Origin of the sequence: Microlunatus spumicola (genome assembly GCF_039536445.1) — a bacterium.
GTDB classification, from domain to species: Bacteria; Actinomycetota; Actinomycetes; order Propionibacteriales; family Propionibacteriaceae; genus Microlunatus; species Microlunatus spumicola.
Genome location: NZ_BAAAYR010000004.1, coordinates 911326 through 1024805, shown reverse-complemented (window position 1 = coordinate 1024805; position 113480 = coordinate 911326). Strand labels below are relative to the sequence as shown.

Sequence of the window (113480 nt, the reverse complement as noted above, 5' to 3'; positions counted from 1 at the left end):
GGTCAGGTCGTAGGTGTAGCCGAAGCCCGGGAAGCGGGCCGCGTCGGTCAGCGTCCGCACCGTGCCGCTGGTCGTGCCGACGAGCGTGCGGGTCGTGCCCGCCCCGTCGCGCCGGTAGACGCGGTAGGCCTTGACGTCCTTCTCGGGGTTGGCGGCCCAGGTCAGCGCGACGTCGTCGCCGGTGACCGTGGTCGTCAGCCCGACGGGGGCGACGGGGGCGTGGACGTCGGGGGCGACGAACGCGTCGAGCATGACGTTCGGGCTGCTCGAGCCCGGGTTCTTGGTGCCGGTCCGCACGATGCGGATCGTGTGCGGCGTCTCCGGGAGCCCGGTGACCTCGTAGCCGACCTGCTGCGTCTTCGTGGTCGAGGAGTAGAGGTCGACGCTCGCCTTCTTGACGCCGTCGAGGTAGACGTCGGCGATGCCGGAGTAGCTGTTCAGGCGGGTGATCCAGCGGATGCCGGAGGTCGAGAAGGACAGCTCGGCGTAGCCGGCCGTGCCCAGGCTGCCGGTCGAGCCGCCCGAGTCCTGGTTGGAGGCGACCTTGGTCCACGTGCCGTTCAGCGTGACCGCCGGGTCGTCGTTCTCGTACGTGCCCTGGCCGACCACCGTCGGGCCGGGAGCGGCCGTCGGCGTCGCGGTGGGGGTCGCGGTCGGCGTCGGGGTGGCGGTGGGGGTCGCCGTCGGCGTGGCGGTGGGGGTCGGGGCGGCCGTGGGGGTCGGCGTCGCGGTCGGGGTCGCCGTCGGCGTGGGGGTCACGGTCGGCGTGGGCGTCGCGGCGGGGGAGGCGGTCGGGCTCGGCGTCGGCGTGGCGGTCGGGGTCGGCGTGGCCGTGGGGGTCGGCGTGGCGGTCGGGGTCGGGGTCGGCGTGGCCGTGGGGGCCGGCGTGGCCGTGGTCCCGGTGACGTCGACGTAGTCCAGCGTGACGTTCCGGCCGGTGGAGCTGTCGTTCTTGGTGCCGGTGCGGGCGATCTTGAGGGTGTGGGTCCCGTCGGTGAGCCCGCTGACGGACCAGACGTTCTGCTTGGTCCGGCCGGTGGCGGAGTAGAGGTCGACGCCGGCCTTCTTCACCCCGTCGACGAAGACGTCGGCGATCCCGGAGTAGTTGTTCGTCCGGGTGTACCAGGCGGCGCCCGTGCCGGTGAAGGTGACGGTGGCCGAGCCGTCGGTGTTGAGGTTCCCGTAGGAGCCCTCGGAGTCCGAGGAGGAGGTCACGGTGCTCCAGGTGCCGGTGTAGGCGACGGAGCTCGACGTGTTCTCGTAGCGGCCCGGCGCGACCCCGGTGTCGGCGGCGTGGGCCTGGACCGGGACGAGCAGGCTGGCGGCCACGGCGAGCGCGGCGACCGCACTGGTGGACGCGATCCGTGCACCGGCAGGGATCTTGGGCATGCCAACAGAAGCTGAACGCATGGGAGGGGCCTCTCGAAGACCGAGCCGCCCCGCCGGCTCTCGACCTGATGGAACTCCCCCGAGGCTTCGTCGGACCCAGCGTGCTGGTCTCCGGCGGTGCCAGTGAGAGGAGATTAGGCAGGCCGGTACGGGGCCCGCGGCACCCTTTTCCGAGATTCAGGAATGAAGGTCGGGACTCAGGTTGAAAGAACGTCTCAAGCCTGAGCAATTCTTCTCGTGCGTTCGGCCTGAGACCGGTGACCACGTTGTCAGCCGCATTCTTCTCGGCCCGCTCTCAGAGTTCCGCTGAGCACCTCGGGAGGGCTTTCTTAGGGAACTTCCCTTGCCAGGAATCGCTCGATGTGTGTATAGCGTCGTGATGAGATCACTGCACCGGTGGACAGGCCACGCATGGACATGTCTGAGCGCGCGCCTGAGAAGGAGCGATCGAGGGAGATAGAGAGCCGGGGCAGCTGACGAGCCGACGGAGCCGGCGAGCCGAGGGAGCTGGCGAGCCGAAGGAGGGAGGTGCCGAGCCTTGCTCGAGGCACCGGCTGCCGACGCCACCTGCACGTCGGTCCAGCCCGGACAACACGGTCGGGGTGACAGGATTTGAACCTGCGACCTCTTCGTCCCGAACGAAGCGCGCTACCAAGCTGCGCCACACCCCGTAGACCCTCTCGGGCCTCGCAGAGTCTAGCCCATGACGAGGGCCGGCCCTGCCGCCCTGCTCAGCGCGTGGGCGCCGGCCCGGCCGTCAGCGTCAGGAGCGTCGCCTCGGGCGGGCAGGCGAACCGCACGGGCGCGTACGGGGACGTGCCCATCCCGGCGGAGACGTGGAGCCACGAGGTGTGCCCCGCGGCCGTGTTCTGCGACAGGCCCTTGACCCGGCGGGTGTCGAGGTCGCAGTTGGTCACCAGCGCGCCGTAGCCGGGGACCGCCACCTGCCCGCCGTGCGTGTGGCCCGCGAGCACCAGGTCCAGGCCGTCGGCCGTCATGGCGTCGACGACGCGGAGGTAGGGGGCGTGGGTCACGCCGATGGCGACGTCGACGTCCGCGCGGTCGACCGGCCCGGCGACCTCCGCGTAGTGGTCGCGACGCAGGTGCGCATCGTCCGTCCCCCGGAACCCGAGCCGCACGCCCTCGATCTCGATCGTCGTGGTCGTGTGGGTCAGGTCGGTCCACCCGCGGCGCGAGAAGGCCTCGCCCAGGTCCACCCAGGGCAGCTCGCGCTCCGGGTGCAGGTTGGGCGTCTTGCCGCGCTGCGTGAGGTAGCGCAGCGGGTTCTTGAACGAGGGCGCGTAGTAGTCGTTCGACCCCCACACGTAGACGCCCGGGCGGTCCAGGAGCCGGCCGAGGCTGCGGGTGACGAACCCGACGGCCTGCTCGTGCGCCAGGTTGTCGCCGGTGTCCACGACGAGGTCGGGCTCGAGCCCGGACAGCTCGGTGAGCCAGCGCTGCCGCTTCGTCCGCGACGGCGTCATGTGGATGTCGGACAGGTGCAGCACGCGGATGTCCCGGGCGCCCACGGGCAGCACGGGGATGGAGACCCGCCGCAGCCGGTAGGAATCCACCTCCCACAGGCCCGCGTACGCGAGGGTCCCGGCACCGAGGAGCCCGGCCACCCCGAGGCCCTGGAGCCCGCGGCGCGCCAGCACGGAAGCGGTCGGCACGCGCACAGGCTACAGGCGCGGCGCGTCCGGGGCGCCTCTTGCGTGCGCGGGCAATCCCGTACGCCCGTCCGTGCCGGCCTGCCAGACTGGAGGGCATGTCCGACACGTCGACCCCGCTCAAGGAGCGTCTCCGCACCGACCTCACCGCCGCCATGCGCAGCCGGGACAAGGTGCGTTCCGGCACCATCCGGATGGTGATCGCCGCCATCAGCGAGGCCGAGGTGGCCGGCACCGAGGCGCACGAGCTGACCGACCAGCAGGTCCTCGACGTCGTCGTCCGCGAGGCCAAGAAGCGCCGCGAGGCGCGCGAGGCGTTCACCGCCGCGGGGCGCCAGGAGCTGGCGGACAAGGAGCAGGCCGAGGCCGACGTGCTCGCCGACTACCTGCCGCAGGCGATGACGGCCGACGAGGTCACCGCGGTCGTCCGGGCGGCGATCGAGCAGACGGGCGCCGCGGAGCTCGGGATGAAGGGCATGGGCAAGGTCATGGGCGTCGTCACGCCCCAGACCAAGGGCCGGGCCGACGGCGGCGCGGTCGCCGCCGAGGTCCGCCGCCAGCTCGCCGGCTGAGGCTCCACCCGGAGCCCATGACGCACGCGAGGCCGGTCCCCCAGCGGGGGACCGGCCTCGTCGGCGTCTCGGGACGCGCGGTTACCCGCCGTCCTTCTTGTCGTCCTTCTTCTTCTTCTCCTCGGCCTTCTTCTTGGCCGCCTTCTTGGCCTTCTCGATCGCCGGGTCCTTGCCCTTGCTCACGAGCTTGTAGACCGTGCCGAACTCCGAGATGCGCGAGCCGGCGCCGGGGGACCAGCCGAGGAAGGTGTACTTCGGGCGGCTGCTGTAGACGTACTGCGTCTCGACGCTGAAGCCCTCCTTCTTGAGCTTCTTCGTCGCCGACGCGATGCTGAGGTTGCCGACGTAGGGGACGGTCACCTTCTTGCCGACCTTGATCTTGCTCGGCGGCTCGTCGAAGTCGGTGTGCTTCACGCCCTTGAGGTAGGACGTCATCACGGGCTTCCAGATCTTCGCGCCGGCGTCACCGCCGCCGGAACCCTGCAGGTAGACGTCCGTCGAGGGCACCGTGTAGAACTCGACACCCTTCGAGCGGTAGCCGCTCTTGCCCTTGATCCAGGGCTTGCGGGTGTTGTCGATGCTGATCATGGACACACCGGCGACCTCCGGGGTGTAGCCCGCGAACCACACCGCGTTGTTGCTGTTGATCGTCCCGGTCTTGCCGGCCTGGTCGAAGCTGCCCGGGACGCGGGCCGGCTTGCCGGTGCCCTTGTCGATGACCGACTTGAGGACCTTGCTGACGCCGTCGGCCACGTCCTTGTCGATCACGCGCTTGCAGTCCGCGCTCGGCACGTCGAGCTGCTTGCCCTTGGGGTTGACGATCTTGGACACGATGATCGGGCTGCAGTGGATGCCGCCGGACGCGAACGTCGCGTACGCCTCGGCCATGGAGAGCGGTGCCACCTCGGCCACGCCGAGGGTGAACGAGATGCTGTCCTGGTACTCCTTGACGATGTTCACCGACGGTGCGCCGAGCGGGTGCCCGACCTTGACCCCCAGCTTCTGCGCCATCTTCGTCACGCCGCACATGCCGGCCGCGAGCTCGAGCTGGATGAAGTAGGTGTTCACCGAGTACTCGGCCGCCTCGGTCATAGCGATCTTCTTGCTGTGCCCGACCGAGTTCTTCGGGGCGTACTTGTCGTAGACCTTGCCGGTGTTGTTGCCCCGGCAGGTGTCGAACCGGCGGCCGGTGAAGTCGTACGGCGACTTGGCGTTGAACTTCTTGGTGATCGGGATGCCCTTCTCGAAGGCCGCGGCCATCGTGAAGGGCTTGAAGGTCGAGCCGGCCTGGTAGCCCTGGATCCCGCCGAGCTCGCTCGGCGCGGACAGGTTGAAGTAGGTCTGGCCCTTCTTCTTGTCCGACCCCATCACCGGCCGGCTCTGCGCCGACGCCACGATCAGGCCGGTGCCCGGCTGGATCATGTTCATGGTCGAGATCAGCGGGTCCTTCGCGCCCACCACGGCGCTGACCTTCTTCTGCGCCATCGTCTGCGTCTTGGGGTCGATGGCCGTGTAGATCTTGAGCCCGCCACGGTTGAGCGTGTTGTCCCGCTCGGTCTTGTTGTCGCCCAGGCTCGGCTCGAGCTCCAGGCTGCGCTGCACGTAGTCGCACAGGAACGGGAACCGCGTGCCCTGGCAGCCCTTGATGATCGGCTTGACGGCCTTGGTGTCGAAGCCCTGCTTCTTGGCCGTCCTGACCTGGGCCGCGGTGATCAGCCCGAGCTCGGACATGCGGTTGATCACCACGTCGCGGCGCTCGAGCGCGGCGGCCCGGTTGTTCATCGGGTTGTTGGCGTCGGGGTTCTGCACGAGCCCGGCCAGCATCGCGGCCTGCGCCAGCGTCAGCTTGGCCGCGGAGGTGTTGTAGTAGTGCCGCGCGGCCGCCTCGACGCCGTACGTGCCGGAGCCGTAGTAGGCGATGTTGAGGTAGTTCGAGAGGATCTGGTCCTTGGTGAGCCGCTTCTCCAGCGCGATGGCGTAGCGCAGCTCGCGGACCTTGCGCTCCATCGTGGGCGCCCGGGCGTCGTCGACGCACTTCTTGATCGCGGCGGGCGAGGAGCCCTTGGTCTGGCAGGACTCGATCTGGACCATCTTCACGTACTGCTGGGTGATCGACGACCCGCCCTGCGTGCCCACGTCGCTGGTGGAGTTCCGCACCAGCGCCCGGAGCGTGCCCTTGACGTCGAGCGCGCCGTGCTCGTAGTAGCGGTGGTCCTCGATGGCCAGCTGCGCCTGCCGCATGACCGGCGCGATCTTGTCCAGCGCCACGGGGATGCGGTTCTCGTCGTAGAAGTAGGCGAGCACCTTGCCGTCGGCCATGTAGACCGTCGAGCGGGTGGGCGGCGTGGGCGTCGCCAGCTCGGTCGGCAGGCTGTTCAGCTCGTCCGCCGCCGCCTTGCTCCCCAGGCCGGCGAGGCCGGCGTACGGGACGAACAGGCCGGCGACGAGCACTCCGGCCAGGACGCTGACGATCGCGAACATCGTGAGCGAGTACGCGACGCTCCCCACGCGTTTCGGGCTTGGCACTGTCCGAGGGTACGTGAGCGCCACCGGCCCCGGGTCATCCCGCGCGGGCCGGTCGAGGATCGTCGCACACCCACGTCAGGCGGGTTCCGGCGGGTCCCGTAAGAGATTTCGTCTGGAGGCAATCCAGAGGGAGCGTGACAACGAAATCAAGATAGCGTCACGATCTCATCAGTTTCTTAGATTGGGTGGCGTAACAGAGACGGCGCTCGTACGATTCAGCAGTCGACCCACATGGGCCGGGGATAGCCCGGGTCGGCAGCCACAACCACAAGGGGAGAACCAGCATGACTGCAATCACGCACGCCGACTGGACCATGGACGCCAAGTGCCGGGGCATGGAAGACGCCCTGTTCCCTGAGGCGTCGGAGCAGAAGCGTGTCCGCCAGCTGTGCATGGGGTGCCCCGTGCGCATGCAGTGCCTCTCCGAGGCCCTCGACAACAAGATCGAGTGGGGCGTGTGGGGCGGCATGACCGAGCGCGAGCGCCGTCAGCTCCTCCGCCAGCGTCCCGACGTCACCTCGTGGGCCGAGCTGCTCATGGCCGAGCCGCCTCGTCAGGCGCAGCGCGCGGCCTGATCCCTTCTGCCCCGGGCCCGGCCGCACTGGTCGACCTGGGTGCCGGACGGCTCGACCAGCACGCCGCTTCGCAACCATCCGCCCGGGCGTCGTCCCGTACGACGCCCGGCCGGTGGTTCGTCGACGCCCGGGCTCCCGCCAGACCCATCCACGCTCAGCGGCGTGCTGCCCGAGCCGTCCTTCGAGGTGCGGCTCGGGCTGCTGTCGTCCCGCGCAGGAGGCTCGTGCGGCGTCGGCGCCTGCCGTGCTGCTCGCACGTGCGGCTCGGCGTCGGTGAGGTCTTGCTGGCGAGGCTGGGGTCGGCCGCGCTCGGCAGTCTGTCGGGTCAGTCCTTCTCGGCCATGAGGACGGCGACGCGGCGGAGGTCGTCGAGGGCGGTGACGTCGCTCGGGAGGACCGGGACGCGGGTCTGCGGGACGTCGGGCCTCGCCGTGGCGAAGCGGTCGAGCAGGGCGGCCTCGGCCTCGGACACGCGCATCAGGTCGGCGTGGCGGCGCAGGGCCTCGGCCTCCAGGTCCTTCGGGCCCTCCGCGCCGTCGGGCGCGTCGAGGTCCTCGGCCAGGGCGGCGGCCCGCTCGGCGGAGACGTCGAGGGCGCTGCCGTGCACGCGGTTGACCACGAGCCCGGCGAGGGGCATCTGCTCCTCGGTGAGGCGGTCGACGAAGTAGGAGGCCTCGCGCAGCGCGTCGCGCTGGGCGGTGGCGACCACGAGGAACACGGTGTGCCGCGACGACAGCCGGGCGAAGGTCTCCTCGGCCCGCTGCCGGAACCCGCCGAAGATCGCCTCGCAGGCCCGGACGAACGTCTGCACGTCGGTGATGAGGCTGCTGCCCAGGACCTTGTTCATCGCGTTGGAGACCAGGCTGAAGCCCACGCCCATCAGGCGGAACGGGCCCTTGGCCGGCGCGAGCAGCAGCCGGATGAAGCGGCCGTCGAGCAGCGAGCTCAGGTGCTCCGGGGCGTCGAGGAAGTCCAGCGCGGAGCGGGCCGGGGGTGTGTCGACGACGATCAGGTCCCAGGCGGGACGGCCGGCGGCGGCGTCCGCGCTGGCCTGCGCGTGCAGCTGGCCCAGCCGCTCCATCGCCATGTACTCCTGCGTCCCGGAGAACGAGGACGAGAGCGCCTTGTAGAAGGGGTTCGCGAGGATCGCCTGCGCCTTGTCGGGCGTCGAGTGCGTGAGCACGACCTCGTCGAAGGTCCGCTTCATGTCGAGCATCATCGCGTCGAGGCTGCCGCCGGCGGTGGTGTCGATGCCGACCACGGGCCGCGGGGTGTTGTCGAGCTCGCCGAGCCCGAGCGACTGCGCGAGGCGGCGGGCCGGGTCGATCGTGAGCACGACGACGCGGCGCCCGGCCTCGGCGGCCCGGACGGCGAGCGCGGCCGACGTCGTGGTCTTGCCCACGCCCCCGGAACCGCAGCAGATGACGATCTCGACCTGCCGGTCCCCGATGAGGGTGTCGACGTCGAGGAACGGCGCGGCGTGGACGTGCGGGGCACGTCCCGCGTACGGCGCGGCCGGGGGGGTCACGCGGCCTCCAGGGCGAGCTGGTCGGTGAGCTGCTCGGCGATCGCGAACAGCGAGCCGGTGTCGACGCCGAGCGGGTCGAAGTCGACCTGGACGAGCGGGAGCCCGAGGCGCAGCAGGCGGTCGTGGCGGACCTGCTGCTCGAGCGTGCGCGCGGCCTCGACCGCGAACTCCGCGGCGAGCGCGGCGTTCTGGTGGCCGTCCCAGCCCGGGACGTCGAGGGCGACGGCCCCCGCGGCCACGTCGGCGAGCACGGCCGGCTCGAAGGGGGAGGGGTTGACCATGTTCTCGATCACGGTGCCGACCCCGACGCCGCTGTCGCGCAGCGCGGCGACGGCCTCCTCGGTCTCGGTCACGGGCATATCCTCGAGCAGGGTGACGAGGTGCACGATCGTCGAGCGGGAGCGCAGCAGCGCGTCGACGGAGTCGGCCTGGGTCCGGATCGGGCCGACCTTGGCGATGCCGGACACGGCCTCGTGGATGTTGAGGAACTGGCCGATGCGGCCGGTGGGCGGCGCGTCCAGGACGACGGCGTCGTACGCGGTGGGGAGGTTCTTGGTGCTGCGGCGGACGGCCTCGTAGACCTTGCCGGTGAGCAGCACGTCGCGCAGGCCGGGCGCGATCGAGGTCACGAAGTCGATCACGCCGAAGCGGTCGAGCGCCCGGCCGGCGAGGCCCAGGTGGTAGAAGGTCTCGAGGTACTCGCGGAGCGCGTCCTCGGCGTCGATCGACAGGCCGAAGACGCTGCCGCCGGTGGGGGTGCGGGTGAGGCGGCGCTCCTCGTCGCCCTGCAGCGGCGGGACGCCGAAGAGCTCACTGAGGCCCTGGCGCTTCTCGACCTCGCAGAGCAGCACGCGCCGGCCGCGGGTCGCCAGCGCGCAGGCCAGCCCGGCGGCGATCGTCGTCTTGCCCGTGCCGCCCTTGCCGCTGACGATGTGCAGCGTGTGGCGGGGGCCGCTCACGCGGGGGTTCCGGCGGTGGCGTCGGGCAGGCCGGTCACGGCGATGCCCGCGTGCGCCTTGTAGCGCCGGTTGACCGCGATGAGGTTCGCGGTGAAGCTCTCGACGGTGTGGGCCAGGCGCAGCCGGCCCGCGTAGACGCCGCGGGCGCCCGGGATGGCCGGCACGAGGTCGATCACCCGGGCCACGACGTCGCGGTCCTCGCCGAGGACGAGGACGTCGCCCGGGATGTCGGTGACCTCCGGGTCGTCGAGCAGCACCGCGCTGACGTGGTGGAAGGCGGCCACGACGGTCGAGCCGGGGAGGATGCGCTGCGCCTCCTGGGCGGCGGACCCGTCGGGCACGTCGAGCGGGAAGGGACCCTGCTTGTCGAAGCCGAGCGGGTTCACGCAGTCGACGACGACCTTGCCCTCGAGCGCGTCGGCCAGCGAGGCGAGCAGGTCGGCGTGGCCCTCGTACGGGACGGCGACGACCACGACCTCGGCGCCCGCCGCGTCGGCGTTGGCGACACCCGTGACGTCCCCGGCGACGGCCAGCTCGGCGGCCGCCTGCTGCGCACGGGCCGCGTCCCGGCTGCCCAGGAGCACCTCGTGGCCGGCCATCGCGAACCGCCGCCCGAGGCCGCGGCCCTGGGGCCCGGTGCCGCCGAGGATCCCGATCCTCACGACAGGCTCGACGGACGCGCGTACGGGGCGGGGCTCATGCTCCCGATGGTAGTCAGCGGGGCGTCGGCGGGTCGGCCGGAACGACGGCCGGAGGGTCTGGAGGGTCTGGACGACCGTCGGACCCGTGGAGGACGCTGTCGTCATGAGCACACCGACGAGCAGCAGCCCCGTGCGGTTCGACCTCGTCGCCCTCGACACCGACGACCCGGCGGCCCTCGCCCGCTTCTACTGCGACCTGCTCGGGTGGCAGGTCGAGCGCGGCGACGAGAGCGACGACTGGGTGACGATCCGGGCCGACGACGGCACCGGACCCGGCGCCGGGGCGCGGCTGGCCTTCCAGCTGGCCACCGACTTCGTGGCACCCACCTGGCCCGACCCCGCCGTCCCGCAGCAGGCCCACCTCGACCTCGCCGTCGACGACCTCGAGACGGCCGGGGCGTACGCGGAGTCGATCGGGGCGCGGCGCGTCCACGGTCCCGGCACCGAGCAGGACTTCTGGGTCTACCTCGACCCGTCGGGACACCCCTTCTGCCTCTGCCGCACGGGCGCCGGCGCACCGGGCGACGGTTCCGGGGAGGCTGGATAGGCTCCGCCCATGACGAAGTGGGAGTACGTGACCGTTCCGCTGCTGGTGCACGCGACCAAGCAGATCCTCGACAACTGGGGGGCCGACGGCTGGGAGCTGGTCCAGGTCGTCCCGGGCCTCAACCCCGAGAACCTGGTCGCGTATCTCAAGCGCCCGCTGCCCACGGCCTGATCGTGGCCGAGCCGGAGCAGGAGCAGGACGAGGCCCAGAGCCCGACGGAGCGGCTCGCCGCGCTCGGGCTGGAGCTGCCGGGGGTGGCCGCGCCGGTCGCGGCGTACGTGCCGGCGGTGCGCCTCGGTGACACCGTCTGGACCAGCGGGCAGCTGCCGTTCGTCGAGGGGAAGCTCCTCGCGACCGGCAAGGTCGGCGACGGGATCCGCTCGGAGGTCGACGCCGACCACGCGGCCGGGCTCGCCCGGGTCGCCGCGCTGAACGCGCTCGCGGCCGTGGCCGAGCAGGCCGGCGGTCTCGACCAGGTGGTCCGGATCGTCAAGGTCGTCGTGTTCGTGGCGAGCGTCCCGGACTTCACGGGCCAGCCGCTCGTGGCCAACGGCGCGAGCGAGCTCTTCGGCCAGGTCTTCGGCACGGGCACCGGCCACGCACGCAGCGCGGTCGGCGTCACCGTCCTCCCGCTGGACAGCCCGGTCGAGGTCGAGGTCGTCGCCGAGGTGCGGTCGCGCCCGACGGTCGTCCCGCTCTAGCGGGACCGGGGGGCGACGCAGATGGGCGGGACGGACGACCGGGTGCAGCGGCTGACGCCGTCCGTGGCGTCCGTCCTGGCGCCCAACCCGGGTCCGATGACCCTCTCCGGCACGTGCACCTGGGTCCTCGGCGACCCCGCCGCCGGCCCGGTGGTGGTCGTCGACCCGGGCCCGGAGGACGACGGCCACGCCGACCGGGTCCTCCAGACCGCCGGGGCGCGGGTGGCCACGGTCGTGCTCACCCACCGCCACCTCGACCACAGCGCGGGTGCGGCCGCCTTCGCCCGGCGCGCGGGCTGCGACGTCCGGGCGGCCGACCCGGCCTGGCGCACGGGTCCTGCCGGTCTGGAGGACGGCGCGGTGCTGGAGGCCGCGGGCGTCCGGCTCGAGGTCTTCGCCACGCCCGGCCACACGAGCGACTCCGTGAGCCTGCTCGCGACGTACGCCGACGGTTCGCCCCCGGACCTGCTGACGGGGGACACGGTGCTCGGGTTCGGCAGCACGGTGATCACGCACCCGGACGGCGACCTCGGTGCCTACCTCGCCTCCCTGGACCGCCTCCTCGCCCTCGTCGAGGAGCAGGGGGTCGCCCGCGTCCTGCCCGGCCACGGCCCGGTCGTCGCCGACCCGTACGCGGTCCTGGCCGGCTACCGCCGGCACCGCCTCGAGCGGCTGGACCAGGTGCGGGACGCGCTGGCGGCCGGCGCGCGGACCCCCGAGGAGGTGCTGGCGGCGGTCTACCCCGACTCCGTCGGCACGCCGATCGAGGGGGCGGCCGCGCAGTCCGTGCGCGCGCAGCTGGACCACCTCGAGGCTCATCGGCAGCGCTGAGGGCACGCACAGCGAGCACACAGGGACGGGCCGCACCGTAGGGGCATGACGTCGGACGAGCAGCGCGAACCGGGCACCCCCTCGACCCCCTCCGCGGACCACCAGGAGCCGTCGCCCTACGGCCGCCCGGCCGGGGAGCGGCAGCAGCCGCAGCCCTGGGGGCAGGGCTACGACCGGCAGACCTACCCGCCCTCGTCCTACGACGGCCGGTCCTACGGCAGCCAGGCGTACGGCGGTCAGCCCTACGGGGCCCAGGCGTACGGCGCCCAGTCCTACGGGAGCCAGGCGTACGCCGGGCAGCCGTACGGCACCGCTACCCCCACCGGCACGCAGCCCGGGTCCAGCGCCCTGCTCGAGCGGCCGCGCCGCCGCCGGGGCGGGATCCTGGCCGCCGCCGCGCTGGCCGCCGTCGTGGGCGCCGGGGCCGGCATCGGCTCGTACGCCTACCTCGGCGACGCGAGCACGTCCGCGAGCTCGCCGATCAGCGTCACCACGGTCCCGGCGGCCAGCGCCCCGGTCCTCGACGGCACAGTCAGTGCCGCGGCGGCCAAGATCGACCCGTCCGTCGTCACCATCACGGTGCAGGCCGGCAGCAGCGGGGACATCGGTAGCGGGGTCGTGCTCGACACCGACGGCCACATCCTCACGAACGACCACGTCGTGTCGGCGGCCGAGTCGTCCGGCGGTGCCCAGGGGTCCGGCCGGGCGAGCGTCACGGTGACCTTCCCCGACGGGAAGACCGCCCCGGCGACGATCGTCGGCACCTCCGCCACCAACGACCTCGCCGTCATCAAGGTCGACGGGGTCGCCGACCTCAAGCCCGCGGTGTTCGCGAAGTCGGACGCCCTCCAGGTCGGCCAGGCCGTGGTCGCGGCCGGTGCCCCCCTCGGGCTCTCGGAGTCGATCACCAGCGGCATCGTGTCCAACGGCGCGCGCCCGGTCCGCTCGGGCAACGACAACGACGCGGTCTACCTCGCCGTGCAGACCGACGCGGCCATCAACCCCGGCAACTCGGGCGGCCCGCTGGTCGACCTCAACGGCGCCGTCGTCGGCATCAACTCCTCGATCGCGAGCACCGGCTCCGGCTCGGGCAGCGGCAGCCAGTCGGGCAACATCGGGATCGGGTTCGCGATCCCGTCCGACGTGGCCGTCCGCGTCGCCGGCGAGCTGATCGCCAACGGCAAGTCGGTCAACGCGGCCCTCGGGGTGACGGTGGGCGGCAGCGCCGACTCCGACCTCTCGACCGCCACCGGCGTCGCGCTGCAGACCGTGACCGCCGACGGTGCCGCGGCCGCCGCCGGGCTCAAGGCCGGCGACGTCGTCACCAAGGTCGACGACTTCCACACCACCACGGCCGACGGCCTCATCGCCGCCACCCGCTACTTCGCCCCCGGCACGACCGTGACCGTCACGTACGTCCGCGGCGGCGCCCCCGCCCAGAGCGTCGACGTGAAGCTCGGCAGCTCGTAGCCCACGCCCCGGCCCCACCGCAGGAAACGCTGACTCCCGACCGCTCCGGACTTCTTGGAGCGGTCGGGAGTCGGCGTTTCCTCGTCAGGGACCTCGAGGGGGTGGCGCATCAATAGAACGTGTGTTCCCATTGGTGGATGCGGTGGGCGGGGCAGACGGTCGGGAGCGTGGTGTCGGACCCGGACGCGCTGCCGGGGCTGGAGGAGATGCCCGGGCTCGTGCGGACGGTGCGGACGCCGGAGTTCGCGGGGGTGACGTTCCACGAGGTGATGGCGCGCTCGGCCCTCAACCACGTGCCGACCACTTCGGACGTGCCGTTCCGCTGGACGGTGAACCCCTACCGCGGCTGCACGCACGCCTGCGTCTACTGCTTCGCGCGGCAGACGCACTCCTACCTCGACCTGGACACCGGCGCGGACTTCGACGCCGAGATCGTCGTCAAGGTCAACGTCGCCGAGGTGCTGGCCCGCGAGGTGGGCCGGGCGTCGTGGGGCCACGAGGCCGTGGCGCTCGGGACGAACACCGACCCCTACCAGCGGGCCGAGGGCCGCTACCGGCTGATGCCCGGGATCATCGAGGCGCTGGCCGGTTCGGGCACGCCCTTCTCGATCCTGACCAAGGGCACGACGCTGCGCCGGGACCTGCCGCTGCTGGCCGGTGCGGCCGCGCGGACGCCCGTGATGATGGGCGTCTCGCTGGCCCTGCTCGACGAGACGGTGCACGAGACGCTCGAGCCCGGGACGCCGTCGCCGCGGGCGCGGCTCGAGCTGGTCCGCGCGATCCGCGAGGCGGGCCTGCCGTGCCAGGTCCTGATCGCCCCCGTGCTGCCGATGCTCACCGACGGCGACGACGACCTGGAGCGCGTCATCACCGCGGTGGCCGAGGCGGGCGCGACGTCGGCGTCGGTCATGGCGCTGCACCTGCGCCCGGGCGCCCGCGAGTGGTTCCTGCGCTGGCTGGGCGAGCAGCACCCCGAGCTGGTCGGGCCCTACGCCGAGCTCTACCGCGGAGGGTCGTACGCGCTGAAGTCGTACGCGAGCGACCTGCGCGAGCGCACGCTCCCGCTGCTGCGCCGCCACGGCCTGGACAAGCCGTCGGCGTGGCGGCAGCCCGGACGGGCGCGCCCGCTCGGCTAGCGGGCCCGACGCTCCACGCGCTCGACGTCGAGGAGCGTGACCGAACGCGGCTCGAGCCGGATCCAGCCGCGCGCGGCGAAGTCGGCGAGGGCCTTGTTCACGGTCTCGCGGGAGGCGCCCACCAGCTGGGCGAGCTCCTCCTGGGTGAGGTCGTGGTGGACATGCACGCCGTCGTCCTTGCGGTCGCCGAAGCGCCGGGCGAGCTCGAGCAGCTGCTTGGCCACGCGGCCCGGGACGTCGGAGAAGACGAGGTCGGCGACCACGTCGTTCGCGCGGCGCAGCCTTCCCGCGAGCTGGGCCAGCAGGCTGCGGGCGACCTCGGGGTGGCCCTCGATCCAGCGCATCAGCTCGTCGTGCTCGAGCGTCCGGACCTCCACCGCGGTCACCGCGGTGGCCGTGCTCGAGCGGGGGCCGGGGTCGAAGACCGACAGCTCGCCGAACATCTGGCCCGGGCCGAGGACGGCGAGCAGGTTCTCGCGCCCGGCCGAACCGCTGCGGCCGAGCTTGATCTTGCCCGCCACGACGACGTACAGCCGGTCCTCGGTCTCGCCCTCCCGGAAGAGGATCTCGCCCTTGGACAGCCGCAACGTGCCCATCGCCTGCTCGAGCGCCGCAGCGCTCCCGTCGTCGAGCTCTGCGAACAGAGGGGCCTTGGTCAACACCTCGGGGTCCACCGGCACCCTCCTGTAGTTCTCGTCACACCTTCGCACCAACCTACCGTCCGGCTCGACGGCGAGCGGACGGTAGCGGCGTGCACATCCGCGACCTCACCGTAACGGCGTTGGCGCCGGACGCAAGGAGAGGTCGGCGCGGGGACCCCCGGACGTAGGGTGGCCGGGTGAGCCCGAGCGACACCCGGACCGCGCTGGTCCGGCGCGCCCGCTCCATCGACCGGACCCTCGGGCACACCTACCCCGACGCCCACGTCGAGCTGGACTTCACCACGCCGCTCGAGCTGCTCGTCGCGACGGTCCTCTCCGCGCAGAGCACCGACAAGCGCGTCAACACGATCACCCCGGTCCTCTTCGCCCGCTACCCCGACGCCGCCGCGTACGCCGGGGCCGACCGGGTCGAGCTCGAGACCCTGATCACCCCGACCGGCTTCTTCCGGGCCAAGACCGACACGCTGCTCAAGCTGGGGGCGCAGCTCGTCGAACGCTTCGACGGCGAGGTGCCCGCCACGCTCGACGAGCTCGTGACGCTGCCCGGCGTCGGCCGCAAGACCGCCAACGTCGTGCTCGGCAACGCCTTCGGGATCCCCGGCATCACCGTCGACACCCACTTCGGCCGGCTCTCGCGCCGGTTCGGCTGGACGACGGAGGAGGACCCGGTCAAGGTCGAGGCCGAGGTCGGCGCCCTGTTCGCGAAGAAGGACTGGGTCATGCTGTGCCACCACGTGATCTGGCACGGCCGTCGGCGCTGCCACGCGCGGAACCCGGCCTGCGGCGCCTGCCCCGTCGCGAACCTGTGCCCCTCGTACGGCGAGGGCGAGACCGACCCGAAGAAGGCCGCCAAGCTCGTGCGCGAGCCGCGCGGATGAGGTCCGCCCTCCGGACGTGCGTCGCCGCGGCGGGCCTGGTGCTCGCGCTGGCCGGCTGCACGGAGACGCCGAGCGTGGTGCGCTCGACGGCGCCCGCCGCGGCTCCGTCGACGGCCGTGCCCGACGCGACCCCGGTGCCCAACGCCGACCTGGCCGCGCAGAAGAAGGCGGCCGGCATCCCCGACTGCCCGGCCACGGAGGCCCCGGCCGCGAAGGGCGGGCTGCCGGACGTCCGGGTGGAGTGCCTGGGCGGCGGGCGCGAGGTGCGCCTGGCGTCGCTGCGCGGGCCCACGCTGGTGAACGTCTGGGCGTCGTGGTGCGGGCCGTGCCGCACCGAGGCGCCGTTCCTCGCCGAGGCGGGCCGGTCGACCGCGGTCTCGGTGCTCGGGGTCAACCTCACCGACAACGGTCCCGACGCCGCGGTGGCCTTCGCCGGCGCGGCCGGCTGGACCTACCCCCAGCTCTACGACGCCGACCTCGTCTTCCGGAACCGTCTGCAGGTCGTCGGGCTGCCCGTCACGTTCTTCGTCCGCGCCGACGGGACCGTCGCCGGGCGGCACGCCGGCGGGCTCACCTCCGAGCAGCAGCTCGCCGACCTGAGCCGGCAGTACCTCGGGGTCGCGCCGTGAGCGCGGCACCCGTCGCCCGGCCCGGCTGGGTCGAGCCGCTCGCGGCCGCCCTGGCCGCGCACGACGAGCCGTGGGTCGACGTGCTCCGCCCGGCGCAGGGTGCCCGGAGGTCGGCGGTGCTCGCGCTCTTCGGCGAGGGCCCGGCCGGCCCGGAGGTCCTGCTCGTCGAGCGCGCCGCGACCCTGCGCTCGCACCCCGGCCAGATCGCCTTCCCCGGCGGCGCCGCCGACCCCGGCGACGTCGACCTCGTCGACACCGCGCTGCGGGAGGCGTACGAGGAGTGCGGCGTGCTGCGCGAGGGCGTCGAGGTCCTCGGCGCGCTGCCGGCGGCTCACGTCGTGGTCAGCGGCTTCGACGTGACGGCCGTCGTGGCCTGGTGGCGCGAACCGCTGGCCGACACCCCGGCGGACCCCGGCGAGGTCGCCGCGGTGCTGCGGGTGCCCGTCGCCGACCTGGTCGACCCGGCCAACCGCGTCACCGCGCGCCACCCGACGGGGTTCCGCGGACCGGCGTTCACCGTCGCCGGCCACCTCGTCTGGGGCCTCACCGCCCACCTGCTCGCCGCCGTGCTCGACCTGGCCGGCTGGACCACACCCTGGGACGACACGCGCGAGGTCGGCATCCCCGACCGCTACCTGCGCGACCGCCGGCCCAGCACGCTCGCCCGAGACACCGGAGGACCCGATGCCCACTGAGACCCGACCGCTGTCGGACGCCGACGCCGCCGAGCTGGCGGAGCGCTGGCACGCCGTGCTGCCGCACCAGGAGGCGATGGGCGCGGCCCTCGTCGAGCGCTACCGCGAGCCCTGGCGGCGCTACCACGACGTCCGCCACCTGCTGGCCGTGCTGCGCCAGGTCGACGCGCTGGCGGGCGACCAGGACCTCTTCATCGTGCGGCTGGCGGCGTGGTTCCACGACGCGATCTACGACATCCCGTTCCGCGAGCTGACCAACGAGGAGGCGTCCGCGCGCCTGGCGCTGCGGGAGCTGAGCCGGGCCGGGCTGGAGCAGGAGGACCTCACGCAGGTCGCGCGGCTGGTGCGGATGACCGCCGAGCACGCGCCGGGCAGCCGCGACCCCGAGGGCGAGCTGCTGTGCGACGCGGACCTGGCCGTCCTGGCCGGCTCGCCGGACGACTACGCCGCGTACGTCCACGACGTCCGCGAGGAGTACGCGTCGGTGCCGGACGAGGAATTCTGGGCGGCGCGCTTCGAGGTGCTCGAGCCGTGGATCGAGGGCGAGATCTTCCGCACCGGCAAGGGCAAGGCGCTCACGCCGGCCGCCCGGAGGAACGTCACCGAGGAGGTCACCCGGCTGGCCGAGCTGCTCGGGATCGACCCGCCCGGCCGGAGGTAGGCCGCTCGGGGTCGGCGGGCGCGTGGCAGGGTGGACGGGTGACGGTTCCGACGACCACCAGCCCCGCGACGACGCCCTCCACGACCCCCGTGCCCCGCTCCGAGGGCTGGTGGCGCAACGCCGTCGTCTACCAGATCTACCCGCGCTCCTTCGCCGACAGCAACGGCGACGGCACCGGTGACATCCCCGGGATCATCGCCCACCTGGACCACCTCGCCGAGCTCGGCGTCGACGTCATCTGGCTGTCGCCCGTCTACACCTCGCCGATGGACGACAACGGCTACGACATCGCGGACTACCAGGACATCGACCCGCTGTTCGGCACGCTCGCCGACATGGACGAGCTGCTCGCGCAGGCTCACGCCCGCGGCATCAAGATCCTGATGGACCTCGTGGTCAACCACACCTCCGACGAGCACCCGTGGTTCGTCGAGTCGCGCAAGCCCGGCTCGGCCAAGCGCGACTGGTACTGGTGGCGACCGGCCCGCGACGGCCACGAGCCCGGCACCCCCGGCGCCGAGCCGACGAACTGGGCCTCGGCCTTCTCCGGGCCGGCCTGGCACTGGGACGAGGAGGCGGGCGCCTACTACCTGCACCTCTTCACCCGCAAGCAGCCGGACCTCAACTGGGAGAACCCGGAGGTCCGTGAGGCCGTCTACGCGATGATGCGCTGGTGGGTCGACCGCGGTGTCGACGGCTTCCGCATGGACGTGATCAACCTGATCTCCAAGCCCTCCGAGCTCGAGGACGTGCCGCCGCGCGCGGGGCAGCCGTACGGGGAGGGTTTCGCGGCCGTCGCCAACGGGCCGCGCCTCGCCGAGTTCCTGGCCGAGATGAACGCCGCCGTCGGGCTCGACGAGCACCACCTGCTGACGGTGGGCGAGATGCCCGGCTCGACCGTCGAGCTGGCCCGCACGATCACCGACCGCGCGAGCCACGGCCTCAACATGGTCTTCACCTTCGAGCACGTGAACCTGGACCGCGACCCGGAGGGGTCGAAGTTCGCGCACGTGCCGCTCGACCTCGTCGCGCTCAAGCGCAACCTCGAGGAGTGGCAGGTCGGGCTGGCCGACGTCGGCTGGAACTCGCTCTACTGGGACAACCACGACCAGCCCCGGGCGGTGTCCCGCTTCGGCGACGACTCCCCGGAGTTCCGCGCGGCCTCGGCCAAGACGCTCGCGTCCGTGCTGCACATGCACCGCGGGACGCCCTACGTCTACCAGGGCGAGGAGCTCGGGATGACGAACACGACGTTCGCCGGCATCGCGGACTACCGCGACGTCGAGGCCCTGAACTACCACGCCGAGGCGGTCGGCCTCGGCGAGGACCCCGAGGCCGTGCTGGCCGGGCTCGCGTCCCACAGCCGCGACAACGCCCGGACGCCGATGCAGTGGGACGACACCCACCAGGCCGGCTTCACCGAGGGCATCCCGTGGCTGTCGGTCAACCCGAACTACGTCCTCGTGAACGCGAAGGCCGAGCTCGCCGACCCCGCCTCGGTGTTCCACCACACCCGCCGGCTGATCGCCTTGCGGCACGAGCTGCCGGTGGTCGCCGAGGGGCGCTTCGCGCTGCTGCTCGGCGACGACCCGCAGATCTGGGCGCTCACCCGGACGTGGGAGGGCAGGACGCTGCTGCTGGTGGCGAACTGCTCGTCGCGCCCGGCCACCGTCCCGGCGGGCTCCGTCCCCGACGTCGCCGCGGCCGAGCTCCTGCTGGCCACGCACGGCGACCGCCGCGGGGCCGACCTCGAGCCGTGGGAGTCGCGGATCTTCCTGCTGGGCTGACCCGGAGGCCCGGTCACCCCCAGGCGGGGTAGACCGGGAACTGCTGGCCGACGAGCGAGACCAGCAGCACCACGAGGAGCAGCAGCTCGGTCGGGCGCGGGTAGGCCCGCCCGCTCCGGCCGAGCACCCGCACGGACGTGGTGGGCCGCCTCTGCCCGACGACGAGGCTGCCCATCAGACCCACCAGGGCGAGCGAGAACCAGCGGCCGTAGTCGAAGCCGACGATCGACACCAGGCCGGCGGTCGCCGCGCAGCAGACGAGGCACGCCAGGGCCGTACGGGTGTCGAACGCGCCGGTCCGCCCGAGCCGGCGCAGCAGGACGACCGTCACGGCGAAGCACGCGGCGAACACCGCGAACCACAGCACCCGGGTGAGCAGCAGGTGGTCGCGGTTCAGGTCGAGCGCCTGGGGCACCGTGTTCGTGAGGACCGAGACCGAGTTCTCGCGCGGCGCGGTCACGCCGACCTGGCCGAAGCGCGCCGCGACCCGGTCGATGGTCGCCGGGCTCGGCCGCAGCAGCAGGCTCGCCAGGGCGATCGCGAGGCCCGGTGCCAGCTCCAACGCGAAGCGGACGACCCGGCCCGCCCCGGGCGGCTGGCGGAGGGCCCGGGCGATCAGCAGCGCGACGACGAACCCGACGGCGAACTCGAGGCTCCCGACCGCGGCCGCGGCCAGGCCGGCGGCCAGGACCGCGGACAGCCAGCGGGAGGACAGGACCCGCTCCGGGAGGAGCGCCAGGGCGACGACGAGCAGCACCACGACCGGGTCGAGCCGGCTGCGGTTGTGCAGGACCATCGAGAAGGTCAGCGGCGAGGCGACCAGCACGGTCAGGGCGACGCCCTCCGCGCCGGAGAAGGCCGGCAGCCGGGCGGCCACGACCACCAGGGCGAGCATCGCCGCCAGGCCGAGCACGGTGGCGACGGCGGTGACGACCGAGAGCTCGGCGAGCGTCGGGTCGCGCCCCATCAGCAGGTGCAGCACCGTGCCGGGGAAGCCGCGACGGAAGAAGCCGTCCTGCCAGGTCAGGTAGTACTGCGTGGCGTTGTAGACGTTGAGGAACGTGCCGCGCGACAGGTCGGCCGCCAGCGCGACCGCGTTGGCGAGCACCGTGACGACGACGACGGCCAGCAGCAGCGGCCTCGAGACGCCCGCGTAGCGGCGGGGGAAGAAGGCGGTCGCAGTCATCGGTCTCCGAGGGCCGGGGCGTACGGCGGTCGGAAGAATTGTCGGACGGCGGGACCGGACCCCGCCAGCGTGCGTGGCGAGACCCTCGCCACACACGCGGGCGGCGGGCTAGCGGTTGATGGCCTTCTTGACGTCGGAGCCCTTGATCGTGGCCAGCGTCTGCTGGGCCGAGGCCTTGACCGCGTCCACGGTCTCCTTGGCCTGCTTGATCGCGCGCTGCGGGGCCTTGACCTTCTTGATCATCGTGTAGCCGACGGCGCCGAGGACGGCCGCGAGCACCAGCAGCGCGGCGCCCACGATCAGGAACGAGGCCCACTCGGGCAGCCCGAGCCGGACGAGCACGTACACGACGCAGAAGTAGAGGATGAAGACGGCCGAGACGCCGAAGAACGCGGCCCCCGCGAGCAGCCCCGCACCGATCCCGCCGGCCTTCGCCGCGGGTACGAGCTCGGCCTTCGCCAGCTGGACCTCGTCGCGCACCAGCTCCTTCACGTCATCGCTGATGGCGCGGATGATCTCGCCGACAGGTTGCTCCGCCATGTCGCCTCCCTTCCTCGCCCCGGAGCCTAGTGGTTGATCAGCCGTGGGTGCGGATCAGCCCGCCGCCGCGCGCCGCCGGAGCCCGCGAGCAGGAGCCCGCCGACGACCACGGCGACGACGGCGGTCGCCCAGCCGAGCGCCCGCCAGCTGGCCTCGGTGGTGAAGCCGGCCGCCGCGAACGACCCGCCGACCTGGGCGGCGATGCCCAGCACCTCGGCGACGGGCTGCACGCGACCGCGCTCCGCGGGGCGGTAGGAGGAGGCGATCATGGCGCTGCCGCCGGAGTAGGCCAGGTTCCAGCCGACCCCGACCGCAAACATCGCGGTCAGGTAGAGCGGGAGGGCCGCGCCGCCGGCGGCGGCCAGCCCGGCCAGGAGGATGACGGCGCAGCCCAGCGCGGCCACGCGGCGCTCGCCCAGGCGACCGATGACCCGCGGCACGAGGAAGCCGGGCGCGAACATCCCGACGAGGTGCAGCTGGATGGCCAGCGCGGCCTCCGCGGGCGTGCGCCCGGCCGAGAGCCCGAGGATCGGGCCGGCGGTCATCAGGGCGAGCATGGTCAGCGCGGCGGCCACCGCGGACGCGGTGCCGAGCAGCAGGACGGGCTGGCGCCAGAGGACGCCGTACGGGCGCGCAGGCTCCCTCACGGCCGTCCCCGGGGCGTCGTCGTGCACCGGGGTGGGGATGCGGAGGCGGGTGTTCCAGAGCGCGGAGCCGAGGCCGAGCGCGGCGACGAGCAGGTAGGACGCGACGTACGGGGTCGGCGTCAGGTCCCGGACGCCGGTGGCCACGAACGGGCCCGCGAGCGCGGCGACCAGCCCGCCGGCCAGGACGGTGCTGACGGCCCTCGCCCGGGCGTCCGGGTTGGTGTCGGCGGCGAGGTAGCGGTAGTAGCCGACGCCCGCGTTCGAGGCGCCGACCAGCGCGGTCCCCACGCAGAACAGCGCGAACGACGCGTGAGCGATGGCCAGCGCCGAGACGGTCCCGCCGGCCGCCGCCAGCAGGCCCGCCGCCACGAACGTGACCCGGTGCCCGAAGCGGCCGATCGCGCGCGAGGCCAGGAAGGTCGTCAGGCCGGCCGCCACGAACAGCAGGCTGAAGGGCAGCGTGGCGAGGGCGGGCCGCGGCGCGATCGTCGTGCCGACGATGCCGGTGAGCGTCAGGTCCACGCTCGACCCGGCGACGGCGAAGGCCTGGGCGACCGCGAGGTGCCGGACGACGTGCGGTGCTCTGCTCACCCGTGCAGCCTGCCCTGCGCGACGGCCCGCGGCGAACGAGAATGACCGCGTGAGCCGGGCGAGCGAGGAGCGCAACCGCCTGATGCTCCGCGCCCGCGACGCGATGGACGCCGGCTACGACCGCGAGCTCGACATCGCCGCGCTGGCCCGGCTGAGCTGCTGCTCCCCGAGCCACTTCATCCGGACGTTCCGGGCGACGTTCGGCGAGACGCCGCACCGCTACCTGCAGCGCCGGCGGGTCGAGCGGGCGATGCACCTGCTGCGCTCGACGACCACGAGCGTGACCGACGTCTGCTGGGCGGTCGGGTTCTCGAGCCTGGGCACCTTCGTGCGGACGTTCGTCTCGGTGGTGGGGGAGACGCCGACGGCCTACCGCGCCCGCGGCCCGCTGCCCGCGGTGCCGGGCTGCTTCGCGATGAGGTGGCTGCGGCCGAGCGGCCTCGGCGAAGAGAGCAGTTTCGGAGAAGCGGCCGGCGGCTGAGCGGCGTTAGCGTCCACGCATGCTGACCTCGTTGACCATCACGTCCCTCTACGTCCTCGACCAGGACCAGGCCCTCGACTTCTACGTCGGGACGCTCGGGCTGGAGGTCGGCACGGACGCCGACCTCGGCTTCATGCGCTGGCTGACCGTGCGCGTCCCCGGCGAGGGGCGGGAGATCCTCCTCGAACGTCCCGGGCCGCCCGCCATGGACGGGGCCACCGCGGAGCAGGTGCGCGACCTCGTGACCAAGGGCGCGAGCGCCGGCACGCTGTTCTTCAACACCGACGACGTGCGGAAGACGTGGGACGACCTCAAGGCCAAGGGCGTCGACCTGCCGGAGGAGCCGGTCGACCGGGGCTACGGGACCGACTTCGGGTTCCGTGACCCGTTCGGCAACCACGTCCGCATCGCCCAGCTGCCGGGGTGACCGGTCACGTCCGCCGCGGCCTCCGCGCCCGTGCGGTCGCCACCGCGACGGCGGCGAGGGTGAGGCCCGCGACGACCGCGAGGACGACCAGGAGCCGGCCGGCGTAGTCGCCGGGGAGGACGGTCGGGTTGGCGGTGCCGAGGTGCTGGGCCCAGATCTCGGGGACGACGACCAGGACCAGCACGCCGCCGACGACGAAACCGCCCTTGAGCCACGCGAGCGCCGCGTCGGGCAGCCCACGGAGCGCGTGGTGGGTCAGCCCGCGCAGCGCGATGACGACGGGGGCGATCACGAGGTCGTTGAGCAGGATGGCGCCGAGCAGCCAGACCGCGAGCCAGACGTAGCTCGGCGGCTGCACGGCGTGCAGCACCTTCCAGCCGCCGAGCAGCAGCACGGCGAGCCCGGCGGCCCCGAGCGCGAGCCTCGCCCGGCGCACCCCGACGCTCGCCGAGGCCGGGATCGCTGGCTCGGGAGCGGGCAGGTCCTGCTGCGCGCGGACGACCGCGCGCCGCGCCACGGGGGTCAGCGCGGCACGGCCGGCGAGGACGCCGACGGCGACGGCGAGCCCGAGCACGGTGCCGAGCGTGCGCAGCGGCCTCACGCCAGCACCTCCAGGCGCGTGAGCCACTTGGTCTGCAGCACGCCGGGCCGGTTCGGCGCGATCAGCCGGGCGGGGTACCCGTGGTCGAGGTCCAGCGCCTCCCCGTCGAGCCCGAGCGCGACCAGGGTCGTCGGGTGCCGGACGAACTCGCCCGGCAGCTCGGTCACGCGGTAGACCCCCTGGGGCTCGAGGCTGGTGACGCGCACCCTGGCGTCCGTCGGCGCGCCCACGCGGTCCATCAGGTCGCGGATCCGTACCCCGTCCCACCGCGCGCTGGCGCTCCACCCCTCGACGCAGGTGATGGGGAGGACCGAGACGGTCTGGGCCATCGCGAGCAGCTGGTCGCGCCCGAGGGAGAGCGTGGCGGCCGGCCCGACGACGGTCAGCCGCCACGACGGGTCGTTGGCGAGGTCCTCGACCCCGGCCGCCGCGGCCGTCCGGTTCACGGCCAGCCCCTGCGGACCGTCGGCGGGGACGCGGGGGGCGAAGAGGTTGGTCCCCCGGAGCCAGCCGACGCTCTGGCCGACGGTGAGCACCCCGAGCGTCCCGGTCGCCGCGGCGACCGTGGCCAGGAAGGCGCGCCGGCTGCGGAGGGTCTCGCGCCCGCTCACCGGTCCACCTCCACGGCGTCCGCGCGGTCGCTGCCCCGTCCCGACCAGCGGATGATCTTGGGCAGCTGGACCGCGACGTGCAGGGCGATCGAGCCGATCACCACCCAGGCCAGCGCGTAGTGCACGTCACGGAAGGCGAAGTGGCGCCACGGGTACCACTGGTAGGTGTTCAGCAGGCCCATGACCAGCTGGAGCACCGAGCCGGCCACCAGCACGGCGATCGAGAGCCGTTCGGCCAGCTCCAGGACGGTCCGGAAGGGCGGGAACGCGAACAGCCGCGGGTAGACGGTCCAGAGCTTCGCGAGCAGCAGCGGGAGGCACGCGGTGCCGGTCGCGACGTGCAGCCCCTGGGTGATGCGGTAGAGGTTCGTGGGCCAGGTCGGGAACCTCATCCAGGGCAGCGGGTTCTGCAGGAAGTGGCTGTAGAGGCCGGTGAGGAAGCAGACGGAGAACCCGACCGCGAGGAGCCGACCGAGGACGACCGTGACCCGGACCGTACGGGCGGGTGTCGCGAGCCGGGCCTGCAGCGAGGACGCCTGACGGGCGCCGGCGGCACCGAGGAGGTCGGTCAGCAGGGACATGGCTCCATCACATCCTGCGGACGCGCGCCGCGGGTCCGGAAATGCTTACCGGCTGCTTACGGCGCGATCCCGGGGCCCGGCTCGGGGAGGGCGAGGACGAAGCGGGTGCCGCTCGTGGTGCCGTGCGCGGTGACGCTGCCTCCGTGCGCCTCGACGATGCTCCGCACGATGGCGAGGCCCAGACCGGCGCCCCCGGGATCCCCGCCCTGCTGGTCGGGGCCGGCCGCGCTACGCGCCGCGTCGGCGCGCCACCCGGCCTCGAACACCCGGGCCAGGTCGTCGGCGGCGATCCCCGGGCCCTGGTCGGTGACGGCGATCTCGGTCGTCGTCGGCCGGTCACGGACGCTCAGCCCGACCTCCGAGCCCCGGGGGGAGAAGCGGAGCGCGTTGGACAGCAGGTTCTCGAGGGCACGCGTGAGCTGGCGGTGGTCCACCACCAGGGTCCGGTCGAGGTCGCCCCGCACGACGACGGAGACGCCGCGTTCGTCGGCCCGCGGGGCCACGTCGGCGACGACGTCGCTGATCAGGTCGTACACGGACGTGGGTCCCAGCTGCAGCGGGAGCTGGCCGGCCTGGAGCCGGGACAGCTCGAAGAGGTCGTCCACGAGGCCGGAGAGACGGTCGACCTGCGTGCGGATGCCGCGGTGGTAGCGGTCGGGGTCGTCGACGAGGCCGTCCTCGAGCGCCTCGGCCATCGCCCGGACGCTGGCCAGCGGCGTCCGCAGGTCGTGCGACACCCAGGCGACCAGCTCGCGGCGCGACGTCTCGACGCGCTGGACCTCGGTGCGGGCCTGGGCGAGCCGCTCGCTGGTGGCGGCGAGCTCCCGGGCGAGCGCGTCCAGCTCGCTGGTCCGAGAGGCCTCGACGGTGACCGTCGCGCCGCTGCCGACGGCCCGGGCCGAGGCGAGGAGGCGGTGCGCCGCGCGCATGAAGCTGCGGCCGAGGAGGCCGGCCGCGAGGAGCGCGACCAGCCCGGAGACCCCGGCGACCCAGAGCGTCACCGCGAGGTCGTGGGCGGAGAGGAACATCGCTCGCGCCACCACGACGGTGCCCCCGACGACCGAGGCGACGAGGGCGAGCACGACCACGTGGAGCTGGCCGGCGAGGCTCCAGCCGCGACCGAGCCGGAGGACGAGCAGCCCGAGCCCGGTGGCGGCGAGCGCGACCGCGGCCGTCAGGGCGACGACCAGGGCGACGTCGGGGAGGGGCAGGAGCACGGTCAGGCGCTCAGCTGGTAGCCGACGCCCCAGACGGTCGTCAGGATCGCGGGCCGGGCGACGTCGTGCTCGATCTTCTCCCGCACCCGGCGGACGTGCACCGTGACGGTGGACAGGTCACCGAACTCCCAGCGCCACACCGACCGCAGCAGCTGCTCGCGGGTGAACACCTGGTCGGGGTGCTTGAGCAGGAAGGCGAGCAGCTCGTACTCGCGGCTGGACAGGCGCAGCGGCGTGCCGCGCTGCCACACGGTCCGCCGGTTGGGGTCGAGCCGGAACTCCCCGAGGTCGAACGCGACCTCCGGGGCGAACTCCGCGAGGCTCCGACGCAGGACGCTCTGCACCCGCAGAACGAGCTCGCGGGCCGAGAAGGGCTTGGCGACGTAGTCGTCGACGCCGGCCTCGAGCCCGGCGATCCGGTCCTCGGTCGAGCCGAGCGCGGTCAGCATGATGATCGGCACCTCGGCGAGGCGGTGCATCCGCCGGGCGACCTCGAGCCCGTCGATCCCCGGCAGCAACCGGTCGAGGACGACGAGGTCGGGAGCGGCGGCCTCCACCATGCGCAGGGCGAGCAGCCCGTCACCGGCCTCGTCCACGCAGAGCCCGGCCGCCCGGAGGTAGGTGGTCACGACCTCGCGGACGGTCGCGTCGTCCTCCACCACGAGGACCCGACGGTCCGCCAGGTCCGGGTGGGTCGCTCCCGGTCGCGCGCTCGCACCGGCCACGGCCTCAGCGTAGGGCCCGGTGCCGGACCGCGGCCCCCGTCGCGACCGGACGTACGCGGTCTGTAAGGGTTCCCGGCCTCCCGCGGGCGAGGACCGCCCTAGCGTCGGGTCGTGCTCGTCCCCACGTTCGGCGCCGGCGGGCAGGAGACGTACGCCCGGGCGCTCGTCGACGGGACCGCGGTCCTGACGCTCAGCGACGTCCGCCCGTCGGCGCGGCCGGTCCGGGTGCCCGTCGCACGGTTCACCGGTCCGGCCGACCCGGTCGACCTCCGGGTCCTGGCGCGGGCGCGCGGCCCGGTGCTCGACGTCGGCTGCGGCCCGGGGCGGATGGTCGCGGCGGCCCTCCGGACGGGGCTGCCCGCGCTCGGCGTCGACGTGTCCCGGACGGCCGTCCGGCTGGCGCACGCGGCCGGGCTCCCGGTGCTGCGCCGGTCGGTGTTCGAACCGCTGCCGGCCGGGCCCGGCTTCGGCACGGTGCTGCTGCTCGACGGCAACATCGGCATCGGCGGGTCGCCCGGCCGGCTGCTCGACCGCTGCCGGGCGCTGTCGGCCCCGGGCGGCACCGTCCTCGTCGAGGTGGACGCGGACCCTGACGTCGACCACGCCTTCACCGGGGTCCTGCGGTCCGACGACGGCGGGAGCAGCGAACCGTTCCCCTGGGCGCACGTCGGCCGGACGGCGCTGACGAGGCACGCGACGCGTGCGGGCCTCGCCCTCGTCCGTCCGTGGACGGACGAGGGCCGCTGCTTCGTGGAGCTCGTCCGCGGCGCCTGAGGCCGGCCGTCGACCGACCCCCGCAGACGCTCAGTCCTCCGACGAGGTCGTGGACAGGTTGCCCTTGATCAGGTCCATCACCGTCGAGTCGGTGAGGGTCGTGACGTCGCCGAGCTCGCGGTTCTCCGCGACGTCACGGAGCAGGCGGCGCATGATCTTGCCCGAACGGGTCTTGGGCAGCTCCTGCACGACCATGATCTGGCGCGGGCGGGCGATCGGGCCGATCTCCTTCGCCACGTGCGTGCGCAGCTCGGCCACCACGTCCGGACCGCCGTCGCCGGCCTCGCTGCGGAGGATGACGAACGCGACGATGGCCTGGCCGGTCGTGTCGTCGGTCGCGCCGACCACGGCCGCCTCGGCGACCTTGGGGTGCGACACGAGCGCCGACTCGATCTCCGCGGTCGACATCCGGTGCCCGGACACGTTCATGACGTCGTCGACCCGGCCGAGCAGCCAGATGTCGCCGTCGGCGTCGAGCTTGGCGCCGTCACCGGCGAAGTAGACGCCGGGGAAGCGCGACCAGTAGGTGTCGACGTAGCGCTGCTCGTCGCCCCAGATGCCCCGGAGCATCGCCGGCCACGGCTTGTCGACCACCAGGTAGCCCGCGGCGTCGTCGGAGACGGGCACGCCCTCGTCGTTGACGACCGCGACGCTCACGCCCGGCACGGCCCGCATGGCTGCGCCCGGCTTGCCGTCGGCGACGCCCGGCATGGGCGAGATCATGTGCATCCCGGTCTCGGTCTGCCACCACGTGTCGACCACCGGGGTCCGGTCGTGGCCGATGTGCTTCCGGTACCAGACGTACGCCTCGGGGTTGATCGGCTCACCGACCGAGCCGAGGATCCGCAGCGTCGACAGGTCGTAGCGCGCGGGGATGTCCGCGCCCCACTTCATGAACGTCCGGATGGCCGTCGGTGCGCAGTAGAGGATCGTCACGCCGTACTTGTCGATGATCTCCCACCACCGGCCCTGGTGCGGGCTGTCGGGGGTGCCCTCGTACATGACGCTCGTGGCGCCGTTCGCGAGCGGGCCGTAGACCAGGTAGGAGTGCCCGGTCACCCAGCCGATGTCGGCGGCGGTCCAGAAGACGTCGGTATCGGCCTTGAGGTCGAACGTCGCCCAGTGCGTGTACGCGACGCCCACGAGGTAGCCGCCGGTCGTGTGCAGGATGCCCTTCGGCTTACCCGTGCTGCCGGAGGTGTACATGATGTAGAGCGGGTGCTCGGCCGGGAAGGTCTCGTACGCGTGCTCCGTCGGCTGGCTCTCGACGAGGTCGTGCCACCACACGTCGCGGCCCTCGACCATGGCCGTCTCCTGGCCGGTCCGGCGCACGACGAGGACGTTCTTCACGTCGGGGCAGCGCTCCAGGGCCTCGTCGACCGCCGGCTTGAGCGCGGACGACTTCCCCTTGCGCCAGCCGCCGTCGGCGGTGATGACGTGCTCCACGCCGCAGTCGAGGATCCGGGTGGCGAGGGCGTCGGAGGAGAACCCCCCGAACACCACGGTGTGCGGTGCGCCGAGGCGGGCGCAGGCCAGCATCGCGACGGCCGCCTCGGGAACCATCGGCAGGTAGATCGCGACGCGGTCGCCGGCCTTGACGCCCAGCTCGGTCAGGGCGTTCGCGGCCTGGCAGACCGACGCGGTCAGCTCGGCGTACGTGATCGTGCGCGTGTCGCCGGGCTCGCCCTCGAAGTGGAACGCGACCCGGTCGCCGTGACCGGCCTCGACGTGCCGGTCCAGGCAGTTGTACGCGGCGTTCAGCGTGCCGTCGGCGAACCACGTCGCGAACGGCGCGCCGCTCCAGTCGAGCGTCTCGGTCGGGGGCGTCGCCCACGACAGCCGGCCCGCCTGCTCGGCCCAGAAGGCCAGGTCGTCGGCCGCCGCGGCCGTGAAGGTGGCCTCGGTGACGTTGGCGTGCTCGGCCAGCGCCGGGGGCGGCGGGAAGCGTCGCTCGTCGGCGGAGAGGGACTCGAGGGCCTCGCCGTCGTGGTTCGCGGACCGGGCGTCGTCGCTCACGGGTGCTCCTCAGCAGGCAGTGGGTCAGGGTGTCCCGACCCTATACAGACCGTCCGGCGCGCGTGGCCTCACTCCGAGCCGCGCGACACCACCTCGGTCGGCAGGATCGTCACGCGCTCGGCCGGAAGGCCCTGCACCAGGTCGATCAGGACGTCGGCCATCGTGCGGCCGAGCTCCAGCGTCGGCTGCCGCACGGTGGTCAGCGGCGGCACCGAGGTCTGGGCGAAGTAGTCGTCGTCCACCGCGACCAGGCCGAGGTCGCGCGGCACCTCGATCCCGCGCTCGCGCAGCACCGTCAGCGCGCCCGAGGCCATCTGCGAGCTGGCCACGAACAGGCCGTCGAAGGGTTCGCCGCGCTCGAGCAGCCGGCGGGCGGCCGCGGCGCCGCTGGCCGGGGTGAAGTCGCCCCGCTCCACGAGGTCGTCCGCCAGCCCGGCCTCGGCGAGGGCCTCGCGCCAGCCGCGGAGCCGGTCGACGCCGGCCCCCATGTCCGAGGGCCCGGCGATGTGGGCGATGCGGGTGCGGCCCGCCTCCAGCAGCCGGCGGGTGACGGCCGCGGCGGCGGCGGCGTTGTCGACGTCGACGAAGCACGGCAGGTCGCCCTCGGCGCTCATCGGGCGTCCCCCGAACACGAGCGGCAGGGTGCCCGCGAGGTGCGAGTACGAGCGGTCGTCGGTGTGGTGCGAGAGCACCAGCGCGCCGTCCACGCTCCCGGCCCGCAGGTAGCGGCGGACCTTGTCCTCCGAACCCGCCGCGATCAGCAGGGCGAGGGTGTAGTCGGTCTGCGACACCCGGGTGGCCGCACCCTGGATCACCGAGGCGAAGTAGGGGTCGGTGAAGAACGTGGCCGTGTTCTCGGGGACGACCAGGGCGAGGGTGTGCGTACGCCGGCTCACCAGCGTGCGCGCGGCGCGGTTCGGGGTGTAGCCGAGCTGCTCGATCGCCGCCGACACCGCGGCGACGGCCTCGGGGGTGACGCTGGGGGAGTCGTTGATCACCCGCGACACCGTGGACTTCGACACCCCGGCCGCCGCGGCCACCATCTTCAGCGTCGGGATGGCCGTGGTGGTCACGTCGGCGGCGTCGCTCTCACGGTTCTCATGCTAGAGCGGTGGGCCGGTCGCGCGCGACACGTCGTGGTCACCCCTTCACCGCGCCGGTCATGATCCCGGAGATCAGCTGCTTGCCCGCGGCGACGAAGAGGACGAGCAGCGGCAGCGTGGCCAGCACCGCCCCGGTCAGCACGACGGGGTAGTCGACGTAGCGGGCGGACTGCAGCTGGCTGAGCGCGACCTGCAGCGTCGGGTTCTGCGGGACGACGAGCAGCGGCCACAGGTAGTCGGTCCAGGCGGTCATGAAGGTGAACAGCCCGAGCACGGCCAGCGCCGGGCGGGCCGCCGGCAGCCCGACGTGCAGGAAGGTGCCGAACGTCGACGCCCCGTCCATCCGCGCGGCCTCGACCAGCTCGTCGGGGACGACGCTGACCAGGTACTGCCGCATGAAGAACACCCCGAACGCCGTCACCAGCGTCGGCACCACGACGGCGCCGAGGTGCCCGGTCCACCCGAACGTCCGCATCAGCAGGAACAGCGGGATGATCCCGAGCTGCGTCGGCACGGCGAGGGTCGCGACGACGAACACCATCAGCCCGCCCTGGCCGCGGAAGCGCAGCTTAGCGAAGGCGAAGCCGGCGAGCGCGGAGAAGGTCAGCACCGAGACGGTGATGATCCCGGAGACGAGCAGGCTGTTGAGCATCGCGCGCCAGAACTCGACGGTGTCGAAGACCTGGGCGGCGTTCGTCCAGAACTGCCCGCCGGGCAGCAGCGGCGGCCACGTCGAGCTCAGCGTCGCCGGGCCGTTCGAGCCCACGACGAAGGACCACCACAGCGGGTACGCGGTGCCCAGGAACCAGGCCAGCAGCAGGCCGTACGTGAGGAAGCCGGGGCGCCGGCCGCTGGCCCGGGCGCGGCGACGGGCGTTCGTCGCGGTGGCGGGTGCGGCCACGACGGGCGCGATCACGGCGGTCATCGGACGTCTCCTTCGACGAGGTTCTTGGCGGTCTTGGTCCGGCCCTTCGGCTTCTTCGGCGCGTCGCCCGAGGCGATCCTGCGGGAGATCGCGAAGTTGATCAGGCCGATGGCGACCACGACGATGAACAGCAGCCAGGCGACGGCCGCGGCCTTGCCGAAGTCGCCGCGGTTGAAGGCGAGGTCCCACAGGTAGAGCACGGTGGTCTGGTACTGCCGGAACGCGCCGCCCGGCGTCGCGCTGGTCGCGTCGAACAGCTTGGGCTCGGTGAAGACCTGCAGGCCGCCGATCGTGGCGGTGATCACCACGAAGATGATCGTCGGCCGGATGCTCGGGATGGTGATCGAGAAGAAGCGGCGGACCGCCGAGGCGCCGTCGAGCGCGGCCGACTCGTACAGGTCCCGGGGGACCGCCTGCATCGCCGCGAGCAGGATCAGCGCGTTGTAGCCCGTCCAGCGCCAGTTGATCATCGTGGCGATCGCCAGGTGGCTGGCGAGGCGGCTCTGCTTCCACTGCACGGGGTCGATCCCGACGGCGCCCAGCATGTTGTTGATCAGCCCGTACGTCTCGCCGAACAGGCTGGAGAAGATCAGCGCCACCGCGACGGGGGTGACGACGTACGGCAGCAGCACGCTCATCCGCCAGAAGGTCTTGCCGCGCAGGTTCGCGTCGAGCAGGGCGGCGAGGACCAGCGCGATGGTCACCTGCGGCACCGCGGACAGCACGAAGATGCTCAGGGTGTTGAGCATCGAGTTCCAGAAGAGCGGGTCGGCGAGCTCGTCGGTGAAGTTCTTGAGCCCGACCCACTCGCCCGGGCCGCTCAGCAGGTCCCAGTGGTTGAGCGACACGACGAAGGTGTAGCCCAGCGGGAAGAGCCCGACGAGGGCGAACAGGACGAAGAAGGGCGAGACGTAGAGGTAGGGCGACCAGCGGACGTCGGCGCGGCTGAGGCGCTGGCGCGGCGTCAGCCGGGGTCGCTCGGGTCGGACGGTCCTGCCGGCCTGGCCGGGCGGCAGCGTGGTGGCGGCGGTCATGCGGTGCTCCTGGACGGGCGGCGGGTGCGGGTCGACGGGTGCGGGGTGCCCGGGCCGCCGTCCCCCGAAGGCGACGGCCCGGGCCCCGCGGGCTGAGCGGGTTCCGCGTGCTCAGCTGGTGGCGGGCACGACCTGCTTGAGCAGGCCGATCGCGTCGTTCCAGGCCTGGTCGGCCGGCACGCCCTTGTCGATCGACTTGATCGCCGGGCCGAAGACCTGCGACTGGATCACCGAGTCCTGCGGACCCTTGTGCTGGGCGACGACGCCCTCGGCCCGACGGGCCAGGATGGTGCCGAGCGGGGCGTCGTTGAAGAACGTGCTCAGCTCGCTCGAGCCCGTGACGCCCGGGTCGCTCTGCGCGGCCACGCCGCTCGGGAACACGCCGGCCGCACCGAAGGCCGCGGCCTGCTGGGCGGGCTGCGTCATCCAGTCCGCCAGCGCGGCGGCCTCCTTCGGGTGCTTGCTCGTCTTGGGCACGGTCAGGAACGACCCGCCCCAGTTCGCCGCGCCGCCGGGGAACACGTCGGCGAAGTCCCAGCCGGTCTTGGCGTCGCCGCCGCCCGAGGCGACCTGGCCCTTGACCACGCCGAGCATCCAGCCCGGGCAGACGAAGGTGGCGAAGCTGCCGTCGACGAAGGCCTTGCCCTTGCCCCAGTCCCACTGGGTCTGGTTGGCCGAGAGGCCCTGCGCGGCCGCCGTGCCGAGCTGGGTCCAGAGGCCCTGCAGGGTGGCGTTGCCCTCGATGTTCAGCTTGTCGTCGGGCGTGTAGTAGCCCTGCGGCTGCTGGTTGACCATGGCGTTCCAGACGAAGCCGCTCTGGTCGTAGAAGGCCTTGCCGGTCTTCTCCTTGTACTGCTGGCCGACCGTGAAGTAGTCGGCCCAGGTGGACTGGTCGCCCCCGAAGAGCGTCGCGACGTCCTTGCGGTCGGTCGGCAGCCCGGCGGCCTTGAACAGGTCGCGGTTGTAGCAGAGGCCCTCGGGGCCGATGTCGGTCCCGTAGCCGATGATCCGGCCCGTCGGGTCCGTCCCCTGCGCCAGCTTCCACGGCACCCAGCGGTCCTTGATGGCGTCGGCGCCCTGCTCGCGGAGGTCGGTGAAGGAGGTCGAGACCTTCATGACCTGGCCGAGCCAGCCCTCCTCGACGGCCTGGACGTCGGGCAGCCCGCTGCCGGCGGCCTGCTTGGTCTTCCAGTCGACGAGCGCGTTGTCGCCCGTGTCGATGTTCGTGGCCTTGATCGTGACGCCGGGGTGCGCCGCCTCGTACTGGGCGTAGAGCTTGTCGAAGCCCATCGTCCCGAAGGTCGTGACCGTGAGCTCGACCTTCTCGGGCGAGCCGTCGGCCGGGGCGCTGCCCGAGCCGCCGCCGCAGCCGGCGAGGGCGAGCGCGAGCGTGGTAACCCCGGCGGCGAGTGCCGCGAGGCGGTGGTTCCTGGTCATGCCACTCCTTCGTGAGCTGTCGTGGGACCGTTCCCATGGGAACGTTCCCAGGACCGTAGAGGTAGCGCGGGGGAGGTGTCAAGGGTCGGGTGCGGGCGGAGGTGGCTAACGTGCGCCTGTGACTACGCCCTACTCAGCGGACGAGAACCGCTACGACGTCCAGCCCTACCGCCGGTGCGGGGTGAGCGGTCTGCACCTGCCGGCCGTCTCCCTCGGCTTCTGGCACAACTTCGGCGACGACAAGCCGATCGAGACCCAGCGCGCGATCATGCGCCGCGCGTTCGACCTCGGCGTGACGCACTTCGACCTGGCGAACAACTACGGCCCGCCGTACGGCTCGGCCGAGACCAACGCCGGCCGGATCCTCACCGAGGACTTCAAGCCCTACCGCGACGAGCTCGTCATCTCGTCCAAGGCCGGCTGGGACATGTGGCCCGGCCCGTACGGGAACCTCGGCTCCCGCAAGTACCTGACGGCGAGCCTCGACCAGTCGCTGCGCCGGCTGAACGTCGACTACGTCGACGTCTTCTACCACCACCGTCCGGACCCCGACACGCCCCTCGAGGAGACGATGGGCGCGCTCGACGCGGCCGTCCGCGCGGGCAAGGCGCTCTACGTCGGGGTGTCGTCCTACTCCCCGGAGCACACGCTCGCCGCCGTCGAGATCCTGAACGACCTCGGCACGCCGATGCTGATCCACCAGCCCTCGTACTCGATGTTCAACCGGTGGATCGAGGGCGGGCTGCTCGACGTCCTCGACGAGGCCGGCGTCGGCTGCATCGCCTTCACCGCGCTCGCCCAGGGCCTGCTGACCAACCGCTACCTGAACGGCATCCCCGCCGACTCGCGTGCGGCGCAGGGCAAGTCCCTGGAGCAGGAGACCATCACGCCCGAGGTCATCGAGCGCGTCCGCAAGCTCAACGACCTCGCCCAGGGCCGCGGCCAGACCCTCGCGCAGATGGCGCTGGCCTGGGTCCTGCGCGACGCCCGCGTCACGAGCACCCTGATCGGCGCGAGCAGCGTCGCCCAGCTCGAGGACAACGTCGCCGCGACGAAGAACCTGGGGTTCAGCGACGACGAGCTCGCCCAGATCGACGACCTCGCCGTCGAGTCCGGCGTCGACCTCTGGGCCGACGCCCGGGACGCCACCGGCGCCTGAGCTCGCGTACGCCCCCTGAGCTCACGTACGCCCCCTGAGCCTGTCGAAGGGCCCGGAACGGGTCGGCCTCACGTGCGACGAACGCGCTTGGTGCCGACCTCTCCGAGGCCCTTCGACAGGCTCGGGGGGCGTTGGGGTGGAGCCCTTCTGCGGGGCCTCGGTGCGTCCTCGGGATGATGTCCCGGTGAAACCCGTCGTCGTCCTCGTCCCGCAGCCGCAGCCCGTCGAGCGGATCTTCCGGCCGGAGGCGCTCGCGGCGCTCCGGGAGGAGTTCGAGGTCGTCGAGCCGGAGGGCGACGCGGGCCTCGACGAGGCGCTGGGCGGGGCGTGGGCGGTCGTCGGCCAGCCGGACCTGCCGAGCGAGCGGCTCGCGCTGGCGCCGCACCTGCGTGCCGTGCTCAACGTCGAGGGGAACTTCTACCCCAACGTCGACTACCCGACCTGCTTCACCCGGAGCATCCGCGTGCTCGGCTGCGGGCCCGCGTACGCGCAGGCCGTCGCGGAGCACGCGCTCGGGCTCGCGCTCGACCTGGCCCGCGGGATCAGCCGTGAGGACCGGGCGTTCCGGGAGGGGCGCGAGCGTTACCTGGGCGAGGGCAACGCCGACGCGGTGCTGCTGCGCCACGCGGACGTCGGCCTCGTCGGCTACGGGAACCTCGGCCGGGCCCTGCGCCCGCTGCTGGCCCCCTTCGCGCCGACGCTGCGGGCGTACGACCCCTGGCTCCCCGACGCGGTGCTGCGCGAGGCGGACGTCCTGCCCGCGAGCCTCGACGAGGTGCTGAGCCGCAGCACGTTCGTCTTCGTGCTCGCCACCGTGACCGCCGACAGCCAGCACCTGCTCGGCCCGCGCGAGCTCGACCTGCTGCCCGAGGGCGCCCGGCTCGTGCTGGTCAGCCGGGCCGCGGTCACCGACTACGACGCTCTGGCCGAGCGGGTCGGGGCCGGGCGCTTCCTGGCCGCGAGCGACGTGTGGCCCACCGAACCCGTGCCGGCCGACTCACCGTTCCGGTCGCTGGAGGGCGTCGTCCTGTCTGCCCACCGCGCGGGCGGCATCCCGGCGGCGTTCCGCGAGATCGGCGACATGGTGCTCGACGACCTGCGGCTGCTGGCGCGCGGCCTGGCTCCGGTGCGGATGCAGCAGGCCGCGCCCGAGCTGGTCGGCCGCTACCGGAACCGTCCCGCCGGCTGAGCGCCCGACCGCGGCCGGAGCCGGGTGATCAGCTCGTCCAGCACCCGGTCGGTCGCGTGGCCGTCGTCGAGCTCGCACCACCGGCGGCGGAAGGCGGCGTAGCGCTCCGCGTCGTCGGCCGTGGTGGACGGCAGGGCGAGCAGCCGCTGCGCGAGCGCCTCCGGGTCCGGGACCAGGGCACCCGGGCCCTCGGTGTCGAGGTCGAAGGTGAAGCCCCGCAGCCGGTCGCGGTAGTGCGAGAGGTCGTAGGGGTAGAGCAGCAGCGGCTTGCCCGTGACGGCGAAGTCGAACATCGCCGACGAGTAGTCGGTGACCATCGCGTCGGCGGCCAGGTAGAGGTCGGCGATGTCCGGGTTGTCGGAGACGTCGACCAGCCCCGCCACGCCCGTCCGCACCGGGCGGCGGTAGAGGTAGTAGTGCTGGCGGAGCAGGACCGTGCAACCGGGGCCCAGCCGGCTGACCAGCAGCTCCAGGTCCAGCCCGTCCGGGGCGTCGGGGTCGTCGACCGTGTCGTCCCGGTAGGTGGGCGCGTAGAGGACGGCCGTGACGTCCGGCGCGATCCCCAGCTCGTCGCGCAGCGCGTCGCGGCGCTCCTGCGCGTCCACCGCCGCGAGGACGTCGTTGCGCGGGTAGCCGGTCTCGAGGACCGGTCCGCCGTAGCCGAACGCGTCGCGCAGCAGCCGCGTGGCCGCCGGGCTCTGGCTCACCAGGGCGTCCCAGCGCGCGATGTCCTCGTCGAGCTCGCGCATCATCTCCTCGGCCGGGATGCTCGCCGCGGCGCGGTGGATCTGCTTGAGCGGCGTCCCGTGCCAGGTCTGCAGGTAGAAGGCGCCGTCGGGCTTGCTCCAGCGGTCGAGCTGGATGTGGGTGTTGCTGATCAGGACGTCGGCCGACTCGAGGGCCGCGACGGCCGCCGGGGTGCCGATCGGCACGGTCGCGACGTCGGCCGGGAAGCCGCCGACGAAGCGTTCGTCCTTCAGCCAGAGGTGCTCCGCCTCGACCCCGCGGGCGAGCAGCCCGCGGTGCAGGGCGCGGGGGCTGTCGGCGTAGCGCCCGTTGAACGCGTTGTAGAGGATCCGCACCGATGAAGTGTGCAGGACCGCCCAAGATCAGCGCGGGTCGTCGGTCTCCAGCGGCCGCACGCTGCCCGCGATGGCCACCGCCATGGCCAGCAGCACGGCCACGGCGGTCAGGGCCCGGAGCACCCCGACGTGCTCGCCGAGGAAGCCGATCAGCGGCGGTCCGCCCAGGAACGCGAGGTAGCCGACCGAGGCGATGACGCTGACCCGGGAGGCGGCGTGCGCCGGGTCGTCCGCACCGGCGCTCATCCCGACGGGGAAGCCGAGCGAGAGCCCCGCGCCCCACAGCACCGCCCCCGCGAAGGCGAGCGCGGGGTGGCCCCCGAAGACGAAGAGCAGGAGCCCGGCGACGCTCGCGGCGGCCATGACCCGGCACACGACGACGCGGCCGTAGCGGTCGAGCAGCTCGGGTCCGAACCAGCGCCCCGCCGTCATCGCCGCGAGGAACGTGGCGAAGCCGAGGATGCCGACGACGCGCGACGTGCCGTAGCCGTCGATCAGGGCCACGCTCGTCCAGTCGTTGCCGGTGCCCTCGGCGAAGGCGAAGGCGAGCACGAACAGCCCAACGAGCAGGGTCCGCGGCTCCCGCCAGGCGGCCAGGGCGCTGCGGCGCTCCGGCGCCGGGCCGTCCTCGGGTGCCCGCTCCTCCGCGTCGGGGACGAAGCCGCGCACCGCGAACGGGACGACCGCGGCGACCACCACGCCGACGACGACGAGGTGGACCGTGACGCCGACGCCCAGCCCGACCAGGGCGGCCCCGCTGAGCGCGCCGCCGACCGTGCCGACGCTGAAGCCCGCGTGGAAGCGCGGCATGATCGCCCGGCCGACGCGTCGTTCGACGACCGCGCCCTGGACGTTCATCGCGACGTCCCAGGCCCCCTGGCCGAAGCCGAAGAGGAACAGGCCGACGACGACCGGGACGACCCCGCCGAGGTAGCCCAGCCCGACGACCACGAGCGCGACGGCGTCGACCAGCGCCATCAGCTGCACGGTGCGCAGCGAGCCGATCCGGGCGACCACGGGACCCGCGAGGGGCAGCGAGATGACCGAGCCCGCGGCGATCGCCAGCAGCACCAGACCCAGCTCGGCCGACGAGAGCGACAGCCGGTCGCGCACCTGGGGGATCTCCGACGCCCAGCTCGCGAAGGCGAACCCGGTGGCGATGAAGGCCGCGTACGTGGCCCGCACCCCGCCCTGCGTCCGGAGGAGGGTGGCGGAGGGGGAGTGCTGCACGCGAGAACTTTGCCACCTGCGCAGGGGTGGGCGGCCCGACGAGCTGCGCTGTTGAACCCGCCGGGCCTGGGTCCTGGTCGAGGTACCTCGACGAACACCCGAGCAAGGTGTACCCGTCCGGCGGACCCTTGACGCACGCTCCCGCCGTGGGACCGGTCCCGGACACGGGCTGCCGCCCTCGACGGTCTCGTTACAGTCGTGGGGCAGGCGGAACGGGGACGAGGGGGAGCGGACGATGCCGGAGGGTGCGGAGCTGGACGAGCGGCTCGCCCGGCTCGCCGGGAGCCTCGAGGCGGAGCCGGACCCGGGCGCGGTGCTGGACGAGATCGTGGCCGCCGCCGTGGACCTCGTGCCCGGCGCCGAGGAGGCCTCGATCAGCCTCGTGGTGGCCCGGCGCCTGGTCACCTCGCCGCACCGGACGGGCGAGCTGCCGGGCCGCGTCGACGCGATCCAGACGCAGACCGGCGAGGGCCCGGTGCTCGACGCCGCCTACGACGAGCAGACCGTCCGCGTCCCCGACGTGCGCGACGAGCGGCGCTGGCCGGAGTTCGCGCGACGCGCGTACGACGCCGGTGCCGGCAGCATGCTCTCCTTCCAGCTCTACGTGCAGGGCGACTCCGTGGCGGCGCTGAACCTCTACAACCGGCGGGCCGGCGGCTTCGGCGAGGAGTCGGAGGAGGTCGGCCTCGCCTTCGCCCGCCACGCGGCGCAGGCCCTGGTCGGGGCGCACGAGCGCGGCGACCTCCCGCTCGCCGTCGCCAGCCGGGACCTGATCGGGCAGGCCGAGGGCGTGCTCATGGAACGCTTCCGGATCGACGGCGACGGCGCGTTCCGCGTGCTGGCGCAGGCCAGCCGGTCCACGGACCGCCGGCTCCGGGACGTGGCGCAGGAGCTCGTCTCCACCGGGCGGCTCGCGGTCCCACCGGAGGCGTGAGCCGCGGCGGGAGCTGGTCGCCCGATAATTGTTGGTGCCCGACCGATTTCGCGGGACGTGTCATAGTGGGGTCGTTGGGGTCAAGCAGCGGCCCGAGGCGACGACGCCGGTCCGCCCGGCCCTCGTGGGGAGCTGCTGCCGATGGTCCCACCGCTCGCACCGACCCGGGCGACGGCGCGGTTCGCCCGCCTGCTGCACGAGTCCTCCACCGAGACCGGTCGGCTGCGCCGGGGCGTCGAGCTCGCCGTCCGGATGGTCCCCGGGTGCGACCACGCCAGCGTCACGGTCCTCACGCCCCACTACGTCGAGACGGTGGCCGCGTCGGACGAGGTCGTGCGCCGCGGTGACGCCTGGCAGTACGACCTGAGCGAGGGTCCCTGCCTGGACAGCGTCCGGACCCGGGCCACCGTGGTCAGCCAGGACCTGCGGGTCGACCCTCGCTGGCGGTCCTGGGGCCCGCGTGCGGCCGACGGGCTGGGGGTCCGGGCCATGATGTCCGTGCTCTTCGACAGCACCCGGGACGCCGTCGGCTCCCTGAACCTCTACGCCGACCGGGTCGAGGCCTGGGACGACGAGCGGCAGGAGCTCGCCCGCGCGCTCGGCGACCAGCTCGCCGTCGCGGTGGCGGACGCGCGCGTCCTCGACGCCCGGACGCGGGCCGTGCACGCGCAGGCGGGGCTCGGGCGGGCCCAGGGCATCGTCATGGAGCGCTTCGCGATGAGCGCGGACCAGGCGCTGGACCACCTGCGACGGCTGTCGGAGGCCACCGGGATGACGCTCGTCCGGCTGGCCGAGCACGTCGGCGAGACCCGCGAGCTCCCGGTGCTGCCGGGCGGCGGACGAGCGTCGTCCGACGACGCCGAGAGCTGGTCCCGCTCAGGCGGCTGACGGGAAGTTCTTACCTTCCCGCAGGCGTCGCCCACCCCTAGGGGGGTGTCCTTCGTCCGCCGGCTCGTGCTTGACTCAAAGTCGTGGCCAACAGCGCGCCACGTTCGTTTCTCTCGACGAACGGAAGTGCGCGCCATGCCTCTTTCCCCCTCTCTGCTCCCACTCTCCGACGGCGGGGGCAACGTCCCCCGCGGCAGCGACCCGGCCCAGCGCCAGGAGCTCGCGGAGCTCACGCTGGCCCGGCTCCGCGCCGCGCGTGACGCCGACGACGCCACCCGGCAGCTGCTCTTCGACGAGGTCGTCGTCTCCCACCTCTGGCTGGCCGACTCCGTCGCCCGCCGCTTCCGGGACCGCGGCGAGGACCTCGACGACCTCCGCCAGATCGCCCGCTCCGGGCTGGTCGAGGCGTGCGCGCGGTTCGACCCCGACCAGGGCTCGTTCGCCGCGTTCGCCTTCCCGACCGTGACCGGCCTGGTCAAGCGGCACTTCCGCGACCACGGCTGGTCCGTCCGGCCCTCGCGGCCGACCCAGGAGCTGTCCGCCGAGATGTGGCGGCGCTGGCCCGAGGTGGCCCAGGCGGTCGGCGGCGAGCCCACCGAGCGCCAGCTCGCGGAGGTGCTCTGCGTGCCGCTCGACGACGTCCGGCGGGCCCGGCGCGCCACGCAGGCCTACACCTGCAGCTCGCTCGACGCGCTGACCCAGGACCACGAGAGCGACGACCCCGACTCGGAGCGCTGCGACGCGCACGTGCTGGTGTCGTCGGTCTGGAAGGACCTCACCGAGGCCGAGCAGCAGCTGCTGCGAATGCGGTTCTTCGAGGAGCGGTCCCAGGGCGACATCGCCGGCGTCCTCGGCACGAACCAGATGCAGGTCTCCCGGATGCTCGCCCGGCTGCTCAAGAAGCTGCGCGGGCTGATCGGGTCGCTGGACGAGCCCGGGCACCCCGCGCACGCCGCCTGAGCGCTCCGACCCGGGGCCGGACCCGGTCGACCTCGGTCGGCCGGGTTTGACCCGCGCCCGGGCGGGAACTCACCGAGCATGGACGAGCGGGCCCGCAGGGCGATCGTGACGGCGTCGGACTCCGGGATCGGCAGGGCGACCGCGGTCGCGCTCGCCGCGCAGGGGCTCGACGTCGGCATCACCTGGCACACCGACGAGGCCGGGGCGGAGGCGACGGCCGAGGAGGTCCGCGGCCTCGGCCGGCAGGCGTACGTGGAGCGGCTCGACACCTCCGACGTCCCCGGCTGCGCGGAGGTCGTGGACACCCTCGCCGACCGGCTCGGCGGGCTGGACGTCTTCGTCAACAACGCGGGGACCGGCGACGGCACCCTGCTGGTCGACATGGCCTGGGACGACTGGCGCCACGTCGTCGCGGTCGACCTGGACGGCGCCTTCGTGTGCCTCCAGCGCGCGGCGCGCCGGATGCTCGCCGGCGGCCGCGGTGGGCGGCTGATCGCCGTGACCAGCGTCCACGAGCACCAGCCGCGCGTGGGCTCGGGTGCGTACGACGCGGCGAAGCACGGTCTCGGCGGCCTGATGAAGACCTTCGCGCTCGAGCTCGGCCGGTTCGGCATCACCGCGAACTGCGTCGCGCCGGGGGAGATCGCCACGCCGATGACCGGCCAGGAGGACGAGGACCCGCACGGCACCGCCCGTCCCGGCGTCCCCCTGAACCGTCCGGGCCACGCCCGTGAGATCGCCGCCGTGGTGGCGTTCCTGGCCTCGCCCGCCTCGTCCTACGTCACCGGGGCCTCCTGGCCGGTCGACGGCGGGATGCTGCAGATGGGCCCGATGGCCGGCTCGCACCTGACCACGGACGACTGGCGCACGCCCTGAGGCCGTACGCTGCCCCGTCGTGAGGATCCTGCTGTCCGACGTCCACGGCGGCTACACCGACGCCCTGATCGCCGGGACGCACGACTACGCGTTCCTGCCCGCGGTCGACGGCCGCGGCGGGCTGTCGCGTCTCGGTGCGGCCGCCCCGGCCGGCGCGCGCGAGGTGGACCCGGCGGAGCTCCGTGACGACCCGCCGGACGTCGTCCTGCTGCAGCGCCCGGACGAGGCCGCGACCGTGGCCGAGCGCACCGGGCTGCGGGCCGGGACCGACGTGCCGGCCGTGTTCCTCGAGCACAACACGCCCAAGGAGTCGGTGCCGAGCACGCGGCACCCGCTGGCCGACGGGGACGTGCCCGTCGTCCACGTCACCCACCTGAACGCGCTGCTGTGGGACTGCGGGCGGACGCCGACGCGGGTGGTGGAGCACGGGCTGGCCGACCCCGGCCTGCGCTACGACGGTTCGGTGGACCACCTCGCGTTCGTGGTCAACGAGCCCGTACGGCGCTGGCGGGTGACCGGCACCGACCTGCTGCCGGGGTTCGCCCCGCTGGGGATCGACGCCTTCGGGATCGACGGCGACCTGCTGCCCGCGGCGCTCGACGGGCAGCCGGGCGTGGCCTTCGCCGGGAACCTCAAGCCGCCGCAGCTGCGTGACGCCCTCGTGCAGCGGCGGGCGTACCTGCACCTGAACCGCTGGACCTCGCTGGGGCTGTCGCTGATCGAGGCGATGCTGCTGGGGATGCCCGTCGTCGTCCTGGACACCACGGCGGCCGCGCGCACCGTCCCGCCGGAGGCCGGCGCGATCTCGCCCGACCCCGCCGACCTGGTCGTCGCCGCCCGACGCCTGCTCGCCGACCCGGACGCGGCCCGTGCCGCCGGCCTGGTCGCCCGGGAGGCCGCGCTGGCCCGGCACGGGCTCGACCGGTTCCTCGCGGACTGGGACGCCGTGTTCGCCGACGTCGCGGCTGGGTAGTCCACAGGGGTGCACCCCGCCAGCGTCGAGACCCGCCGGGACGTCGTGCCCGGGGTCCACCTGATCTCCCACGGCCACACCAACTGCTACGTCGTCGAGGGCGAGGGCGGGGTGACGCTGGTCGACGCGGCCTTCCCGGCGACCTGGGCCGCGGTGCGGCAGTGCCTGGCCGACCTCGGGCGCAGCGCGTGCGACGTGCGCGGGCTCGTGATCACCCACGGGCACTTCGACCACGTCGGCTTCGCCCGCAAGCTGCAGCGCTGCTACGGGGTGGAGGTCTGGGCTCCGGCGGCCGACGAGCACATCCTGGCCCACCCCTACCGCTACCGCCCGGCGCGCCCGCGGCTCGCCTACCCGGTCACCCACCCGCGCTCGTGGCCGGTGCTGGGCTCGATGGTCCGGGCGGGCGCGCTGCGCGTCCCGGGCCTGCAGCCCGACCACCTGGTCCGCGGGCGGACCGTGCTCGACCTGCCCGGACGTCCCGAGCTCGTGCCGGCACCGGGCCACACCGACGGCGAGTACGTCGTGCACCTGCCCGACCACGGGGCGGTGCTCACCGGCGACGCCCTCGTGACCCTCGACCCGTACACCGGCCGGCGGGGCCCGCGGGTCGTCGCGCGGGAGGCGACGAACGACCCGGGGGTGGCGATCGACTCGCTGGAGGCGATCGCCGTCCTGGACGTCCCGGCCGTCCTCACCGGACACGGCGAGCCGTGGCTGCAGGGCTCGCGCTCGGCGGTGGACGCCGCCCGGCTGGCCGGCGTCGCCTGACGCCGGCCCCCGGGGCGGTCCCTCAGACGGTCACGGCCAGGAGGTCTCGACCGAGCTGGCCACCACGAGCTCGCGGACCTCGCAGCCGGCCGGCTGCGACAGCGCGAAGACCACCGCCGCGGCGGTGTCCTCGGGCTTGTTCAGCACGGCGTCCGCACCCGGCTTGTACTGCGCGTCGCGCTCGTCGAAGAAGTGCGTGTGCATGCCGCCCGGGATGAGCAGCGTGACCCCGATCTGGCCGGCCGTCTCGGCGGCCAGCGAGCGGGTGAAGCCGACCACGCCGAACTTCGAGGCGCAGTAGGCGGTCGCGTCGCCGACGGCCTTGATGCCCAGCGTCGAGGCGACCGTGACGATCCGGCCGTGGCTGGCCTTGAGGTAGGGCAGCGCGGCGCGGGCGACGGCAGCGGTGCCGAAGAGGTTCACCATGACGATGCGCTCCCACGTGGGGCCGTCGATCCCGTCGAGCGGCGCGGGGAAGTCGATGCCGGCCGCGGTCAGGACGCCGTCCAGCCGGCCGCCGTTGGCCTCGACGATGTCGCGCACGGCCGCCTCGGCCGCACGCGGGTCGGACAGGTCGACCTGCGCGTACGCGACGTCCCCCGCGGGCGGGGTCAGGTCGAGCACCAGCGGGGTGCCGCCGGCGGCCAGGACGGCGGCGACGGTCGCGGCACCCAGGCCGGAGGACCCGCCCGTGACGAGCACGGTGCCCAGCGTCGTGCTGCCGTTCGACGGGCTGGCGGTGGCGGTGTCGGGGGGCGTCAGGGTCGACGTCATGAGATCTCCTCGGTTCGGTTCGTGCGTGGGTGGGCGGGGGAGGCCGAGGCGGTCGCGCGGGACCGGTCGACCAGGCGGGTGGTGGAGTAGCCGTCGACGACCGGGAGCAGCACGACCCGGCCGCCGGCCTCCTCGACCACCCGGGCCTCGGGGATGTCCTGCCCGGCGTAGTCGCTGCCCTTGACCCAGACGTCGGGCCGCAGCTCGGCCAGGATCTCGGTCGGCGTGGCCTCGTCGAAGACGACGACGCCGTCGACGCAGGCCAGCGCGGACAGCACGCGGGCCCGGTCCTCGGCGGTGACCAGCGGGCGGTCGGGACCCTTGGCCCGGCGGACCGACGCGTCGGAGTTGATGCAGACGACGAGCGCGTCGCCCAGGGAGCGGGCGGCGGTCAGCAGGCTGACGTGCCCGCGGTGCAGCAGGTCGAAGCACCCGCCCGTCGCGACGACGGTCCCGCCGGCCGCGCGGACCTGCGCGACGAGCGCGAAGGCGTCGGCGGGCTCGGGTCGGTCGGAGGAGGTGGCGTACGGGACCTCGGTCGAGACGGCGGTCGCCGCCCCCGCGCGGACGAAGGCGGTGGCGCTGGCCACCGCGCGGTGCACAGCGGCCGCCGGGGTGGCGCCCTCGAGCAGGGCCACGGACGCGGCGACGGCGAAGGCGTCGCCCGCGCCGCAGGTGTCGAGGCGGCCGGCGTGCGGGGCCCGCCCGGCGGCGTCGACGTCGCCCGGCTCGTCGAGCGGGACGTGGGTCTCGCCGGAGCCGGTGGCCGCGTCGCCCTCGACGAGGAGCGCGCCGCGTGCGCCGAGGGTGATCGCGACCGCGCCGGCCCGCCAGCGCTGCGCGAGGACCCGGCCCTGGTCGGCGGTCCCGTCGACGCTGCCCAGCGCCCGGGCCTCGCTGGCGTTCGGGGTGACGAGGGCGCAGCCGGGGACCGGCGCGGTGCCGCGGGGGTGCGGGTCCCAGACGACCGGAACCTCGCGGGCGCGGTCGGCGAGGCGTTCGCGGAGGTCCTCCAGCGCGGTGACCCCGCGGCCGTAGTCGGCGACGAGCACGGCGCCGGCGCGGTCGAGGGCGTCCAGCGCGGCCTGCGGGACGGGAGCGTCCAGCGCCCGGCCGCGACCGACGTCCAGGCGGGTGACGGGCACGCCGTTGGCGAGCACGCGCGTCTTGCGGCTCGTGCCGCCGACCAGGGGCAGGGCGACGACCTCGACCAGGCCGCCGAGCAGGCTGCGGAGGCGGTCGGCGGAGTCGTCGGCGCCGACGGCGGTCACCAGCACGACCTCGTGGCCGGAGCGGGCGGCGAGCAGCGCGGCGAGGCCTGCCCCGCCCGGGCGCTGCCACTCGCGGGCGACGTCGACCACCGGGACGGGCGCGTCCGGCGCGAGCCGGTCGGAGCTGCCCTCCAGGTCGACGTCGAGCAGCGAGTCCCCGACGACGACGAGCGGTCCGCGCACGGCGCTCACGCGACGGCTGCCGGCTGCACGCCGAGGGCGTGGTCCAGCGCGATGCACAGGGAGTGCACCAGGCTGAGGTGGATCTCCTGCACGGTCGCGGTCGTCGGTGCGTCGACGGCGATCGCGTCGTCGGCGAGCGAGGCGAGGGTGTTCGGCCCCGGGCCGGTGAGGGCCCAGACCGTCACCCCGGCCTCCAGCGCGGCCTTGGCCGCGGCGACGACGTTCGGGCTGGTGCCGCTGGTCGAGAAGGCGACGAGCACGTCCCCGGGCCGGCCCCACGCCGTGACCTGGCGGGCGTAGACCTCCCCGAAGCCGTAGTCGTTGGCGATCGCGGTGTGGGCCGCGGAGTCGGCGCAGAGCGCGACCGCCGGCAGCGGACGGCGGTCGTGGCGGAACCGCCCGACCAGCTCGCCGGTCAGGTGCTGCGCCTCGGCGGCGCTGCCGCCGTTGCCGCAGGCCAGGAGGTGCGCCCCGGCCTCGTAGCGGCGGGCCAGGTCGGCCCCCCAGGCGCTCACGGTGGCGGCGTACGCACCGGCGCGGCCGGCCGCCTCGGCCAGGGCGGCGAGGTGCTCGGCCACGAGGCCGACGCTGCCGGCGGCGTCGGGGCCGACGTCGAGGGTGCTGAGGGCGTGGTCAAGAGACATGGTCGACCTCTCGGGGACGGGCCGGCACCGGGTCGCGGTCGTCGGCGGGACGGGCCTGGAGCGTCGCCACGGCGGCGACGACGTCGGCGGCGGCGATGCCGTCCAGGCAGGGGTGGCCGGGCACGGGGCAGTGCCGGGCGCGGGTCAGGCGGCAGGGGGCGTCCTGGTCACCCAGGAGCACGACCGGGACACCGTACGGAGCCCAGCGCTCGGGAGGCACGACCGGGGCGAAGAGCGAGACGACCGGCGTGCCGACGGCCGCGGCGAGGTGCGCGGGGCCGGTGTTGGGGGCGACGACGACCTCCGCCCCCGCGAGGACGGCGGCGAGCCCGGCCAGGTCGACGGCGCCGGCCAGGTCGAGCGCCCGCCCGTCGGCGACGGCGGCGGTGAGCGGCGCCTCGCCCGGCGAGCCGGTCACGACGATGCGGTGCCCCGCGTCGACGAGCGCGGCCACGAAGGCCCGGCTCGTGCCGGCCGAGGGGCGCCGGGCGGGTGCGTCGGCGCCGGGGTGCAGGACGACGTACGGGCCCGCGCCCACGAGGTGGCGCACGTCCGGCAGCGGCTCCCGGACGGCGAGCCGGGCGGGGGCGGGCAGGTCGAAGCCCGCCGCCCGGGCGAGGGACAAGGCGCGCTCGCTCTCGGGTACGTCGACCGGCACCTCAGGGAGCCGGTGGCGCAGGTCGAGCAGCGAGCCGGGGTAGTCGTCGCTGATCGCCCCGATCCAGCCGACGCCGGCGAGGCGCAGCAGCAGGGCCAGGGGGAGGGGCGACTGGTGGAACGAGGTGACGATCAGGGCGGCGTCCACGCCGGCCCGGCGGACGTCGGCGAGCAGGGTGTCGACAGCTGCGGTGTCGAGCGGGCCGGGCTCGGCGACGATCCAGGGCGCGTCGTACTCGAGCACGTCGTCGACCCCGGGCAGCAGCCGCGCGACGGCGCCGCGGCCCCGGCCGACGAGCATCGTGACCTTCGCCGAGGACGCCGCGACCGCGCGCACGGCCGGGCCGGACAGCAGGATGTCGCCGACGCTGTCGAGCCGGGCGACGAGGACGTGCCCGCCCTGGGGGGCGGTCATGCGGTCACCGCTCCACCGAGAGCGATCTCGACGGCCTGGCCGAGGTCGCTCGCGACCGCGGCGTGCTCGCGCGCGAACGCGACCTCTTCCGCTCGCGTGACCGGGGTGGGGACGAGCACCGCCCGGGCGCCCGCGGCGAGGGCGGCGCCGACGTCCGCGCCGATGTCGCCGATGACGACGCAGGCCGACGGGTCGACCCCGAGGGCCGCGGCGGCGGCCAGGACCATGCCGGGCGCGGGCTTGCGGCAGGCGCAGCCGTCGCCGGACCCGTGCGGGCAGACCTGCCAGGTGTCGAAGGGGCCGAGCAGCTCGTCGACGCGGGCGTTCACGGCGGTGAGCTGCTCGGGGGTGATCAGCCCACGGGCGATGCCGGACTGGTTGCTGACGACGCCCACGGCGACACCGCGCCGGCGCAGGGAGTCGAGGACCTCGCGGGCCCCGTCGACCGGGGCGACCAGGTCGGGGTCCCGGTTGTAGGGCACGTCGTGCACGATCGTGCCGTCGCGGTCGAAGAGGACCGCGCGCACCCCGCCGAGCAGCTCGTCTCCGCCCGGCCTCACGCCGGACCCAGGGCCGGCAGCCGGCTGGCCCGGTGCTTGCGGGCGAGGCCGGCGACGAGCGCCTCCTCGTAGACCTCGGCCGTGGCCGTGGCCACCGCGTCCCACGAGTAGCGCGAGCGGGCCCGCCGGACCCCGGCCCGTCCGTACGCCTCGCGCCGCACCGGGTCCGCGAGCAGCCCGCGGAGGGCGTCGGCGAGCGCGGTCGGGTCCTGCGGCGGGACCAGCAGACCGGTCTCGCCGTCCGCGACGGAGTCGAGCATCCCGCCGACGGCCGCGGCCACGACCGGGACGCCGCAGGCCATCGCCTCGAGCGGGACGAGGCCGAACGGCTCGTACCAGGGGGTGCAGACGACGACGTCGGCCGTGCTGAGCAGGGCCGGCATGAGGAAGTGGCCCACCTGGCCGATGAAGTGCACGCGGTCGCGGACCCCGAGCTCCTCGGCGAGCGCCTCGAGCCGCAGCTGCTCGGCCTCGACCACGCCGCCCTCGGAACGTCCGCCGGCCACGACCAGCTCGACCCCGGGGAGGTCGACGAGCGCCTCGACGACGGTCGCGTAGCCCTTGCGGGGGACCAGCCGGCCGACGCTGACGATGCGGTAGGGCTCGCGCCGCGGCGGGTGGTCCAGCGGGGCCGCCGTGGTCGTGAAGTGGCGCACGTCCACGCCGCAGGGGACGACGTCGACGCGCGCGAGGTCCACGCCCATCGCCGCCAGCTCCTGGACCTCGTCGCGGCAGGTCGCGACGACGCCGGCGGCGCGGGTGGCGACGGCGAGCTCGACCTCGACGCGCTCGGGCGGGCTGGTGTCCGCGCTGCCCTGGTGGCGCCGCTTGACCGAGCCGAGGGCGTGGAACGTGACGAAGGTCGGGACGGACAGCCCGCGGGTCGCCCGGGTGGCGGCCCAGCCGGACATCCAGAAGTGGGCGTGCACGACGTCCGGCCTGCGTGCCTCGAGGTGGCGGCGCAACGCGTCGGCGAAGGTCGGCATCAGCGGCCAGAGGTCGTCCTTGGGGACGGTCCGCGCCGGCCCCGCGGTCAGGTGGACGACGTCGTAGCCGTCGTCGGTCCGCACGGTCTCGGGCAGGTCGGCGTCGTCACGGCGCGTGTAGACGACGACGTCGTGACCCAGCCGCGCCAGCCCGCTCGCGAGCTCGGCGACGTGCACGTTCTGCCCGCCCGCGTCGACCGCACCGATCGCTGCGAGGGGGCTCGCGTGCTCGGAAACCAGAGCGATCCGCACACCAACTCCTTCGCATAAGACCGTCCGACCTACCTGGTACCACGTGCGGCAGGACTCAAACAGGCGCCGACGTTACGAGGTCGTGACCGACCGGTTCCGGGGCTGCACGAGGAGGGTAGGTGAGCAGCCCTCGAGGCGTCATCTCAGCGGGTCGTGCCCCCAGTTCATCAGGCTCCAGCGCCACCGCGAGTCCGTCACGTCGCCCGCGGGACGCTGCGCGAGGTGGCGGTGCACGTAGCCGACCACCTTGTCCATGTGCTCCAGGTCGGCCTCGGTCAGGTCCGCGTCGTCCTTGCCCAGGAGGTGCACGATGCGGCGCCCCATCTCGTGGCCGGTCGACTCGCCCCCGTCGCCGCTCTTCTGCCCGACCTCGCGGGAGTGCCCCGTGCCGAGCCAGTCCTGCAGCTCGGCGGCGCTCATGTTCACGGCGTCCGCGAACGCCCTGCGGGTCTCGTCGTGCTCGTCGCTCATCGCAGGTTCCTACCCGACGGGGCGGGCCGGCGCCGGGAGCCTTGCACGGGAGGGCCGGGGTTTCAGCCGGCCCGGACCTGGGAAGGCACCCCTGCGAGGGCGGAGGGGCCGCTCTCCCGAGGAGGCTCGATGTTCTTCCACAAGCAGGAGCTGCAGTACAACGCGTCGCCGGCCGCGCCGGACGTGTTTTTCGCCCGCAAGATGCAGGAGATCCTGGGCGGCCAGTACGGCGAGATCACCGTCGCGATGCAGTACGGGTTCCAGGCCTGGAACACCAAGCTCCCCGGCAAGTACCGGGACCTCCTCTACGGCATCGGGGCGGAGGAGTTCGGGCACGTCGAGATGATCGCGATCATGATCGCCCAGCTGCTCGAGAAGGCCCCGGCGGGCACGGTCGAGGCGGCCGTGAAGTCCGACCCGGTCGTCGCGGCCGTGATCGGCGGCGAGGACACCCAGCACGCGATCGTGGCCGGCGCCGGTGCGCGCCCGGTCGACAGCAACGGCAACCCCTGGCAGGGCAGCTACATCACCGCCAGCGGCAACCTGCTGGCCGACTTCACGTCGAACGCGAACGCCGAGATGCAGGGCCGGCTGCAGGTCGCCCGGATCTACCACATGACCGAGGACAAGGGCGTGCGGGACATGCTCTCGTTCCTGCTCGCGCGCGACACGATGCACCAGAACCAGTGGATCGCCGCCGCCCAGGAGCTCCGCGAGGAGGGCTACGAGGACCTGCCGGTGCCGAGCAACTTCCCGCTCTCGGACGAGCACCGCGACGTCTCGTACACCTACATGAACTTCTCCGACGGCAAGGAGGCCGCGGCCGGGCGCTGGGCGAGCGGCCCGACGCCGGACGGCAAGGGCGAGTTCAGCTACTCCGACGGCCCGACCACGACGGCCCCGATGCCGCCCGTCGGCAACCACGGGGACCCGCGGCTCTACGGCACGACGCCCGAGCCGAACCTCCTCGACAAGACGATGGGCAAGATCAAGGACGTCGTCCAGCCCGGCTGAGCCAGCCTCGGCACGCGGGCCCCGTACGCGGGCGCCGTCGGACCGGGAGGGGTCCGGCGGCGCCTGTCCGCGTTCAGCGCCTGTCCGCGTTCGGGGTCCGTCCGTGATCAGGGCCCGTCCGCGTTCAGGGGCGGAGCAGGCCCTCGGCGGCGCGGAGGACGTCGTCGGTCGTGACGGCGAGCAGGGCGGGGTCGGGCTCGGCCGCGAAGACGTCCCCGACCCGGACCCGCTCGTCGGTCAGGACGACGTGCGGGCCGCCGGGCGGGGGACCCCACCGGGACACCGGCGCCGGTCCGAAGAGCACGACCGAGGGGGTTCCGTAGGCGCTCGCCAGGTGCGCCGCGCCCGTGTCGACGCTGACGAGCAGCCCCGCGTCGGCGACCAGGGCGGCGAGCTCGGCCAGCCCCGTGCGCCCGGCGAGGTTCGCGGGGCCCGGCAGACCCGCCTCCGCGGCGATCGCCGTGGCGCGGTCGCGTTCCGCGGCCGACCCGGTCAGCACGACCTCGCGGCCCTGGGTGGCGAGCTCGCGCACGACGGCCGCGAACCGGTCCGCCGGCCAGGAGCGGGACCCGTACGCCGCCCCGACGTGGACGACGACCGCCCCGGGTGCCGGGCTCGGGACGTCCGGGCGACGCAGGCCGACGTCGGTCGGGTCGCCCGGGACCCCGTGGTGCGCCAGCACGTCGGTCCACCGGGTGCGCTCGTCGACGTCGTCGACCCAGACCGGTCCGTCCCAGCCCGGCGCGGCGTGGCCGACCCGTTCGCGGGGCCCGAGCGCGTCGAGCAGCGCGTGGCTCTGCGGTCCGCGGCCGTGCAGGTTGACCGCGACGTCCGGCGTCCCACCCGGCGCGGGCAGGGGCGCGTCGAGGCCGGCGACCGGCAGCAGCGCGTCCACCGCGGCCACGAGCCCCACGGCCGGCCGGAGCCACTCCGGCGCGGCCAGCACGACCCGGTGGTCCGGCCAGCCGCGGCGCACGGCCCGCAGCGCCGGGACCGACACCAGCAGGTCGCCCAGCCCGAGGGCCCGCAGCACCAGGGCGACGGGACGGCCGTCGTCCGTCCGGGTGCCCGCGCCCGTGCTCCCGCTCGCGCTCATCCGGGGTGCCGCGGCGTCTGGAGCAGGTCGAGGACGTCGGCCAGCACGGTCTCCACGCCCACGTCGGCCACCCACGACTCCTCGTGGTCGCAGCGCAGCTCGTCGCCGGACGCCAGCGGGGCGTCGCAGCGGGGGCAGCGCAGGATCCAGCCGGGGTGGACGCGGTGCCGGCGGCGCGCGACCGGGGCCGCGTTGATCATGTTCGGCCCCCAGAAGACGCCGACCGTGGCCGTGCCGACGGCCATGGCGACGTGCCGGGGACCCGAGTCGTTCGCCAGCACGACGTCGCTGTCCTCGAGCAGGTCGACGAGGGCGGGCAGGCCGATCGCGTCCGCCTGCGACGTGACGAGCGGGTCGCGGGCGTGGCCCACGATCGTGGCCGCCGCGTCCCGGTCGCTCGCGTCGCCGACCACGACGACCTCGACCCCGCGCGCGGCGACGGCGGCGGCGACCGCGGCGAAGCGTTCCGCCGGCCAGCGGCGGCGCGGGTCGGTGGCGCCCGGGTGCACGACCAGGCGCGGCCGGACGCCGTCGCGCGGACGCCGGTTGTCCCGGCCACGCAGCTGCGCCTCGAGCTGGACGGCCGGGGCGCCGGCGAGGGCGGCGACCTCCAGCCAGCGCTGCGTCTCGTGCTGGAAGTAGCGGTAGGCCAGGTCCCGCTCCAGGCGCGGCGCGCCGGGCGCGGCCGTGCCGACGGTGTGCCGGGCGCCGAGCCGCAGCAGGAACGGGTTGGAGTTGCCGCCGCCCCCGTGGGCCTGGACCGCGAGGTCGAGGTCGAGGGCCCGGACGCGGGCGACGAACGCCTCCGTCGCCGCCGGGTCGACGGCGGTGCCCTCGCGGACGCCCGGGTGGACCGGCAGCACCTCGACCGCGCTGAAGGGCGCGGGCCGGTCGGCCAGCAGCGCGGCGTGCGACGGCATGCCCAGCAGGACGATCTCGGCCCCCGGGTAGGCGGCGGCGAGCGACTCGACCGCCGGCAGCACGAACATCAGGTCCCCGATGCCGCCGCCCCGCAGCACCGCGATCCGGCGTACGTCGGAGAACCGCGGCCCCAGCTCGCCGACCAGGGTGCCGACCGTGGGGTCGCCCGTGAGGTCGTCGGGGGTGCCGGTGGGGAACGACGGGGGCAGCACGGTCGTCAGGATAGGGAAGGGCGACGCCAGCCGCCCCGGACGGTGTGCCCGGGAGGTCGGTCGGTGACGCAGCTCGTGGGGTGGTTGATCGCCCTGCCGCCGGTGCTCGTGCTGGTCGCCGCCTTCCTGCTGCCGGCCGCCGAGGCGTCGGCCCTGGTCGGGCTGGTGGTCCCGGGGGAGACGGCCGTCTTCGTCGGCGGCGTCGTGGCCCACGGCGGGCGCCTCCCGGTCCTGGCGGTCGTCGTCGCGGCCGCGCTCGGGGCCGTCGTCGGCGACCAGGTCGGCTACCGGACGGGCCGACGCTTCGGCCCGGGCCTGGTCGGGCGGCTCCCCACGCGGCTGCGGGTGCGCGGCGAGCAGGTGACGGACCTCGTCGCTCGGCGCGGCCGGTGGGCCGTCGTCCTCGGTCGCTGGACCGCCCTGCTGCGCGCGCTCGTGCCCGGCGTGGCCGGCGCGAGCGGCATGGCCCCGCGCGACTTCGCCGTGGCCAACGTCCTCGGCGGCGTCACCTGGGCGACGGTGGTCGCGCTGCTCGGCTACGGGGCGGGGGCGGCGTACGCGTCGGTGCTCACCCGCATGGACCACGCCAGCGAGGTCGCCGTCGTGGCGGTGGTGGTGCTCGTCGCCGTCGGGGTGGTGCTGCGGCGCGTGCTGCGCCGACGCGGTACACCCTTGTGACCTGCGTCCTGCTGAGAACGAGGAATCGGTCCCGGGGGCCGATCACCCCTAGGCTTCCGGCCCATGAACTTCTGGCAGGCGATCCTTCTCGGCGTCGTCGAGGGCATCACCGAGTTCCTGCCGGTGTCGAGCACCGGGCACCTCACGATCGTGGAGAAGCTGCTCGGCCTGAGCGTCGACGACCGGGGCGTCACCGCGTTCACCGCGGTCATCCAGGTCGGCGCGATCCTCGGCTCGATCGTGTACTTCCGCGCCGACATCGTCCGGCTCGCCGCCGCCTGGTTCCGGGGGCTGGCGGACAAGGGCGCGCGGGCCGAGCGTGACTACAAGATGGCGTGGCTGGTCATCGCCGGCTCGATCCCGATCGGCATCGTCGGCCTGCTGGCCCGTGACCTCATCACCGGTCCGCTGCGCAGCCTGTGGTTCGTCGTGGGCGGCCTCGTCGTGTGGAGCTTCGTGATGATCCTCGCCGAGCGGGTCGGCCGGCAGGACCGCGGCGAGGAGAGCCTCACGCTGAAGGACAGCCTCGTCGTCGGCGTCGTCCAGTGCCTCGCCCTCGTGCCCGGCGTCTCCCGCTCCGGCGCCACGATCAGCGCCGGGCTGTTCCGGGGGCTGGACCGCGTGTCCGCCACCCGCCTCGCCTTCTTCCTCGCGATCCCCGCCCTCACCGCCGCCGGCGTCTTCGAGGCGGTCGGCAGCGCGGACGACATCGCCTCGTCCGTGGGCTGGGCCCCGACGATCGTGGCCACCGTGGTCAGCCTGGTCGTCGCGCTGGCCGCCATCGCGTGGCTGCTGCGGATCGTGGCGAAGTTCCCGATCACGGTCTTCGTCGCCTACCGCCTGGTCCTCGCCGTCGTCGTCGCGGTCCTGCTGCTGACCGGCGTCGTCGACGCGCGCTGACGCACCCGCCGGGCGCCCGCCCGGACCGCACGCCGGAACCACCCACCCGTACGCGCCCGCCGTCGCTCGGCGCCGCCGCGGGCTCCCCGGAGCAGAGCCGCTCCTTCGGTCACGATGAAGGTTCGTCTCGAGGGAAGGAGCACCCGGTGCGCTCAGCTGGTTGGGAAGACGGGGGCCGCGGGCGGCTCCTCGGGCCGGAGCTGCCGCTGCTGCTGCGCGACCGCGCACCCCGGGTGACGGTGGTCGGCGACCCGATCCTCGACGGCTGGTGGCGGGGCCGCACCGAGCGCATGTCCCGCGAGGCGCCCGCGCCCGTGGTCGAGGTGTTCGAGCGCCGGCACGTGCCGGGCGGCGCGGCCAACACCGCCGTGAACCTCGCCGCGCTCGGCGCGCAGGTGAGCCTGGTCGGCGTCGCCGGCGACGACGAGGCCGGCCACATGCTGCGGAGCCTCCTGGTCGCGGCCGGCGTCGACGTGACCGGCCTGCTGCTCGCGCCCGAGGTGCGGACGACGACCAAGGTCCGCATCGTCGGCGGCGAGCAGATCCTGCTCCGCGTGGACGAGGGCACCGACGTGGTCGCGCCCGAGGAGCTCCGCGACCGCGCCGCGCTGGCCTCCGCCGCCGTGCTCCGGCGCAGCGACGCCGTCGTCGTCTGCGACTACGGGTCCGGGCCGTCGCCCGCGCTCGTCGAGGCGCTGCTGCGCGACCGCCCCCCGCTCCTGGTCGTCGACGCGCACGACCCCGCCCCCTGGGCCGCCGTGACCCCCGACCTCGTGACCCCGAACGCGGGGGAGACGTTCCGGCTGCTGGGCCGGACGGCGCCGACCACCGCCCGGGTCGAGGCCGTACGTGCGGCCGCCGGCGAGATCCTCGACCGCACCGGGGCCCACCAGGTCGTCGTGACCCTCGACGCCGAGGGCGCCGTCCTGATCGACCGGACGGGGATCCTGCACCGCACCACGGCGCGGCCCGTGCTCGACAAGCAGGCCAGCGGCGCGGGCGACACCTTCGTCGCGGCGCTGACGCTCGCGCGGGCGGCCGGGACCGAGCTGTCGGTGGCGCTCGAGCTGGCCCAGGCCGCGGCCGACGTCGTCGTGCACCGGTCCGGGACCTCGGTCTGCACGGCCGACGACCTCGCCGACCACCTGGGACGCACCTCGGAGCGGGTCCTGCCCGGGGCCGAGCTGGCCCTGCGGCTCCAGGCGGAGCGGGCCGCCGGACGCCGGGTCGTGCTGACCAACGGCTGCTTCGACGTGCTGCACCGGGGTCACACGACGTCGCTGGCCCAGGCCGCCCGGCTCGGAGACCTGCTCGTCGTGGCCGTGAACAGCGACGACTCGGTCCGCCGGCTCAAGGGCCCGCAGCGCCCGATCAACACCGCCGCCGACCGGGCCAGCGTGCTGGCCGCGCTCAGCTGCGTGGACTACGTGACGGTCTTCGAGACCGACACCCCCATCCCGCTGCTCGAGCTGATCCAGCCCGACGTCTACGCCAAGGGCGGCGACTACACGCCCGAGATGATGGCGGAGACGCCGGTGGTGCGCGCGTACGGCGGCGAGGTCCGGATCCTCGACTTCGTGCCGGCGCACTCGACGACCGACGTGGTGACGCGCATCCGGAGCCTCGCGCCCGAGGCCTGATCCAGGTCACGTCCCGCGTGCGTCCGAACGCGCCCGGGCGGGATAACTCCCTCCCGGTCGACGAGAGGGAGCACGGGTGAGGGACAGGATCGACGAGGCCGCGCGTACGGTGTTCGGGCGGGAGCGCCTGCGCGCGGGGCAGCGGCCGGCGGTTCAGTCGCTGCTGGACGGGCACGACGTGCTGCTGGTGCAGCCGACGGGCGCAGGGAAGTCGCTGGCCTACCAGCTGGCGGCCGTGCTGCTCGACGGACCGACGCTGGTGGTGTCGCCGCTGCTCGCGCTGCAGCAGGACCAGACCGAGCACCTCGCGGCCTACGGGCGTCGTACGCGGGCCCGCCGGATCTCGTCCGCGGAGACGCCGAAGCAGCGCGAGGAGGCGCTGGAGGCGGCCCGGCGCGGGGAGGTGGAGTTCCTCTTCCTGGCGCCCGAGCAGCTCGCCAACGAGGCGGTCCACGAGGCCGTGGTCGCCCTCCGGCCGAGCCTGGTCGCCGTCGACGAGGCGCACTGCGTGTCGTCGTGGGGCCACGACTTCCGGCCGGACTACCTGCGGCTCGGCGAGCTGTTGGCCGACCTGGACGCCCGAACGATCGCCATGACGGCCACCGCGTCGCTGCCGGTCCGCACCGACATCGTCGAGCGGCTGCACCTGCGCGACGTCTCGATCGTGGTCGGCGGCGCGGCCCGGGACAACATCGACCTCTCCGTGGAGCGTTCGGTGACCGAGCGCGACCAGGAGGAGCGCGTGGTCGCGGCCGTCCGTGAGGCGGAGGGCAGCGGCATCGTCTACGTCTCCACGCGCAAGGCCGCCGAGCACTACGCCGAGCTCCTGACCCAGGCCGGGCGGACGACCACCTGCTACCACGCCGGGCTCCCCAAGAAGGTGCGCGAGCAGGCGCAGTCCGACTTCATGACCTCCGCGGTCGACGTCGTCGTGGCCACCTCGGCCTTCGGCATGGGGATCGACAAGCCCGACGTCCGCTGGGTCGTGCACGCGCACGTCCCCGAGTCGCCGGACGAGTACTACCAGCAGGTCGGCCGGGCGGGCCGCGACGGCGCCGGCTCGTTCGGGGTGCTGCACTTCCGCCCCGAGGACCTGGCGCTGCGGCGCTTCCAGACCGTCCCGGTGCCCAAGCGCGGGGAGGTGACGCGGGTGCTGGCCGCGCTCGCCACCCGGCCCGACGCGGGGGCGGAGGAGCAGGCGGAGACCGCGGGCGTCAGCGTGCGCAAGCTCCAGCGGATCGCCAACCTCGTCGTCGAGGCGGGCGCCGAGGGCGACACGGTCGGGGTCGACGAGATCCGGGGGCGGGCGGAGGGCTACCAGACCCTGCAGCGCTCCCGGACCGACATGGTCCGCGGCTACGCGGAGACGCGCCGCTGCCGCCGGCAGTTCCTGCTGGCCTACCTCGGCGAGTCCGACACGCCGCGCTGCGAGCGCTGCGACAACTGCCGGTCCGGCCTGGCCGCCGGGGAGGACGCCGAGGCCGCCGCCGCGCCGCCGTCGCCCTTCGAGCCGGAGCAGCGCGTCCGGCACGCGGCGTTCGGGGACGGCATGGTGATCAGCATCGACGGCGAGGAGCTCGTCGTGCTCTTCGACGACGGTGGCTACAAGACCCTGTCGCTGCCCACCGTGACCGGGAACGACCTCCTGGCGCCCCTCGCCGGCTGACGGGCCGGCGAGGGGGCGCGGAGGCTCGGGGAGGGGCGAGGAGCCTCAGGCCCGCGTGCGCAGGACGGGACGCCCGATGTGGACGACCTTGCGGGTGGTCATCTCGTCGAGCAGCTCGGGGCCGTAGCCGAAGCCCTGCCCGCTCGCCCCCCGCGGCTCGGCCGCACCGCCCGGGGCGCCGCCGAACACGGCGTTGATCTTGACGGTGCCGACCGGCAGCCGCCGGATCGCCTCGGTGGTGTGCTCCAGCGACCCGGTCAGCACGGAGGCGGCCAGGCCGTAGCGCGACGCCACCGCCCGGTTGAGGCCCTCCTCGAAGCTGGCCACGACCTGGACCGGGGCGACCGGCCCGAAGGTCTCCTCGCGCATCAGGTCGGAGTCGGAGGCGACGTCGACGACGACCGTGGCCGGGTAGTGCGCGCCCGGACCCGCCGGGATCTCGCCGCCGGTGAGCACCCGTGCGCCCTCGGCCTCGGCCGCGGCGACCTGCCGGTGCACCTCGGCGCGCATCCGGGTGTCCGCGAGCGGCGCCATGCCGTCGGCGTTGCGCTGCTCGGCCTCGGCCACCAGCGCCTCGACGAAGGCGTCGGCCACGTCGGCGTGGACGTAGATCCGCTCGACCGAGGTGCAGATCTGGCCGCTGTTCGCGTACGAGCCCAGCGCGGCCTGGCCGGCCGCCCACACCGGGTCGACGTCGGCGTCGACGACGAGCGCGTCGTTCCCGCCGTTCTCCAGCACGAGGTGCGCGCCGGTGTGCAGGGTCTCCTGCGCGATCGCCCGGCCCGTGGCCGTCGAGCCCACGTGGGCGATCACGTGCACGGCCGGTGACCGGACGAGCTCGGCCCCGGTGCGACCGTCCCCGGTCACCGTGGTCAGGACGCCGTCGGGCAGGGGCGCCGACCAGATCTCGCCGAGCAGCTCGCCGACGTGCGGGCAGCGCTCCGACGGCTTGTGGATGACGGTGTTGCCGGTGACGAGCGCTGCGCCGACCAGGCCCGCGGCGACCGCGACCGGGTCGTTCCAGGGGGTGACCGCCACGACCACGCCGCGCGGCTCCGGCCGGGTGAAGTCCACGGCGACGTCCGCGCCGCGCAGGCTGTGCGTCCGGTGCAGGGGGCCGAGCTCGGCGTACTGGCGCAGCGTCCCCACGGCGGCGTCCACGCCGCCACGGGCGTCGCCGGCCGGCTTGCCGGTCTCGCGGGTGTTCAGCTCCGCGACCTCGTCGGCGCGTGCCGCGAGGCCGTCGGCCATCGCGTGCAGCAGCGCCCCGCGGGCCGCCGGCGGTGTCGCAGCCCAGGACGCGGAGGCGCCGACCGCGGCCGTGACCGCCGCGGCGACGTCGGCCTCGTCGGCGCTGTGCACCGTGCCGACCGGGGTGCCGTCGCGGGGGTCGACGATCGTGATCGCGCGCGAGCCGTCGGGGTCGTCGCTGGCGCGGGCAGGGGTGCCGGGCTGGTCGAGCAGGGTCACGGGACTGGGCCTCCGTCGGGTCGTTCGTGTCGTGGTGCGGGTCTCGCCCACCGGGCCGGTCGGCCGTGCACCGGTCCGGAGCACTTCTTACCCGAGGGTGCCCCCGGGAACCGAACCGGGAGATCGGAGGGGGCCGCCGTGTGTCAGATGGTGCGGAACGGGTATGAATAGCGCATGCCGGGGTTCAGCCCCGGTGTGGAGGGCGACGACGAACAGCCCGGGGTGCTGACCCGGTCTCGTGCGCGTCGCCCTTCACTGCGCCCGGACCCGGTCAGACCGCGATCGTCAGCGCCGGGTCGTCGTCGATCGCGAGCTCGGTGTGGTCGACCCAGGCCCGCCAGCAGGTCGTGCGGAAGGGCAGCAGCAGCGGCTCCGGGGCGCGGGCCGAGGAGTCGTACAGCCCGCCCACCTCCGCGAGCACCGCCTCGCGCTCGGCGGCGCCCAGCGCCGCGACGGCCGGCCGGCGCTGCGCCATCGTCACCAGCGCGTCCCGGGTGGTCGGCACCCAGGTGCGGAAGTCGCGCCGCTCGAGGTCCGTGAAGTACGGGCTCTCACCCACCTCCGCGATCGACGTGTCCCCGTAGGCGCCCTGCATCGCCGACGCGTCCACGCGCTGCAGGATCGCCATCAGCCGCTTGACCCACGGGACGGTGTCGTCGCGCGTCTGGTAGATCACGGCCAGGTGCCCGCCCGGCCGCAGCACGCGCGCGATCTCGGTCAGGGCCAGGCCGGGCGCGAAGCGGTGCAGCGTCTGCGAGGCCGTCACCACGTCGAAGTGGCACGACAGGTAGGGCATCGACTCGACCTGGCCGGCCACGTGCAGCCGGGTGCCCAGGCGACCGGGCAGCGTGGCGACCCGCTCCGGGTCCTGGTCGAGGCAGAAGACCTCGTGGCCCGCGTCGACGAGCGTCGCGGCGAAGGCGCCCCGGCCCGAGCCGAGGTCGAGCACGCGGGCGGGCTCGTCGCCGACCAGCCAGTCGACGGCGTCGGGCGGCAGCGCGGCGGCACGCCGGGCACCCGGGCGGCCGCCGGCGACGGGTGCGGCAGGCATGCCGCAAACGGTAGCCGCGCGGCCGGGGCCCGCCGGTTCGGCGCGCGCAGAGGGCCGCGTCGCGGGGTCGGCGAGGGTGGTCCGGCGCCGGGTGACCAGAGCGTGCGTCTCGTACGTTGGCCCCGGTCGAGCCGGGGACGCAACTCCCTGTGTCAATGGGTGGTCGCCGCGTGGGTACCCGGCGCCGGACCTTCGATGCCACGGGTCTGGGACCCGCGATCTCTTGTGGTCGAGTGTGCCCTCTCGTCGGGCTCCTGTGAAGTGGCTCACACGCTTTTTCTTCCTGCTCGTCGGATCGTCCACCTGCACTCTGGTGATCCGACCCCGGAGTCTGCCGGTCGTCCACAGGTCCGTCCCGGACCGCCCGGATCCGTCCACAGGTGGTGCGTGGAGCGGCACGACCGGCCGTCCGGCGCCCATGGTTCGGGCGTGCCCCGACCCACGCCTCCGCCGACCCGCCCGTCGCCGCCCCCGACCGGGGAGGGACCCCCGGTCCTGGTGCTCACCGCCGACCCGGTCCTGGCGCGGCACCTGCTGTCCGTGGTCGCCGCGGTCGGGCTGGCGCCCCACGACCCCGTCGGGGACGACGACCTCCGGCGGTCCTGGCGATCGGCGTCGGCGGTCCTCGTCGGCCGGGACCGGGCCGACCAGGTGAACGGGCTCGTGCTGCCGCCCCGGCCCGAGGTCTACGTCGTCGGCCGCGACGACGACCGGGTCGAGACCTACGCGTGGTCCACGCGCTTGCGCGCGGCGGTCGCGACCCTGCCGAGCGGCGCGCCCGACCTGGCCGCGGCGCTGTCCGGGCTGGCCGACGACGCGGGCCGGGGCGTCGTCGTCGCCCTCACGGGTGGAGCCGGTGGTGTGGGCACCTCCACGCTGGCCGCCGCGCTGGCGCTCACCGGCGCCCGGGCCGGTCTGCGCACGCTGCTGGTCGACACGGACCCGGACGGCGGCGGCATCGACGTGCTGCTCGGCGCCGAGCACCTGCCCGGCTGGCGCTGGAGCCGGTTCGCGACGGCGCGCGGGCACCTCGGCGACGTCACCGCGCAGCTCCCGCACTGCGACGGCGTCGACGTGCTGGCGGTGGACCGGGGCGTCCGGCCCGAGCTCGTGCTCGGGCCCGAGCAGCTGGCGGCCGTCCTGGGCTCGGCGGCCCGCGAGAACGACCTCACCGTGGTCGACCTGCCCCGTCACCTCGACCGGGCGCACGACGAGGTCCTGCGCCGCGCGGGTCGCGTCCTGCTGCTCGTCCGGGCCGACGTCCGCGGGGTGGCCGCGGCCGACCGGGCCGCACGGTCGCTGGCGACGCGGTGCCGGGTGCTCGAGGTCGTGGCCCGCACGGGACCGGGACGCACCCTCGAGCCGGGCCTGGTGGCCGACGCGCTCGACCTGCCGCTGGCCGGGTCGCTGCCCGAGGACGCGACCGTCAGGCCGGCCGCGGAGCGCGGCGAGCCGCCGGGCCGGTCCGCCCGTTCCCCGCTGGCCCGGCTCTGCGGCCGGCTGCTCGACGACCCGGACGGGGTGGCGGCGTGAGCGCCCTCGAGGAGCTGGACCCGATCCGTACGCGGCTCGCCCGGCTCGGCCGCACCCACACGCCCGCCGACGTCGCCGAGGCCCTGCGCGCGGAGGGGCGGGTGGTCAGCGACTCCGCGCTCATCGACACCCTCGACCTCCTGCACACCCACAGCGTCGGCGCCGGCCCGCTCGAGGGCCTGCTGGCCGAGCCGGGCGTCACCGACGTCGTCGTCAACGGGCCCGAGCAGGTCTTCGTCGACCGCGGCCGGGGGCTCGAGCGCACCGCGGTGCGCTTCTCGTCCGAGGCCGAGGTGCGGCGCCTGGCCCAGCGGCTGGCGGCGTCGGTCGGGCGTCGCCTCGACGACGCCGTGCCCTTCGTCGACGCCCGGCTGGCCGACGGCAGCCGGGTCCACGCCGTCCTGGGGACGATCGCGGACCCAGGCACCTGCATCAGCCTCCGGGTGCCGGCGGCCCGGACGTTCTCGCTGGAGGACTGCGTCCGGTCGGGCTCGGTCACCCCCGGCGCGGCGGAGCTGCTCACCCGCGTCGTGCAGACCCGGCTGGCGTTCCTGGTCAGCGGCGGCACCGGCAGCGGCAAGACCACGCTGCTCGCCGCCCTGCTCGCCCTCGTGCCGCCCACGGAGCGCATCGTCGTGGTCGAGGACTCCCGCGAGCTGGCGCCCGCGCACCCGCACGTCGTCCGCCTGGAGGGCCGCCCGGCGAACTCGGAGCTGGCCGGCGCCGTCACGCTGACCGACCTGGTCCGTCAGTCCCTGCGGATGCGGCCCGACCGGCTCGTGGTGGGGGAGGTGCGCGGCCCGGAGATCGCCGACCTGCTCACGGCCATGAACACGGGCCACGAGGGCGGCTGCGGGACCGTCCACGCCAACTCGTCCGCCGACGTGCCCGCCCGCCTCGAGGCCCTCGCCGCCCTGGCCGGGCTGTCCCGGCTCGCCGTGCACGCGCAGATCGCGTCGGCCCTGCACGCCTCGGTCCACATCACGCGCGACCCGCAGGGCCGCCGGCGGGTCAGCGAGGTGTCGGTCTTCGTCCGCGACGCCGCCACGGGGCTGACCAGGACCGAGCAGGCGGTGGCCTTCTCCGGGGGCGGGGTGACCCGGCTCGGACCCGGCGGGCCGCGCCTCGAAGAGATGCTCGGCCGATGAGCGCCGGGCTCGCGGCAGCGCTCGCCGTCCTCCTCGCCGCGGTCACGGCGGCGCTCGCCGTCCCCCGGCCGCCGGCGGCGGTCTCGCGGGTCCGCCTGCGGGCCGGACCCGCGGGCGACCGGGTTCCGGTACGACGCCGCACCGGTGGGTTGCTCGCGCTCGCCGGCGCGGTCGGCACCGTCGGCCTCGGGACGGTGGTCGGCGGCGCGAAGGGTGCCGTCCTCGGGGCGGCGCTGGTCGTCGCCGGGGGCACCGTCCTGCGCATCCTCGTGCTGCACGCGCGCGACCGCGCCGCTCGCCGGGCCCAGTCCGACGTGGCCCGCGCGTGCGGGGTCCTGGCGTCGTACGTCCGGGTCGGCCAGGTGCCGTCCGACGCGCTGGTGCTCGTCGCGGACGACTGCCCGGTGCTCGCCGAGGCGGCCGCCGTCCAGCAGATCGGCGGTGACGTGCCCGACGCGCTGCGCGCCCGGGCCGTCGAGCCGGGCCACGGCGGCCTGCTCGACCTCGCCCGCGCCTGGCAGGTGTCGTCCTCCACCGGTGCGCCGATGGCGCCCGCCCTCGAGGAGGTCGCGTCGGGCCTGGCGTCCGACGAGTCGCTGCGTGCGGTCGTGTCGGCCGAGCTCGCCGCTCCCCGCTCGACGGGCAAGGTCATGGCGGTCCTGCCGCTGGTCGGCGTCGGGCTCGGCTACCTGCTCGGCGGCCGTCCCCTGCAGTGGCTCGTGGCCGGCCCGGTCGGGTGGGCCTGCCTGCTGCTGGGTCTGCTGCTCGCCGCCGCGGGCGTCCTGTGGATCGAGCGGCTGGCCGGCGACGCGGCGGCCGGGGGCTGACGTGGGGCCGGAGCTGGCCTGGCCCTCGTCGTGGGCGTGGGTCACCGCGCTGCTCGCGGGTGCCTGCGTCCTCGCGCTGCTGCCCCCGCCCCGCGACCTGGGCGCCCTCGTGGCCCGGGACCGTCCGCCGCGGTCGCGCGCCGGGTCCTGGGTGCGGGGTCGGTCCGACGCCGTCCCGCTGGCCCGACGGGTCGTGCCGGGGACGGCGCTCGGGCTGGTCGCCGCCCTGCTCGCGGGGCGCGCCGGCCTGGCGAGCGGCTGGGCCTGGTCGCTCGGACCTGTCGTGGCGCTGGCGGTCGTCGTGCTGCTCGGGCGGGTGGAACCGGCCGCCACCCGCCGACGGCGTCAGGTCCTGGTGCTGCAGACGCCGCAGGCCCTCGAGCTCATGGCCTCCTGCCTCGCGGCCGGTCTGCCGGTCCGCGGGGCGTGCCGCGTCGTGGTCGACGCCTTCGACGGGCCGGTGGCCGAGGACCTCGGCCGCGTGCGGGCGGCCACCGACCTCGGGGTGGCCGACGCCGACGCCTGGCTCCAGCTCGCCGACCACGCGCAGCTCGGGCCGGCCGCGGCCGACCTCGCGCGTTCCGTCGAGTCGGGCACGCTGCTCGTGACCACGCTGCGGCACCACGCGGTCCAGGCCCGCGGTCGTCGCGAGGCCGCGCTGCAGGTGGTGGCGCGCAGCGTGGGCGTCCGCAGCGTGCTGCCCCTCATGACCTGCTTCATCCCGGCGTTCCTGCTGCTGGGCGTCGTGCCGACCGTCGCGTCGGCGCTGGCCCGGGCGTTGTCGTGGTGACCCGGGGCGGCGTCCGCCCGTCCACAGCCCGAGCCGCACGGGGCCGCCGCCGTGCACAACCCCGCCGCCGACCGGCTCGTCCGGCCCGGCGTCATGACACTCCCGGTGCGTCCGAGCGGACGCAGCACCCCGGAGGGGTGGGAGACCTGAGGAGGTCCCAGATGGTGCAGGTGCAGGACACGGTGGTCGGGAAGGGACCGGCGGTCCCGGCTGCCGGGACGGCCGGGTGCGGCGAGGGGCGGGGGCCCGGTCGGCAGGACGGGCGGGCCGGGGTGGACGGCGGCGCGGGTGGCCGTTCGGAAGACGGCTCCGCGGTGGACGGCTCCGTCGTCGCGTGGGCGGCGTCGGTGCCGACCCGCGGCGGGCGGTCCCAGCGGGGCATGGTCAGCGCCGAGTGGGCGGTCGGCATCGTCGCGGCGGTGGCCATCGCCGGGGTGCTGCTGGCCGTGGTGACGTCCGGCGCCGTCAAGGCCGCGCTCCTCGGGATCGTGCTCAAGGTGCTGAGCACGTTCCTGAAGTTCGCCCACTGAGGGCGGGGCGTCGCACGGTGCCCGGAGGCGTGAGGTCGGGGTCCACGGTGCGGCGCCGGGGGGAGCGGGGGATGGTGACGGCCGAGCTGGCCGTCGCCACCCTCGCGGCCCTCGCGCTGCTCGGGATGATGCTGTGGGCGATCTTCCTGGTCGTCGTGGAGCTGCGGTGCGTCGACACGGCGGCGGCCGTCGCGCGGCAGGCGGCGCGGGGCGACACGAAGGGCGTCCGGATGGCCCGCGCGGCCGCGCCTGCCGGGGCCAGCGTCACGACGACGACACGGGCCGGGGTGGTGACCGTGACCGTCCGGGTGCGGGCGCGACCCCTGGTCGAGGGGCTGCCCGCGGTGCCGCTCGGGGCGCAGGCCCGGGTTGCCAAGGAGCCCGGGGGCGACTGGTGACCGGGACGACGGGAGGGGACCGCCAGGAGCAGACGGGAGAGGGGCGCGGCGAGCGGGGCGGCGGGACGGGAGAGGGACGCGGGGAGCGGGGCAGCGGGACGCTGCTGGTCGTCGGCCTGATGGCGGTGGTCGGGGTGGTGGCCACGATGGCGATGGTCGCGGCGGTCTACCTCGTGGTCGGGCACCGTGCCCACGGTGCGGCCGACCTGGCCGCGCTGAGCGGGGCGGCGGCGTACGCGGAGGGCCGCCCGCCCTGCCCGGCCGCCGCGCGGGTGGCCCGGGCCAACGACGCGCGCGTCACCCGCTGCGACCGGGTCGGGGACGAGGTCGACTACGTGGTGAGCGTGACCGTCGAGGTCCCCGCGGGGCTCCGGGTCCCGGGCCTGCCGAAGGTGCTGACGGGACGCGCGCACGCCGGGCCGGTGGCGTGAGCGCCGGCTGTGACGAATGGGTCGGGCGGTACGTGGTGCGGGTCGCGGAGGGCGTCGCGCGCGGCGGGCCTGGCGAGCGACCGAACCAGTACGTCATGTGGTTAGACTGCGCCGGTCTGAACACGAGGACGTGTGCGACTGGCTGGCCTGGAGTCGCCGCCGTGACCTTTGCTCACGCGTCCCCCGCAGCTTTTCCCAGGAGGACCCCCGATGCCCGTCACGACGTTGTCCGCCGGCAACCTCACCCTCGTCGCGATCGTGGGTGTGGTCGCGCTCGTGGCCCTGTTCATGGCCTACGTCTTCCGACGTGAGGTCCTCCTGGCCGGTGACGGCACCCCGGCGATGCAGGACATCGCCCGCGCGGTGCAGGAGGGCGCGAGCGCCTTCCTCAGCCGCCAGTTCCGCACGCTGGGCGTCTTCGCGGTGGTCGCCTTCCTCCTGCTCTTGGCGCTGCCGGCCCACACCGACGAGGAGGGCGCCCACTGGGGGCTGCGGATCGCGCGCTCGATCGCCTTCCTCGCGGGCGCGGTCTTCTCGGGCCTGATCGGCTACCTCGGCATGTGGCTCGCCACCCGGGCCAACCTGCGCGTGGCCGCCGCGGCCCGCGTCGGCACCGAGGGGCGCACGCCGGCGATCAGGATCGCCTTCCGCACCGGCGCGCACGTCGGCATGGCGACGGTCGGCCTGGGCCTCTTCGGCGCCGCGCTCGTCGTCTTCGTCTTCAAGGGCGACGCCCCGACGATCCTCGAGGGCTTCGGCTTCGGCGCCGCCATGCTCGCCATGTTCATGCGGGTCGGCGGCGGCATCTTCACCAAGGCGGCCGACGTCGGCGCCGACCTGGTGGGCAAGGTCGAGCAGAACATCCCCGAGGACGACCCCCGCAACGCGGCGACGATCGCCGACAACGTGGGCGACAACGTCGGTGACTGCGCCGGCATGGCGGCCGACCTCTTCGAGTCCTACGCCGTGACGCTGGTCGCCTCCCTGATCCTGGGCAAGGCGGCGTTCGGCGAGGCCGGCCTCGTCTTCCCGCTGATCGTCCCGGCGATCGGCGTGGTCACCGCACTGATCGGCATCTTCCTGACGCGCCCCCGGGCCGGGGAGAACGCGCTGCGGACGATCAACCGCTCCTTCTACCTCTCGGCCGTCATCTCGGCCGTCCTGTGCGCGATCGCGACCTTCGCCTACCTGCCGGGCAGCTTCGCCGAGCTCGGCGCGGGCACGACCGCCCCGATCGACGACCCGCGGGTCGTCGCCATCGGCGCGGTGGTCATCGGCATCGTCCTGGCCGCCGCCATCCTCAAGCTCACCGGCTACTACACGGGCACCGAGGACAAGCCGGTCAAGACCGTCGGCGAGACCTCGCTCACCGGCGCGGCGACCGTCGTCCTGTCCGGCATCTCCCTCGGCCTGGAGTCCGCGGTCTACACCGCGCTGGTCATCGCAGCCGCCGTCTACGGCGCCTTCCTGCTGGGCGGGTCCGGGATCGTCGGCCTGTTCGCCATCGCGCTCGCCGGCTGCGGCCTGCTGACCACCGTCGGCGTCATCGTCGCGATGGACACCTTCGGCCCGGTCTCGGACAACGCCCAGGGCATCGCGGAGATGTCCGGCGACGTGCACGGCGACGGCGTCCAGGTCCTCACCGAGCTCGACGCGGTCGGCAACACCACCAAGGCGATCACCAAGGGCATCGCGATCGCGACGGCCGTCCTCGCCGCCACCGCGCTCTTCGGCTCGTACACCGACTCGATCCGCAGCGTGCTCGTCGAGCGCTACCAGACCTTCGTCGACGAGTCGGTGGTCTTCTCGCCGCAGACCCTGGTCGGGCTGATCATCGGCGCGTCCGTCGTCTTCCTCTTCTCCGGCCTCGCCATCAACGCGGTGAGCCGCGCGGCCGGCGCCGTGGTCTACGAGGTCCGCCGTCAGTTCCGCGAGATCCCCGGGATCATGGACGGGACGGGCAAGCCGGAGTACGGCAAGGTCGTCGACATCGTCACCCGCGACTCGCAGCGCGAGCTGGCGACGCCGGGCCTGCTGGCCATCTGCGCCCCGATCGCGGTCGGCTTCGGCCTCGGTGCCCCGGCGCTCGCCGGCTACCTCGCCGGCGCGATCGCCTGCGGCACGCTGATGGCCGTGTTCCTGGCCAACTCCGGTGGCGCCTGGGACAACGCGAAGAAGCTGGTCGAGGACGGTCACCACGGTGGCAAGGGCTCGGCCGCCCACGAGGCGACGATCATCGGCGACACGGTCGGCGACCCGTTCAAGGACACCGCCGGCCCGGCCATCAACCCGCTGATCAAGGTCATGAACCTGGTCGCCCTGCTGATCGCTCCGGCCGTCGTGGCCATGTCGCCGCTCAGCAGCGACCCGAACGGCCTCCGCTTCGTCATCGCCCTCGCGGCCGTCGCGGTCATCGTCGTGATGCTCGTGATCAGCGCGCGCCGCGGCTCGGTCCTGCACGACGACGGCGGGTCCTCCTCGGGCACCCCGTCCGTCGGCAGCGGCACGCAGCACGGCACGCACGCCGCTCAGGCCCAGACCGAGGTCGGCACCCCGGTCGAGCGCAACATCGGCTGACGCCGTGGCGAGACCCACCCCCGAGGCCGGGGCGCTCGACTGGTTCATCCGCCCGTCGGCGACCTCGGCCGGCACGCTGAACCTCTCGTTCAACGCCCTCGACCGCCACGTCGTCCGCGGCCGTGCCGACGAACCCGCCCTGCTGAACCCGAGCGCCCCGGCCGGAGAACGCTCCTTCTTCTCCTTCGCCGGGCTGCTCGAGCAGGTCGGTCAGCTCGGCGGGGCGCTGCGCGAGCTCGGCGTGACGCCCGGGAGCACCGTGGTGCTCGCCCTGCCGGTCGGGCCCGAGCTCGTCTTAGGCCTGCTCGCCTGCGCCCGGGTCGGCGCGGTGGCCGTGCCCCTCGTCGACGACGCCCCCGGGGCCGTACGGCGACTCGGCCACGACGCGGCGGTCGACCGTCCCACGGTCGTCCTCGTGGACGGCTCGTGGCGGACCGCCGTCGGCGACGTCCTCGCGCAGGCCGGCCGGGCCCCCGACTACGAGGTGGTGCTGCGGCCGGAGCCCGGCACCGTGGACGCCACGGCCGGCTCGTTCGACCTGGCCGTCCTGATGCGGCCGGGCTCGTTCCAGCCGGCCGCCTGCGCCGAGCTCGCCCCGCAGAGCCCGTTCCTCGTCCGGCTCGGCGGGGGCGACGACGCGGCGGGCACGACCGTGCACGACCAGGGCTGGGCCGCCGAGCTCGCGGCGACGGCCGCGACCGCCGGCTGGCTCCCCGGCACGTACGTCCACCCGGCCGACGACCCCACCGACGCGGCCCCGTACGCCGCCCTGCTCGGACCGCTGCTGCTCGGCGCCGCGGTCGAGCTGCGCTGATGTCGGCCGTCGACGGCGCACCCGACCGCCTGCTGACCCCGGACGTCTGCGCCGCGCTCACCGCGGTGTTCGCCGGGCACCGCTACGAGGTCGACGCCGTCGTGGCGGCGATCGGCGAGCCGGCGCACGCGGCGCTCGGACGGAACGCCACCGTCCCCGCCCGGCTCGCCCTCGCCGGGCGCGACGACCCGCTCGCCACGCTCACCCGGCTGTGGCTGCTGCAGGACCGCGTCCCGCGCCGCGACCTCGACCGGGCCCTGCCGGGTCTCGTCCCGGACCTGATCACCGCCGGGATCCTCGAGGCGGACGACGACACGGCCGTCGCGCTCGTCGACCTCCGCCCGTACGCGTCCGACGACGGCGCCTCGGGCTGGATCGCCTCCGACCTGACCCCCGGGCTGGACACGCGGGTCACCCCGATGCGCGCCGACTTCGTGCTGGGCGTCTCCTCGGCCTCGTCGACGCTGGCCCAGCTGACGGTCCGCCGTCCCGTGAACCGTGCGATCGACCTCGGCACCGGCTGCGGCGTCCAGAGCCTGCACCTCGCGCGGCACGCCCGCGAGGTCGTCGCCACCGACCTGAACCCCCGCGCGCTGGTCCTCGCCCGGCTCACCGCCGACCTCAACGGGGTGGCCGTCGACCTGCGCGAGGGCGACCTCTACGAGCCCGTCGCGGGGGAGCGCTTCGACCTGGTCGTGACGAACCCGCCGTACGTCCTCTCGCCGCCGACCGGTGAACGGCTGACCTACCGCGAGGGCACCCGCCGCTCCGACGGTCTGGTCGAGGCCGTGGTGCGCCAGGGCGCGGACCACCTGGCCGAGGGCGGCGTGCTGCAGGTCCTCGCGAACTGGGCCCACGTGCGTGGCGAGGGCTGGGTCGACCGGGTCGGCGGCTGGCTCGACCCGACCTTCGACGTCCACGTGGTCGAGCGCGAGGTGCTCGACCCGTACGCCTACGTCGAGCTCTGGCTCGCCGACGCCGGCCTGACCGGGGCGCCGGACTACCGCGAGCGCTACGCCGCCTGGTGCGCCTACTTCGACGACCTCGGCATCGAGGGCGTCGGGATGGGCTGGCTCACCGCCCGTCGCCCCGCGGCGTCCGGACCGGCGCACCGGACGTTCGAGAGCTGGCCGTACGCGGTCGAGCAGCCGGTCGCGCCGGCCTTCGCGCACGAGCTCGACGTCGTCGACGCCTGGCGGGGCCGAAGCGCCGACGAGGTGCTCGACACCGCCTGGCGCCTCGCGCCCGACGTGGTCGAGGAGACGACCGGGGCCCCGGGCGCCGACGACCCGTCGACGATCGTGCTCCGCCAGCAGCGCGGGCTGCGCCGCGCGGTGGCCCTCGACACGGCGGCCGCCGGGGTGCTCGGCGCGTGCGACGGCGAGCTGTCGCTGCGGACCCTCGTGGACACGGTGGCCGGGCTGCTGGACGCCGACGGACCCGCCCTCGCGGTCGAGCTGGTGGGGCGTGTCCGCGACCTCGCGGTCGACGGCGTCGTGCTCGCTCCCTGAGCCCGGCCTGAACGACCCCTGAATCCGACCGTGCTCCAGGAATGGTCGAGCGCGCTGCATCGTTGCGCGCTGGAGGGGTAGACCGGGCCGTAGAGTGTGCCCGGCTCGCGCCCCGAGCGGGCGGGCACCAGATGGAGGATCACGTGGCGAAGGCGGCAGCAGGCCGGTCGAAGGCGGGCGGGAGCGGGCTCCGGCTCGTCATCGTCGAGTCCCCGACCAAGGTCGCGAGCATCGCGAGCTACCTCGGCGACGGCTACATCGTCGAGTCGAGCCGCGGTCACGTCCGCGACCTCCCGACCGGTGCCGCCGAGGTCCCCGCCAAGTACAAGGGTGAGAAGTGGGCCCGCACCGGCGTCGACGTCGAGCACGACTTCGAGCCCCTCTACGTGGTCGCGCAGGACAAGAAGGCCACGATGCGCTCCCTCAAGGACGCGCTCGCCCAGGCCGACGAGCTCCTGCTCGCCACCGACGACGACCGCGAGGGCGAGGCGATCGCCTGGCACCTGCTGCAGGAGCTGAAGCCCAAGGTCCCGGCGCGGCGCATGGTGTTCCGCGAGATCACGCCCAAGGCGATCGCCGACGCGGTGGCCAACCTCCGCGACCTCGACACCGACCTCGTCGACGCCCAGGAGACCCGCCGGATCCTCGACCGCCTCTACGGCTACGAGGTCTCCCCGGTGCTGTGGAAGAAGGTCATGCCCCGGCTGTCGGCCGGGCGCGTGCAGTCCGTCGCCACCCGCCTGGTGGTCGAGCGGGAGCGCGAGCGCATCGCGTTCCGCACCGCGTCGTACTGGGACCTGGACGCCGTGCTCGACGCCGGCGACGGGGCCGAGCCGCCGCACTTCCCGGCGCGGCTCACACGCGTCGGGGACCGCCGCGTCGCGCAGGGTCGTGACTTCGACAGCCGCGGCCAGCTCCTGACCCGGTCCAACGAGGTCCTCGTGCACCTCGACGAGGCGCAGACCCGCACGCTGTCGTCGTCGCTGGAGACCGCCCCGTTCTCGGTCGTCGGCGTCGACTCCAAGCCGTACACCCGCAAGCCGTACGCGCCCTTCCGCACCACCACGCTGCAGCAGGAGGCCGGCCGCAAGCTCGGCTTCACGGCGCAGCGGACGATGTCGGTGGCGCAGGACCTCTACGAGGGCGGCTACATCACCTACATGCGTACCGACTCCTCGGTGCTCTCCGACACCGCGATCAACGCGGCCCGCGCGCAGGTCACCCAGCTGTTCGGCGCGAGCTACCTGCCGGCGTCGCCGCGGGTCTACGCCAACAAGGGCAAGAACACGCAGGAGGCCCACGAGGCCGTCCGGCCCGCCGGCGACACGTTCCGGACCCCGGCCCAGACGGGTCTGCGGGGCGACCAGTTCCGGCTCTACGAGCTGATCTGGATGCGGACCATCGCGTCGCAGATGAAGGACGCGGAGGGGTTCTCCACCACCGTGCGCATCGAGGCGACCCCCGCCGGCGCCGAGCCCTGTACGTTCGTGGCGTCGGGGCGCACCCTCACCTTCCACGGCTTCCTCAAGGCCTACGTCGAGTCGAGCGACGAGCCCGACTCCAGCGGCGACGACGCGCAGACGCGGCTGCCGCAGCTGACCGAGGGCCAGTCCCTGCGGGCCGAGTCGCTCACCCCGGCCGGCCACGAGACGCGGCCCCCGGCCCGCTACACCGAGCCGTCGCTGGTGGCCAAGCTCGAGGAGCTCGACATCGGCCGGCCGTCGACCTACGCGTCGATCATCCGCACGATCACGAGCCGTGACTACGTGTTCAAGAAGGGGTCGGCCCTGGTGCCGACCTGGCTCGCCTTCGCCGTGACCCGGCTGCTCGAGGAGCACTTCCCGGCGCTGGTGGACTACAAGTTCACGGCGCAGATGGAGGACACGCTCGACGAGATCGCCAACGGCAACGCCGCGCGGGTCGCGGTGCTGACGGACTTCTACTTCGGTGCCGGCGGCAAGCGCAGCACCGACGCCAACGGCGAGCCCGGTCCCGACGCGCCGGTCATCTCCGAGGAGGACCTGGCCGGCCACGAGGGCCTGCAGCGCCTGGTCTCCGAGCTGGGCGACATCGACGCCCGCCGGCTCTCGACCTTCCCGGTCGGGGACCTGGGCTCGACGGTCGTCGTGCGCGTCGGCCGCTACGGCACCTACGTCGAGGACGCCGACGGGCGCCGCGCGAACGTCGACGACGAGCTGCCCCCGGACGAGCTCACGTACGAGCTGGCGCAGGAGCTGCTCAGCAAGCCGATGGGCGAGGAGCGCGAGCTCGGGACCGACCCGGAGACCCACCGGACGGTGGTGGCCAAGCAGGGCCGCTTCGGCCCGTACGTGACCGAGGTGCTCGAGGAGGACGCGCCCAAGAGCGCGAAGCCCCGCACGGGGTCGCTGTTCGCCTCGATGAGCGTCGACAGCGTCACCCTCGAGGACGCGCTCCGGCTGATGAGCCTGCCGCGCGTCGTGGGCACGCTGGACGGCGAGGAGGTCACCGCGCAGAACGGCCGCTACGGGCCCTACCTGAAGAAGGGGACGGACTCCCGCTCGCTCGAGTCGGAGGACCAGATCTTCGACATCACCCTCGAGCAGGCCGAGGCGGTCTACGCCCAGCCCAAGCAGCGGGGGCGGGCCGCGGCCAAGCCACCGCTGGCCGAGCTCGGTCCCGACCCGGTCTCCGGGCGCCCGATGGTGGTCAAGGAGGGCCGGTTCGGCGCGTACGTGACCGACGGTGAGCTGAACGCGACCCTGCGCCGCGACGACGACCCGACGACGATCACCGCGGAGCGCGGCGCCGAGCTGCTGGCGGACAAGCGGGCCAAGGGCCCGGCGCCGAAGAAGACGACGCGACGCGCGCCGGCCAAGGCGGCCAAGAAGGCACCCGTCAAGAAGGCCGCGGCCAGCAAGACCGCGGCCACGAAGGCACCGGCGAAGAAGGCGGCCGCCAAGCCGCGCGCCACGGCCTCCGCACCGACGAGCTGATGGCCAAGGGCCGCAAGAAGGCGGGCCGGGCCGAGGCGAAGAGGTCCCGCCAGCAGGACCGCGCGGAGGCCCGGCGTGCCCGGCTGCTCCAGGTCGAGGAGCCGCTGCCCCCGGAACCGCCGCCGGTCCCGGGGCGGCCACCGGGCCAGCGTCTGTACGACGTGCCGTTCAGCTCGGTCGAGCCGCGGCTCGTCAACCGGGACGTCGGCCTGCACAACGTCGTCGCCCGTGGCGGTCACAACGCCCCGTACACGATCGACGTCACCCTGCTCGACGCCCCGGACCACCGGCTGATCCGCTCCGGCGTGCTGCTGGCGCACCGCGTGCTGGACGGGCGGGGGGAGTGGTTCCTCACCGCGCCGGACTGGCAGCCGCTGCTGCCCAAGGACCGCATCGAGCTGATGGGCCACGCGGACCTGCCGGACGACCTCGCGTCGCTGATCCGTCCGCTGCGCCGGCGCGCGACCCTCGGCCCGGTCGCGGCCCTGAACTGCGACCGGCGGGAGTTCGCCCTGCGCGACGACGCCGGCACCACCCTCGCGCTGATCCGCGACGACAAGGTGACCGTGCGCCGTGGCGGTCTCACCACGGCCCGCTACCGCGAGGTCATGCTCACCCCGGTCGGCCCGGGCCTGAGCGACGACCAGCGCGCGTCCGTGGACCGGGCGTTCCGCAGCGTGGGGGCCAACCGCGTGCCCCGCTTCCCGCGGCTGGTGACCCGGCTGGGCGCACCGGCCACGGGGTCGTCCGACATCCCGGCCGAGCAGGCGCTCGACGGGAGCATGCCCTTCCGCCGCTTCGTCGGTGCCGTCGTCGGCAACCGGCTCCGCGAGATCGTCCGCTGCGACCTCGCCCTGCGCGGCGGCGACGGGGACGCGCTCGGCCGGCTCTCGGCCGAGGCGGCCGCGCTCCGCGCCGAGCTGGCGGGCCTCGCGCCCGGGCTCGAGCCCTCGTGGACCGAGGACCTCACCGACGACCTGGACTGGCTGGTCGCCGCGACCGGGGAGCAGGCGGTCCGTGACGGGCTCGGCCCGGCGGGGGCGCCGGGCACCCCGGCGGCACCGCTGCGCAGCGAGCGCTACCTCTCCGTCCTCGAGCGCCTCGTGGCCGCCGCGCGTACGCCGCGGCTCACCGTGGACGGCGCCGAGCCGGCCGTCGAGGTCCTGGCCCGCCTGCTCGAGGTGGAGACCCGACGGCTGCGCGAGGTCGCCGACCCGCTGCGGGCCGACGCCACCGACGCGGCCTGGGACCAGGTCCGCCGGGCCACGGACCGGCTGCGCGCGCTCGCGCGGGTGGCCGCGCCGGTCCTGCCCGAGGAGGCGGCCGCCGCCCTGGCCCTGCTGCGCAAGCCGGCGCCGCTGCTCGCGGCCGTCCGGCTCGGGCCGCCGCCCGCCGTCCCGGACCTCGACGCGCTGAGCCCGGCCGAGGCGTTCGCCGCCGGCCGGGAGCACGAGCGCGCCCGGCAGCGCCACCGGCGGGCCCGCCAGGACTTCGTGGAGCGCTGGGCGAAGTCGGTCCGGAAGCGTGGGGCATGACCGCCCCGACCGGGATCTTCGTGGTCTTCGAGGGCGGCGACGGCGTCGGCAAGTCCACCCAGGTGCGGCTCCTCGCCGAGCACCTGGCCGCCGGCGGGCACGAGGTCGTGACCACGTTCGAGCCCGGCGCCACCGCGCTCGGTGCCCTGCTGCGCGGGGTCCTGCTGCACGGCGACGCCGGCGACGTCGGGGCGCGGACCGAGGCCCTGCTCTACGCCGCCGACAAGGCCGAGCACCTGCACGAGCTCGTCCGTCCGGCCCTGGCCCGCGGCGCGGTCGTCGTCTGCGACCGCTACGTCGACTCGATGGTCGCCTACCAGGGCGCCGGCCGGGTCCTGAACCCGGACGAGGTGGAGGGCGTCGCCCGCTGGGCGACCGAGGACCTCCGGCCCGACCTGACCGTGCTGCTCGACCTGGAGGCGGCCGAGGGGCTGGGCACCCTGACCGAACCCGACCGGCTCGAGTCCGCCGGCCTGGACCTCCACGACCGCGCCCGGGCCTTCTTCCTGGACCTGGCCGCCCGCGACCCGGACCGCTACCTGGTGCTGCCCGCCCGGCGCTCGCGCGAGGAGCTGGCCGCCACGATCGCGACCCGCGTGGACCGCCTGCTGTCGGACCCGGCTGGCACACTGCCCGGATGAGCGCGTACGCGCCCGACGTCGCCTACGGCGTGTGGGGAGACCTGGTCGGCCAGGACGCGGCGGTGGAGACCCTGCGCCGCGCGGCCCGCGGCGTCGAGCACGCGATGACCCACGCCTGGCTGGTCGTGGGGCCCCCGGGCTCCGGTCGCTCGAACGCGGCGCGGGCCTTCGCCGCCGCCCTGCAGTGCGAGCGTCCCGGCGGGGTGGAGCCGGGCTGCGGGACCTGCAACGGCTGCCGCACGGCGCTGAGCGGGGCCCACCCGGACGTGACGCTCGTCCGCACGGAGCAGCTGTCCATCGGGGTCGAGGAGGTCCGTGACCTCGTCCGCCGGGCGGCGATGAGCCCCACGATGCGGCGCCGCCAGGTGATCGTCGTGGAGGACGCCGACCGGGTGACCGAGCGCGGCGCCGACGCGCTGCTCAAGAGCGTCGAGGAGCCGGCGCCCGCGACCGTGTGGATCCTCTGCGCCCCGACCTCCGACGACGTCGTGGTGACCATCCGCTCGCGCTGCCGGCTGCTGTCCCTGGCCACCCCGACGACGGACGCCGTCGCCCGGCTGCTGGTCAGCCGGGACGGCGTCGAGCCCGCGCTCGCGGCCGAGGCGGCCAAGGCGGCCCAGGGCCACGTCGGACGCGCACGGGTCCTGGCCCGCGACGAGACGGCCCGCGAGCGCCGTCGGGAGATCCTGCAGATCCCCTTCGGCCTGACCAGCCTCTCGGCCTGCCTGGGTGCGGCGGCCCGCCTCGTCGAGATGTGCTCGGCCGAGGCCACGGCGGCCACCGAGCTGGTCGACGCCCGCGAGCGGGCCGCGCTCGAGGAGGCCCTCGGCTTCGGGACGCGGGGCGCACGTCCGCGCCAGGCGGCGGCCGCGGTCAAGGAGCTCGAGGAGCAGCAGCGGGCCCGCGCCAAGCGCTTCCAGCGGGACGCGATCGACCGCGCGCTGACCGAGCTGACCGGCTTCTACCGCGACGTGCTGAGCCTGCAGACCGGGTCCGGCGCGGCGCTGGTCAACGACGCGCTGGGGCCCCGGCTGGCCACGCTCGCGCGGCGCTCGTCGCCCGAGTCCACCCTGCGCCGCATCGACGCCCTGCTGGGCTGCCGCACGGCGCTGGAGGGCAACGTCGCCCCGCTGCTGGCGCTGGAGTCGACCATGATCACCCTCGTCGAGGCGTGAGCGGCGCGGATCGTCCGTCGGGCCCCGCTCTGTCCTAGTGTTCCGCGCGTGACGTTCTCGCTCGTCTACGTGAGCCGGGTGGCGGCGTCGGTCACCGGTCAGGGCCTCCTCGAGCTGATGTGGGCGAGCAGGACCTACAACGAGGCCGTCGGCATCACCGGCCTGCTGCTCTACTCCGACGGCGGCTTCCTCCAGGTGCTCGAGGGCGACCAGGACGTCGTCGAGTCGCTGTACGCCTCCATCGAGCAGGACCCGCGCCACGACGACGTGACGCTGGTGCGGACCCGCGAGCAGGACGAGCGCGAGTTCCCGGACTGGAGCATGGGGTTCGGTGCCGCCGACGGCGGTTCCGGGGGGCTGCCGCCCGCCGGCGTCCTCCCGCGCGAGAGCGACGCCGAGGCCGTCTTCGTCCGCGACCTCCTCGGGATCTTCGACACCGGTCACTGACCGCCCCGACGAGGCCACATCGACAGCCGATCCCCCGCTCGTGGGCCGCATCCGGACGCCGACCCGCAGCCGTAGTTCAGGAAAACCTCAGTTCCTGCTGCGGCTTGCGCCCTCCGGTGGACGCGCGCCGCGTCGATCGACTAGACATGAGCAGACAGGTTGGGCGCACCTCGCGTGCGGCTCGAACCGTCCCCGACGTACCTGGCGCGGGTGGGCTCCCTGCCCCCCAGTTCGCCCACCCGAGGAAGCCCGGCAGACCCGCATCTGCCGGGCTTCCGTCTTTCCCGGACGGAGCGGCCTGGTGGGGCCTCGTACGCTGGCGCCCATGCCCCGCGTCATGGCGGTGTCGTTCGAGCGCTACGGACGGCTCTACTACCTCGACCCCGGCGAGGCCACGTTCCACGTCGGGGACCGCGTCCTCGTGCCCACGGACGCCGGCCCCGAGGTCGCCGAGTGCGTCTGGGCCCCGGAGTGGGTCGATCCCGAGCAGGGTGCCGGGCTGGTCGACCTGCCCGTGTGCGCCGGTCCGGCGGACGAGGCCGACGTCGCGCGCGACGCGGAGCACCGCCGGCGCCGCGCCGAGGCCAAGCTCGTCGCCCGCCGGTTGATCAAGCGGCACGGGCTGGCGATGAAGATCGTCGGCGTCGACTACCTCGACCCCACAACGGCTCCCGAGGAGCTGGTCGTCTTCTACTTCACGGCCCCGCAGCGGGTCGACTTCCGGTCCCTGGTCGGCGAGCTCGCCCGCGCCCTGGACTCCCGGATCGACCTGCGCCAGGTCGGGTCGCGCGACGCGGCCAGCCTGACCGGCGGCATCGGCAACTGCGGCCGCGACCTGTGCTGCGCCACCTTCCTCAAGGACTTCGAGCCGGTCAGCCTGCGGATGGCGAAGGTCCAGGACCTGCCGCCCAACCCCCTCAAGATCTCCGGGGCCTGCGGCCGGCTCATGTGCTGCCTCAAGTACGAGCACCCCCTCTACGCCGAGTTCGCCCGCGAGGTGCCCGGGGTCGGCGCGTCCGTGGAGGTCGACGGCGAGGCCGGGGTCGTGGTGGCCCACCAGGTGCCCGCCGACGCGGTCCTCGTGCGGATGAAGGACAGCGGGGCGGTCAGCTCGTGCAGCCGGGCCAGCGTCTGCGGCTCGCGGCAGACCTACGAGGAGCGCCCGGAGCCCACCCCCGGCCGCACGAAGGAACGTCGGCGCCGGAGCGACCCGTCCGCGTGACGTCGCGCCGCTCCCCGGTCGCCGTCCGGCTGGCCGGCGTCGCGGTCGTGCTCGTGTCCCTGCTCGCGGGGTGCAGCGCCGGCCCGCCGTCCGGCCCGGCCAGCAGCCCGCCCGGCAGCCCGGTCCCGGGCGTCTCGTCGGCCGCGCCGAGCGGGCCGGTCCTGCCGGACGTCGCACCGACGCCGCCCGACGGCCGGCCGCTGCTGCCCGTGCCCGCGGTCGTGGCCCCCGGCGTCGTCGACCCGCCGCCCGGGACGGGCCTGGCCCGCTACACCGGCCAGCGGCCCACGTGGTCGCGCTGCACGCGGCGGGTGGAGTGCGCGACCGTGGCGGCGCCGCTGGACTGGTCCGCGCCGGACGGCCGGGCGCTCACCCTGACGATGGGCCGCGTCCGGGCCACCGCGTCGCCGCGGCTCGGGTCGCTCTTCCTCAACCCCGGCGGCCCGGGCGGGTCCGGCCTCGGGCTGCTGTCCGGCTTCTCCACGCAGGGGCTGGAGCACTGGGACCTGGTGAGCTGGGACCCGCGCGGGGTCGGCCGCTCGACGCCCGTCCGCTGCTCGAGCGACGCGACGCTGGACCGGCTCTTCGCGCTGGACGGGACCCCGGACGACGCGGCCGAGGCGTCAGCCCTGAACTCCGCGGTCGAGGGCTTCGGCCGCGACTGCCTGGCCGGGTCGGGCGCGCTGCTCGAGCACATCTCGACTGCGGACACCGTCCGCGACCTCGACCTGCTGCGCGGGCTCGTGGGCGACGAACGCCTGCACTACCTCGGCTTCTCCTACGGGACGCAGATCGGGGCCCAGTACGCCGACACCTTTCCCGAGCACACGGGCCCGATGGTGCTGGACGGCGCCGTCGACCTCGGCGACGACTCCCCGGTCGACCAGATCCAGGGCTTCGAGCGGGCGCTCGGCCACTTCGCGAGCTGGTGCGAGTCCCAGGGCTGCGCCCTCGGCCGCGACCGCGCGGACGTGCTCGCCACGGTCCGCCGGATCCTCACCGACCTGGACGCCCACCCGCTCCCGGGCTCGGGTGACCGGCAGCTGACGCAGGCGCTCGGGGTGTCCGGGGTCGTCACGCCGCTCTACGACGGCGCGGCCGGCTGGCCGCGGCTGTCCGCCGTCCTGGAGCAGGCGCTGCGCGGGCAGGGGTCCGGGCTGCTCGGCCTCGCCGACGCCGGGAACGAGCGCGGCGCCGACGGGCACTACGGTTCGGTGGCCACCGCCTTCCCGGCCATCCGCTGCCTCGACAGCCAGGCCCGGAGCGTGGCGGCCGCCGACCGCCGCGCGGCCGGCCTGGAGCGCAAGGCCCCCGTGCTCGGCCCGTTCAACGGGGCCGACGTCTTCTGCCCGCTCTGGCCGGTGGCGCCCGCGCCGAAGACCGGCCGGCTGCACCGGGTGGGGGACCGTCCCGTCGTGGTCGTGGGCACGACCGGGGACCCGGCCACCCCGTACGAGTACGCGGGCGACATGGCCCGGGACCTCGACTCCGCCGTCCTGGTGACGCACGAGGGCGAGGGCCACACGGCGTACGGGTCGAGCGCGTGCGTGCGCGGTCTGGTGCAGGCCTACCTGAACGACGGTCGGGTGCCGCAGGACGGGGTGCGCTGCACCGACTGAGGCCCCGTGGGCCTTGTCGTCAGGCGCGCAGCGCGTGGAACGTGTCGTGCACGCACAGGAACGCGCCCTGCACGACGATGCCCGCACCCGCTCCCGCACGCCCGGGCCGGTCCGGGCTCGCCCGCCACAGCCAGACGCCGCCGGCGACGTAGAGCGCGTCGGCCACGGCGTTGGCCGCGAGGACCCGGCGCAGGGTGCGGCGCTCGCGCTGCAGCGTGGCGGGGGCGTACGGGTTGCCGCGGCGCATCCGTCGCCGGCGCAGGGCGTCGGCCACGACCACGACGCCCGCGTCGACCGCGGCCCAACCGACCTGCTGACGCCCGAACGCCCGCCAGAACGCGTCGCCGCGGGCGGCGAGGGGGAGGCCGACGACGGTGCTGAGGACGCACCAGCCGACCGTGACGCGGGAGAGGGCGCGCTGCCGCAGCCAGGGATCCATCACCCGATGGGACCACGGCGGAGAGGCCCGGGCCGGTGCCGGGGCGTTCGCTTCGACGCCGGGCTCCGCGTTGGGTACAGTAGGCCGTCGTTCGTGAGGCGCTCCGCCGCCCGCGACCGCACGCCGCCTTAGCTCAGTTGGTAGAGCGACGCTCTCGTAAAGCGTAGGTCGTCGGTTCGAATCCGACAGGTGGCTCCAGCCGCCCCGGAGCCGGGGCGCACCCGCTCTCCAGCACCCCTCACACGACGACCGTCATGCCCCCGTCGACGAAGATCGTCTGGCCGTTGACGAAGTCCGACGCGGCCGAGGCGAGCCAGACCACGGGCCCGACGAGGTCGGCCGGCGTACCCCAGCGGGCGGCCGGCGTCCGGCCCCGCACCCATGCGTCGAACTGCTCGTCGTCGACCAGCGCCTGCGTCATCTCGGTCGCGAGGTAGCCGGGGGCGAGAGCGTTCACCTGCACCCCGGAGGCGGCCCACTCGGCGGCCATGGCCCGGGTGAGGTTCCGCAGGCCGCCCTTCGCCGCCGTGTAGGGGGCGATGCCCGGCCGGGCGAGGTCCGACTGGACCGAGGCGACGTTGACGATCTTGCCCCGACCGCGGCTGATCATGCTCCGGGCGACGGCCCGGCCGACGAGGAACGCGCTCGTCAGGTCGGTCTCGATCACCCGGCGCCAGTCGGCCGCGTCGAGGTCGACCATCGGCACCCGGTGCTGGACCCCGGCGTTGTTGACCAGGACGCCGACCTCCCCGACCTCGCTCCGCACCCGAGCGACGGCCGCCTCGACCGCGGGCTCGTCCGTGACGTCGAAGGCGTACGCGTGCACCCGGTCCGCGCCCCACGTCGCGGCGAGCTCGGACCAGGTCCGTTCGAGCCGGTCCGGGTCGCGGCCGTTCAGCACGACCGTCGCGCCCGCCCCCGCCAGGCCCTCGGCCAGCGCGCGCCCGATGCCGCGGCTGGAGCCGGTCACCAGGGCGAGCGTCCCGGTGAGGTCGAAGAGGGCGGGGACGGACGGGACGGGTGCGCTCATCCGGCCATCCCACCACCCGGCCCCGGACGCTCCCGCCCGGCTACGCTCCGCGGGTGCCGACCGTGACCACCGACGTGCTGGAGCTGGCCTACACCGTCCTCGGTCCGGCGGAGGGCGCGCCCGTCGTGCTGCTGCACGGCTGGCCGGACGCGGCCCGCTCCTGGGGGCCGGTCGCCGCGCGGCTGGCCGACGCGGGCCACCGGGTCCTGCTGCCCGAGTGGCGGGGGACCGGGGGGACGACGTTCCGCTCGGCGGAGACGGTCCGGGACGCCACGGCGGCTGCGCTGGCCTCCGACGTCCTCGACCTCGTCGACGCGCTGGGGGTCGACCGGTTCGCCGTGGTCGGGCACGACTGGGGCGCCCGGGTGGCCTACCAGCTCGCCGCGCTGGTGCCCGAGCGGCTGAGCAGCATCGCCGCGCTCGCCCTGGCCTACCAGCCGCGCGGGACCTTCGCGTTCCCGTCCTTCGCCCAGGCGCAGAACTTCTGGTACCAGTGGCTGATGTACGTCGACGCCGGCGCGGAGGCCGTGCGGGCGGACCCGGTCGGCTTCGCCCGGCGCCAGTGGGAGACCTGGAGCCCGCCGGGCTGGTGGGACGAGGCCGAGCTGGAGGCCACCGCCGCGGTCGCGTTCCGGCACCCGGACTGGCCGGCCACGACCCTCAACGGCTACCGCACGCGGTTCCTGGCGGACGAGCCCGTCGACGCCCGCTACGACGACGTCCGCGCGCGGGTCGCGGCGGTCGAGCACCTCACCGTGCCGACGCTGATGGTCCAGGGGGGCGCCGACACCTGCGACCCGCCCTCGGAGTCCGAGGGGCAGGAGGGCCACTTCGACGCGTACGAGCGGGTCGTCGTCGAGGGCGTCGGGCACTTCCCGCAGCGCGAGGCCCCGGAGCGGGTCGCCGACCTGGTCCTCGCGCACCTCGCCGCGCACCGCTGACCCGGCGCGCGGCCCGCGCGCGACCGGCTCAGGACGCGTCGGGCACCGGCTGGGTCAGGGCGTCGAGGTAGCGCGTCGTGGTCGACCGCTGCAGCCGGCGCCCCACCGGGCCGGCCAGCCTCGTGAACCACCGCCCCGGACGGGAGAACGCCCGGATCCGCGCCTCCACGGCGCCGTCGGGGCGCAGCACGACCTCGAAGCGCTCCTCCCCGCGTTCCGGGTGGCCCTCGAGGGTCCCGTACGCGAAGCCGACCCGGTCGGGCTCGGCGGTGACGACCACGACCTCGACGGGCGCGCGGACGGGCACCGGGCCGACGCGCATCCGGAGGACGGCCCGGACGCCGAGCGCGACCTCGCGCGTCGCCGCCACCTCCAGCCCGGCCCGGCGCTGCACCTCCCACGTCAGCACCCGGGCGGCGGCCACGTCGAACCAGTCGCGGCCCTGACCGACCACCCGGGCGACGTCGAGGTGGTGGTAGCCCGGCGGCAGCGTGCCGCTCGTCGCGCCGACCTCGGCGTACGTGAGGGCGGGGTCGGCCGGTCCTGGCGTCGTCACGTCTCCCACTGTGCCCGGCCGGTCCCGGCGCTGAGAATCTTCTGATTCTCGGACTTATCTGCTGCGCCGGGTCCGCGGCGCTGGTTGAGTGCGGACATCGACACGTCAGACCTCGGGGGTCAGGGGTGGCGGCGCCGGGAAGGGTCCCGAGACGCCGCAGGCGCCGGCCTGCGCCGGTGGGTCCTCCGGGCCGGGCTGGTCCTGGCGGCCGGTGCCGCGAGCCTGGCCGTGACGTCGGGTGCCGCGCAGGCGGACAGCGGGTTGAGCGGGACGTTGGACCACGTGTCCAGCACGGTGAAGAAGACCACGAAGGCGGTCACCGGCTCCGGCTCCTCGCACTCCCACTCCTCGAAGGCGTCCCGCCCCTCGTCCGACTCGTCGTCCCGGTCGGGCACGAAGGCGTCGACCCGCCGCACGTCGGCGGCCTCCACCTCGTCGCGGGTCTCGGTCCGCAGGGACGTCGTGCGGCCGCTCGTGCGCACCGCGAAGCCGGTCGTGCGGACGGTGCAGCGGACGACGAAGCCCGTCGTCCGGGTGCAGCCCACGCACGAGCAGCGCGCGGCGGCCGAGAAGGCGCGGAAGCTCGCGCACAAGGCGGCCGAGAAGAAGCGGGTCGAGCAGGTCGACCGCGCGGTGGACCGCGTGACGGCGACCGTGCTCCACGTCCGGAGCCGCCCAGCCACGTCCACGAAGCCCTCCTCGCCGGCCCCGCGGCCGGCCGCCGTCACGCTCGACCTCCGCGGCGTGACCCGGACGGTCGAGAGCCTGCCCGCCGTGCTCCCCGACCTCGACCTGGCCGTGGACCTGCCGGCCGTCGACCTCGGCCTCGTCGCCCTGCCGTCGCTCGGCGTGAACGTGTCCCTGCCGTCGGTACGGGCGAGCGTCCAGCTCCCCGGTCTCGGCGTCGGCGTGGACCTGCCCGCCGTCGACCTCCCCGCGGCCCCGGCACCCGTGACCCTGCCCGGCGCGATCCTGCCCGCCACCACCCTGCTAGCCGCGACGTCGACGACGTCCGACGTGCTCGCGCCGACCACCGGGACGGACCGGACCGCCGGCCTGCTCGGTTCGGTCGGCCCGCAGGCACCTCTCGCTCCGACCGGCGCGTACGACGCCCGGTCGCTGCACTCCGGCCAGGCCGACGGCCTCGGCCGGGCCGTGCCGCGGCTCACCGCCGCGGTGTCGCTGCTGACCACCCCCGGCGCGTCCGGGACCGGAACTGGCGCGGGCCTCGTCCCCGACGGTTCCGCCCAGTCCGGGGCCTCCGCCCCGGTGGTGCCCGCCCTGGCCTCCGCGGCCGGGATCCCCGGGCTGACGGCCCTGCACGACCGGCCGGCCCACGGGCGTCCCGGTCGCACGCTGGAGCTGCTGCGTCAGCCCGGCTTCGCTCCCGACTGACCTTCTTCTTTCCACCCCAGGTGCCTCACCTGCCTCTCCGGCAGGTCGGCACGGCGTCCCTTGCGCGCCGGTTCCTGGGCCCCGCCACCCCACGGTGGTCGGTCGGCCCGCACCCCTGACACCCAGAGAGAAGCAACCCCCATGAACGCATGGTTCACCCGACTGCTCGCAGGAGCAGCGTGCACGGTCGGAGCGTTGGCGCTCAGCACCGGCGCGGCCCAGGCCGACGACCACGACGGCCTCGACCTCGGCATCGTGAAGGTCTCCACCCACCACGGCTCGTCCGAGCACAAGAGCTCGGGGTCGAGCAGCAGCAAGGCCCGCTCCGGAGGCCTGAAGGTCTCCCTCCGTACGCCGGTCAAGGTCCGCGCCGACGTCGACCTCGGCTCGCGCCAGCACCGGACGAGCGTCCGCGTCGGCACCGGCAGCAGCCACCGCCAGCAGGTCGCCGTCCGCGTCGGCTCGGGTTCGCGGAGCAGCGCTCCCAGCGCCACCCGCACGAACCGCAGCCTCGTGCAGGTCCAGGCCCAGGCCCGGGTCGCGAGGGCCGAGAAGGCCGAGAGGACGCAGCGGCTGCACCAGGCGCAGAAGGCGGCGAAGGCGAAGGCCGCCCGGGCCGAGGCGGCGCGGGAGAAGGCCGTCAAGGCGGCCCGCGCGAAGGCGGCGAAGGTCAAGGCGGCGAAGGCACGGGAGGCGGAGCGTCAGCACGCCCTCGACGTCCGGGCCGACGCCGCGCTGCTGAAGGGCCTGGTCCCGGCCGTCCGGGTCCTCGCCGACGGACGGGTCCTCGACCTCCCGGTCCGCGCCTGCGTCCTGGTCAACACCGACGGGTGCGACCACACGCCCGGCCACGCCTCGACCGGGCCCAGCACGGGAAGCGGTGCGGGCAACGGTCCGGGGACCGGCCCCGGCACGAGCCTCGCCCCGGCGCCGCTCCTGACCGCGGTCGTCAAGGCCACCGCGACCGACGTCCCGGTCGTCGGTGACGTCGACGTCTGCGCCCTCGTCAACGCGGGCGGCTGCACGACGGGCACCGGCACCGGCACCACCGGCACCGGTACCGGTACCGGCACGGGGAGCACGGGCACGGGGAGCACGGGCCCGACCGGCACCGACGCGATCGTCACCGCGATCGTCGAGGCCACCGCCGACCTGCCGGTCGTCGGTGACGTGAACGCCTGCGTCCTGGTCAACGCCACCGGCTGCACCACTGGCACCGGCACCGGCACCACCGGCCCGGGCACAGGGACCACGGGCCCGACCGGCACCGACCCGATCGTCACCGCGATCGTCGAGGCCACGGCCGACCTGCCGGTCGTGGGCGACGTGAACGCCTGCGCCCTGGTCAACGCCACCGGCTGCGCCGGTCCGGGCACCGGGTCCACCGGTACCTCTCCGACCCTCCCGGTCCTCCTGCCCCCGGTCGTCGGCCAGGTCGACGCCGACCTGCCGGTCGTCGGTGACGTGGACGCCTGCGTCCTGCTGAACGCCCTCGGCTGCACCTCCGGCGGCACCGGGCCGGTGGGTCCGGTCGTCCCGGTCGTGCCGGTCGTGATCGGTGAGGTCGGGACCGACATCCCCGGCGTCGGCACCGTCGACGCCTGCGTCCTGGTCAACGCCCTCGGCTGCACGGACGGCACGCCGACCACCCCCACCACCCCGACGACGCCGACCACCCCGACCACGCCCACCGTCCCGGGTGACGGGACAGGCGACGGCGACGGGAACGGCGACGGCAACGGGAACGGCGGCAACGGCAACGGCAACGGCGACGGCAACCAGGGTCGGCCCGCCTCGGACGCGCTGTCCCTGACGAGCCCGCAGGGCCTGGGCAGCGACGACGGCCGCGGCTACGACCGGCTCGCGCAGACCGGGGCCGCCTCCGGCCTCGCCGGTCTGCTCGGTGCCGGCCTGCTCCTCCTGCTCGCCGGCCTCGGCCTCACCCTGCGGGGTCGCCGGAGCTAGCCCGCGAAACCTGCCGGGAACCAGCCGCGGGGGCGGCTGGTACCCGGTCGAGAACGGTCCGTCGGTCGGTTCGACGCCCACCCCACGCGGGTGGCGCGCCGACCCGGCCGACGGGCCGTACGCGCGCGTCTGGGGCCCGTACGCCTGACGGAGGTGCCGGCTCAGCCGGCCCAGCGGGCGAGCGTCGTCTCGAGGAAGCGGTCGAACAGCTCGAGCAGGTCGACCCGGGGGTCGAGGAGCCACTGCAGCTCCATGCCGTCCATCGCGGCCACGAAGAGCCGCGCCTCCTGCTCGACCTCGGTCTGCGTCAGGGGCGCGACCTCGCCGTCCGCGACGGCCTGGCGCAGGTGCCGCTCGTGCTCCGCGACGACCGTCGCGTAGCGGTGCTGGACGAAGGCGCGGGCCGGGTGGCCGGGGTTCGTCGCCTCCGCGGTCAGCGTCAGGAACAGCTCCACCAGGCCGCGGCGGGTGGAGTTGTAGACCATCGCCCCGCGCATGCTGCGGAGCCACGCGAGCCCCCGCAGCCCGTCGGCGCCGGCGGGCCGGCTCTCGCGCGCCCACTCCTCGAGCACCGCGGCGAGGAGGCCCTCCTTGGTCCCGAAGTACTGCACGAGCGAGGCCGAGGAGACCCCCACCCGCTCGCCGATGCTGCGCAGCGAACCGCCGTTGTAGCCACGCTCGGCGAACACCTGGGCGGCCGCCCGGACGATCTCCTGGCGGCGCTGCACGCCCTTGCGGTAGGGACCGCGCTCCGCCCGGGGCGCGCGGACCGCCTCCGCCGACCCGTCCGCGGTCACCCCTGCCGTCACGTCCGCGCTCGCGTCCGGTGTCACGTCCACCGTCCTCACCTCCACCCCGGGTTGCACCAAAACTTAGCAGTTGGTTACGATTCGAACGAAGCGGCCGCCGGTACGCGGCGACCCGTCAGAGCAGACGAGAGAGAAGGCGATCGAGTGTCGGCAGGCAGCGGACCGGTCGGTGTCGGGTTCATCGGCACCGGGATGATCAGCAGCACGTACCTGGAGAACCTCACCAAGTTCCCGGACGTGCGCGTGGTCATCCTCGGTGACCTGAACGAGGCGGCGGCGAAGGCCCAGGCCGAGCGCTTCGGCGTACCGGAGTCGGGCACCCCCGAGGACGTGCTCGCCCACCCCGACGTCGAGCTGGTGGTGAACCTGACCATCCCGGCCGTGCACGCCCAGGTGTCCGGGCAGGCCATCGCCGCCGGCAAGCACGTGTGGTCGGAGAAGCCGATCAGCACCGACCGCGAGAGCGGCCGCGAGCTCCTGGCTGCCGCCGCGGCCGCCGGCCTGCTGGTGGGCATCGCCCCCGACACGGTGCTCGGCCCGGGCGTGCAGAGCGCCCGCCGCGCGATCGCCAACGGCGACATCGGCCAGCCGCTGTCGGCGCAGACCGTCATGCAGTACATCGGGCCGGACACCTTCCACCCGAACCCCGAGTTCCTGTTCGCCCGCGGCGCCGGGCCGGTGTTCGACATGGGCCCCTACTACGTGACCACCCTGGTCCACGTCTTCGGCTCCGTGCAGAGCGTGGCCGCGTTCGGCTCCCAGAGCCGGGCGCAGCGCGACGTCCTCGTGGGCGACCGCCGCGGCACGACCTTCGACGTCGAGGTCCCGACCCACGTGTCGGCGATCGCGCGCTACGTCGACGGCGGCCTCAGCCAGAGCGTCTTCAGCTTCGACTCCCCGCTCAAGCGGCAGGGCGTCGTCGAGGTCATCGGCAGCGAGGGCACCCTCGTCATCCCCGACCCCAACCGGTTCACCGGCGAGGTCAAGATCGCCCGCGGCGTCAAGATCACCGACGGCGGCGACGCCGAGGCCGTCCAGGCCGCCCTGCGCGCCCCGCAGACGTGGGAGGACGTGCCCGTCACCGGCGTGTACGCCGAGCGCGGCCTCGGCGTGCTCGACCTGGCCCGCGCCGCTCGTACGGGCGGCCGTCCGCTCGCCTCGGGCGACCTCGGCTACCACGTCCTCGACACCCTCGTCGCGATCGACGAGTCGGTGCACGAGGGCCGCGTGGTCGACGTCGAGAGCCGCGTCGAGCGCATCCCGGCCGTCGCCGAGGGCTTCGACCCCTTCGAGCGGACGCTCTGACCCCGCTCGACCCGCAGCACCGCCCACCCCACGCCACCAGCGAAGGAGCACCCGCATGACCACGCCCCAGATCTCGGTCCAGCTGTACTCGATCCACGACGAGCTCGACGCCGACCTCGACGGCTCGCTCGGCAAGCTCGCCGAGACCGGCCTCACCACCGTCGAGGCCTTCGACTTCGTCCGTCGCGCCGACGCGCTCAAGGCGTCGTTCGACCGCTACGGCCTCAGCTCGCCGACGGCCCACGCCGTCCTCATCGAGAAGGAGGCCAACACGCCCGACGGTCTCCTGACGCGTCCGCCGGCCGAAGAGGTCTTCGCCGCGGCCCAGACGCTCGGCGTCCAGGTCGTCATCGACCCGTACGTGCCGGCCGAGCACTGGCAGACGATGGAGGACGTCCAGCGCAACGCGGACCGCCTCAACGAGGCCGCCGCCAAGGGCGCCGAGCTCGGCCTCAAGGTCGGCTACCACAACCACGACCACGAGCTGTCCGGCACGATCGACGGCACGCCCGTCCTCGAGCTGTTCGCGGGCCTGCTCGACCCGTCCGTGCTGCTGGAGGTCGACCTCTACTGGGCGACCGCCGGCGGGGCCGACCCGGTGGAGCTGCTCCGTCGCCTCGGCGACCGCGTCATCGCCGTGCACGTGAAGGACGGCCCCATCAAGCCGGGCATCACCTCGCGGCAGATGCCGAAGGACCAGGCGCCCGCCGGCCAGGGCGACGTCCCGCTGGCCGCTGCGCTGAAGGCCGCGCCGAGCGCGCAGTACGCCGTGATCGAGTTCGACCACTACGAGGGCGACACCTTCAAGGGCATCGCGGAGAGCTACGCCTGGCTGCGCCAGAACCTCGGCAGCTGATCCTGAGCTCGTCGGTCAGCACGCGCTGACCGCACCGGACCGCTGCTCTGCACGGCAGACCTGCCGTGCAGGGCAGCGGTCTTTCACGTCGACGTGGAAGTCCTGGGCCCGCTGGGACGGGCCCGGAGCGGGGAGCGGGTTCAGCCCACGTGCACGTGGGGGCGACGGGTGCGGTCGCGCTCGGCGCGGCGGAGGACCTCGCGGGTGACCGGGGCGGCCTCGCCGACGCCGAAGAGGAAGAACCGCAGCAGGTTGAGGGCCGGGTTGCCCTCGGTCCACTCGAAGTAGACGTGCGGCAGGCGGCGCGTGCGGTCGCGGGTCTCGAGCAGCAGGGCGGCGATGGCGTTGGGGACGGTCGAGCCGCGCAGCGTCAGCACCCGGTAGCGCCCGTGGCGGACCTCGCCCACGACGTCGAGCCGGCTGGCGAAGTCGGACGGGTCGGTGATCGTGATCTCGACGAAGATCACGTCGCCGGCGTCGGGGATGTCGTTGTCCTTCGTCACCTGGCGCAGCTTGTCGCTGTACTCGGCCCGGTCGCCGCGGTCCGGTTCGTTGGCGACGAAGCGGATGGTCCGCGTCGCGCAGTCCCGGACGAAGGTGTCGGCCAGGTGGTCGAAGGTCACCTCGCTGACCCGCAGCTCGAACGCCCGGCCGAACCGGGAGACGAACGACACCAGCAGGATCGCCGCGATGAAGACGGCGGCGATCTTGACGCCGTCCGGCCGCTCCACGACGTTCGCGCCGGTCGTGTAGAGGAAGACGACGGCGATCGCGCCGAAGGCGATCGTGAGCCCGCGCTGGCGGGCCCGGCGTGCCGCGAGCGTCACCGCGACGGCGGCGGAGGAGATCAGCACGAGCACGCCCGTCGCGTACGCCCCGCCCTGCGCGTCCACGTCGGCCTTGAACAGGGCGGTGATCACGAACGCGCCGCCGATCAGGATCAGCACCAGCGGCCGGACGGCCCGGGCCCAGGCGGGCGCCATCCCGTAGCGCGGCAGGTAGCGCGGGATGAGGTTCAGGAGGCCGGCCATGGCCGACGCTCCCGCGAACCACAGGATCGCGACCGTCGAGACGTCGTAGACGCTGCCGAACGTGCTGCCGAGGTAGGAGTGCGCGAGGTAGGCGAGCGCGCGCCCGTTGGCCGGGCCGCCGGGCTGGAAGTCCGCGGCCGGGATCAGCAGCGTGGTGACGAGGCTGCTGCTGATCAGGAAGACGCTCATGATCACCGCGGCGGTGCCGAGGAGCCGGTGGGCCCCGCGGATGCGGCCGGTCGGACGCTCCGGGGTGTCACCGGGCGCGCTGTCGATCTGCGGCATGATCGCGACGCCGGTCTCGAAGCCGGACAGCCCGAGCGCCAGCTTGGGGAACACCAGCAGCGCGACCGCGACGACCATCAGCGGGTCGCCGTGCTGCGTGAACAGCGCGGTGCGCCAGTCCACCCAGACGTGCGGTGCGGCCAGGACGTGGAACGCGGCGACGCCGATCACGACGACGTTGAGCACGAGGTACGTGGCGACCAGGGCGACGGCGATGCCGATCGCCTCGGTGAACCCGCGCAGGAAGACCACGCCGAGCAGGCCGAGCAGGACCAGCGTGACCACGACCTGGTGGCCGCCCAGGTACGGCTCGAGGTGCGGGTTCTCGGTGAGGTGGGCCGTCGCGTCGGCGGCCGACAGCGTCATGGTGATCAGGAAGTCGGTGGCCGCGAAGCCCAGCAGCACCAGGACGAGGAGCTTGCCCTTCCAGAAGGTCAGCAGCCGCTCGAGCATGGCGATCGAGCCCTCGCCGTTCGGGCTCTCCTTCGCCACCCGCCGGTAGACGGGCAGCGCGCCCAGCAGGGTGAGGGCCACGAGGACGACGGTCGCGATCGGGCTGACCGCGCCCGCCGCGAGGGCGGCGATGCCCGGCTGGTAGCCCAGGGTCGAGAAGTAGTCGACGCCGGTGAGGCACATGACCTTCCACCAGGAGTGGGTCTTCTCCGCGGGCGGCGGCGCGGCGTGCGGGCCCGGGTGGCGTGCGGGGTGCTGCTCGGTGCCCTTCATGAGCCAGGTGCGCAGGCCGGACGGGCGCACGTCGGGCGCGAGGGTGGTGACCACGAGATCCAGTGAAGCCACGCCCGGGCCCGGGCGTGAGCGACTTCTACGGGATCTCTACGCGACCGTCGCGCACGTCACGCGGGCGAGCGCCCAGCGCCGTCAGGGCTGGAAGCGGTAGCCCATCCCGGCCTCGGTGATCAGGTGCCGCGGCCGGCTCGGGTCCGGCTCCAGCTTGCGGCGCAGGGTCTTCATGTACTGGCGCAGGTAGTGCGTCTGCTCCACGTACGTCGGTCCCCAGACCTCCTGCAGGAGCTGCCGCTGGCCGACCAGCCGGCCGGGGTGCCGGACGAGCGCCTGCAGCAGCTGCCACTCGGTCGGGGTCAGGTGCAGCCGGCCGTCCTCCCCGTCGGCCTCCCCGCTCGCGTCACCGGGCCCCGCGCCGTCGACCCGGCGGGCGGTGCGGTCCTCGGCGTCGACGAGCCAGTCGCCGATCCGGACCGGCTCGGGGTGCTCCGGCTCGCCCGTCCGGCGGGTCACGGCGCGGACGCGGGCGAAGAGCTCGTCGACGTTGAAGGGCTTGGTCACGTAGTCGTCGGCCCCCGCGTCGAGGGCCTCGACCTTGGCCTGGCTGTTCAGGCGGCCGGACAGGATGAGGATCGGCACCGAGGTCCAGGTGCGCAGCGACCGGACGACCTCGACGCCGTCCATGTCGGGCAGCCCGAGGTCGAGCACGACGAGGTCGGGCTGGGTGTCCGTCGCGGCCTGCAGGGCGCTGCGGCCGCTGCCGGCCGTGACCACCTCGTAGTCGCGCGCCTGCAGGTTGATGCGCAGCGTCCGCAGGATCTGCGGCTCGTCGTCGACCACCAGGACCCGGGTCATGCCGCCCCTCCCCGGACGCCGGCGGGGACGGGCGGCGGGCTGCCGGCGTCACCCGCGGGCCGGCGTACGGCCGGCAGCGAGATCGTCATCGTGAGCCCGCCGCCGGGGGTGTCCTCGGGCGTGAGCGTGCCGGCCATGGCCTCGACGAGGCCGCGCGAGAGGGCCAGCCCGAGGCCCACGCCGGTGCTGTTGTCGTGGTCCCCGAGCCGCTGGAAGGGCAGGAAGATCTGGTCGCGGTCGTCCTCGGGCACGCCGGGCCCGGTGTCGGTCACCCGGACCTCCACGCGGTCGCCGTGCGCGCTGGCCGTGATGCACGGGACGCTGCCCGGCGGGCTGAACCGCAGGGCGTTCTGCACGAGGTTGGCCACGGCCCGCTCGAGCAGCGCCGGGTCCGCCCGGACCTCGGGCAGGTCGTCGGCGGTGCGGATCGAGACGGGCGCGCCGGCCGGGCCGAGGCTGGCCACGGCGCCGGCGATCACGTCGGCCACGTCGATGTCGGCCACCACGAGCGCCAGCGCACCGGCCTGCAGCCGGCTCATGTCGAGCAGGTTCTCGACGAGCGCGGCGAGCCGGTCGAGCGAGCCCTCCGCGGTCTCGAGCAGCTCGTCGGAGTCCTCGGCGCCGAGGTGGAGGTCGGGGGAGCGGAGGGTGCCGACGGCCGCCTTGGCCGACGCGAGCGGCGTCCGCAGGTCGTGGCTGACCGCGCTCAGCAGGGCGGTGCGGACGCGGTCCACCTCGGCCAGCGAACCCGCGGTGGCGGCGGTCCGCTCCAGGCGCTCGTGCTGCACCGCGGCCGCGGCCTGGGCGGCGAAGGCCTCGAGGACCCGGCGGTCGTCGGCCTCGAGGGGGTGGCCGACGAGCACCAGGCTGTAGCGCTGGTCGACGTGGACCTCGGCGTCGCCCTGGCTCGGGGTGCGGACGGTCGGCTCGCCGACCGCGGCCACGACCTGCCACGCGTCGTCGCTGCGCTCCACGTCGGGGCCCTGCCCGGCCTCGTCGCGCCGTTCCAGCAGGGTGACGCCCGCGAGGGCGAAGGTCTCGCGGACCTGCTGGAGCAGGGCGTCGAGGGGGCGCGACCCGCGCAACACGCTGCCGGAGAGGGTGAAGAGCGTGGCCGCCTCGGCCCGGGCGCTGAGCGCCTCCCGCGTACGCCGCGCCGACGCGTCGACCACCGTGCTCAGCGAGAGCGCGACGACGAGGAAGGCGACGAGGGCGACGAGGTTCTCGCGCTCGGCGATGGTGAAGAGCCGCAGCGGTGGGGTGAAGAAGTAGTTGAGCAGCAGGAAGCCGCCGACCGCCGCGACCAGGGCCGGGAGCATGCCGCCGACGAGCGCCACCGCCACGACGAGCAGCAGGTAGAGCACGAGGTCGGTGGCGAGCGACGCGTCCCCCGCGAACTGCTGCAGCAGGGCGGTGAACACCGGCAGGCCGACGACGGCGAGGGCCAGCCCGGCCAGCCGGCGGCCCCGGCTCAGCGCGCTCGACCGGCTCCCGCGCAGCCAGTGGCGCAGGGCCCGGTTGCTCCGCGCGGTCCGCTCGTGGGTCACCAGGTGCACGTCGAGCGTGCCCGACTCGGCCGTCGTCGTCACGCCCACGCCCGGTGCGAGCAGCTGGGCCACCCGGCCGCGACGGCTCGCCCCGAGGACGAGCTGGGTGGCGTTGACGGCGCGGGCGAAGGTCAGCAGGGCGTCGGGGACGTCGCTGCCGACGACCTGGTGGTAGGTGCCGCCGAGGTCCTCGACCAGCTCGCGCTGCCGGGCCAGGTGGGCGGGGCTGCCCGCACTGAGCCCGTCGCTGCGGGCCACGTGCACCGCGAGGAGCTCGGCCGCGGTCGCCCGCGACGCGACCCGGGCCGCACGGCGGATGAGCGTGTCGCCCTCGGGGCCGCCGGTGAGGGCCACGACGACGCGCTCCCGGGTCTCCCAGGGCGAGCCGATGCCGTGCTCGGCCCGGTAGCGCTCGAGCTGCTCGTCGACCTTGCCCGCGACCCAGAGCAGGGCGAGCTCGCGCAGGGCCGAGAGGTTGCCGACCCGGAAGTAGTTGCCCAGGGCCGCGTCGACGCGGTCGGCCGGGTAGACGTTGCCGTGCGCGAGCCGGCGCCGCAGCGCCTCGGGCGCCATGTCGATCAGCTCGATGGTCGGCCTGGCGCACCACGGCGTCGGGGACCGTCTCGCGCTGGCGGACGCCGGTGATGTCGCCGACGACGTCGTTCAGCGACTCGAGGTGCTGGACGTTGAGCGTCGTGACGACGGTGATCCCGGCGTCGAGGAGCGTCTCGACGTCCTCCCAGCGCTTCTCGTGCGGCATCCCGGGCGCGTTGGTGTGGGCGAGCTCGTCGACGAGCACGACCTGCGGGTGCCGGGCCAGCACGCCCGCTACGTCGAGCTCCTCGAGCGTGGAGCCGCGGTAGGCGACGGTCGCGCGCGGCACGACCTCCAGGCCCTCGAGCAGGTCGGCGGTGTGCTGCCGGCCGTGCGTCTCGACGACCCCGACGACCACGTCGGTCCCGCGGGTCAGCCGGCGGTGGCCCTCCTCGAGCATCTTGTAGGTCTTGCCGACCCCCGGTGCGGCGCCGAGGTAGACCCGCAGCTCACCTCTGCCCACGCCCCGATCATCCCCCCTGCGTCGCACCGGTCGTGCCCTTCACCCGCGGACGGGGTGCAGGTCGTCGAGCTCGAGGTTCAGCGGGACGACGTCCACCCGCGGCTCGCCCAGGAAGCCGAGCGTCCGGCCCGACGTGTGCCGCGCGACCAGGGCGGTGACGTCGGCCGGCGCCAGGCCGCGGGCAGCGGCGACGCGGGCGACCTGGATCGCGGCGTACGCGGGGCTGATCTGCGGGTCGAGGCCGGAGCCGCTGGCCGTGACCGCGTCGGCCGGGACCGCCGGCACGGCCGGTGCGTCGCCCCGCACGGGCGTGGTCACGGCGCCGGTGAGGTCCTCGCCCGGGGTGGCGCAGTCGACGCGCACGCCCTCGTACGTCGCGAGGAAGGGCACCGCGGGGCACGCCTGGTTGACGCTGACGACGCGGGTGACCGGGCCGACGAACCCCTCGGCGTGGAAGACCGCGAGCACCGCACCGACCCCGTCGCTGGTGCAGAACGGGCGCCGGCCGTCGACGCCGTCGGCCTGCCCGACGGCCAGGCTGCGGGAGCAGACCTGGGTCAGCAGGCTCGGCCGGTCCGCCGTGTCGACGACGTCCTCCGGGCCGAGGTTCGACGCGCTGGTCGCGGTCGGGTCGTAGCCGTCCCCGGCCGCCGAGGGCCGGGTCTGGAAGTACGGCGCGAGCGCCTTGCCGTCGGCGTCGGTGAAGGACTGGCCGACGAGGCGGCTGCCGACCGGGGCGGTGCTGGTCGACGGGGCGGAGCCGGAGCGGGTGAGCAGCGACCCGTCGGCCCGGCTCTGCAGCCCGGGGAGCTGGGCGACCGCGAGGACGGCGAGGGGGTAGGCGAGACCGAGCAGGACGGTCAGGACCAGCAGCGCCCGGAGGGCGGCGAGGTGGGTGGACAACCAGGACGGACGACGCATCAGGACAACCCGGGGACGAGAGTGAGGAGCAGGTCGATGATCTTGATCCCGACGAACGGGGCGACGATGCCGCCGAGGCCGTAGACCAGGAGGTTGCGGCGGAGCAGGACGCTCGCGCCGCCGGGGACGTACCGCACGCCGCGCAGGGCGAGGGGCACGAGGGCGACGATGATCAACGCGTTGAAGATCACCGCGGAGAGGATCGCCGTGGTGGGGCTGTGCAGCCGCATCACGTTGAGGGTGTCGAGGCCGGGGTAGACGACCGCGAAGATCGCCGGGATGATCGCGAAGTACTTGGCGATGTCGTTGGCGATCGAGAAGGTCGTCAGCGCGCCGCGGGTGATCAACAGCTGCTTGCCGATCTCCACGATCTCGATCAGCTTGGTCGGGTCGGAGTCGAGGTCGACCATGTTGCCGGCCTCCTTCGCCGCCGACGTGCCGGTGTTCATGGCCACGCCGACGTCGGCCTGGGCCAGGGCGGGCGCGTCGTTGGTGCCGTCGCCGGTCATCGCGACGAGCCGGCCGCCGGACTGCTCGGCCTTGATCAGCGCCATCTTGTCCTCGGGCGTGGCCTCGGCGAGGAAGTCGTCGACCCCCGCCTCGTCGGCGATCGCCTCGGCGGTCATCGGGTTGTCGCCCGTGATCATCACCGTCCGGATGCCCATCCGGCGCATCTCGTCGAAGCGCTCGCGCATCCCGGGCTTGACGACGTCCTTGAGGTGGATGACGCCGAGGGCGCGGGCGGGTTCGTCGCCGCGGCGCTCGGCAACCACGAGCGGGGTGCCCCCGGCCGCGCTGATGCCGTCGACGACCTCGCCGACGCGCGCGTCGGGCCCGCCGCCGTTCTGGCGCACCCAGGCGAGCACGGCCGCCGTGGCGCCCTTGCGGACCTGCAGCGGTACGCCGGTGCCGTCGGGGTCCGCCAGGTCGACGCCCGACATCCGGGTCTGCGCGGTGAACGGGACCCACGTCGCGCCCTCCAGCTCGCCGGCGGGGCGGGCGCGGAGGCCGTAGCCGTTCTTGGCCAGGACGACCACGGAACGTCCCTCGGGCGTCTCGTCGGCCAGGCTCGACAGCTGGGCCGCCTCGGCGAGGACCTGCGCGTCGACCCCGGTCGCGGTGACCAGGTCGACGGCCTGCCGGTTGCCCAGGGTGATCGTCCCGGTCTTGTCGAGCAGCAGCGTGCTCACGTCACCCGCCGCCTCGACGGCCCGGCCGGACATGGCCAGGACGTTGCGCTGCACGAGCCGGTCCATGCCCGCGATCCCGATGGCCGACAGCAGCGCGCCGATGGTCGTGGGGATGAGGCAGACGAGCAGCGAGACCAGCACGATCCCGGTGACGCCGCTGGACCCCAGGACCAGCGAGCCCGTGCCCACGCCCTGCACGCCGGCCGAGTAGACGGCCAGCGGCTGCAGCGTGGCGACGGCGAGCAGGAAGACGATCGTCAGGGCCGAGAGAAGGATGTTCAGGGCGATCTCGTTGGGGGTCTTCTGCCGGTTCGCGCCCTCGACCAGCGCGATCATCCGGTCGAGGAAGCTCGCGCCCGGCTCCTGCGTGATCCGCACGACGATCCGGTCCGACAGCACCCGGGTGCCGCCGGTGACCGCGGAACGGTCCCCGCCCGACTCCCGGATCACGGGGGCGGACTCACCGGTGATGGCCGACTCGTCCACGGACGCGATGCCCTCGACGACGTCCCCGTCGCCCGGCACGACCTGCCCCGCCTCGACGAGCACCAGGTCGCCCCGGCGGAGCTCGGCGGCGGCCACGGACTGCTCGTCGACGGCCGTCGCCCCCGGCGTCCAGCCGGTGAGGCGACGCGCGGTGGTGTCCTCGCGGGTCCGCCGCAGCGCCTGGGCCTGCGCCTTGCCGCGGCCCTCGGCGACGGCCTCGGCCAGGTTGGCGAAGACCACGGTCAGCCAGAGCCAGACGACGATCGACCACGCGAAGACGCTGGGGTCGGCGACGGCGAGGACGGTGGTGAGGACGGAACCGACCTCGACCACGAACATCACGGGGTTGCGCCAGAGCGTGCGCGGGTCGAGCTTGCGCAGCGCGTCCGGCAGGGACGTGAGCAGCAGCTTCGGGTCGAGCAGGCCGCCGCCGATCCGGCGGGGCTCCTGCGGGTCGGGCGTACGGGTCGTGGGTCGGTCTTCTCGGGTCGCGGTGGTCACCGCGGTCACCTCGGTTCGGGAGTGGTGGCGGAGCGTGGGGCTGGTCATCGGAGGGCCTCCGCGAGCGGCCCGAGGGCGAGGGCGGGAAGGTACGTCAGGCCGACGAGCACGACGGTGACGACGGCGAGCATCCCGACGAAGAGGCCGCGGTGCGTCGGCAGCGTGCCGGCGCTCTCCGGGGCCCGGCCCTGGGCGGCCAGCGAGCCGGCGAGACCCAGGACGAGCACGAGCGGGACGAAGCGGCCGAGCAGCATCGCGAGCCCGAGCGTGGTGTTGAACCAGGTCGTGTTCGCGCTCAGCCCGGCGAAGGCGGAGCCGTTGTTGTTGGCCGCGGAGGTGTAGGCGTACAGGACCTCGGAGAGGCCGTGCGGCCCCGCGTTGAGCATCGAGTCCCGGGCGGAGGACGAGGCCATGGCCGCCGCGGTCCCGGCGAGCACGAGCGTCGGCGTCACCAGGAAGTACAGGGAGGCGAGCTTCATCTCGCGCCCGCCGATCTTCTTGCCGACGTACTCGGGCGTGCGGCCCACCATGAGCCCGGCCACGAAGACCGTGATGATCGCGAGGACCAGGAGCCCGTAGAGGCCCGAGCCGACGCCGCCGGGGGCGACCTCGCCGAGCATCATGTTGAGCATCACGACGCCACCGCCCGCGGCCGGGAAGGAGTCGTGGAAGGAGTTGACCGCGCCGGTCGAGGTGAGCGTGGTGACCGCCGCGAAGGTCGCCGACTGGGCGACCCCGAAGCGGGTCTCGGTGCCCTCGAGGGCGGCGCCGACGGCCGACGGGACCGTGCCCGACGGGTGCACCAGGAACGCGTTGGTCAGCCCGACGCTGATCACGGCGAGCAGGCCCATGGTCAGGGCGACGGCGCGACCCTGCCGGACGTCGCCGACCATCAGGCCGAAGACCCGCGGCAGGCTGAACGGGATGACCAGGATCAGCAGCACCTCGAACCAGTTGCTCAGCGAGGTGGGGTTCTCGTACGGGTGCGCGCTGTTGGCGTTGTAGAAGCCGCCGCCGTTCGTGCCGAGCTCCTTGATCGCCTCCTGGCTGGCCACCGGTCCGCCGGTCAGGTGCTGCGTGCCGCCCGCGAGGGTGGTGACGTCGACGCCGCCGGACAGGTTCTGCACGGCCCCGCAGGCGACCAGCACGAGCGCGGCCACGAAGGCCAGCGGCAGCAGGACCCGCAGCGTGATCCGGACGAGGTCGACCCAGAAGTTGCCGAGGGTGGCGCTGCTCGCCCGGGCGAGCCCGCGGACCAGCGCGAAGGCGGCGGCGATGCCGACCGCGGCGGAGACGAAGTTCTGCACCGCCAGCCCGGCCATCTGCACGAGGTGGCCCAGCGTCGACTCGCCGGAGTAGGACTGCCAGTTCGTGTTGGTGACGAAGCTGACCGCCGTGTTCCAGGCCTGCGACGGCTCGACGCCCGGGAGGCCGAGGTTCAGCAGGAGGTGGCCCTGCAGGCGTAGGAAGCCGTAGAGGAAGAGCACCGACACCGCCGAGAAGGCCAGCACGCTGCGGGCGTACGTCGCCCACGACTGCTCGGCGCGGGCGTCGACCCCCACGAGGCGGTAGACCACCCGCTCGGCGGCGAGGTCGCGCTCCGACGTCGCCGCCGCGTGCAGGAGGTTCCCGACCGGCCGGTGCACGAGCACCAGGACGAGGACCAGGGACGCGACGAAGAGGACGCCGGCCGCGGTCTCGCTCAGGAGAGGTGCGCCGCCCATCAGAACCGCTCCGGGAACAGCAGCGCGCACACCAGGAACACCGCGAGGGCCACGGCGACGACGAGGCCGGCCCCGTTCTCGAGGCTCACAGCCGCTGCCCCCCTCGGACCACCAGCGCCAGGGCGGCGAACACGACCACCGTCACCAGCACGAACACCACGTCAGACATCGGACCTCTGCTCTCTCACGTGCTTCAGCAGAGCACCGCGGGTCCGCGCGGCGGAGCGGTCTTCACGCGCTCTCTACGCGGTCCCCGCGATCTTCACGCGGTCTTCACGCGCGAGGCCCCGGAGCCGCGATCGGCCACGGGGACGGCGGGGCGCGCCTACGCTGGGCGGCCGGACGAAAGGTGGTGGGCCGTGCGGACCATGCGGCTGCTGGGCGCGGTGGGCGTCGTGCTGCTCGCGGCGGGGTGCTCCTCTCCACAGGCGGCGCCGACCCCCGATCCGGCACCCTCGACGACCGTGACGACCCCGGCCCCGAGCGCGTCGGCCGGACCCTGCCCGGACGGGTCCTACGTCCTGACGACGTTCGCGGGCCGCGGCGAGGCCTCGGCCGCGGGCAAGGGGTCGGGCGGGAACATCGCCGCCGACTTCACCGACGGACGGTTCACGATCAGCTCCGACGGGTCGGAGCCGGCCACGCTCGACCTCGGCCCGGTGAACGCGCAGCTGCGGTTCGACGGGGAGATCACCGGCACGTACGAGGGCGACCCGGCGGCCCTGACGCTGAAGACCACCGGCGCGCACGGCGACGTGGCGATCAAGGGCTTCGGCGTGAGCCGGAGCTACTCCGCCGGCGGCCTGGCCAACCAGCTGATCGGCCAGTCGGCCACCGCCCAGGTCACCTGCGACGACGCCGCCGGCACGGCCGTCGTCACCCTCCCGAACGCCAGCCTCACCCTCACCCGCTGAGGCACCGACGCCCGCTGCGACTGTCGAAGGGCAGAGGAACGCCCCCTGAGCCTCTCGAAGGGCCTCGAAGAGGTCGGCGTTTGTGCGCGAAGACGAGCCGACCCGTTCGAGGCCCTGACGAGCGCAGGGGGCGTTGCGGCCGACGCCCGCTGCGACTGTCGAAGGTCAGAGGAACGCCCCTTGAGCCTGTCGAAGGGCCTCGAAGAGGTCGGCGTCTCGGCGGGGAGATGAGCCGACCCGTTCCGGGCCCTTCGACGAGCTCAGGGGGCGTTGCGGCACCAACGCCCCCTGAGCCTGTCGAAGGGCCTCGAAGAGGTCGGCATCTCTAGGGGAGACGAGCCGACCCGTTCCGGGCCCTTCGACGGGCTCGGAGGGCGTTCGCGCCTACGGGATCAGCGTGACCTTGATGGATTCCTTGCCGCTGGCGACGAGGTCGAGGCCGCGTTGGAAGTCGGTGAGCGGGAGCTGGTGGCTGCAGATGTCGTCCATGGGCAGCGCGCCGGACTCGATGAGGCGGATGGCGGCGGGCCAGCAGTGGGGGCCGAGGTGGGCGCCGAGGACGTCGAGCTCTTTGTCGTCGCTGATGATCGACCAGTCGACGCTGACGTCGCTGCCGAAGACGCTGTACTCGACGTAGCGGCCGAGCTTGCGGAGCAGGTTGAGGCCTTGTCCGACGGCGGAGGGGTGGCCGGTGGACTCGATGTAGACGTCGGCGCCCCACCCGTCGGTGAGCTCCTTGACGCGGGCGACCGGGTCTTCGCGGGCGATGTTGATGGTGATGTCGGCGCCGGTGCGGGCGGCGAGGGCGAGCTTGGTGTCGTCGAGGTCGAGGGCGATGACGAGGCGCGGGCTCTTGGCCTTGGACCCGGCGATCATGCCGAGGCCGATGGGGCCGCAGCCGGCGACGACGACGACGTCGTCGAAGGTGAGGCGGGCGCGTTCGACGCCGTGCAGGGCGCAGGAGAGCGGTTCGGCGAAGGCGGCGTGGGCGGGGGGGATGTCGCCGCTGACCTTGTGGACGAGGCTGTCGGTGGTGAAGACCATGTAGGTGGCCATGGCGCCGGGGGTGGCGCGCTTGAAGCCGTACATGTCGTGGCGGGCGCACATGTGGTAGGCGCCGTCGAGGCAGTAGCGACACGTCCAGTCGGGGACGATCTGCTCGGCGACGACGCGGTCGCCGACCGCGATGTCCCAGTGCGCGGCGGCTTCGTCGTCGAGCTCGATGACGCGGCCGGTGAACTCGTGGCCGGGGATGACCTCGGTCTCGGCCCAGGCGGGGCGGTTCTCATCGCCCCAGAACTTGGCGGCGCCGTGGTAGCACTTCAGGTCGCTGGCGCAGATCCCGACGGCTTCGACCTTGACCAGGACCTCTCCGGGTCCGCGGGTGGGGACGGGGACCTGTTCGAGGCGGTAGTCCTCGGGGCCGTGGTTCACCACGGCCTGCATCGTCGCGGGGACTGCGGTGCCGGGGTCGACGGCCATGTCGTGCCTTCTCTCGGGTCGGGAGTGCGTACGCGGCCCTCACGGTAGCGAGCCGGGTGCGACCCGTCCTCCGGCACGTCCGGCCGCACAGGTCAGGACCTGCGCGGCCGGCACGTGCCCGGGCTCACTCGGCGAGGATGCCGTAGAGCTCGCGGCGGAGCTGGTCGACCTTCTCCTTGGCCCGCGCCTGCTGCTCGGCGCTCGCGCCGCGGAACTGCTGAAGGCTGCCCATCAGCTTGCGGGCGGCGTCGCGCAGCTCCGGGCCGGAGCCGCCCTCACGGGCGTTGTCGAGCGCGGCGTCGATCGACTTGCGGTTCTCGGTGACGTGGGCCGTGCCCTCCTCGGTCAGGGAGTACGCGCCGCGGGGGCCGTCCTCCTTGGCCACGAGGCCCTCGTCGACGAGCTGGGCGAGCGTGGGGTAGACCGAGCCGGGGCTCGGCTTCCACGCGCCGTCGGTCTTCTCGGCGATGGCCTTGATCAGGCCGTAGCCGTTGGACGGGCCCTCGGCCAGCAGGCCGAGGATGGCGCTGCGGACGTCGCCGCGGCGGGCGCGGCCGCCGCCGGGACCGAAGTCGCGGCCGGGACCGAAGCCCCGTCGGCCGCCGCCCTCGAAGCCGCGGCCGGGACCGAAGTCGCGCCCGCGGCCGGGGCCGCCCTCACGACCCGGGCCGAAGCCCGGACCGAAGCCGGGACCGCCGGGGCCGAAGCCCGGGCCGTCGAACCCGCCGGCCATGGCGGCCATGCGCCGGAAGGCCTTCGCGGGGATGAAGCCGTGCTCGTGTGCGTTGAAGTGGCTACGCAAGATGTCTCCTCGAGATCTGGCGCCGTCCCTCTGACGGCGTCACCGATATATCGCCGATAGTCTAGAAGATATTCCGGGCGACCTCAAGAGACCTGCGCCACCTCGCTCGCGCAGGTGCGGGGCGGCGTCAGACGGGCCAGCCCTCGGGCCCCTGGGTGCCCGCGGGGTAGGTCTGCAGCGGCGTCTCGTCCTTGGCCCACGCGTCCAGGACGGCGTCGACGATGCGCCAGCACTCGACCGCCGTGTCGCCCCGCACGGCCAGCAGCGGGTCGCCGTCGAGCACCCCGGCCAGGACCTCGCCGTACGCCGGGAGGCGGCCCGGGTGGAGCTGCGTGTCGAGGCTGACCCGGTCGATGCCCATCGGGTCGTCCTCGCCGTTGACGTTCAGGTCCAGCGCGATGGCGTCCGGCCCCATGACCAGGCGCAGCCGGTCGGGCTCGCACGCCCCGGTCAGCCCCGTGGGCAGGTGCGGGACGGGCTTGAAGGTCACCACGACCTCCTTGCGGGCGACGCCGACGGCCTTGCCGGAGCGCAGCCGGAACGGCACGCCGGCCCAGCGCCAGCTGTCGACCTCCAGCACGACCTCCGCGAGCGTCTCCGTGCCGCGGGACGCGTCCACCCCCGGCTCGGCGGCGTAGTCGGGGACCTGGCGCCCGTCCACGTCGCCCGCCGCGTAGCGCGCCCGGCGGGAGGCCGACGCCGGGTCACCGCCCCAGACCCGGGCGGCCCGGAGGATCTCGGCCTTGGCCTCGCGCAGGTCGAACGCAGACACCTCGCCCACCGGGTTCATGGCGACCAGCGCCATCACCTGCAGCAGGTGGCTCTGGATCATGTCGACGAGCGCGCCGGCCTTGTCGTAGTAGCGCGCGCGGCCCTCGAGCGTCAGCTGCTCGTCGAAGACGATGTCGACCGACTCGACGTGCTGGTTGTTCCACACGGGCTCGAAGATCCGGTTCGCGAAGCGCACGCCGAGCAGGTTCAGCACGGTCGCCCGGCCGAGGAAGTGGTCGACGCGGAAGGTGCGCTCCTCGGGCACCAGCGTGGCGAGCCGGGCGTTCAGCGCCTTGGCGCTGGCGACGTCGGTGCCGAACGGCTTCTCGAGCACGAGCACGGTGCCGTCGGGCAGCGCGACGTCGGCCAGCGCGTCGCAGGCCTTGGCCGTGACGGCCGGGGGGAGCGCGAAGTAGAGCGCGGGGGCGGGCTTCGCGGCCTTGACCAGCCGCTCCAGGTCGGCGGCCGAGGTGACGTCCGCCTGCTGGTAGGAGGTCGTCGCGAGCAGGGCGTCGATCGTCTCCGCCGACACCTCCGCGGCCGTCAGCGAGTCCTTCAGGTGGTCGGTCCAGGTCTGGGCGTCCCAGTCCTCCGCGCCCGCGCCGAGGAGCTCGATGCCCCGGCGCTGCGGCTCCGCGTCGAGGAGCTTGCCGAGGGCCGGCATCAGCAGCCGGTTGGCGAGGTCGCCGCTCGCGCCGAGGAGGACGAGGGTGGCGATGTGCGGGTCGGGCACCTCGGCCCCCTGCACCGTGAGGTCGGGGGCGGGTGTGGCCGAGGAGATGCTCATGGGCGTCACGCTACGACGGGTCCGTCTCAGCGTCGGCGGAGCGTGGCCTGCCCGATCGCGGTGACGCAGCCGCCCGCCAGGGCGGTCGCCGTCCCGCCGATGAGCGCGGCGACGAGCAGGGCGCCGTTGTACGTCCCCAGCACCATCAGCATCCCGCCGGCGAGCATCAGGCTGAGGACGAGGAGCGAGGCCAGGAACGGGACCGCCGCCCGTGCTCCGCCGCGCTCGACGACCACCTCACCGGCCTCCGTCGGCCGGGGTGCGGGCGGGACCGCGCGGCGCGGCTGCAGGTCCCGGAACAGCACCCGGAGGTCGGACTGCGTGCGCGCGGCCATCGCCCGCCCGAGCCGGTCCTCGAGCTCGGCCGGGTCGAGGCGCCCGGCCGCGAAGTGCTCGGCGAGGGCGTCGCACGCGGCCGCCCGCTCGACGTCGCCGACGCGGAAGGCCGGCTCGGGCCCGACCGCGACGAGCGGGCGGACGGGGCGGGAGGGGAGGTGCGCCGGGCCGCGGTCGGGGTCCGGGGCGGTCGTCAGGAAGGGGTCCACGTGCGGCAGCCTCGTCGTCCGGCGCCCCGTCGGGAAGGGCCGCGGCGGGCCCCGCGACGGTGGTAGGAGGAGGTCGAGACCGGGGTCGTACGGACGCGTCCGCGCGTGACTGCGTCGGTCCTCCCCGGGGTGGTTCAGGCGGGCCGGAGGGTGACGCTGACGGGGCCGCGGCGGTAGCGCACCGTCGTGAAGGGCCAGTCCGCGAGGAGCCAGTCGCCGACGATCTGGGTGAGCGGACCATCGAGCTCGGCGCGGGCGGCCGACACCCAGGAGAGGACCTGGACGCTGAGCGGGTCGCGGGCCGGCTTGAGGTAGACGCAGCCCACCACCTCGTCGGCGAGCTCGTCGACGACGGTGTACGCGAGGTCGACGCCGTGGGCCGAGCGTTCCGCGTGGCTCACGAGGTCGGCGAGGTTCTCCGCCAGCGTCATCCCGGTCGCGGGCGGCCACTGGCCGTTGAACCCCTCCGCGATGCCGGGCGTGGCCCGGATGTGCTCGATGCTCGAGGTCCAGGCCGCGTGGTCGGCCTCGTTGTGCCGCGGCCCGAGCAGCTCCAGCCGCAGGCCGCGGGCCCGGTGGACGGCGGGGACCGGGAAGCCCGACGGGACGATCGCCATGCGGGGAGCCTAGGTCGGCCCGTCGCTGCGGCGCGTCCCGCGACGGTGCCGCGGGCTCAGACCGGGTAGACCGTGACGGCGGTGGCCTTCACGGCCAGGAAGACCTCGCGACCGGGGTAGAGGTCGAGCTCGCCGACGGACGCGGGCGTGACGCTGGCGATGACCGTCGCCCCCGTCGTGGTCGTCGTCGTGACGCGCACCTCGTCGCCCGACGGCGAGAGCTCGTCGACGCGGGCGGGCAGGACGGTGCGCGGGCTGCCGTGCGGCGGTTCGGCGAACACCGACACCGCGTTGGGCGCGAACACGGCCGCGCCCGGGGCACCGACGGCGACGCCGCCGGTGCCGGCGCCCACGTGCAGCCCGGCGGGCGTACGGACGCCGTCGCGGTCCGCCGTGCCGAGCACGAGGTTCAGCCCGGCGAGGTGGGCGGTGAAGGACGTCCGCGGGTGCCGCAGGACGTCGGCGGTCGGGCCGGTCTCGACGAGGCGGCCGGCCTCGAGGACCGCCACGCGGTCGCTCAGCAGCAGGGTGTCCAGCAGGTCGTGGGTGACGAGGACGGTCGTCCGGCCCACGAGGACCGAGCGCAGCACCCGGCGGACGAGCGGCGCGACGGTCACGTCGAGGGCGGCCAGCGGCTCGTCGAGCAGCAGCAGCCGCGGGTCGGTGGCGAGCGCGCGGGCGACGGCGACGCGCTGCGCCTGCCCCCCGGAGAGCTGACCGGGCCGCCGGTCGGCGAGCTCCTCGGCCTCGACGGCGCGGAGGTGCTCCCGGGCCGTGGCCTCCGCCGTGCGCCGCGGCGTGCCGGACGCCCGGGGTCCGAAGGCGACGTTGGCCAGGACGTCGAGGTGGGGGAAGAGCAGCGGGTCCTGCGCGAGCAGGCCGACGCGGCGCCGGTGCGGCGCGGGCCAGCGCCCCGCCCGCAGGTCGAACAGGGGCTCGCCGTCGAGCTCGGCGTGGCCGGCGTCGGGGCGGACCGTCCCGGCGAGGACGCCGAGCAGCGTCGACTTGCCGGCCCCGTTCGGCCCGAGCACCGCCAGGCGCTCGTGGTCGCCCAGCTCGAGGGCGACGTCGAAGCCCCGCGCGTCCAGCCGCGCCGCGAACGTCAGGCCCACGTCACGCCCACGTCAGCGCCACCGCTGCCCGGACCGGCCGGCGGCGAGACCGACGACGGCGACCGCGACGGCGACCAGCAGCAGGGAGAGGGCGACGGCGGTGTTCGCGTCGGTCTCGCGCTGGAGGTAGATCTCCAGCGGCAGCGTCCGGGTGACCCCCTGCAGGCTGCCGGCGAAGGTGAGCGTCGCCCCGAACTCGCCGAGCGAGCGGGCGAAGGCCAGGACCGTGCCCGACAGGAGCCCGGGCAGCACGAGCGGCAGCGTCACCCGGAGCAGCACCAGGGTCGGCCCTCCGCCGAGCGTCGCCGCGACGACCTCGTAGCGCTGACCGACCGCGCGGAGGGTGCCCTCGAGGCTGACCACCAGGAACGGCAGCGCGACGAAGGCCTGGGCCAGCACGACGGCGAGGGTGGAGAAGGCGACCTGCAGGCCGAGCACCTCGAGCGGGCGCCCGAGCAGCCCGCGGCGACCGAACGTGTAGAGCAGCGCGATGCCGCCGACGACCGGCGGCAGCACGAGCGGGAGCAGCATGAGCGACCGCACTACCCGCTGCCCCGGGAACGACGTCCGGGCCAGGACCAGGGCCATCGGGACGCCGAGGACGAGGCAGAGCGCGGTCGAGGCCGCCGACGTCCGCACGCTGAGGGCGAGGGCGTCCAGCGACTCCTCGGTGGTGACCAGGGCGCCGAAGCGCGGCCAGTCGACCCTGGTCGCCAGGGCCACGAGGGGCAGCAGGACGAAGACGGCGCCCAGCCCGGCCGGGACGAAGACCCAGCCGGGCACGCCCGAGACGGACCGCGTCGTGACCCGCCGCGGCCCCCCACCCGCCCCGGTCACCCGGTCGGGCCGATCACGGCTTCGCGAACCCCGCGGCGCTCAGCACCTGCTCGCCCTCCGCCCCGGTCACGAGCCGGACGAACTGCCCGGCGAGGTCGGCGTCCCGGCTGCCCGCGAGCGCGGCGATCGGGTAGGTGTTGACCGCCTCCTCCGACTCGTCGAAGGGGATGCCCTTGACCTTGTCGCCCGCGGCCCGGACGTCGGTCACGTAGACCAGGCCGGCGTCGGCCTCGCCGGACTCCACCTTGCCGAGGACGTCGGTCACCGCGTTCTCCTCGCTCACCGGCGCGAGGGTGGTGGCGGTGGCCTTCTCGATCTTCGCCGCGGCGGCGCCGCACGGCACCTGCGGCGCGCAGACGACGAGCCTGACGCCGGGCTTCGAGAGGTCGGCGAACGACGTCACGCCGGCCGGGTTGTCGGGCGGGACCGCGATCTCGAGGGTGTTGGTCGCGAAGTCGACCGGCGACCCCGCGACCAGCTTGTCGCTGACGACCTTGGTCATGTTGGCGGCGTCCGCCGACGCGAACACGTCCGCGGGCGCCCCCTGCTGCAGCTGCGTCACCAGGTCGGACGACCCGGCGAAGCTGAAGGTCACGGTCGTGCCCGGGTGCTGGGCCTCGAAGGTCGTCCCGAGCGTCGTGAACGTGCCCTTCAGCGAGGCGGCCGCGAAGACGGTGAGGGTCTGGGGCGCGGCCGACGAGCCCGTGCCGGCGTCCGACGTCCCGGCCGAGGGGGCGCTCGACGCTCCGCCGCACCCGGCCAGCAGCGTCACGCAGGCGGCGGCCGCGACGAGGGTCGGGGCGGTGCGCTTCACGGGGTCTCCTGCTTGTGGTCGTGGGGGGTCTCGATGATCACGGTGGTGGCCTTCACCACGGCGACCGCGACCGAGCCGGGCTCGAGGCCCAGCTCGCGGACCGCCTCGCTGCTCATCAGCGACACCACGCGGAACGGGCCGCACTGCAGCTCGACCTGGGCCATGACCGTGTCGCTGATGATCTCCGTGACCAGCCCGACGAAGCGGTTGCGGGCCGACCGCTCCACCCGCGAGGGGTCGGCGACAGGGTTCGCGTGCTCGCGGGCGAAGAGCGCCAGCGCGCGTCCGTCGACGACCTTGCGGTTGCTCGCGTCGGTCTCCACCGGCAGCACGCCGGCCTCGATCCAGCGCCGTACGGTGTCGTCGCTCACGCTGAGGAACTGCGCGGCGTCGCGGATCCGGATCTTCGGCACGAGCAGGATCCTAACCCGGCACACGCGGCTGCACGCGTCCCAGGCTCCCGCACCTACGGAACCCCGTCGCGCCGGAAAGTGGTCGCTCTGGAGGTGTCCCGGGGTCAGGAACGGCCTCCGGGTGACCACTTACCGGGAAGGGGGGCTAGGCGGCCGCCTGCTCGAGGACCCCCTCGGCCCGTTCGGCGCTGCCCTCGGCCAGCCCGCGCTCGATCGCGGCACGCGAGACCAGCCAGAGGACGAGCCCGACGAGCAGCACCGCGCACTCGGTGACGGTGAGGGCCCAGATGATCCCCGCGAGGCCGAACCAGAGGTTGCCGAGCAGTACGACCGGCACGAACAGCACGCCCTGCGTCACCGACATCACGGTGGCCGCGAGCGCCCGCCCGGTGCCCTGGAACAGCGAGGTGATCAAGCCGGTGAAGCCGTTGGCGATCATGGCCACGAGCTGGGCGGTGATGATCGTGACGCCGATCCCGAGGACTGCACGGTCCGCCACGAAGGCCGAGAAGATCGCGTCACGGAGGAGGAACACCGTGACCGAGAAGACGGCGGCGATGCCGCCGACCGTGAGCGCGGAGGCCCGGAGGGTGGCGGCCAGGCGCTCGCGGTCGCCCTTGCCGTAGGAGTAGGCGAGCAACGGCAGCACGCCGAGCGTGACGCCCATGATCAGGAACTCGGGCACCTGGGCGATCCGGACCGCGACGCCCATGGCGGCGAGGGGGCCGTCGCCGTACGCGGCCGCGAGGTTGTTGAGCACGAGCGAGGTGACGATCAGGAAGCCGGACTGCAGCAGCTCGCCGACCCCGACGCCGAGGACGGGCCTCACGACGGCGGGGGAGAGCGTGAACCACCGGGGCGCGACGCTCAGGTGCTCGCTGCGGCGCTGCAGCCAGACCGCGAAGTAGACGACGACCCCGAGGTTGGCCAGGCCGACCGAGAGCGCCGCCCCGGCCACGCCCCAGCCCAGGACGAGGATGAACAGCACGTCCAGCACGAGGTTGGCCACGGTGGAGGCGACGAGCGCCACCATCACCTGACGGGCCGCGCCCTCCGCCCGGACGAGCTGCTCGAGGCAGAAGGCGGCGGCGAGGACGGGCACGAAGGCGAGCAGCACCCCGACGTACGCCCGGGTCGCCGGTGCGGCGGCCGCGTCCGCGCCGAGCAGCCCGACGAGCGGGTCCAGCAGGAGCAGCGCCGCTCCGCCGACCACGACGCCGGCGACGACGGAGCCCCAGACCGCGAACGAGGAGACGTGCCGGACCTGCTCCGCCGCGGCGGGGTCGCGTTCCGCGGCGCCCAGGAGCCGCGAGACGAGCGCGCCGCCGCCGACGCCGAAGACGCCGCCGACGGCCATGACCAGGCCGAGCACGGGGGAGCCCAGGGTCACGGCGGCCAGCAGCGCGGTGTCGTGCAGCGAGCCCACGAAGCCGGCGTTGACCACGTTGTAGAGGGCGCCGACGATCATGGCCGCGGCCAACGGCACGCACAGGTGCACGAGGGCACGGACGATCGGCGCCGTGGAGAGGAACCAGCGGTTGCTGCCGACGGTGACGGTGCTGGTCTCGGGGCTGGTGCTGGGAGTGGTGGGGACGTGCGTGGAGCTCATGGCTGCTCCTTCCGGGCAGGTCTGAGCGCACGCCGGACGGACGCCGGCGTGGCGGTGGGTGGTGTGGAGGCGTCAGGGCGTGCGAGGGCGCCGCGTGACGGTGACGTGGAGCGGTTCGGTGCGGTGTGGTGCGGTGCGGGTGGAGCGGGGTGGCGCTAGGAGCGCGAGGGCTGCGGGAGCTCCGCGGTGATCTTGGTGAGCAGCTGGTGCAGGGTGGCGCGCTCGGCCTCGTCGAGCGGGGCGAGGATCGTCTCGTCGGCGGCGGCCATCGCGGCCCCGAACCCGGCGATCAGCTCGGCGCCCGTCGGGGTGGCGAACACGCGTTTGCGGCGCTCGTCCCCGGGCTCGGTCCGGCGTTCGACCAGCCCCCGGCGCTCGAGCCCCTGCAGCAGGCTCGAGACGCTCGCGGCGCTGGTCCGGCTGACGGCCGCGAGGTCGCGCTGGATCGAGCCGGGGTTCTGGACCAGGTAGCCGAGCACGAACCCCTGCTCGTGGCTGAGCTCGCGGGCGCGGATCCAGTCCTCGCCCGCCTTGCGCTGGGCCCAGCCGATCCAGCGGACCAGCTCGAGGCTGGTGGTCAACGGGGGTGCCTGCTCGCTCATGGTGAGAACTCTAACTGTTAGAGATCTAACCGTCAAGGAACTGACGGTCAGGCCCTTGACCCGCGATCGGGGCCGGCGTTTTGCGCGACGGGCGCCGGGTAGGCACGGCTCAACCACCTCTACTTCCCCAGGAGGATCCCGTGTCCCAGAGCGACCGCACCTACGCGGCCCCCACCCGCACCACCGTCCAGAAGGCCGCCGCCGTCGTCGGGGTGGTGTTCCTGCTGGTCGGCGTGCTGGGGTTCATCCCCGGCATCACGACCAACTACGACACGTTGTCGTTCGCGTCGCACCACTCGGAGGCCAAGCTGCTCGGCCTGTTCCAGGTGTCCGTGCTGCACAACATCGTCCACCTGCTGTTCGGCATCGCCGGGCTCGCGCTGGCCCGGAGCGTCTCCGGGGCCCGCAACTACCTCGTCGTCGGCGGGATCATCTACCTGGTCCTCTTCGTCTACGGCCTGGTGGTGTCGCAGGAGTCGGCGGCCAACTTCGTGCCGGTCAACACCGCCGACGACGTCCTGCACCTGGTGCTCGGCCTCGGCATGATCGGCCTCGGCGTCGCCCTGACGCGTCGTCGTGCGGAGCGCGCCGCGACCGTCTGACGCTCGCAGGCGGGGTCGGCCGCCCGA

At 74.4% G+C, this 113480-nt stretch carries 107 protein-coding genes, 2 tRNA genes and 3 pseudogenes (1 of these 112 running past the window's edge); 54 read left to right on the top strand and 58 right to left on the bottom strand.

Features of this window, described 5'->3' with window-relative positions; all coding sequences use genetic code 11:
- The 3 genes from ABD665_RS17745 to ABD665_RS17735 all read right to left on the bottom strand — a co-directional run.
- Nucleotides 1-1389: the beginning of a right-handed parallel beta-helix repeat-containing protein gene (locus ABD665_RS17745; protein WP_204910249.1), read on the bottom strand. The gene continues 1665 nt to the left of window position 1, outside the view; only the first 1389 of its 3054 coding nucleotides appear in the window; the start codon lies at nt 1387-1389; the stop codon falls past the left edge of the window.
- 597 nt (nt 1390-1986) lie between these two features.
- Nucleotides 1987-2060, bottom strand: a tRNA-Pro gene (locus ABD665_RS17740).
- A 60-nt stretch (nt 2061-2120) separates the two neighbouring features.
- Complete coding sequence (locus ABD665_RS17735; protein ID WP_344742574.1) at nt 2121-3062, bottom strand: metallophosphoesterase; 942 nt, start codon at nt 3060-3062, stop codon at nt 2121-2123.
- A gap of 95 nt (nt 3063-3157) precedes the next feature.
- Between ABD665_RS17735 and ABD665_RS17730 the strand changes: the two genes are divergently transcribed.
- Nucleotides 3158-3631, top strand: coding sequence for a GatB/YqeY domain-containing protein (locus tag ABD665_RS17730; protein WP_204910248.1), 474 nt, complete (start codon nt 3158-3160; stop codon nt 3629-3631).
- Nucleotides 3632-3712: 81 nt separating this feature from the next.
- On the opposite strand, the gene ABD665_RS17725 is transcribed toward ABD665_RS17730, so the two are convergent.
- On the bottom strand, nt 3713-6157 hold the full coding sequence (locus tag ABD665_RS17725; RefSeq protein WP_204910247.1) for a transglycosylase domain-containing protein: 2445 nt from the start codon (nt 6155-6157) through the stop codon (nt 3713-3715).
- 284 nt (nt 6158-6441) lie between these two features.
- Between ABD665_RS17725 and ABD665_RS17720 the strand changes: the two genes are divergently transcribed.
- Nucleotides 6442-6732, top strand: a complete 291-nt coding sequence (locus ABD665_RS17720; protein WP_204910246.1) for a WhiB family transcriptional regulator — start codon at nt 6442-6444, stop codon at nt 6730-6732.
- Nucleotides 6733-7057: 325 nt separating this feature from the next.
- On the opposite strand, the gene bagB is transcribed toward ABD665_RS17720, so the two are convergent.
- The 3 genes from bagB to npdG are packed head-to-tail and all read right to left on the bottom strand — an operon-like array spanning nt 7058 to nt 9881.
- Complete coding sequence (bagB, locus tag ABD665_RS17715) at nt 7058-8260, bottom strand: ArsA-related P-loop ATPase (protein ID WP_204910245.1); 1203 nt, start codon at nt 8258-8260, stop codon at nt 7058-7060.
- Nucleotides 8257-9219, bottom strand: a complete 963-nt coding sequence (gene bagA, locus ABD665_RS17710) for an ATPase BagA (protein WP_344742573.1) — start codon at nt 9217-9219, stop codon at nt 8257-8259. The genes bagB and bagA overlap by 4 nt, the downstream gene beginning before the upstream one ends.
- On the bottom strand, nt 9216-9881 hold the full coding sequence (npdG, locus tag ABD665_RS17705; RefSeq protein ID WP_344742572.1) for an NADPH-dependent F420 reductase: 666 nt from the start codon (nt 9879-9881) through the stop codon (nt 9216-9218). Before npdG ends, bagA begins: the two co-directional genes overlap by 4 nt.
- A gap of 142 nt (nt 9882-10023) precedes the next feature.
- Between npdG and ABD665_RS17700 the strand changes: the two genes are divergently transcribed.
- The 6 genes from ABD665_RS17700 to ABD665_RS17675 all read left to right on the top strand — a co-directional run bounded on the left by ABD665_RS17700 (nt 10024) and on the right by ABD665_RS17675 (nt 14605).
- The gene (locus tag ABD665_RS17700) at nt 10024-10467 is read left to right on the top strand and encodes a VOC family protein (RefSeq protein ID WP_204910243.1); all 444 of its coding nucleotides are present in this window, start codon (nt 10024-10026) and stop codon (nt 10465-10467) included.
- Nucleotides 10468-10476: 9 nt separating this feature from the next.
- Nucleotides 10477-10638 carry a Sp36 family protein gene (gene sp36, locus ABD665_RS17695; RefSeq protein WP_204910242.1) on the top strand — a complete coding sequence of 54 codons (162 nt, stop codon included), beginning with the start codon at nt 10477-10479 and terminating at the stop codon, nt 10636-10638.
- 2 nt (nt 10639-10640) lie between these two features.
- Nucleotides 10641-11168: an Atu1372/SO_1960 family protein gene (locus ABD665_RS17690; protein WP_204910241.1), complete on the top strand. Its 528-nt coding sequence runs from the start codon at nt 10641-10643 to the stop codon at nt 11166-11168.
- Between the two features lie 21 nt (nt 11169-11189).
- Nucleotides 11190-11999 carry an MBL fold metallo-hydrolase gene (locus ABD665_RS17685; RefSeq protein WP_204910240.1) on the top strand — a complete coding sequence of 270 codons (810 nt, stop codon included), beginning with the start codon at nt 11190-11192 and terminating at the stop codon, nt 11997-11999.
- A 45-nt stretch (nt 12000-12044) separates the two neighbouring features.
- Nucleotides 12045-13469: a trypsin-like peptidase domain-containing protein gene (locus ABD665_RS17680; RefSeq protein ID WP_204910239.1), complete on the top strand. Its 1425-nt coding sequence runs from the start codon at nt 12045-12047 to the stop codon at nt 13467-13469.
- 167 nt (nt 13470-13636) lie between these two features.
- Nucleotides 13637-14605 carry an Rv2578c family radical SAM protein gene (locus ABD665_RS17675; RefSeq protein WP_425562178.1) on the top strand — a complete coding sequence of 323 codons (969 nt, stop codon included), beginning with the start codon at nt 13637-13639 and terminating at the stop codon, nt 14603-14605.
- On the opposite strand, the gene ABD665_RS17670 is transcribed toward ABD665_RS17675, so the two are convergent.
- Nucleotides 14602-15279: a cyclic nucleotide-binding domain-containing protein gene (locus ABD665_RS17670; protein ID WP_204910237.1), complete on the bottom strand. Its 678-nt coding sequence runs from the start codon at nt 15277-15279 to the stop codon at nt 14602-14604. The two genes, ABD665_RS17675 and ABD665_RS17670, sit on opposite strands and share 4 nt — an antisense overlap.
- Nucleotides 15280-15443: 164 nt before the next feature.
- On the opposite strand from ABD665_RS17670, the gene nth reads away from it, so the two are divergent.
- From nth to ABD665_RS17645, 5 genes are read left to right on the top strand one after another with little or no spacing between them, the layout of a single operon-like run.
- A complete protein-coding gene (gene nth / locus ABD665_RS17665) occupies nt 15444-16145 on the top strand; it encodes an endonuclease III (protein ID WP_344742571.1) in 702 nt (233 codons plus the stop codon).
- Entirely contained in the window at nt 16142-16774 is a 633-nt protein-coding gene (locus ABD665_RS17660) for a redoxin family protein (protein ID WP_204910236.1), read from the top strand. The genes nth and ABD665_RS17660 overlap by 4 nt, the downstream gene beginning before the upstream one ends.
- Nucleotides 16771-17469 (top strand): NUDIX domain-containing protein, encoded by a 699-nt coding sequence (locus ABD665_RS17655; RefSeq protein ID WP_204910235.1) that lies wholly within the window; start codon nt 16771-16773, stop codon nt 17467-17469. The genes ABD665_RS17660 and ABD665_RS17655 overlap by 4 nt, the downstream gene beginning before the upstream one ends.
- Nucleotides 17459-18130, top strand: coding sequence for a metal-dependent phosphohydrolase (locus ABD665_RS17650; RefSeq protein ID WP_204910234.1), 672 nt, complete (start codon nt 17459-17461; stop codon nt 18128-18130). The genes ABD665_RS17655 and ABD665_RS17650 overlap by 11 nt, the downstream gene beginning before the upstream one ends.
- A 38-nt stretch (nt 18131-18168) precedes the next feature.
- Nucleotides 18169-19917, top strand: coding sequence for an alpha,alpha-phosphotrehalase (locus tag ABD665_RS17645; RefSeq protein ID WP_204910233.1), 1749 nt, complete (start codon nt 18169-18171; stop codon nt 19915-19917).
- A gap of 13 nt (nt 19918-19930) precedes the next feature.
- Here ABD665_RS17645 and ABD665_RS17640 read toward each other — a convergent pair whose 3' ends face one another.
- From ABD665_RS17640 to ABD665_RS17630, 3 genes are all read right to left on the bottom strand, one after another.
- Nucleotides 19931-21103, bottom strand: a complete 1173-nt coding sequence (locus ABD665_RS17640; RefSeq protein WP_204910232.1) for a hypothetical protein — start codon at nt 21101-21103, stop codon at nt 19931-19933.
- Nucleotides 21104-21211: 108 nt separating this feature from the next.
- The gene (locus tag ABD665_RS17635; RefSeq protein ID WP_204910231.1) at nt 21212-21643 is read right to left on the bottom strand and encodes a phage holin family protein; all 432 of its coding nucleotides are present in this window, start codon (nt 21641-21643) and stop codon (nt 21212-21214) included.
- Between the two features lie 26 nt (nt 21644-21669).
- Nucleotides 21670-22881, bottom strand: coding sequence for an MFS transporter (locus tag ABD665_RS17630; protein WP_204910230.1), 1212 nt, complete (start codon nt 22879-22881; stop codon nt 21670-21672).
- A gap of 49 nt (nt 22882-22930) precedes the next feature.
- Here ABD665_RS17630 and ABD665_RS17625 point away from each other — a divergent pair, with 49 nt between their 5' ends.
- A complete protein-coding gene (locus ABD665_RS17625) occupies nt 22931-23362 on the top strand; it encodes a helix-turn-helix domain-containing protein (protein ID WP_344742570.1) in 432 nt (143 codons plus the stop codon).
- 19 nt (nt 23363-23381) lie between these two features.
- Nucleotides 23382-23789, top strand: coding sequence for a VOC family protein (locus ABD665_RS17620; protein WP_204910229.1), 408 nt, complete (start codon nt 23382-23384; stop codon nt 23787-23789).
- Between the two features lie 4 nt (nt 23790-23793).
- On the opposite strand, the gene ABD665_RS17615 is transcribed toward ABD665_RS17620, so the two are convergent.
- Genes ABD665_RS17615 through ABD665_RS17595 form a run of 5 tightly spaced genes read right to left on the bottom strand, consistent with a single transcriptional unit; the run spans nt 23794 to nt 27524 of the window.
- Nucleotides 23794-24390: a hypothetical protein gene (locus tag ABD665_RS17615; RefSeq protein WP_204910228.1), complete on the bottom strand. Its 597-nt coding sequence runs from the start codon at nt 24388-24390 to the stop codon at nt 23794-23796.
- Nucleotides 24387-25001, bottom strand: coding sequence for a molybdopterin-dependent oxidoreductase (locus ABD665_RS17610; RefSeq protein ID WP_204910227.1), 615 nt, complete (start codon nt 24999-25001; stop codon nt 24387-24389). Before ABD665_RS17610 ends, ABD665_RS17615 begins: the two co-directional genes overlap by 4 nt.
- On the bottom strand, nt 24998-25582 hold the full coding sequence (locus tag ABD665_RS17605; protein WP_204910226.1) for a hypothetical protein: 585 nt from the start codon (nt 25580-25582) through the stop codon (nt 24998-25000). Before ABD665_RS17605 ends, ABD665_RS17610 begins: the two co-directional genes overlap by 4 nt.
- Nucleotides 25583-25638: 56 nt before the next feature.
- Complete coding sequence (locus ABD665_RS17600) at nt 25639-26799, bottom strand: ATP-binding protein (RefSeq protein ID WP_204910225.1); 1161 nt, start codon at nt 26797-26799, stop codon at nt 25639-25641.
- A 2-nt stretch (nt 26800-26801) separates the two neighbouring features.
- Nucleotides 26802-27524, bottom strand: a complete 723-nt coding sequence (locus ABD665_RS17595; protein WP_344742569.1) for a response regulator transcription factor — start codon at nt 27522-27524, stop codon at nt 26802-26804.
- Nucleotides 27525-27635: 111 nt separating this feature from the next.
- Here ABD665_RS17595 and ABD665_RS17590 point away from each other — a divergent pair, with 111 nt between their 5' ends.
- Entirely contained in the window at nt 27636-28298 is a 663-nt protein-coding gene (locus ABD665_RS17590) for a methyltransferase domain-containing protein (protein ID WP_204910224.1), read from the top strand.
- A gap of 30 nt (nt 28299-28328) precedes the next feature.
- Here ABD665_RS17590 and acs read toward each other — a convergent pair whose 3' ends face one another.
- The 5 genes from acs to ABD665_RS17565 all read right to left on the bottom strand — a co-directional run bounded on the left by acs (nt 28329) and on the right by ABD665_RS17565 (nt 34813).
- On the bottom strand, nt 28329-30314 hold the full coding sequence (gene acs / locus ABD665_RS17585) for an acetate--CoA ligase (RefSeq protein ID WP_204910223.1): 1986 nt from the start codon (nt 30312-30314) through the stop codon (nt 28329-28331).
- Nucleotides 30315-30382: 68 nt separating this feature from the next.
- The gene (locus ABD665_RS17580) at nt 30383-31387 is read right to left on the bottom strand and encodes a substrate-binding domain-containing protein (protein WP_204910222.1); all 1005 of its coding nucleotides are present in this window, start codon (nt 31385-31387) and stop codon (nt 30383-30385) included.
- 67 nt (nt 31388-31454) lie between these two features.
- Nucleotides 31455-32342, bottom strand: a complete 888-nt coding sequence (locus ABD665_RS17575; RefSeq protein ID WP_204910221.1) for an ABC transporter permease subunit — start codon at nt 32340-32342, stop codon at nt 31455-31457.
- Nucleotides 32339-33376 (bottom strand): ABC transporter permease subunit, encoded by a 1038-nt coding sequence (locus tag ABD665_RS17570; RefSeq protein WP_204910220.1) that lies wholly within the window; start codon nt 33374-33376, stop codon nt 32339-32341. Before ABD665_RS17570 ends, ABD665_RS17575 begins: the two co-directional genes overlap by 4 nt.
- Before the next feature lie 111 nt (nt 33377-33487).
- Nucleotides 33488-34813 carry an extracellular solute-binding protein gene (locus ABD665_RS17565; protein ID WP_204910219.1) on the bottom strand — a complete coding sequence of 442 codons (1326 nt, stop codon included), beginning with the start codon at nt 34811-34813 and terminating at the stop codon, nt 33488-33490.
- A 118-nt stretch (nt 34814-34931) separates the two neighbouring features.
- On the opposite strand from ABD665_RS17565, the gene mgrA reads away from it, so the two are divergent.
- Nucleotides 34932-35972, top strand: a complete 1041-nt coding sequence (gene mgrA, locus ABD665_RS17560; protein ID WP_204910218.1) for an L-glyceraldehyde 3-phosphate reductase — start codon at nt 34932-34934, stop codon at nt 35970-35972.
- A gap of 184 nt (nt 35973-36156) precedes the next feature.
- The gene (locus ABD665_RS17555; RefSeq protein ID WP_344742568.1) at nt 36157-37161 is read left to right on the top strand and encodes an NAD(P)-dependent oxidoreductase; all 1005 of its coding nucleotides are present in this window, start codon (nt 36157-36159) and stop codon (nt 37159-37161) included.
- On the opposite strand, the gene ABD665_RS17550 is transcribed toward ABD665_RS17555, so the two are convergent.
- Both ABD665_RS17550 and ABD665_RS17545 read right to left on the bottom strand, forming a co-directional pair.
- Nucleotides 37137-38243, bottom strand: coding sequence for a CDP-glycerol glycerophosphotransferase family protein (locus tag ABD665_RS17550; protein WP_204910216.1), 1107 nt, complete (start codon nt 38241-38243; stop codon nt 37137-37139). The two genes, ABD665_RS17555 and ABD665_RS17550, sit on opposite strands and share 25 nt — an antisense overlap.
- 27 nt (nt 38244-38270) lie before the next feature.
- The gene (locus ABD665_RS17545) at nt 38271-39473 is read right to left on the bottom strand and encodes an MFS transporter (protein ID WP_344742567.1); all 1203 of its coding nucleotides are present in this window, start codon (nt 39471-39473) and stop codon (nt 38271-38273) included.
- A 235-nt stretch (nt 39474-39708) separates the two neighbouring features.
- Between ABD665_RS17545 and ABD665_RS17540 the strand changes: the two genes are divergently transcribed.
- The 6 genes from ABD665_RS17540 to ABD665_RS17515 all read left to right on the top strand — a co-directional run bounded on the left by ABD665_RS17540 (nt 39709) and on the right by ABD665_RS17515 (nt 44875).
- Nucleotides 39709-40407, top strand: a complete 699-nt coding sequence (locus tag ABD665_RS17540) for an ANTAR domain-containing protein (RefSeq protein ID WP_204910215.1) — start codon at nt 39709-39711, stop codon at nt 40405-40407.
- 141 nt (nt 40408-40548) lie between these two features.
- Complete coding sequence (locus ABD665_RS17535; RefSeq protein ID WP_204910214.1) at nt 40549-41295, top strand: GAF domain-containing protein; 747 nt, start codon at nt 40549-40551, stop codon at nt 41293-41295.
- Nucleotides 41296-41430: 135 nt separating this feature from the next.
- Nucleotides 41431-42255, top strand: coding sequence for a sigma-70 family RNA polymerase sigma factor (locus tag ABD665_RS17530; RefSeq protein WP_204910213.1), 825 nt, complete (start codon nt 41431-41433; stop codon nt 42253-42255).
- 78 nt (nt 42256-42333) lie between these two features.
- On the top strand, nt 42334-43131 hold the full coding sequence (locus ABD665_RS17525) for an SDR family oxidoreductase (protein WP_204910212.1): 798 nt from the start codon (nt 42334-42336) through the stop codon (nt 43129-43131).
- A gap of 19 nt (nt 43132-43150) precedes the next feature.
- The gene (locus ABD665_RS17520; RefSeq protein ID WP_204910211.1) at nt 43151-44104 is read left to right on the top strand and encodes a glycosyltransferase; all 954 of its coding nucleotides are present in this window, start codon (nt 43151-43153) and stop codon (nt 44102-44104) included.
- A gap of 9 nt (nt 44105-44113) precedes the next feature.
- A complete protein-coding gene (locus tag ABD665_RS17515) occupies nt 44114-44875 on the top strand; it encodes an MBL fold metallo-hydrolase (protein ID WP_204910210.1) in 762 nt (253 codons plus the stop codon).
- Between the two features lie 30 nt (nt 44876-44905).
- Here ABD665_RS17515 and ABD665_RS17510 read toward each other — a convergent pair whose 3' ends face one another.
- The 7 genes from ABD665_RS17510 to ABD665_RS17480 all read right to left on the bottom strand — a co-directional run bounded on the left by ABD665_RS17510 (nt 44906) and on the right by ABD665_RS17480 (nt 51088).
- Nucleotides 44906-45649, bottom strand: coding sequence for an SDR family NAD(P)-dependent oxidoreductase (locus tag ABD665_RS17510; RefSeq protein WP_204910209.1), 744 nt, complete (start codon nt 45647-45649; stop codon nt 44906-44908).
- Nucleotides 45646-47112 (bottom strand): D-glycero-beta-D-manno-heptose 1-phosphate adenylyltransferase, encoded by a 1467-nt coding sequence (gene rfaE2 / locus ABD665_RS17505; RefSeq protein ID WP_204910208.1) that lies wholly within the window; start codon nt 47110-47112, stop codon nt 45646-45648. The genes ABD665_RS17510 and rfaE2 (ABD665_RS17505) overlap by 4 nt, the downstream gene beginning before the upstream one ends.
- Nucleotides 47109-47747 (bottom strand): D-sedoheptulose-7-phosphate isomerase, encoded by a 639-nt coding sequence (locus ABD665_RS17500; protein WP_344742566.1) that lies wholly within the window; start codon nt 47745-47747, stop codon nt 47109-47111. The genes rfaE2 (ABD665_RS17505) and ABD665_RS17500 overlap by 4 nt, the downstream gene beginning before the upstream one ends.
- On the bottom strand, nt 47737-48819 hold the full coding sequence (locus tag ABD665_RS17495; RefSeq protein ID WP_204910207.1) for a glycosyltransferase family 9 protein: 1083 nt from the start codon (nt 48817-48819) through the stop codon (nt 47737-47739). Before ABD665_RS17495 ends, ABD665_RS17500 begins: the two co-directional genes overlap by 11 nt.
- Nucleotides 48816-49379: a D-glycero-alpha-D-manno-heptose-1,7-bisphosphate 7-phosphatase gene (locus tag ABD665_RS17490; RefSeq protein WP_344742565.1), complete on the bottom strand. Its 564-nt coding sequence runs from the start codon at nt 49377-49379 to the stop codon at nt 48816-48818. The genes ABD665_RS17495 and ABD665_RS17490 overlap by 4 nt, the downstream gene beginning before the upstream one ends.
- Nucleotides 49376-50617 (bottom strand): glycosyltransferase, encoded by a 1242-nt coding sequence (locus ABD665_RS17485; protein ID WP_204910205.1) that lies wholly within the window; start codon nt 50615-50617, stop codon nt 49376-49378. Before ABD665_RS17485 ends, ABD665_RS17490 begins: the two co-directional genes overlap by 4 nt.
- A 138-nt stretch (nt 50618-50755) precedes the next feature.
- A complete protein-coding gene (locus ABD665_RS17480; RefSeq protein WP_204910204.1) occupies nt 50756-51088 on the bottom strand; it encodes a DUF3140 domain-containing protein in 333 nt (110 codons plus the stop codon).
- A gap of 129 nt (nt 51089-51217) precedes the next feature.
- Here ABD665_RS17480 and ABD665_RS17475 point away from each other — a divergent pair, with 129 nt between their 5' ends.
- Complete coding sequence (locus ABD665_RS17475; protein ID WP_204910202.1) at nt 51218-52102, top strand: manganese catalase; 885 nt, start codon at nt 51218-51220, stop codon at nt 52100-52102.
- A 124-nt stretch (nt 52103-52226) separates the two neighbouring features.
- On the opposite strand, the gene ABD665_RS17470 is transcribed toward ABD665_RS17475, so the two are convergent.
- Together ABD665_RS17470 and ABD665_RS17465 are read right to left on the bottom strand one after the other, a co-directional pair.
- Nucleotides 52227-53198, bottom strand: coding sequence for a glycosyltransferase family 9 protein (locus ABD665_RS17470; protein ID WP_204910201.1), 972 nt, complete (start codon nt 53196-53198; stop codon nt 52227-52229).
- Nucleotides 53195-54331 carry a glycosyltransferase family 9 protein gene (locus ABD665_RS17465; RefSeq protein ID WP_204910200.1) on the bottom strand — a complete coding sequence of 379 codons (1137 nt, stop codon included), beginning with the start codon at nt 54329-54331 and terminating at the stop codon, nt 53195-53197. Before ABD665_RS17465 ends, ABD665_RS17470 begins: the two co-directional genes overlap by 4 nt.
- Nucleotides 54332-54394: 63 nt before the next feature.
- Here ABD665_RS17465 and ABD665_RS17460 point away from each other — a divergent pair, with 63 nt between their 5' ends.
- The 4 genes from ABD665_RS17460 (at nt 54395) to ABD665_RS17445 (ending at nt 59215) form a co-directional block, all read left to right on the top strand.
- Entirely contained in the window at nt 54395-55009 is a 615-nt protein-coding gene (locus tag ABD665_RS17460) for a VTT domain-containing protein (RefSeq protein WP_204910199.1), read from the top strand.
- 63 nt (nt 55010-55072) lie between these two features.
- A complete protein-coding gene (locus ABD665_RS17455) occupies nt 55073-55909 on the top strand; it encodes an undecaprenyl-diphosphate phosphatase (protein WP_204910198.1) in 837 nt (278 codons plus the stop codon).
- Between the two features lie 146 nt (nt 55910-56055).
- On the top strand, nt 56056-57549 hold the full coding sequence (rfaE2, locus tag ABD665_RS17450) for a D-glycero-beta-D-manno-heptose 1-phosphate adenylyltransferase (protein ID WP_204910196.1): 1494 nt from the start codon (nt 56056-56058) through the stop codon (nt 57547-57549).
- A 76-nt stretch (nt 57550-57625) separates the two neighbouring features.
- On the top strand, nt 57626-59215 hold the full coding sequence (locus tag ABD665_RS17445) for a RecQ family ATP-dependent DNA helicase (RefSeq protein WP_204910195.1): 1590 nt from the start codon (nt 57626-57628) through the stop codon (nt 59213-59215).
- A gap of 45 nt (nt 59216-59260) precedes the next feature.
- Here ABD665_RS17445 and ABD665_RS17440 read toward each other — a convergent pair whose 3' ends face one another.
- Nucleotides 59261-60685 carry an aldehyde dehydrogenase family protein gene (locus ABD665_RS17440; RefSeq protein WP_344742564.1) on the bottom strand — a complete coding sequence of 475 codons (1425 nt, stop codon included), beginning with the start codon at nt 60683-60685 and terminating at the stop codon, nt 59261-59263.
- Between the two features lie 271 nt (nt 60686-60956).
- Entirely contained in the window at nt 60957-61736 is a 780-nt protein-coding gene (locus ABD665_RS17435) for a methyltransferase domain-containing protein (RefSeq protein WP_204910194.1), read from the bottom strand.
- Between the two features lie 429 nt (nt 61737-62165).
- On the opposite strand from ABD665_RS17435, the gene ssd reads away from it, so the two are divergent.
- From ssd to ABD665_RS17350, 17 genes are all read left to right on the top strand, one after another.
- A complete protein-coding gene (gene ssd, locus ABD665_RS17430) occupies nt 62166-63269 on the top strand; it encodes a septum site-determining protein Ssd (RefSeq protein WP_204910193.1) in 1104 nt (367 codons plus the stop codon).
- Nucleotides 63266-64417, top strand: a complete 1152-nt coding sequence (locus ABD665_RS17425; RefSeq protein WP_204910192.1) for a TadA family conjugal transfer-associated ATPase — start codon at nt 63266-63268, stop codon at nt 64415-64417. Before ssd ends, ABD665_RS17425 begins: the two co-directional genes overlap by 4 nt.
- A complete protein-coding gene (locus ABD665_RS17420; RefSeq protein WP_204910190.1) occupies nt 64414-65244 on the top strand; it encodes a pilus assembly protein TadB in 831 nt (276 codons plus the stop codon). The genes ABD665_RS17425 and ABD665_RS17420 overlap by 4 nt, the downstream gene beginning before the upstream one ends.
- A gap of 1 nt (nt 65245) precedes the next feature.
- Nucleotides 65246-66034, top strand: a complete 789-nt coding sequence (locus ABD665_RS17415; protein ID WP_204910189.1) for a type II secretion system F family protein — start codon at nt 65246-65248, stop codon at nt 66032-66034.
- 161 nt (nt 66035-66195) lie between these two features.
- Entirely contained in the window at nt 66196-66564 is a 369-nt protein-coding gene (locus ABD665_RS17410) for a DUF4244 domain-containing protein (RefSeq protein WP_344742563.1), read from the top strand.
- A gap of 71 nt (nt 66565-66635) precedes the next feature.
- Entirely contained in the window at nt 66636-66962 is a 327-nt protein-coding gene (locus tag ABD665_RS17405; RefSeq protein WP_204910187.1) for a TadE family type IV pilus minor pilin, read from the top strand.
- Nucleotides 66959-67393: an Rv3654c family TadE-like protein gene (locus ABD665_RS17400; protein ID WP_204910186.1), complete on the top strand. Its 435-nt coding sequence runs from the start codon at nt 66959-66961 to the stop codon at nt 67391-67393. Before ABD665_RS17405 ends, ABD665_RS17400 begins: the two co-directional genes overlap by 4 nt.
- Nucleotides 67394-67603: 210 nt before the next feature.
- Nucleotides 67604-69970: a sodium-translocating pyrophosphatase gene (locus ABD665_RS17395; RefSeq protein WP_204910185.1), complete on the top strand. Its 2367-nt coding sequence runs from the start codon at nt 67604-67606 to the stop codon at nt 69968-69970.
- A 4-nt stretch (nt 69971-69974) separates the two neighbouring features.
- A complete protein-coding gene (locus tag ABD665_RS17390) occupies nt 69975-70784 on the top strand; it encodes an AMP-binding protein (protein ID WP_204910184.1) in 810 nt (269 codons plus the stop codon).
- A complete protein-coding gene (locus ABD665_RS17385) occupies nt 70784-72295 on the top strand; it encodes a DUF7059 domain-containing protein (RefSeq protein ID WP_204910183.1) in 1512 nt (503 codons plus the stop codon). The genes ABD665_RS17390 and ABD665_RS17385 overlap by 1 nt, the downstream gene beginning before the upstream one ends.
- A gap of 143 nt (nt 72296-72438) precedes the next feature.
- Nucleotides 72439-75270 (top strand): type I DNA topoisomerase, encoded by a 2832-nt coding sequence (gene topA, locus ABD665_RS17380; RefSeq protein WP_344742562.1) that lies wholly within the window; start codon nt 72439-72441, stop codon nt 75268-75270.
- Nucleotides 75270-76805, top strand: coding sequence for a CHAD domain-containing protein (locus ABD665_RS17375; protein WP_204910181.1), 1536 nt, complete (start codon nt 75270-75272; stop codon nt 76803-76805). Before topA ends, ABD665_RS17375 begins: the two co-directional genes overlap by 1 nt.
- Nucleotides 76802-77446, top strand: a complete 645-nt coding sequence (gene tmk, locus ABD665_RS17370; RefSeq protein WP_204910180.1) for a dTMP kinase — start codon at nt 76802-76804, stop codon at nt 77444-77446. The genes ABD665_RS17375 and tmk overlap by 4 nt, the downstream gene beginning before the upstream one ends.
- On the top strand, nt 77443-78621 hold the full coding sequence (locus ABD665_RS17365; RefSeq protein WP_204910179.1) for a DNA polymerase III subunit delta': 1179 nt from the start codon (nt 77443-77445) through the stop codon (nt 78619-78621). Before tmk ends, ABD665_RS17365 begins: the two co-directional genes overlap by 4 nt.
- A gap of 48 nt (nt 78622-78669) precedes the next feature.
- Entirely contained in the window at nt 78670-79068 is a 399-nt protein-coding gene (locus tag ABD665_RS17360; RefSeq protein ID WP_204910178.1) for a BLUF domain-containing protein, read from the top strand.
- 325 nt (nt 79069-79393) lie between these two features.
- Nucleotides 79394-80290 carry a regulatory iron-sulfur-containing complex subunit RicT gene (locus ABD665_RS17355; RefSeq protein ID WP_204910177.1) on the top strand — a complete coding sequence of 299 codons (897 nt, stop codon included), beginning with the start codon at nt 79394-79396 and terminating at the stop codon, nt 80288-80290.
- On the top strand, nt 80287-81909 hold the full coding sequence (locus ABD665_RS17350; protein ID WP_204910176.1) for an alpha/beta fold hydrolase: 1623 nt from the start codon (nt 80287-80289) through the stop codon (nt 81907-81909). Before ABD665_RS17355 ends, ABD665_RS17350 begins: the two co-directional genes overlap by 4 nt.
- Nucleotides 81910-81928: 19 nt before the next feature.
- Here ABD665_RS17350 and ABD665_RS17345 read toward each other — a convergent pair whose 3' ends face one another.
- The gene (locus tag ABD665_RS17345) at nt 81929-82348 is read right to left on the bottom strand and encodes a DUF6992 family protein (protein ID WP_204910175.1); all 420 of its coding nucleotides are present in this window, start codon (nt 82346-82348) and stop codon (nt 81929-81931) included.
- A 122-nt stretch (nt 82349-82470) separates the two neighbouring features.
- Between ABD665_RS17345 and ABD665_RS17340 the strand changes: the two genes are divergently transcribed.
- Nucleotides 82471-82546: transfer RNA gene (locus tag ABD665_RS17340), tRNA-Thr, on the top strand.
- 40 nt (nt 82547-82586) lie between these two features.
- On the opposite strand, the gene ABD665_RS17335 is transcribed toward ABD665_RS17340, so the two are convergent.
- The gene (locus ABD665_RS17335) at nt 82587-83378 is read right to left on the bottom strand and encodes an SDR family oxidoreductase (protein WP_204910174.1); all 792 of its coding nucleotides are present in this window, start codon (nt 83376-83378) and stop codon (nt 82587-82589) included.
- 53 nt (nt 83379-83431) lie between these two features.
- On the opposite strand from ABD665_RS17335, the gene ABD665_RS17330 reads away from it, so the two are divergent.
- Nucleotides 83432-84319, top strand: coding sequence for an alpha/beta fold hydrolase (locus ABD665_RS17330; protein ID WP_204910173.1), 888 nt, complete (start codon nt 83432-83434; stop codon nt 84317-84319).
- A 28-nt stretch (nt 84320-84347) separates the two neighbouring features.
- Here the strand turns inward: ABD665_RS17330 and ABD665_RS17325 are convergent, their stop codons facing one another.
- A complete protein-coding gene (locus ABD665_RS17325) occupies nt 84348-84875 on the bottom strand; it encodes a DUF1990 family protein (protein WP_204910172.1) in 528 nt (175 codons plus the stop codon).
- A 119-nt stretch (nt 84876-84994) separates the two neighbouring features.
- Nucleotides 84995-85357: a hypothetical protein gene (locus ABD665_RS17320; RefSeq protein WP_204910171.1), complete on the bottom strand. Its 363-nt coding sequence runs from the start codon at nt 85355-85357 to the stop codon at nt 84995-84997.
- Between ABD665_RS17320 and ABD665_RS17315 the strand changes: the two genes are divergently transcribed.
- Both ABD665_RS17315 and ABD665_RS17310 read left to right on the top strand, forming a co-directional pair.
- A complete protein-coding gene (locus ABD665_RS17315; RefSeq protein WP_204910170.1) occupies nt 85350-86270 on the top strand; it encodes a hypothetical protein in 921 nt (306 codons plus the stop codon). The genes ABD665_RS17320 and ABD665_RS17315 overlap by 8 nt on opposite strands.
- Before the next feature lie 195 nt (nt 86271-86465).
- Nucleotides 86466-88235 (top strand): hypothetical protein, encoded by a 1770-nt coding sequence (locus ABD665_RS17310; RefSeq protein WP_204910169.1) that lies wholly within the window; start codon nt 86466-86468, stop codon nt 88233-88235.
- Nucleotides 88236-88396: 161 nt separating this feature from the next.
- Here ABD665_RS17310 and ABD665_RS17305 read toward each other — a convergent pair whose 3' ends face one another.
- Nucleotides 88397-89074 (bottom strand): TetR family transcriptional regulator, encoded by a 678-nt coding sequence (locus tag ABD665_RS17305; RefSeq protein ID WP_204910168.1) that lies wholly within the window; start codon nt 89072-89074, stop codon nt 88397-88399.
- A gap of 114 nt (nt 89075-89188) precedes the next feature.
- Here ABD665_RS17305 and ABD665_RS17300 point away from each other — a divergent pair, with 114 nt between their 5' ends.
- Nucleotides 89189-90349: a Gfo/Idh/MocA family protein gene (locus ABD665_RS17300; RefSeq protein WP_344742561.1), complete on the top strand. Its 1161-nt coding sequence runs from the start codon at nt 89189-89191 to the stop codon at nt 90347-90349.
- Nucleotides 90350-90404: 55 nt separating this feature from the next.
- Nucleotides 90405-91205 carry a TIM barrel protein gene (locus ABD665_RS17295; RefSeq protein WP_204910167.1) on the top strand — a complete coding sequence of 267 codons (801 nt, stop codon included), beginning with the start codon at nt 90405-90407 and terminating at the stop codon, nt 91203-91205.
- Between the two features lie 140 nt (nt 91206-91345).
- Here ABD665_RS17295 and ABD665_RS17290 read toward each other — a convergent pair whose 3' ends face one another.
- The 8 genes and pseudogenes from ABD665_RS17290 to kdpF all read right to left on the bottom strand — a co-directional run bounded on the left by ABD665_RS17290 (nt 91346) and on the right by kdpF (nt 101635).
- Nucleotides 91346-93301, bottom strand: coding sequence for an APC family permease (locus tag ABD665_RS17290; protein ID WP_344742560.1), 1956 nt, complete (start codon nt 93299-93301; stop codon nt 91346-91348).
- A 99-nt stretch (nt 93302-93400) separates the two neighbouring features.
- A complete protein-coding gene (locus ABD665_RS17285; protein WP_204910166.1) occupies nt 93401-94120 on the bottom strand; it encodes a response regulator in 720 nt (239 codons plus the stop codon).
- A pseudogene (locus ABD665_RS17280) lies at nt 94117-96661 on the bottom strand (ATP-binding protein). The gene ABD665_RS17285 and the pseudogene ABD665_RS17280 overlap by 4 nt, the downstream one beginning before the upstream one ends.
- 102 nt (nt 96662-96763) lie before the next feature.
- Nucleotides 96764-97000, bottom strand: a pseudogene (locus ABD665_RS17275) (potassium-transporting ATPase subunit C); the annotation flags it as partial.
- A 327-nt stretch (nt 97001-97327) separates the two neighbouring features.
- Nucleotides 97328-97645 (bottom strand): annotated as a pseudogene (locus tag ABD665_RS17270) (potassium-transporting ATPase subunit C); the annotation flags it as partial.
- On the bottom strand, nt 97645-99822 hold the full coding sequence (gene kdpB / locus ABD665_RS17265; RefSeq protein ID WP_425562175.1) for a potassium-transporting ATPase subunit KdpB: 2178 nt from the start codon (nt 99820-99822) through the stop codon (nt 97645-97647). The pseudogene ABD665_RS17270 and the gene kdpB, both read right to left, overlap by 1 nt.
- 44 nt (nt 99823-99866) lie before the next feature.
- On the bottom strand, nt 99867-101546 hold the full coding sequence (kdpA, locus tag ABD665_RS17260) for a potassium-transporting ATPase subunit KdpA (protein ID WP_344742559.1): 1680 nt from the start codon (nt 101544-101546) through the stop codon (nt 99867-99869).
- Complete coding sequence (gene kdpF / locus ABD665_RS17255; RefSeq protein WP_204910163.1) at nt 101546-101635, bottom strand: K(+)-transporting ATPase subunit F; 90 nt, start codon at nt 101633-101635, stop codon at nt 101546-101548. The genes kdpA and kdpF overlap by 1 nt, the downstream gene beginning before the upstream one ends.
- 270 nt (nt 101636-101905) lie before the next feature.
- Between kdpF and ABD665_RS17250 the strand changes: the two genes are divergently transcribed.
- Nucleotides 101906-102460: a hypothetical protein gene (locus tag ABD665_RS17250; RefSeq protein WP_204910162.1), complete on the top strand. Its 555-nt coding sequence runs from the start codon at nt 101906-101908 to the stop codon at nt 102458-102460.
- Between the two features lie 384 nt (nt 102461-102844).
- Here the strand turns inward: ABD665_RS17250 and ABD665_RS17245 are convergent, their stop codons facing one another.
- From ABD665_RS17245 to ABD665_RS17195, 11 genes are all read right to left on the bottom strand, one after another.
- Nucleotides 102845-103942, bottom strand: a complete 1098-nt coding sequence (locus ABD665_RS17245; RefSeq protein ID WP_344742558.1) for an alcohol dehydrogenase catalytic domain-containing protein — start codon at nt 103940-103942, stop codon at nt 102845-102847.
- 124 nt (nt 103943-104066) lie between these two features.
- Complete coding sequence (locus ABD665_RS17240; protein WP_204910161.1) at nt 104067-104744, bottom strand: helix-turn-helix transcriptional regulator; 678 nt, start codon at nt 104742-104744, stop codon at nt 104067-104069.
- 127 nt (nt 104745-104871) lie between these two features.
- Nucleotides 104872-106302, bottom strand: a complete 1431-nt coding sequence (locus ABD665_RS17235) for a glucose-6-phosphate dehydrogenase (RefSeq protein WP_204910160.1) — start codon at nt 106300-106302, stop codon at nt 104872-104874.
- A gap of 26 nt (nt 106303-106328) precedes the next feature.
- Nucleotides 106329-106847 (bottom strand): DUF1707 domain-containing protein, encoded by a 519-nt coding sequence (locus ABD665_RS17230; RefSeq protein ID WP_204910159.1) that lies wholly within the window; start codon nt 106845-106847, stop codon nt 106329-106331.
- A gap of 134 nt (nt 106848-106981) precedes the next feature.
- Nucleotides 106982-107464, bottom strand: a complete 483-nt coding sequence (locus ABD665_RS17225; RefSeq protein WP_204910158.1) for a hypothetical protein — start codon at nt 107462-107464, stop codon at nt 106982-106984.
- 56 nt (nt 107465-107520) lie between these two features.
- A complete protein-coding gene (locus tag ABD665_RS17220) occupies nt 107521-108576 on the bottom strand; it encodes an ATP-binding cassette domain-containing protein (RefSeq protein ID WP_204910157.1) in 1056 nt (351 codons plus the stop codon).
- A gap of 12 nt (nt 108577-108588) precedes the next feature.
- Nucleotides 108589-109359, bottom strand: coding sequence for an ABC transporter permease (locus ABD665_RS17215; RefSeq protein ID WP_204910156.1), 771 nt, complete (start codon nt 109357-109359; stop codon nt 108589-108591).
- Nucleotides 109360-109426: 67 nt separating this feature from the next.
- Nucleotides 109427-110227 (bottom strand): molybdate ABC transporter substrate-binding protein, encoded by an 801-nt coding sequence (gene modA, locus ABD665_RS17210; protein WP_204910155.1) that lies wholly within the window; start codon nt 110225-110227, stop codon nt 109427-109429.
- The gene (locus tag ABD665_RS17205; protein WP_204910154.1) at nt 110224-110640 is read right to left on the bottom strand and encodes a TOBE domain-containing protein; all 417 of its coding nucleotides are present in this window, start codon (nt 110638-110640) and stop codon (nt 110224-110226) included. The genes modA and ABD665_RS17205 overlap by 4 nt, the downstream gene beginning before the upstream one ends.
- 145 nt (nt 110641-110785) lie before the next feature.
- Complete coding sequence (locus ABD665_RS17200) at nt 110786-112249, bottom strand: MATE family efflux transporter (protein ID WP_204910153.1); 1464 nt, start codon at nt 112247-112249, stop codon at nt 110786-110788.
- Between the two features lie 155 nt (nt 112250-112404).
- Nucleotides 112405-112851 (bottom strand): MarR family transcriptional regulator, encoded by a 447-nt coding sequence (locus ABD665_RS17195; RefSeq protein ID WP_204910152.1) that lies wholly within the window; start codon nt 112849-112851, stop codon nt 112405-112407.
- Nucleotides 112852-112991: 140 nt separating this feature from the next.
- Between ABD665_RS17195 and ABD665_RS17190 the strand changes: the two genes are divergently transcribed.
- The gene (locus tag ABD665_RS17190; protein ID WP_204910151.1) at nt 112992-113453 is read left to right on the top strand and encodes a DUF4383 domain-containing protein; all 462 of its coding nucleotides are present in this window, start codon (nt 112992-112994) and stop codon (nt 113451-113453) included.
- Nucleotides 113454-113480: the final 27 nt, after the last annotated feature.

What these genes read in the sequence shown, in the direction of transcription:
- ABD665_RS17535 (WP_204910214.1), top strand. Translation starts at nt 40,549, where the DNA reads ATGGTCCCACCGCTCGCACCGACCCGGGCGACGGCGCGGTTCGCCCGC.
- ABD665_RS17530 (WP_204910213.1), top strand. Translation starts at nt 41,431, where the DNA reads ATGCCTCTTTCCCCCTCTCTGCTCCCACTCTCCGACGGCGGGGGCAAC.
- sp36 (WP_204910242.1), top strand. Translation starts at nt 10,477, where the DNA reads ATGACGAAGTGGGAGTACGTGACCGTTCCGCTGCTGGTGCACGCGACC.
- ABD665_RS17470 (WP_204910201.1), bottom strand. Translation starts at nt 53,198, where the DNA reads ATGAGCGCGAGCGGGAGCACGGGCGCGGGCACCCGGACGGACGACGGC.
- ABD665_RS17525 (WP_204910212.1), top strand. Translation starts at nt 42,334, where the DNA reads ATGGACGAGCGGGCCCGCAGGGCGATCGTGACGGCGTCGGACTCCGGG.
- ABD665_RS17200 (WP_204910153.1), bottom strand. Translation starts at nt 112,249, where the DNA reads ATGAGCTCCACGCACGTCCCCACCACTCCCAGCACCAGCCCCGAGACC.
- ABD665_RS17395 (WP_204910185.1), top strand. Translation starts at nt 67,604, where the DNA reads ATGCCCGTCACGACGTTGTCCGCCGGCAACCTCACCCTCGTCGCGATC.
- ABD665_RS17475 (WP_204910202.1), top strand. Translation starts at nt 51,218, where the DNA reads ATGTTCTTCCACAAGCAGGAGCTGCAGTACAACGCGTCGCCGGCCGCG.
- ABD665_RS17685 (WP_204910240.1), top strand. Translation starts at nt 11,190, where the DNA reads ATGGGCGGGACGGACGACCGGGTGCAGCGGCTGACGCCGTCCGTGGCG.
- ABD665_RS17365 (WP_204910179.1), top strand. Translation starts at nt 77,443, where the DNA reads ATGAGCGCGTACGCGCCCGACGTCGCCTACGGCGTGTGGGGAGACCTG.
- ABD665_RS17720 (WP_204910246.1), top strand. Translation starts at nt 6,442, where the DNA reads ATGACTGCAATCACGCACGCCGACTGGACCATGGACGCCAAGTGCCGG.
- ABD665_RS17700 (WP_204910243.1), top strand. Translation starts at nt 10,024, where the DNA reads ATGAGCACACCGACGAGCAGCAGCCCCGTGCGGTTCGACCTCGTCGCC.
- ABD665_RS17605 (WP_204910226.1), bottom strand. Translation starts at nt 25,582, where the DNA reads ATGTCCCTGCTGACCGACCTCCTCGGTGCCGCCGGCGCCCGTCAGGCG.
- tmk (WP_204910180.1), top strand. Translation starts at nt 76,802, where the DNA reads ATGACCGCCCCGACCGGGATCTTCGTGGTCTTCGAGGGCGGCGACGGC.
- ABD665_RS17570 (WP_204910220.1), bottom strand. Translation starts at nt 33,376, where the DNA reads ATGACCGCCGCCACCACGCTGCCGCCCGGCCAGGCCGGCAGGACCGTC.
- ABD665_RS17455 (WP_204910198.1), top strand. Translation starts at nt 55,073, where the DNA reads ATGAACTTCTGGCAGGCGATCCTTCTCGGCGTCGTCGAGGGCATCACC.
- ABD665_RS17405 (WP_204910187.1), top strand. Translation starts at nt 66,636, where the DNA reads ATGGTGACGGCCGAGCTGGCCGTCGCCACCCTCGCGGCCCTCGCGCTG.
- ABD665_RS17650 (WP_204910234.1), top strand. Translation starts at nt 17,459, where the DNA reads ATGCCCACTGAGACCCGACCGCTGTCGGACGCCGACGCCGCCGAGCTG.
- ABD665_RS17385 (WP_204910183.1), top strand. Translation starts at nt 70,784, where the DNA reads ATGTCGGCCGTCGACGGCGCACCCGACCGCCTGCTGACCCCGGACGTC.
- ABD665_RS17660 (WP_204910236.1), top strand. Translation starts at nt 16,142, where the DNA reads ATGAGGTCCGCCCTCCGGACGTGCGTCGCCGCGGCGGGCCTGGTGCTC.
- ABD665_RS17680 (WP_204910239.1), top strand. Translation starts at nt 12,045, where the DNA reads ATGACGTCGGACGAGCAGCGCGAACCGGGCACCCCCTCGACCCCCTCC.
- ABD665_RS17355 (WP_204910177.1), top strand. Translation starts at nt 79,394, where the DNA reads ATGCCCCGCGTCATGGCGGTGTCGTTCGAGCGCTACGGACGGCTCTAC.
- ABD665_RS17565 (WP_204910219.1), bottom strand. Translation starts at nt 34,813, where the DNA reads ATGACCAGGAACCACCGCCTCGCGGCACTCGCCGCCGGGGTTACCACG.
- ABD665_RS17295 (WP_204910167.1), top strand. Translation starts at nt 90,405, where the DNA reads ATGACCACGCCCCAGATCTCGGTCCAGCTGTACTCGATCCACGACGAG.
- ABD665_RS17235 (WP_204910160.1), bottom strand. Translation starts at nt 106,302, where the DNA reads ATGAGCATCTCCTCGGCCACACCCGCCCCCGACCTCACGGTGCAGGGG.
- ABD665_RS17345 (WP_204910175.1), bottom strand. Translation starts at nt 82,348, where the DNA reads ATGGATCCCTGGCTGCGGCAGCGCGCCCTCTCCCGCGTCACGGTCGGC.
- ABD665_RS17410 (WP_344742563.1), top strand. Translation starts at nt 66,196, where the DNA reads ATGGTGCAGGTGCAGGACACGGTGGTCGGGAAGGGACCGGCGGTCCCG.
- ABD665_RS17225 (WP_204910158.1), bottom strand. Translation starts at nt 107,464, where the DNA reads ATGGCGATCGTCCCGTCGGGCTTCCCGGTCCCCGCCGTCCACCGGGCC.
- ABD665_RS17500 (WP_344742566.1), bottom strand. Translation starts at nt 47,747, where the DNA reads ATGTCTCTTGACCACGCCCTCAGCACCCTCGACGTCGGCCCCGACGCC.
- ABD665_RS17510 (WP_204910209.1), bottom strand. Translation starts at nt 45,649, where the DNA reads ATGACGTCGACCCTGACGCCCCCCGACACCGCCACCGCCAGCCCGTCG.
- ABD665_RS17375 (WP_204910181.1), top strand. Translation starts at nt 75,270, where the DNA reads ATGGCCAAGGGCCGCAAGAAGGCGGGCCGGGCCGAGGCGAAGAGGTCC.
- kdpA (WP_344742559.1), bottom strand. Translation starts at nt 101,546, where the DNA reads ATGGGCGGCGCACCTCTCCTGAGCGAGACCGCGGCCGGCGTCCTCTTC.
- ABD665_RS17285 (WP_204910166.1), bottom strand. Translation starts at nt 94,120, where the DNA reads ATGACCCGGGTCCTGGTGGTCGACGACGAGCCGCAGATCCTGCGGACG.
- ABD665_RS17540 (WP_204910215.1), top strand. Translation starts at nt 39,709, where the DNA reads ATGCCGGAGGGTGCGGAGCTGGACGAGCGGCTCGCCCGGCTCGCCGGG.
- ABD665_RS17575 (WP_204910221.1), bottom strand. Translation starts at nt 32,342, where the DNA reads ATGACCGCCGTGATCGCGCCCGTCGTGGCCGCACCCGCCACCGCGACG.
- ABD665_RS17245 (WP_344742558.1), bottom strand. Translation starts at nt 103,942, where the DNA reads ATGGCCGTCGACCCCGGCACCGCAGTCCCCGCGACGATGCAGGCCGTG.
- ABD665_RS17420 (WP_204910190.1), top strand. Translation starts at nt 64,414, where the DNA reads ATGAGCGCCGGGCTCGCGGCAGCGCTCGCCGTCCTCCTCGCCGCGGTC.
- ABD665_RS17730 (WP_204910248.1), top strand. Translation starts at nt 3,158, where the DNA reads ATGTCCGACACGTCGACCCCGCTCAAGGAGCGTCTCCGCACCGACCTC.
- ABD665_RS17495 (WP_204910207.1), bottom strand. Translation starts at nt 48,819, where the DNA reads ATGACCGCCCCCCAGGGCGGGCACGTCCTCGTCGCCCGGCTCGACAGC.
- ABD665_RS17195 (WP_204910152.1), bottom strand. Translation starts at nt 112,851, where the DNA reads ATGAGCGAGCAGGCACCCCCGTTGACCACCAGCCTCGAGCTGGTCCGC.
- ABD665_RS17640 (WP_204910232.1), bottom strand. Translation starts at nt 21,103, where the DNA reads ATGACTGCGACCGCCTTCTTCCCCCGCCGCTACGCGGGCGTCTCGAGG.
- ABD665_RS17335 (WP_204910174.1), bottom strand. Translation starts at nt 83,378, where the DNA reads ATGAGCGCACCCGTCCCGTCCGTCCCCGCCCTCTTCGACCTCACCGGG.
- ABD665_RS17635 (WP_204910231.1), bottom strand. Translation starts at nt 21,643, where the DNA reads ATGGCGGAGCAACCTGTCGGCGAGATCATCCGCGCCATCAGCGATGAC.
- ABD665_RS17435 (WP_204910194.1), bottom strand. Translation starts at nt 61,736, where the DNA reads ATGCCTGCCGCACCCGTCGCCGGCGGCCGCCCGGGTGCCCGGCGTGCC.
- ABD665_RS17620 (WP_204910229.1), top strand. Translation starts at nt 23,382, where the DNA reads ATGCTGACCTCGTTGACCATCACGTCCCTCTACGTCCTCGACCAGGAC.
- ABD665_RS17480 (WP_204910204.1), bottom strand. Translation starts at nt 51,088, where the DNA reads ATGAGCGACGAGCACGACGAGACCCGCAGGGCGTTCGCGGACGCCGTG.